At 64.3% G+C, this 114107-nt stretch carries 99 protein-coding genes, 2 tRNA genes, 2 pseudogenes and 1 riboswitch (1 of these 104 running past the window's edge); of the genes and pseudogenes, 38 read left to right on the top strand and 65 right to left on the bottom strand.

The features are described 5' to 3' along the window. From BMZ43_RS26190 to BMZ43_RS20490, 13 genes are all read right to left on the bottom strand, one after another. Window positions 1–305 carry the 5' portion of a hypothetical protein gene (locus BMZ43_RS26190; protein WP_143075294.1) on the bottom strand. Its footprint begins 106 nt before the window's first position, so only the first 305 of its 411 coding nucleotides appear in the window; the start codon lies at window positions 303–305; its stop codon lies off the left edge, out of view. Between the two features lie 43 nt (window positions 306–348). Continuing rightward, the gene (locus BMZ43_RS26185) at window positions 349–894 is read right to left on the bottom strand and encodes a hypothetical protein (RefSeq protein ID WP_143075293.1); all 546 of its coding nucleotides are present in this window, start codon (window positions 892–894) and stop codon (window positions 349–351) included. Between the two features lie 17 nt (window positions 895–911). Further along, window positions 912–2105, bottom strand: coding sequence for a hypothetical protein (locus BMZ43_RS26180; RefSeq protein ID WP_143075292.1), 1194 nt, complete (start codon window positions 2103–2105; stop codon window positions 912–914). Window positions 2106–2667: 562 nt separating this feature from the next. Next, window positions 2668–3015 (bottom strand): helix-turn-helix domain-containing protein, encoded by a 348-nt coding sequence (locus BMZ43_RS26175; protein WP_143075291.1) that lies wholly within the window; start codon window positions 3013–3015, stop codon window positions 2668–2670. Between the two features lie 743 nt (window positions 3016–3758). After that, on the bottom strand, window positions 3759–4214 hold the full coding sequence (locus BMZ43_RS20530) for a hypothetical protein (protein ID WP_143075290.1): 456 nt from the start codon (window positions 4212–4214) through the stop codon (window positions 3759–3761). A gap of 307 nt (window positions 4215–4521) precedes the next feature. After that, a complete protein-coding gene (locus BMZ43_RS20525; RefSeq protein ID WP_064308565.1) occupies window positions 4522–5112 on the bottom strand; it encodes an LON peptidase substrate-binding domain-containing protein in 591 nt (196 codons plus the stop codon). Window positions 5113–5200: 88 nt separating this feature from the next. Beyond that, entirely contained in the window at window positions 5201–5908 is a 708-nt protein-coding gene (locus BMZ43_RS20520; RefSeq protein WP_017640750.1) for a PqiC family protein, read from the bottom strand. A gap of 85 nt (window positions 5909–5993) precedes the next feature. Next, the gene (gene parC, locus BMZ43_RS20515; RefSeq protein ID WP_093256151.1) at window positions 5994–8246 is read right to left on the bottom strand and encodes a DNA topoisomerase IV subunit A; all 2253 of its coding nucleotides are present in this window, start codon (window positions 8244–8246) and stop codon (window positions 5994–5996) included. 140 nt (window positions 8247–8386) lie between these two features. Next, a complete protein-coding gene (gene parE / locus BMZ43_RS20510) occupies window positions 8387–10285 on the bottom strand; it encodes a DNA topoisomerase IV subunit B (protein WP_093256148.1) in 1899 nt (632 codons plus the stop codon). Window positions 10286–10292: 7 nt separating this feature from the next. Beyond that, complete coding sequence (locus BMZ43_RS20505; protein WP_068383409.1) at window positions 10293–10901, bottom strand: YqiA/YcfP family alpha/beta fold hydrolase; 609 nt, start codon at window positions 10899–10901, stop codon at window positions 10293–10295. A gap of 84 nt (window positions 10902–10985) precedes the next feature. Beyond that, window positions 10986–11792, bottom strand: coding sequence for a 3',5'-cyclic-AMP phosphodiesterase (gene cpdA / locus BMZ43_RS20500; protein ID WP_093256145.1), 807 nt, complete (start codon window positions 11790–11792; stop codon window positions 10986–10988). A gap of 139 nt (window positions 11793–11931) precedes the next feature. Then, window positions 11932–12387: a DUF1249 domain-containing protein gene (locus tag BMZ43_RS20495; RefSeq protein WP_017640755.1), complete on the bottom strand. Its 456-nt coding sequence runs from the start codon at window positions 12385–12387 to the stop codon at window positions 11932–11934. Continuing rightward, a complete protein-coding gene (locus BMZ43_RS20490; protein ID WP_017640756.1) occupies window positions 12378–12998 on the bottom strand; it encodes an NUDIX domain-containing protein in 621 nt (206 codons plus the stop codon). Before BMZ43_RS20490 ends, BMZ43_RS20495 begins: the two co-directional genes overlap by 10 nt. Window positions 12999–13184: 186 nt before the next feature. Here BMZ43_RS20490 and BMZ43_RS20485 point away from each other — a divergent pair, with 186 nt between their 5' ends. After that, a complete protein-coding gene (locus BMZ43_RS20485) occupies window positions 13185–13934 on the top strand; it encodes an RsiV family protein (protein ID WP_017640757.1) in 750 nt (249 codons plus the stop codon). 122 nt (window positions 13935–14056) lie between these two features. Here BMZ43_RS20485 and cytX read toward each other — a convergent pair whose 3' ends face one another. Both cytX and thiC read right to left on the bottom strand, forming a co-directional pair. Further along, window positions 14057–15319 (bottom strand): putative hydroxymethylpyrimidine transporter CytX, encoded by a 1263-nt coding sequence (gene cytX, locus BMZ43_RS20480; protein ID WP_093256142.1) that lies wholly within the window; start codon window positions 15317–15319, stop codon window positions 14057–14059. A gap of 210 nt (window positions 15320–15529) precedes the next feature. Further along, on the bottom strand, window positions 15530–17407 hold the full coding sequence (gene thiC, locus BMZ43_RS20475) for a phosphomethylpyrimidine synthase ThiC (RefSeq protein WP_093256139.1): 1878 nt from the start codon (window positions 17405–17407) through the stop codon (window positions 15530–15532). Between the two features lie 102 nt (window positions 17408–17509). After that, window positions 17510–17636, bottom strand: a riboswitch (TPP riboswitch). Window positions 17637–17745: 109 nt separating this feature from the next. Here thiC and BMZ43_RS20470 point away from each other — a divergent pair. Beyond that, on the top strand, window positions 17746–19242 hold the full coding sequence (locus BMZ43_RS20470) for a TolC family outer membrane protein (protein WP_093256136.1): 1497 nt from the start codon (window positions 17746–17748) through the stop codon (window positions 19240–19242). Here BMZ43_RS20470 and waaA read toward each other — a convergent pair. From waaA to BMZ43_RS20455, 3 genes and pseudogenes are all read right to left on the bottom strand, one after another. After that, window positions 19197–20453 (bottom strand): annotated as a pseudogene (gene waaA, locus BMZ43_RS20465) (lipid IV(A) 3-deoxy-D-manno-octulosonic acid transferase); the annotation flags it as partial. The gene BMZ43_RS20470 and the pseudogene waaA overlap by 46 nt on opposite strands. A 48-nt stretch (window positions 20454–20501) precedes the next feature. Next, complete coding sequence (locus BMZ43_RS20460) at window positions 20502–22286, bottom strand: IlvD/Edd family dehydratase (RefSeq protein WP_093256134.1); 1785 nt, start codon at window positions 22284–22286, stop codon at window positions 20502–20504. A 32-nt stretch (window positions 22287–22318) separates the two neighbouring features. Next, on the bottom strand, window positions 22319–23500 hold the full coding sequence (locus BMZ43_RS20455) for a fumarylacetoacetate hydrolase family protein (protein WP_093256132.1): 1182 nt from the start codon (window positions 23498–23500) through the stop codon (window positions 22319–22321). A gap of 108 nt (window positions 23501–23608) precedes the next feature. On the opposite strand from BMZ43_RS20455, the gene BMZ43_RS20450 reads away from it, so the two are divergent. Next, window positions 23609–24556, top strand: coding sequence for a LysR family transcriptional regulator (locus BMZ43_RS20450; RefSeq protein ID WP_093256129.1), 948 nt, complete (start codon window positions 23609–23611; stop codon window positions 24554–24556). Window positions 24557–24722: 166 nt separating this feature from the next. Beyond that, window positions 24723–26087, top strand: coding sequence for an MFS transporter (locus BMZ43_RS20445; RefSeq protein ID WP_093256126.1), 1365 nt, complete (start codon window positions 24723–24725; stop codon window positions 26085–26087). On the opposite strand, the gene BMZ43_RS20440 is transcribed toward BMZ43_RS20445, so the two are convergent. After that, window positions 26084–27370, bottom strand: coding sequence for an MFS transporter (locus tag BMZ43_RS20440; RefSeq protein WP_143075289.1), 1287 nt, complete (start codon window positions 27368–27370; stop codon window positions 26084–26086). The two genes, BMZ43_RS20445 and BMZ43_RS20440, sit on opposite strands and share 4 nt — an antisense overlap. 224 nt (window positions 27371–27594) lie before the next feature. Next, window positions 27595–28479 (bottom strand): LysR family transcriptional regulator, encoded by an 885-nt coding sequence (locus BMZ43_RS20435; RefSeq protein WP_093256124.1) that lies wholly within the window; start codon window positions 28477–28479, stop codon window positions 27595–27597. A gap of 83 nt (window positions 28480–28562) precedes the next feature. On the opposite strand from BMZ43_RS20435, the gene BMZ43_RS20430 reads away from it, so the two are divergent. The 4 genes from BMZ43_RS20430 to BMZ43_RS20415 all read left to right on the top strand — a co-directional run bounded on the left by BMZ43_RS20430 (window position 28563) and on the right by BMZ43_RS20415 (window position 31944). Then, a complete protein-coding gene (locus tag BMZ43_RS20430; RefSeq protein WP_093256122.1) occupies window positions 28563–28895 on the top strand; it encodes a DMT family transporter in 333 nt (110 codons plus the stop codon). Window positions 28896–28961: 66 nt separating this feature from the next. Next, on the top strand, window positions 28962–30137 hold the full coding sequence (locus tag BMZ43_RS20425; RefSeq protein WP_093256120.1) for an NAD(P)/FAD-dependent oxidoreductase: 1176 nt from the start codon (window positions 28962–28964) through the stop codon (window positions 30135–30137). After that, on the top strand, window positions 30134–30949 hold the full coding sequence (locus BMZ43_RS20420; protein ID WP_064307882.1) for an aldo/keto reductase: 816 nt from the start codon (window positions 30134–30136) through the stop codon (window positions 30947–30949). The genes BMZ43_RS20425 and BMZ43_RS20420 overlap by 4 nt, the downstream gene beginning before the upstream one ends. Before the next feature lie 98 nt (window positions 30950–31047). Continuing rightward, window positions 31048–31944 (top strand): metal ABC transporter ATPase, encoded by an 897-nt coding sequence (locus BMZ43_RS20415; protein WP_093256118.1) that lies wholly within the window; start codon window positions 31048–31050, stop codon window positions 31942–31944. Between the two features lie 13 nt (window positions 31945–31957). Here BMZ43_RS20415 and BMZ43_RS20410 read toward each other — a convergent pair whose 3' ends face one another. Next, window positions 31958–32701, bottom strand: a complete 744-nt coding sequence (locus BMZ43_RS20410) for a TIGR00266 family protein (protein ID WP_093256116.1) — start codon at window positions 32699–32701, stop codon at window positions 31958–31960. Between the two features lie 202 nt (window positions 32702–32903). Here BMZ43_RS20410 and BMZ43_RS20405 point away from each other — a divergent pair, with 202 nt between their 5' ends. Further along, entirely contained in the window at window positions 32904–35261 is a 2358-nt protein-coding gene (locus BMZ43_RS20405) for an FdhF/YdeP family oxidoreductase (RefSeq protein ID WP_064307880.1), read from the top strand. Between the two features lie 301 nt (window positions 35262–35562). On the opposite strand, the gene BMZ43_RS20400 is transcribed toward BMZ43_RS20405, so the two are convergent. The 7 genes from BMZ43_RS20400 to BMZ43_RS20370 form a co-directional block, all read right to left on the bottom strand. Next, window positions 35563–35871: a chaperone modulator CbpM gene (locus tag BMZ43_RS20400; RefSeq protein ID WP_064307879.1), complete on the bottom strand. Its 309-nt coding sequence runs from the start codon at window positions 35869–35871 to the stop codon at window positions 35563–35565. Next, window positions 35871–36815, bottom strand: coding sequence for a curved DNA-binding protein (gene cbpA, locus BMZ43_RS20395; RefSeq protein WP_017640779.1), 945 nt, complete (start codon window positions 36813–36815; stop codon window positions 35871–35873). The genes BMZ43_RS20400 and cbpA overlap by 1 nt, the downstream gene beginning before the upstream one ends. Before the next feature lie 64 nt (window positions 36816–36879). Beyond that, entirely contained in the window at window positions 36880–37887 is a 1008-nt protein-coding gene (locus BMZ43_RS20390) for a transporter (RefSeq protein WP_017640780.1), read from the bottom strand. 118 nt (window positions 37888–38005) lie between these two features. Beyond that, the gene (lysS, locus tag BMZ43_RS20385; RefSeq protein WP_068383451.1) at window positions 38006–39508 is read right to left on the bottom strand and encodes a lysine--tRNA ligase; all 1503 of its coding nucleotides are present in this window, start codon (window positions 39506–39508) and stop codon (window positions 38006–38008) included. Window positions 39509–39619: 111 nt separating this feature from the next. Next, window positions 39620–40715, bottom strand: a protein-coding gene (gene prfB / locus BMZ43_RS20380) for a peptide chain release factor 2 (RefSeq protein ID WP_143075288.1) whose coding sequence is annotated in 2 segments (ribosomal slippage) — window positions 39620–40642 and window positions 40644–40715 — 1095 coding nt in all. Because the reading frame shifts where the segments join, the coding sequence is not laid out codon by codon here. Between the two features lie 100 nt (window positions 40716–40815). Continuing rightward, window positions 40816–42438, bottom strand: a complete 1623-nt coding sequence (locus BMZ43_RS20375; protein WP_068383453.1) for an MFS transporter — start codon at window positions 42436–42438, stop codon at window positions 40816–40818. Between the two features lie 109 nt (window positions 42439–42547). Continuing rightward, window positions 42548–44221, bottom strand: coding sequence for a GMC family oxidoreductase (locus tag BMZ43_RS20370; RefSeq protein WP_093256114.1), 1674 nt, complete (start codon window positions 44219–44221; stop codon window positions 42548–42550). Between the two features lie 146 nt (window positions 44222–44367). Here BMZ43_RS20370 and BMZ43_RS20365 point away from each other — a divergent pair, with 146 nt between their 5' ends. Then, window positions 44368–45270, top strand: coding sequence for a LysR family transcriptional regulator (locus BMZ43_RS20365; RefSeq protein WP_093256112.1), 903 nt, complete (start codon window positions 44368–44370; stop codon window positions 45268–45270). A 3-nt stretch (window positions 45271–45273) separates the two neighbouring features. Here the strand turns inward: BMZ43_RS20365 and BMZ43_RS20360 are convergent, their stop codons facing one another. After that, on the bottom strand, window positions 45274–45969 hold the full coding sequence (locus BMZ43_RS20360) for a tellurite resistance TerB family protein (protein ID WP_093256109.1): 696 nt from the start codon (window positions 45967–45969) through the stop codon (window positions 45274–45276). Between the two features lie 191 nt (window positions 45970–46160). Between BMZ43_RS20360 and BMZ43_RS20355 the strand changes: the two genes are divergently transcribed. Continuing rightward, window positions 46161–46631 carry a nuclear transport factor 2 family protein gene (locus tag BMZ43_RS20355; protein ID WP_093256106.1) on the top strand — a complete coding sequence of 157 codons (471 nt, stop codon included), beginning with the start codon at window positions 46161–46163 and terminating at the stop codon, window positions 46629–46631. A gap of 39 nt (window positions 46632–46670) precedes the next feature. Here BMZ43_RS20355 and BMZ43_RS20350 read toward each other — a convergent pair whose 3' ends face one another. The 13 genes from BMZ43_RS20350 to ffh all read right to left on the bottom strand — a co-directional run bounded on the left by BMZ43_RS20350 (window position 46671) and on the right by ffh (window position 58911). Next, entirely contained in the window at window positions 46671–47774 is a 1104-nt protein-coding gene (locus BMZ43_RS20350; RefSeq protein ID WP_093256104.1) for an NADH:flavin oxidoreductase/NADH oxidase, read from the bottom strand. A 68-nt stretch (window positions 47775–47842) separates the two neighbouring features. Next, window positions 47843–49564 carry a single-stranded-DNA-specific exonuclease RecJ gene (gene recJ, locus BMZ43_RS20345; RefSeq protein WP_093256102.1) on the bottom strand — a complete coding sequence of 574 codons (1722 nt, stop codon included), beginning with the start codon at window positions 49562–49564 and terminating at the stop codon, window positions 47843–47845. Next, window positions 49564–50103 (bottom strand): YaeQ family protein, encoded by a 540-nt coding sequence (locus BMZ43_RS20340; RefSeq protein ID WP_007160963.1) that lies wholly within the window; start codon window positions 50101–50103, stop codon window positions 49564–49566. Before BMZ43_RS20340 ends, recJ begins: the two co-directional genes overlap by 1 nt. Window positions 50104–50378: 275 nt before the next feature. Beyond that, the gene (thrC, locus tag BMZ43_RS20335) at window positions 50379–51788 is read right to left on the bottom strand and encodes a threonine synthase (protein ID WP_093256100.1); all 1410 of its coding nucleotides are present in this window, start codon (window positions 51786–51788) and stop codon (window positions 50379–50381) included. Window positions 51789–51834: 46 nt separating this feature from the next. Beyond that, window positions 51835–53139, bottom strand: coding sequence for a homoserine dehydrogenase (locus tag BMZ43_RS20330; protein ID WP_093256098.1), 1305 nt, complete (start codon window positions 53137–53139; stop codon window positions 51835–51837). 63 nt (window positions 53140–53202) lie between these two features. Beyond that, entirely contained in the window at window positions 53203–53928 is a 726-nt protein-coding gene (locus BMZ43_RS20325) for a thioredoxin fold domain-containing protein (protein WP_068383462.1), read from the bottom strand. A 62-nt stretch (window positions 53929–53990) separates the two neighbouring features. Further along, window positions 53991–54881 carry a site-specific tyrosine recombinase XerD gene (xerD, locus tag BMZ43_RS20320; RefSeq protein WP_068383463.1) on the bottom strand — a complete coding sequence of 297 codons (891 nt, stop codon included), beginning with the start codon at window positions 54879–54881 and terminating at the stop codon, window positions 53991–53993. Beyond that, on the bottom strand, window positions 54878–55291 hold the full coding sequence (locus BMZ43_RS20315) for an acyl-CoA thioesterase (protein WP_007160958.1): 414 nt from the start codon (window positions 55289–55291) through the stop codon (window positions 54878–54880). The genes xerD and BMZ43_RS20315 overlap by 4 nt, the downstream gene beginning before the upstream one ends. Window positions 55292–55356: 65 nt before the next feature. Then, window positions 55357–55707, bottom strand: coding sequence for a 50S ribosomal protein L19 (gene rplS, locus BMZ43_RS20310; protein WP_068383465.1), 351 nt, complete (start codon window positions 55705–55707; stop codon window positions 55357–55359). 42 nt (window positions 55708–55749) lie between these two features. Next, complete coding sequence (gene trmD / locus BMZ43_RS20305; protein WP_068383467.1) at window positions 55750–56487, bottom strand: tRNA (guanosine(37)-N1)-methyltransferase TrmD; 738 nt, start codon at window positions 56485–56487, stop codon at window positions 55750–55752. Between the two features lie 3 nt (window positions 56488–56490). Next, window positions 56491–57027, bottom strand: coding sequence for a ribosome maturation factor RimM (gene rimM / locus BMZ43_RS20300; protein WP_064307868.1), 537 nt, complete (start codon window positions 57025–57027; stop codon window positions 56491–56493). A gap of 5 nt (window positions 57028–57032) precedes the next feature. After that, complete coding sequence (gene rpsP, locus BMZ43_RS20295; protein ID WP_017640797.1) at window positions 57033–57281, bottom strand: 30S ribosomal protein S16; 249 nt, start codon at window positions 57279–57281, stop codon at window positions 57033–57035. Between the two features lie 250 nt (window positions 57282–57531). Beyond that, a complete protein-coding gene (gene ffh / locus BMZ43_RS20290) occupies window positions 57532–58911 on the bottom strand; it encodes a signal recognition particle protein (protein ID WP_007160953.1) in 1380 nt (459 codons plus the stop codon). Between the two features lie 421 nt (window positions 58912–59332). Between ffh and BMZ43_RS20285 the strand changes: the two genes are divergently transcribed. Together BMZ43_RS20285 and BMZ43_RS20280 are read left to right on the top strand one after the other, a co-directional pair. Beyond that, complete coding sequence (locus tag BMZ43_RS20285) at window positions 59333–60133, top strand: cytochrome C assembly family protein (RefSeq protein ID WP_017640798.1); 801 nt, start codon at window positions 59333–59335, stop codon at window positions 60131–60133. Between the two features lie 188 nt (window positions 60134–60321). Next, window positions 60322–61626 (top strand): annotated as a pseudogene (locus BMZ43_RS20280) (MFS transporter). 58 nt (window positions 61627–61684) lie between these two features. On the opposite strand, the gene purT reads toward BMZ43_RS20280, so the two are convergent. From purT to BMZ43_RS20265, 3 genes are all read right to left on the bottom strand, one after another. Then, window positions 61685–62866 carry a formate-dependent phosphoribosylglycinamide formyltransferase gene (gene purT / locus BMZ43_RS20275; RefSeq protein ID WP_093256095.1) on the bottom strand — a complete coding sequence of 394 codons (1182 nt, stop codon included), beginning with the start codon at window positions 62864–62866 and terminating at the stop codon, window positions 61685–61687. Window positions 62867–62887: 21 nt separating this feature from the next. Then, window positions 62888–63085, bottom strand: coding sequence for a DUF1289 domain-containing protein (locus BMZ43_RS20270; protein WP_017640802.1), 198 nt, complete (start codon window positions 63083–63085; stop codon window positions 62888–62890). 265 nt (window positions 63086–63350) lie between these two features. Beyond that, the gene (locus BMZ43_RS20265) at window positions 63351–63938 is read right to left on the bottom strand and encodes a CoA pyrophosphatase (protein ID WP_068383471.1); all 588 of its coding nucleotides are present in this window, start codon (window positions 63936–63938) and stop codon (window positions 63351–63353) included. Between the two features lie 127 nt (window positions 63939–64065). On the opposite strand from BMZ43_RS20265, the gene BMZ43_RS20260 reads away from it, so the two are divergent. Further along, a complete protein-coding gene (locus BMZ43_RS20260; protein ID WP_093256091.1) occupies window positions 64066–64620 on the top strand; it encodes an NUDIX hydrolase in 555 nt (184 codons plus the stop codon). Between the two features lie 130 nt (window positions 64621–64750). Next, window positions 64751–65224 (top strand): L,D-transpeptidase family protein, encoded by a 474-nt coding sequence (locus BMZ43_RS20255; protein WP_371913895.1) that lies wholly within the window; start codon window positions 64751–64753, stop codon window positions 65222–65224. 163 nt (window positions 65225–65387) lie between these two features. Here the strand turns inward: BMZ43_RS20255 and BMZ43_RS20250 are convergent, their stop codons facing one another. From BMZ43_RS20250 to BMZ43_RS20235, 4 genes are read right to left on the bottom strand one after another with little or no spacing between them, the layout of a single operon-like run. Then, on the bottom strand, window positions 65388–66542 hold the full coding sequence (locus BMZ43_RS20250) for an ABC transporter ATP-binding protein (protein ID WP_093256085.1): 1155 nt from the start codon (window positions 66540–66542) through the stop codon (window positions 65388–65390). Between the two features lie 10 nt (window positions 66543–66552). Further along, window positions 66553–67212: an ABC transporter permease gene (locus tag BMZ43_RS20245; protein WP_064307863.1), complete on the bottom strand. Its 660-nt coding sequence runs from the start codon at window positions 67210–67212 to the stop codon at window positions 66553–66555. 4 nt (window positions 67213–67216) lie between these two features. Further along, window positions 67217–68119, bottom strand: a complete 903-nt coding sequence (locus tag BMZ43_RS20240; protein WP_017640808.1) for a glycine betaine ABC transporter substrate-binding protein — start codon at window positions 68117–68119, stop codon at window positions 67217–67219. Window positions 68120–68128: 9 nt separating this feature from the next. Continuing rightward, window positions 68129–68839: an ABC transporter permease gene (locus BMZ43_RS20235; RefSeq protein ID WP_017640809.1), complete on the bottom strand. Its 711-nt coding sequence runs from the start codon at window positions 68837–68839 to the stop codon at window positions 68129–68131. Window positions 68840–69561: 722 nt separating this feature from the next. On the opposite strand from BMZ43_RS20235, the gene BMZ43_RS26165 reads away from it, so the two are divergent. From BMZ43_RS26165 to BMZ43_RS20220, 4 genes are all read left to right on the top strand, one after another. Then, complete coding sequence (locus BMZ43_RS26165; protein ID WP_143075287.1) at window positions 69562–69753, top strand: hypothetical protein; 192 nt, start codon at window positions 69562–69564, stop codon at window positions 69751–69753. Between the two features lie 319 nt (window positions 69754–70072). Further along, entirely contained in the window at window positions 70073–71119 is a 1047-nt protein-coding gene (locus BMZ43_RS20230; protein WP_093256082.1) for a glycoside hydrolase family 5 protein, read from the top strand. 294 nt (window positions 71120–71413) lie between these two features. Next, complete coding sequence (locus BMZ43_RS20225; protein ID WP_017640812.1) at window positions 71414–72589, top strand: acyltransferase family protein; 1176 nt, start codon at window positions 71414–71416, stop codon at window positions 72587–72589. 92 nt (window positions 72590–72681) lie between these two features. After that, window positions 72682–74265, top strand: a complete 1584-nt coding sequence (locus BMZ43_RS20220; protein ID WP_064307861.1) for a peptide chain release factor 3 — start codon at window positions 72682–72684, stop codon at window positions 74263–74265. 74 nt (window positions 74266–74339) lie between these two features. On the opposite strand, the gene rmuC is transcribed toward BMZ43_RS20220, so the two are convergent. The 4 genes from rmuC to recC all read right to left on the bottom strand — a co-directional run bounded on the left by rmuC (window position 74340) and on the right by recC (window position 85161). Next, complete coding sequence (gene rmuC, locus BMZ43_RS20215; protein ID WP_017640814.1) at window positions 74340–75923, bottom strand: DNA recombination protein RmuC; 1584 nt, start codon at window positions 75921–75923, stop codon at window positions 74340–74342. A gap of 73 nt (window positions 75924–75996) precedes the next feature. Then, window positions 75997–78078 (bottom strand): exodeoxyribonuclease V subunit alpha, encoded by a 2082-nt coding sequence (gene recD, locus BMZ43_RS20210; protein WP_093256080.1) that lies wholly within the window; start codon window positions 78076–78078, stop codon window positions 75997–75999. Beyond that, entirely contained in the window at window positions 78071–81733 is a 3663-nt protein-coding gene (gene recB, locus BMZ43_RS20205; RefSeq protein ID WP_093256077.1) for an exodeoxyribonuclease V subunit beta, read from the bottom strand. The genes recD and recB overlap by 8 nt, the downstream gene beginning before the upstream one ends. Next, window positions 81730–85161, bottom strand: a complete 3432-nt coding sequence (recC, locus tag BMZ43_RS20200; RefSeq protein WP_093256075.1) for an exodeoxyribonuclease V subunit gamma — start codon at window positions 85159–85161, stop codon at window positions 81730–81732. The genes recB and recC overlap by 4 nt, the downstream gene beginning before the upstream one ends. 182 nt (window positions 85162–85343) lie before the next feature. Between recC and BMZ43_RS20195 the strand changes: the two genes are divergently transcribed. Next, window positions 85344–85841, top strand: a complete 498-nt coding sequence (locus BMZ43_RS20195) for a hypothetical protein (RefSeq protein ID WP_068383484.1) — start codon at window positions 85344–85346, stop codon at window positions 85839–85841. Between the two features lie 8 nt (window positions 85842–85849). On the opposite strand, the gene yacG is transcribed toward BMZ43_RS20195, so the two are convergent. The 5 genes from yacG to pilB all read right to left on the bottom strand — a co-directional run bounded on the left by yacG (window position 85850) and on the right by pilB (window position 90640). Further along, window positions 85850–86047 (bottom strand): DNA gyrase inhibitor YacG, encoded by a 198-nt coding sequence (gene yacG, locus BMZ43_RS20190; RefSeq protein ID WP_007160931.1) that lies wholly within the window; start codon window positions 86045–86047, stop codon window positions 85850–85852. Continuing rightward, window positions 86044–86655 (bottom strand): dephospho-CoA kinase, encoded by a 612-nt coding sequence (gene coaE / locus BMZ43_RS20185; RefSeq protein ID WP_093256072.1) that lies wholly within the window; start codon window positions 86653–86655, stop codon window positions 86044–86046. The genes yacG and coaE overlap by 4 nt, the downstream gene beginning before the upstream one ends. Further along, the gene (locus BMZ43_RS20180) at window positions 86652–87524 is read right to left on the bottom strand and encodes a prepilin peptidase (protein ID WP_093256070.1); all 873 of its coding nucleotides are present in this window, start codon (window positions 87522–87524) and stop codon (window positions 86652–86654) included. The genes coaE and BMZ43_RS20180 overlap by 4 nt, the downstream gene beginning before the upstream one ends. After that, window positions 87524–88741 (bottom strand): type II secretion system F family protein, encoded by a 1218-nt coding sequence (locus tag BMZ43_RS20175; protein ID WP_093256067.1) that lies wholly within the window; start codon window positions 88739–88741, stop codon window positions 87524–87526. Before BMZ43_RS20175 ends, BMZ43_RS20180 begins: the two co-directional genes overlap by 1 nt. A gap of 204 nt (window positions 88742–88945) precedes the next feature. Then, the gene (gene pilB / locus BMZ43_RS20170) at window positions 88946–90640 is read right to left on the bottom strand and encodes a type IV-A pilus assembly ATPase PilB (RefSeq protein WP_093256064.1); all 1695 of its coding nucleotides are present in this window, start codon (window positions 90638–90640) and stop codon (window positions 88946–88948) included. Window positions 90641–90851: 211 nt separating this feature from the next. On the opposite strand from pilB, the gene BMZ43_RS20165 reads away from it, so the two are divergent. Beyond that, window positions 90852–91367, top strand: a complete 516-nt coding sequence (locus BMZ43_RS20165) for a pilin (protein ID WP_093256062.1) — start codon at window positions 90852–90854, stop codon at window positions 91365–91367. Between the two features lie 64 nt (window positions 91368–91431). Here BMZ43_RS20165 and BMZ43_RS20160 read toward each other — a convergent pair whose 3' ends face one another. Next, complete coding sequence (locus BMZ43_RS20160) at window positions 91432–92430, bottom strand: SDR family oxidoreductase (protein WP_093256059.1); 999 nt, start codon at window positions 92428–92430, stop codon at window positions 91432–91434. A 290-nt stretch (window positions 92431–92720) separates the two neighbouring features. Between BMZ43_RS20160 and BMZ43_RS20155 the strand changes: the two genes are divergently transcribed. The 6 genes from BMZ43_RS20155 (at window position 92721) to cyoE (ending at window position 97974) form a co-directional block, all read left to right on the top strand. Further along, a tRNA-Thr gene (locus BMZ43_RS20155) sits at window positions 92721–92796 on the top strand. A 407-nt stretch (window positions 92797–93203) separates the two neighbouring features. After that, complete coding sequence (gene cyoA, locus BMZ43_RS20150) at window positions 93204–94127, top strand: ubiquinol oxidase subunit II (protein WP_017640824.1); 924 nt, start codon at window positions 93204–93206, stop codon at window positions 94125–94127. Window positions 94128–94130: 3 nt separating this feature from the next. Next, window positions 94131–96119 carry a cytochrome o ubiquinol oxidase subunit I gene (gene cyoB, locus BMZ43_RS20145; protein ID WP_017640825.1) on the top strand — a complete coding sequence of 663 codons (1989 nt, stop codon included), beginning with the start codon at window positions 94131–94133 and terminating at the stop codon, window positions 96117–96119. A gap of 3 nt (window positions 96120–96122) precedes the next feature. Further along, window positions 96123–96737 (top strand): cytochrome o ubiquinol oxidase subunit III, encoded by a 615-nt coding sequence (locus BMZ43_RS20140; protein WP_064307850.1) that lies wholly within the window; start codon window positions 96123–96125, stop codon window positions 96735–96737. Continuing rightward, window positions 96737–97075 (top strand): cytochrome o ubiquinol oxidase subunit IV, encoded by a 339-nt coding sequence (cyoD, locus tag BMZ43_RS20135; RefSeq protein WP_026083817.1) that lies wholly within the window; start codon window positions 96737–96739, stop codon window positions 97073–97075. The genes BMZ43_RS20140 and cyoD overlap by 1 nt, the downstream gene beginning before the upstream one ends. An 11-nt stretch (window positions 97076–97086) precedes the next feature. Then, a complete protein-coding gene (gene cyoE / locus BMZ43_RS20130) occupies window positions 97087–97974 on the top strand; it encodes a heme o synthase (protein ID WP_218189462.1) in 888 nt (295 codons plus the stop codon). A gap of 61 nt (window positions 97975–98035) precedes the next feature. Here the strand turns inward: cyoE and BMZ43_RS26580 are convergent, their stop codons facing one another. The 6 genes from BMZ43_RS26580 to BMZ43_RS20100 form a co-directional block, all read right to left on the bottom strand. Next, the gene (locus BMZ43_RS26580) at window positions 98036–101956 is read right to left on the bottom strand and encodes a pilus assembly protein (RefSeq protein WP_231893051.1); all 3921 of its coding nucleotides are present in this window, start codon (window positions 101954–101956) and stop codon (window positions 98036–98038) included. Continuing rightward, window positions 101953–102567, bottom strand: a complete 615-nt coding sequence (locus BMZ43_RS20120; RefSeq protein WP_064307847.1) for a pilus assembly PilX family protein — start codon at window positions 102565–102567, stop codon at window positions 101953–101955. Before BMZ43_RS20120 ends, BMZ43_RS26580 begins: the two co-directional genes overlap by 4 nt. After that, complete coding sequence (locus tag BMZ43_RS20115) at window positions 102564–103361, bottom strand: PilW family protein (protein WP_064307846.1); 798 nt, start codon at window positions 103359–103361, stop codon at window positions 102564–102566. The genes BMZ43_RS20120 and BMZ43_RS20115 overlap by 4 nt, the downstream gene beginning before the upstream one ends. 1 nt (window position 103362) lies before the next feature. Continuing rightward, window positions 103363–103956 carry a type IV pilus modification protein PilV gene (pilV, locus tag BMZ43_RS20110; protein WP_064307845.1) on the bottom strand — a complete coding sequence of 198 codons (594 nt, stop codon included), beginning with the start codon at window positions 103954–103956 and terminating at the stop codon, window positions 103363–103365. Beyond that, window positions 103957–104490: a GspH/FimT family pseudopilin gene (locus BMZ43_RS20105; protein ID WP_064307844.1), complete on the bottom strand. Its 534-nt coding sequence runs from the start codon at window positions 104488–104490 to the stop codon at window positions 103957–103959. Between the two features lie 332 nt (window positions 104491–104822). Next, a tRNA-Lys gene (locus BMZ43_RS20100) sits at window positions 104823–104896 on the bottom strand. 63 nt (window positions 104897–104959) lie between these two features. On the opposite strand from BMZ43_RS20100, the gene BMZ43_RS20095 reads away from it, so the two are divergent. Genes BMZ43_RS20095 through BMZ43_RS20045 form a run of 11 tightly spaced genes read left to right on the top strand, consistent with a single transcriptional unit; the run spans window position 104960 to window position 113880 of the window. Then, window positions 104960–105820: a ParA family protein gene (locus BMZ43_RS20095; RefSeq protein WP_093256053.1), complete on the top strand. Its 861-nt coding sequence runs from the start codon at window positions 104960–104962 to the stop codon at window positions 105818–105820. Window position 105821: 1 nt separating this feature from the next. Continuing rightward, window positions 105822–106586, top strand: coding sequence for a hypothetical protein (locus BMZ43_RS20090; RefSeq protein ID WP_093256050.1), 765 nt, complete (start codon window positions 105822–105824; stop codon window positions 106584–106586). Then, window positions 106586–107287 carry a DUF2786 domain-containing protein gene (locus BMZ43_RS20085; protein WP_093256044.1) on the top strand — a complete coding sequence of 234 codons (702 nt, stop codon included), beginning with the start codon at window positions 106586–106588 and terminating at the stop codon, window positions 107285–107287. Before BMZ43_RS20090 ends, BMZ43_RS20085 begins: the two co-directional genes overlap by 1 nt. Then, entirely contained in the window at window positions 107284–108696 is a 1413-nt protein-coding gene (gene dnaB / locus BMZ43_RS20080; protein WP_093256041.1) for a replicative DNA helicase, read from the top strand. The genes BMZ43_RS20085 and dnaB overlap by 4 nt, the downstream gene beginning before the upstream one ends. After that, entirely contained in the window at window positions 108693–109124 is a 432-nt protein-coding gene (locus tag BMZ43_RS20075; protein WP_093256038.1) for a hypothetical protein, read from the top strand. Before dnaB ends, BMZ43_RS20075 begins: the two co-directional genes overlap by 4 nt. Before the next feature lies 1 nt (window position 109125). Further along, the gene (locus BMZ43_RS20070; protein ID WP_093256034.1) at window positions 109126–109515 is read left to right on the top strand and encodes a hypothetical protein; all 390 of its coding nucleotides are present in this window, start codon (window positions 109126–109128) and stop codon (window positions 109513–109515) included. After that, window positions 109512–109751 carry a hypothetical protein gene (locus BMZ43_RS20065; RefSeq protein WP_007160909.1) on the top strand — a complete coding sequence of 80 codons (240 nt, stop codon included), beginning with the start codon at window positions 109512–109514 and terminating at the stop codon, window positions 109749–109751. The genes BMZ43_RS20070 and BMZ43_RS20065 overlap by 4 nt, the downstream gene beginning before the upstream one ends. Next, window positions 109748–110026: an Arc family DNA-binding protein gene (locus BMZ43_RS20060; RefSeq protein ID WP_093256031.1), complete on the top strand. Its 279-nt coding sequence runs from the start codon at window positions 109748–109750 to the stop codon at window positions 110024–110026. Before BMZ43_RS20065 ends, BMZ43_RS20060 begins: the two co-directional genes overlap by 4 nt. Next, on the top strand, window positions 110023–111771 hold the full coding sequence (locus BMZ43_RS20055; protein ID WP_093256028.1) for a ParB family protein: 1749 nt from the start codon (window positions 110023–110025) through the stop codon (window positions 111769–111771). The genes BMZ43_RS20060 and BMZ43_RS20055 overlap by 4 nt, the downstream gene beginning before the upstream one ends. Before the next feature lie 37 nt (window positions 111772–111808). Next, entirely contained in the window at window positions 111809–112585 is a 777-nt protein-coding gene (locus BMZ43_RS20050; RefSeq protein WP_093256025.1) for an STY4526/YPO1902 family pathogenicity island replication protein, read from the top strand. Then, window positions 112582–113880: an STY4528 family pathogenicity island replication protein gene (locus BMZ43_RS20045; RefSeq protein ID WP_256563064.1), complete on the top strand. Its 1299-nt coding sequence runs from the start codon at window positions 112582–112584 to the stop codon at window positions 113878–113880. Before BMZ43_RS20050 ends, BMZ43_RS20045 begins: the two co-directional genes overlap by 4 nt. Window positions 113881–114107 lie beyond the last annotated feature (227 nt).

The following is a 114107-nucleotide window of genomic DNA, read 5'->3' as shown; positions in this document are numbered from 1 at the left end:
TTCACATCCTGCTCACGATCCTCATACCTGGGTGTGGCTTCTGCTCGAAGTCTACGTCGTAGAGGACGGGCATCCCCTGACTTACCATTCACAAGGGCGTCATAGACATTAGGACTGGCCTGCATCAACTCGCCGATGTCGATGTCTATGTGATCTCCTGCCATCTCCTGAAGCCTTCGATACTTCGTCAGAGCAGCATCTGTGGCCTCAATGAATCGGTATTCAGCAGTGTCACGCGGAATTGTGGATGAGGCGACAATTCCTGTGATGAGATTGGATTGTCTATGGATAACTAGATAGTTCACTGGTGGTCTCTCTTTAAACATTGGCTGTTCCTCCTTTGGTTGGTTAGTAGTTCTTGTCGAAGTCTTCGAAGAAATCGCTGTAATCAATTTCTTCTTCGTCATCGTATTCGTCGTCTTCATCGAGAAGAGATACAACACGGCGAGACTCTTTCGCTTCGTCTGTGCCATCTTGTTCAATCAGGTCATCAAGTGTTCCTGAATTGCGTGCCAGGGCTCGCTGTAGGGCTCTACGCTCTTTGGAAGACATACCCTCCTCCATCTCATCCCAAAGGTCGGCATACAAGGCCCAGAGTTGGGCTTGACGAACTTCAGGAGCGAGAGGCTTAGGCTTGGGTCCAGGCTTCCTTCTATGCTTCACAGCGGGCGCTGTAGGAGTTCTCACAGAATGTTCGTCAACAGGGTCATTTGCTGCTGGCTGAATCGGAGATGCCTGACTAAGGTCTGCCCAACTAATTGCATGTCGAAGCGGGTGATACTGAACGACCAAAGGTTGTTGCATGGCTGGAACTGTTTGTGTATCGTTTGCAGACTGAGAGAGTAGTGCCCTCTCAATTCTGCGTGCTTCTTTCCGTCTTGCTGCTTTGCCCATGGTGGCAATGTCTCCTCTTAGAAAATGAAGTTTTCGTTGTGGCTTTCAGCGTCAGCCAACATTTCGTAGAAGGCGTCCTCTTCCTGTTGCTTCAGAGCCCAATTTGACGGGCGCTTGCCACGGGCACGTTCCTGGCGCTCATCAGCACGTTGTTTAAACAGGTCACGGATGGCTTGGGCAGTTTTTTCGTTGTGTTCGAAGCGCTCATTGATTGCCATGTCATCCACAAACTCTTCTGGCGTGTAGTCGTAGTCGGTATCAACGGCTTCGTAATTGATCAACGACTCATCGTCGTCAAGGTCATCTAGCGACACATCATCGAGAGATACCGGTTCGTCATCCTCCTCCACTACAGGAGCGGGAACGTCTTCGCAGTATTCTCTGTGAGTGATCGCAGGAAGAGTTGTGGCTGCCTTGATGAAGCTGAAACCTTGTTTCTTCACTGACTTCCACGATCCATCACGAAAAGCGCGAACAGCTGCACCATAAGCGGCGAATTGGCCGTCTTCGTACAGGGCCAGGATTTCGGCGGGGACTTCACCAGCGTTCACTACCACGCGAGCTGCTACAGCTTCTGAAGCCTCGGCCTCAGCAACCATGCTGGCCACGATGTGGGCAATAGCTGAAGGATTACGCTCGATGTGGCTACCAACAACAGCAACAGCTGTGCGGGCTGCCTGGGCAATGCGCTGAGCCTGCCGGTCTCCAATCTCAAGATGCTTGGCACCAGACGAAGAAATCTTGTCATGCTGAAGCATCCGGCGAACGTCTGAAGGACTCACCTTGAAGGGCTGAAATTTCTCATCGTGATCTTCTTCAGGGCGGGTGAGCACACCGACAATCAAGTCATCCAGCCAATCGACGTCGAGATCGTAGCTCAGAGCGTGGCGGATGATCGCTGCATGTGGGTTGGTTGTGCTCAGACTCTTGCGGCCAGCTCCAGCAGCACGCTTGCGGGGGGCGCCCCCTTTGGTAACGGCGTCCTTGGCTCCAGTGTCGCCAGCCAGGATACGGGCCAGATTGGCTTGAGCGGTGGCGTGATCCTGGGCCAGTTGATCGGCTGTGCCGCTGAAGACGAATTCGTTACCGTCTGCGTCGAAGACCTTTCCGGTGGAGACTACTGGAGCGTAATCATCAGCGGAAAAACCTCCGGTGAAGGCTACAGTTTCAAGTGTGACGATTTCGCCTGTGTGAACATTGACGTGTTGCATTGAATAGATTTCCTTGTACAGATTTTCATGTGATTCCTCCTCACTTGAAAGTGCCTTTTAATAGTGTTTGCTGCTGGTGTATGTAGTTGTCGGGTTAAGCGGCTTTAGCGGTTGCCTCCTCAAGCAGAGCCGCCTGTTCTGCTACGTGTTTCTTGTACAGCTCCATTGTCTCTGCTGTGGCTGCTGGGGCACCCAATACACGGCGTCGATAGTCGATGTATTTTTGAGCGCAAGGCTTACAGCAAAAAAGGTTGTCTCGACGCTTTGCGATGAATTCGACGTGACAGGTGATACAGTTACGTTTGATAAGCACAGTGTTACCTCCGGGTAAGGATTCAGGTTGTAGAGTTTTGGGAGTCAGAATTGTCGCTTCAGATTCGAAGCACATGTAAAAAGAAAGCCCAGCGGAGTGGGCTCTAATCACATGAAACAGGGAGAAGAAATCTCGACCTGTTAGGGTACTTTAACATCTTTTCTGCAAAAGTCAATACCTTGGCATGGGTTTTGCTTGTATAATTCTTGAAGTCCGACGAACGGTCATTTGCTACCATTCATCCTCTTCCTAATACGGGTCGATGACGAGATTGTCGACGGCTTCTTCCAGCGGAATACCGCGTAGACACTGAGCTACAACAAAGGTCGGGTCTACATCGTAGAAGTCGCACACCTCTCCTAAGGTCTTCGGAATACCACGGTAGATGACCAGTAAGGGGCGTAATGCGGCTGAGGCGGCTTCCATCTGTGATGGCTGGATAGCCGGAGGTGCAATGTCCTCGCTCTCTACAGAGCTGTCGTTAGCAGCTGGCGGGACCGTATGGCGGCATACCCAACTGGGATGCAATTTCAACATCCGCCCAATCTCCCTCAGGGAATACCCTTGATTGCGTAGTTCTTGCGCTGCTTGACTCATTACCTTTCCTCCTGTAGATTTCCACCTCCTGGGTGATTTGAGTCGCCACCTTATCAGATACCTGCTCTGATGTCAACCCCTTCGGCTGTTCGCTTATTAGCGACATAGGTAGTAAGGGGACCGAGCTACCCTCTCTGGGTGGGTTCCTTATTAGCGACATAGAGGTTAAGGAGCGAACCTCCCTCCTCTCTATTACGGCGGATGAGAATTTTTCTCACTGAATCGCTCGCCCTCCCTGGAACGGGGTGAATCCTTATTAGCGACATAGGGTAATGAGGGACGAATACCCCTCTCCAGAGCCATCCTTATTAGCGACACATAATAAAGGGAGGAGCCCGACCGCCATTTCTTCCACAGGATTTCCTGTGAGTGCAACACCCGTACCCGAGGGTTTTGTTGCAAGGCAACGGAAGGACAACCCGGCAAGCCGGAGGCTGGGAACTACCATCAAAGAAGAACAGCAGATTTTGATTGGCGACCCTTCGTGGTTCGCTTGTGTGTAAGCACAAGATTGCTCAGATGTAAGAGTAATCAATTCCTCAGCGACGCTGAGGTCTTATCATCTTCAGGTTGTCATCACAAAGCGACCACAAGTCGCCCATCAAAGATGTTCTCTGTTGATTGGTAGTCAGATTCAATGCTCACGCATTGGGGTAGCCCACGCTTCACTCTTACTATTGCGACCGAAATAGAATCTATCGATCAAGGCAGGCTGATAGAATTGGGCTATGGTAAATTGTCGCTCATGGCCTACCCTGCCGATGACGTAACTCGGCCCTGAATCCATGGACATCCACCTCGGCCTGCTGGAGACGAATTCGAGTGGTAGCCAGTTCGGCTTTGAGCCTGGACAGCTCCTCCGTCAGGACGTGATGACGATGTTCCGCCTGTACCTCTGGAATGATTGGCAGCAAGCGATTACCACGCTCGGTGCCTGATGTCCTGCAAGCGTTCTGGTAGCTGTGCCACGCCATGTATTCGCTTCGGGTGCGGTAGACAGCCGTCCTGGCTTCATCCAGCTGAGCCAGAAGCTCCAGATTGTCTTGCCGATACTTCGCCAGCAGCTCACGCAGGGTGCTGGCTTCGTCGGTCAGGAGATCAACAAGGTTACGGGCGTACCTCAACTGGCAGGGCTGGAACAGCTGCTGCTGTCGGTCGAAGGTGTCTATGTCTTCGTCGAAGTCTGAAAAGCGGGTCACGGCCCTCCCTCCCATAGGAATACTGGACAAAAGAACAGTATAGGTTGGGGGTCGAGCGTGCAAGATGGGGCAAGAGGGGTGGTAGATAGGAGTAGTAAACAGAGTAGTAAAACTCCTTTACAATCCCCCTTTAAAATCAACTACTTACAGCGAGTTCATCAAGCTGCTGGCAGGCTGACCCTCGGAGAATGGCACTTTGATCTCATAAGACTGAACTTATGGCAAAGTGCCAGGGTCTTATCGAGTGCCCCCAAAGCACTTTTAGCCCGCCCTGCCCGGCGGGCTTTCTTTTGCCTGGCGTTTGGCCTCAAGCCTGGAAGTCACCTTGCAGATCCACCAGATGGCGGTCGATAGCGGCTAGGCGCTGACCCTGATCGCCCATGCCCAGCCATTCCAGCTTGAGGTGGGCCTCGAACGGCAGCAGGTAGGCCAACTGGTAGCCCAGGGCCTGGCGGTCGGCGACTTCACCGCCCATGTCCAGGCTGGCGACCATGGGATGCTGGGCCAGGGCCACCAGCAGCGCCATGAGATCGGCGTCGCCATCGCGCAATGGCTGGGGCTCGCTTTCGGGGAGCCACTCCACCTCTCCCACCACCAGGTGATCGGGCTGTTCTTCCTGGCTCAGCAGGCGAAAGCGCCGGCCACCTTCGATGCGGATGCCCAAGAGGCCGTTGCTCTGCTGCTGCCAATCGCGGATCAGCGCCTCGCAGCCGTAGGCGCCCAGACGATTGGGCGCCGCACCGGTCTCGCGGCCTTCGAGGATGGTCACCACGCCAAAGCTGCTGCCCCGCTTGAGGCAACGACCGAGCATGTCCAGATAACGGGCTTCGAACAGCTGCAGATCGAGGCGGCAACCGGGAAACAGGGTGGTGTTCAGGGGAAACAGGGGCAGCGTCATGCAACCTCCAGGGCTTGAGGGTCCTGCTGGATAGAACATCGAGCGCCGCCGAAGGCTCCCGCGCGGCGACGCGCGGAACCCGGCCGGATCAGAAGCGATAGACCTCGGCGCCGGTGCGAATGGGCACCACGGCTGGCAGCGTCGGCCGGGCCTGGGCCTCTTCGACGAGTTTTTTCGGCTCCTTGCGCGCCACCTCGGCCCCACGCCGGCCGCGCTGGGCGACCTTGGTGAGATCGGTGGCCAGGCGTGCGGCCAGTTGCTGCAGCAGCTCGCTCTGGGCCCGCACCTGGGCTGCGCGATCGCCGGCATGACGCGCCTGCAGATGGACCACCTCGCTATCCAGCAGGCGACCCTGGCCATCGCGCAGCTGCCAGCTGGCATCCAGCGCCGCAGGTGCCTGATCGCCCGCATCGAGGCGGGTCACCACCAGCTCCACGCGATACTGGGGATCGAAGCCGGCGGGTTGCTCACCCACCACCACCCGACCGCTGTTCAGGCGGCTGGCGAGTTGGCGCTGCAGCAATTGCCGCACATTGGCATTCAGCGGTCCGGCCCAGTGATCGCCCGTGGTCTTGAGACTGCCATCGGGCTGGCGCTCCAGCAGCACGTCGCGCTGCAGGTAGTCGGCCAGTTGCAGGCTTTCGATCCACACCGCAAGGCCACGCTCACTGCTCGCTGGCGCGCGCGCATTGCCGCCGTCGAGTTGGTAGTAGTGGCTGGGACCGAGGCTGGCACAGCCACCCAGGCCGGCCAGCAGGCCAACGAGCGCCAACCTGGCGAGACATATCCGTTTCATCGAGGCTCTCTCTCGACGGGCACCATGGCCCGGCGAGTCCTGGTCGAAAAAATCCGGGCTATGCTAGCGGCTGACTGCAGACGGCTCAAGTTTCCACCTGCAGCGAGTCCACCCGCTGGAAGCCCCGCGGCAGCTTGTTGCCGCGCCGGCCGCGCTCGGCGCGGTAGTGCTCCAGGTCGCTGCCCTTGAGGGTATAGGGTCGCTTGCCGGCCTGCAGGGTCAGGGAAGCACCGGCCGGCACCACGGCCAGATCGACCACGTATTCCTCGCGCTTGGCGACCCGCTCGCCAGGGATGGAGATCAGCTTGTTGCCCTTGCCCTTGGCCAGTTGCGGCAGCTCGGTGATGGCGAACACCAGCAGCCGTCCCTCGTTGGTGACCACCGCGATGGAGGTGTCCTCCAGGGAAGCCACCGGCTTCGGGGCCAGCACCTTGGCGCCATTGGGCAGGCTGATCAGCGCCTTGCCGGCCTTGTTCTTGGCCTGCAGGTCCTCGCCCTTGACCACGAAGCCGTAGCCGGCATCCGAGGCCAGTACATAGAGGCTGCTGTCGTCCGGCAGGAGCAGACACTCGAAGCTGGCCCCTGGCGGCGGCGTCAGGCGTCCGGTCAGAGGTTCGCCCTGACCCCGCGCCGACGGCAGGGAGTGAGCCGCAACCGAATAGCTGCGCCCGGTGGAGTCGATGAAGACGGCGAACTGATTGGAGCGGCCCAGGGCTGCCGCCTTGAAGCCGTCGCCGGCCTTGTAGGACAGCCCGGTCGGATCGACGTCATGGCCCTTGGCCTGGCGCACCCAGCCCTTCTCGGACAGCACCACGGTCACCGGCTCGGTGGGCATGAGTTCGGTTTCGGACAGGGCCTTGGCCTCGGCACGCACGACGATGGGCGAGCGACGAGCGTCGCCGTAGGTCTCGGCGTCCTTGATCAATTCGTCGCGGACCAGATTGCGCAGCTTCTTGTCGCTGCCCAGCAGGGTCTGCAGGCGCTTCTGCTCCTTGAGCAGTTCGGCCTGTTCGCCACGGATCTTCATCTCTTCCAGCCGCGCCAACTGACGCAGGCGGGTTTCGAGGATGTAGTCGGCCTGGTCCTCGGAGAGCTCGAAGCGGGCCATCAGCGCCTGCTTGGGATGCTCTTCGGTGCGGATGATGTGGATCACCTCGTCCAGGTTGAGGAAGGCGATCAGCAGGCCGTCCAGCAGGTGCAGGCGGCGCTCGACCTTGTCCAGGCGGAACTGCAGGCGACGGCGCACGGTGCCGATGCGGTAGAGCAGCCACTCCTGGAGGATCTGCCTGAGGTCCTTGACCTGGGGTTTGCCGTCCAGGCCGATGACGTTGAGGTTGACCCGGTAGCTGGATTCGAGATCGGTGGTGGCGAACAGGTGCTGCATCAGCTCGTCGGCATCGATGCGGTTGGAGCGCGGCACGATGACGATGCGGGTCGGATTCTCGTGGTCCGACTCGTCGCGCAGGTCGGCCACCATGGGCAGCTTCTTGGCCTGCATCTGGGCGGCGATCTGCTCCAGCACCTTGGAACCCGAGACCTGGTGCGGCAGCGCGGTGATGACCACGTCGCCGTCTTCGCGGCGGTAGACGGCGCGCATGCGCACCGAGCCGCGCCCGGTCTCGTAGATTTTGCGCAGGTCGGCGTGCGGGGTGATGATCTCGGCTTCGGTAGGGAAGTCCGGACCGGGCACGTGTTCGAGCAGTTCGGGGATCCCGGCGATGGGATCGTCCAGCAGGCGCACGCAGGCAGCCGCCACCTCACGCAGGTTGTGCGGCGGGATGTCGGTGGCCATGCCCACGGCGATGCCGGTGGTGCCGTTGAGCAGCAGGTTGGGCAGACGTGCCGGCAACACCGCCGGTTCGTTCAGGGTGCCATCGAAGTTGGGCACCCAGTCCACGGTGCCCTGCCCCAGTTCATTGAGCAGCACCTCGGAATAGCGCGACAGCCGCGCCTCGGTGTAGCGCATGGCGGCAAAGGACTTGGGATCGTCGGGCGCCCCCCAGTTGCCTTGGCCATCCACCAGCGGATAGCGATAGGAGAACGGCTGGGCCATGAGCACCATGGCCTCGTAGCAGGCCGAGTCGCCGTGGGGGTGGTACTTACCGAGGACGTCACCCACGGTACGGGCGGATTTCTTGTGCTTGGCGTCGGCGTCCAGGCCCAGTTCGCTCATGGCATAGACGATGCGGCGCTGGACCGGCTTGAGACCGTCGCCGATGTGCGGCAGGGCACGGTCCATGATGACGTACATGGAGTAGTTCAGGTACGCCTGCTCGGTGAAGTCGGCCAGCGAACGGCGTTCGACGCCATCCAGGCTCAGGTCGAGGGGTGCACTCATGGGAGTCCTTTGGTGTTACGTCTTTGATCGGGGGGCCCGGTCCATCGCGGTCATGGACCACTCCTACAGGAGCTCGATACACCTGTAGGAGCGGTCGCTGCGGCGAACCGCCATGACCGCGATAAGCGCAGCCAACATATTTAGAGCAGCACTTCGGCGCGATCGCCCTTGGATTCCAGCCAGCTCTTGCGATCGGCGGACCTCTTCTTGGCCAGCAGCATGTCCATCATCTCGAGGGTGCCGGGCACGTCCTCGAGGGTCAGCTGCACCAGGCGCCGGGTGTTGGGATCCATGGTGGTCTCGCGCAGCTGCAGCGGATTCATCTCGCCGAGGCCCTTGAAGCGGGTGACCTGGGGCTTGCCGCGCTTCTTCTCCGCCGCCAGGCGATCGAGGACGCCGTCACGCTCGGCCTCATCGAGGGCGTAATGGACCTCCTTGCCCAGGTCGATGCGGTACAGCGGCGGCATGGCCACATAGACATGGCCGGCGTCCACCAACGGGCGGAAGTGCTGCACGAACAGGGCGCACAGCAGGGTAGCGATGTGCAGGCCGTCGGAGTCGGCATCGGCGAGGATGCAGATCTTGCCGTATCTCAGCCCGCTCAGGTCGGCGCTGCCGGGATCGATGCCGATGGCCACGGCGATGTCGTGCACCTCCTGGCTGCCCAGCACCTCGCTGCCGTCCACTTCCCAGGTGTTCAGGATCTTGCCGCGCAGCGGCATGATGGCCTGGAATTCCTTGCTGCGCGCCTGCTTGGCGCTGCCGCCGGCGGAGTCGCCCTCCACCAGGAACAGCTCGGATCTCATCGGATCCTGGCCGGCGCAGTCGGCCAGCTTGCCGGGCAGCGCCGGCCCTTGCGTGATCTTCTTGCGCTCGACCTTCTTGCCCGCCTTGAGGCGGCGGCCGGCGTTGTTGATGGCCAGCTCGGCGATCTGCTGACCCAGCTCGGGATGGGCATTGAGCCAGAGGCTGAACGCGTCCTTGACCACCCCGGCGACAAAGGCGGCCGCCTCGCGGGACGACAGCCGCTCCTTGGTCTGACCGGAGAACTGCGGCTCCTGCATCTTCATCGAGAGGACGAAGGCGATGCGCTCCCAGACGTCTTCCGGGGCCAGCTTGAGGCCACGCGGCAAGAGGTTGCGGAATTCGCAGAATTCGCGGATGGCATCCAGCAAACCTTGGCGCAGGCCGTTCACATGGGTACCGCCCTGGGCGGTGGGAATCAGGTTGACGTAGCTTTCCTGCACCGACTCGCCGCCCTCGGGCAGCCAGAACAGCGCCCAGTCGACCGCTTCCCGGGCCGAGGCCAGGCTGCCGTGGAAGGGGGCCTCGGGCAGCCGCAGGGCATCGCCCACGGTGTCGATCAAATAGGATCTCAGGCCGTCTTCGTAATGCCATTCGCTACGCTCGCCGCTGGCTTCGTCGAGGAAGCTCACCGCAAGGCCCGGGCAGAGCACCGCCTTGGCCTTGAGCACGTGCTTCAGACGGCTGACGGAAAACTTGGGCGAATCGAAGTACTTGGGATCCGGCCAGAAGTGCACGCTGGTGCCGGTATTGCGCTTGCCGACGCTGCCGACCACGGCCAGCTCGCTGGCCTTGAAGCCGTCGGCGAAGGCCATGCCGTATTCGTTGCCGTCGCGCTTGACGCGCACCTCGACGCGGGTCGACAGGGCGTTCACCACGGAGATGCCCACGCCGTGCAGGCCACCGGAGAATTGGTAGTTCTTGTTGGAGAACTTGCCGCCGGCGTGCAGCTTGGTGAGGATCAGCTCGACGCCGGAGACGCCCTCTTCCGGATGGATGTCCACCGGCATGCCGCGCCCGTCGTCGAGCACCTCGAGGGAGTTGTCGGCGTGCAGGATCACCTGCACCTGGCGCGCATGACCGGCCAGGGCCTCGTCCACGCTGTTGTCGATGACTTCCTGGGCCAGGTGGTTGGGCCGGGAGGTGTCGGTGTACATGCCAGGGCGCTTGCGCACCGGATCGAGTCCGGAGAGGACTTCGATGGCGTCGGCGTTATAGGCGTTCTGCGTGGCCATGGGGTCTCTATTCGAAGGTGTTGAAATCCAGCTCGCGCCAGAGCGCCGGATCGAAGCCGGCCAGCTCCAGCAGCAGCGGCAGCTGGCGATGGAAGCCCTGGAAGCCGTGGTCGCCACCCTGCTCGATACGCAGGGTGCAGGCGCCGTAGTAGCGTTCGGCGTCGCGGTAGTCGAGGGTCTCGTCGCCGGTCTGCAGCCAGACGTGGAAGCGCTCGGGATCCGCCGGCGCGGCGACTTCGAGCGCACGCATGGCCTCGACGTGGGCCTCGGTGAGGATCCAGGTCTCGCCGGTATGGTGATTGCGCTGAAGCCCCAGGTAATGCTCCATGAAGCGCCAGGGCCGGACCGCGGGGTTGATCAGCACGGCCTTGAGCCCGTGGCGCTCGGCCAGGACGGTGGCATAGTAGCCGCCCAGGGAGCTGCCGACCAGCAAGGGGGCGTCCAGCTCGGCCAGTTCGTGCTCCAGGAGCGCGAAGGCGGCATCGGCATCGTTGGGCAGCGCCGGGGCGCGCAGGCGGTCCGCCAGGCCGAGTCGGGTCATGCAGGCGGTCAGCTGCCGCGCCTTCAAAGACGCGGGTGAGCTGTTGAAACCATGGATATAGAGGATAGACGGCATCGGGCCGCTCCTACTGGATAAAAAAACAGGTAAAGAGTAACCCGTTTCGACCCGCGCGACCAAGGCAGCCGACCGGCGTCGGCGTCAGTAGCCGGCCGCGCTGTGATCCACAGTGAAGGCATGCTGTTGCAGACGCGAGACACCGGTTTCCAGGGTGCCATCGGGCAACAGGCGCAACCAGCGATAGCCCGGGGCCTGGTCGCCCGCCTTGAAATCCTCGCTGCCCGGCTCGAATTGCAGACCGGTGGACGGCGAGGCCAGCAGGCGCACGCCGTTGCGCAGCTGATCGAATTCCTGGTGGATGTGACCCCAGAGCACGACCTTGACCTGAGGATGGTGATCCAGCACGGCGAACAGCTCGTCCGGCCGGTGCAGCCCCAGGGGTTCCATCCAGCCACAGCCCACCGGGACCGGGTGATGGTGCAGGCAGATCAGCGCGGGGCGTTCGGGCGCGGCGCTCAGGGCCTCGTCCAGGGCCAGCAGCTGCGCCTGCTCCAGCTCACCGAACACGCAGCCGCGCACGGTGCTGTCGAGCAGGATGAGACGCCAGGCGCCCAGGTCGGTGACGGATTCCAAAAAATCGCGATCGCCACAGGCCTTGGCCATGGGCGCGTTCTCGTCATGGTTGCCGGCCAGCCAGCGCATGGGCGCGTCCAGCGGCTCGGTCAGCGCGCAAAAGCGCTGATAGGACGCCACGGAACCATCCTGGGAGAGGTCACCGCTGGCCAGCAGCAGATCGATGCGTGGCTGCTCCCGTACCACCTGGGCGACCACCTGTTGCAGGCTGGCCGCCGTATCGATGCCCAACAGCCGGCCATTGGCACGAGCAAACAGATGGCTGTCGGTCAGTTGGACGACGAGGGGAGCGTTGACACTATCCGGCAAACTCACCAAAGCCTCCTAGGCATAAGGGGACAACGAGCGCAGGCAGGGTGCAGAAAAGTTCCCGGGAACTTGCGTGCATACATCACATTTTCGCAGCTTGGCGAGCGAGAGGGAAGCCGCGGCTGTCAGCGTTGCGCCCTGGTACTCATCGCTGCAGGATGGGTTCAGCCTCGTGGCCACAGGCCAGGCAGTGACTCAGCCACTCGCCGAGAAACAGATTGAGCTGGTTCTTTTCGTCAGGCTGATGCATCGCCTGGTTGGGATAGGGATAGCGTCCGAGCAGGTGCCGGGAGGCCCCGGCCGACACCACTTCCGCCATCCGCGCGTCGTGATAGACCCGCACTTCCAGCTCGGGAACCGGCAGCCAGGGCAGCCCCAGTTCCTGGCGGACCCGCAGCACCGTCGTATAGGGACAGGCCTCGGTGACCTCCAGCGCCAGCACCCCCAAGGGGCGCTCGCCTTGCGACAACATGACGCGGCGCGATACCACGGCTTCGCGCATCTTGGGCAGAAGCCGCATCAGCCGCACGTAGTTGGCCTCGCACGTGGCCTGCAGGCCCGGCAGGTCAACTCGATAGCGATCTCGCAGTTTCAGCCCCATAACCCCCGTACCTCGGCGCGATTGAGCGCCAACCATTGCAGGGCGATGATTGCCGCTGCGTTATTGATTCGACCGTCGCGCACCCCTGCCAGTGCCTCGTCCAGCGACCAGACATGGACGCGAATGTCCTCGCCCTCCTCCTCCAGACCATGGACGCCACCGGCGTCCGCGGAGCTGCAGCGGCCCAGGTAGAGATAGACCTGTTCGTCACTGCCGCCGGGCGAGGGGAAGTAGGTGGAGATGGGCCAGAGCGATTGCAAGGTCAGCCCGGCTTCTTCCTCGGCTTCCCGATGAGCGACCGCCTCGACGGCCTCGCCCTGCTTGTCCACCAAGCCCGCCACCGGCTCAAGCAGCCAGGGATGAGCGGTCTTTTCCATGACGCCGACGCGAAACTGCTCGATCAGCACCACCTCGTCGCGCACCGCATCGTAGGGCAGCACGCAGACGGCATCGGGACGCACGAAGACCTCGCGCTCCAGTTCCGGGCCCAAATCACCGGAGAACTGGCGATGGCGCAGCCGGAAACGGGCCATGCGGTAGAAGCCCTGAAAGCAGATCTCGCGGCTCAGGATTTCAACGGCGGGCGCCTGGGATTCATTGGCTTCGGTCATGGGCGCTCCAGCGCTGATTGCAGGTAATCAGATCATCCTAGCGTGCCGCCTGCGCTCGTGCAGCCCCCGGCGCGCCAAGTCGCGAAAAGGACAACAAGCCGGGAAACCTGCGCCCACCCCTGGCAAACTTATGGGGCCAGACGGGTTCGAAAGCCGTCGTTCTCTGTTTCCAGGACAAGGAATCCCATGCGTATCCGCCCGCTCCTCCTGCTCGCCGGCCTGCTGCTCGGTGGTTGCCAAAGCGTCTTCGGCCCCAACCTCGACAAACCCCTCACGCCTCGCCACCAGGCCTGGGAGCACCGCCCCGCCGGCTGCCAGGGCGAAGACTGCCCACTGATCAACATCGACTACGTGGAGTTCGGCGAACCGGCGCTGGACGCCCTGGTGCAACGCCACCTGCTGGGCCTGGCCCGTGCCGAGCCGGGCGCGCCCATCCCCGCCTCGCTGGCCAGCTACGAGCAAAATTTCCTCGCCAAGGCCCAGCCGCGCTGGAGCAGCTATCTGCAGGCCAAGGTGCGCGAACAGCATGACGGCCTGGTGATCATTGAATTCTCCAGCTACCTGGCCAACGGCGGCGCCCATGGCCTGGCCGGCCGCGACTTCGTCACCTGGGATCGCCATCTCGATCGGCAGATCACCCTGGGCGACATGTTGGTGCCGGGGCAGGAAGCCGAGTTCTGGCGCCTGGCGCAGCTGTCGCGGGAGGCCTGGATGCTCAGCAACGGTGTCGGCGATGCCGAATTCCGTCAGCAGTGGCCCTTCCTCAAGACCAACAACGTGGCCCTGGACTTCGGCGCCCTGACGCTCAAGTACGACATCGGCAGCATCGCCCCCTATGCCATGGGCCATCCGGAGCTGAAGATCCCCTATCCCAAGCTCAACGGCATCCTCAAGGGCGAGTATTTCCCGGGGCGCGGGAAGAGTCGCCAGCCGTAGTCCGCCCTGTTGGGCTTCGACGGTGGAGCCGTCTCAGCCCAACCTACGAGAGCCATGCGCGCCTGACGGGTATGCAATGGGCGTAGGTTGGGTTGAGCGCAGCGAAGCCCAACGGCCGGACCCTAAACTCGCTTCAACCCCAACAGCGCCTGTGCGGTACCGGCCACCACGATGGCCGGCAGGGTCGCGCCCCAGGCCGGGAGCAGCGTTGGCAACAGGTGGTAGACGGCCACACCGAGGGCCCAAGCGACCAGGGACTCCAGGCGCAACGCCCGTACCCGCTGCGGAGCCTTGCGGCGGCGCAGCAGGAAGTGATCCACCAGCACCACGCCGAACAGCGGCGCGAACACCGAGCCGATCAGCAGCAGGAAGTGCTCGTACTGGGCCAGGGGCACCAGCAGCGCCAGCAGGGTGCAGAGAATGCCGATGGCCAGGGTCAGCTGCCAGATCTTCACCTGGGCCAGGAAACCCGTGGCCACCGCCGCCGAGTGATAGGCGGCAAAGGCATTTTCCGATTCGTCCAGCAGGATCAGCAGCAGTGGCAGGCCCAGGCCGGCCACGGCCAGGGCGCGTAGCAGAGCGTCGGCTTCACCGCCGCTGGCGAAGGCCAGAGTGTAGGCGAAGCCCAGGCCCATCAGCCAGAGGTTGCCGCAGAAATAGCCCAGCATGACGCCTCGCCCGGCGCTACGCCCGGTGCGGGCGAAGCGGGTGTAGTCGGCGATCACCGGTAGCCACGACAGCGGCATGGCCACCACCAGGTCGAAGCCCAGGGCCTGGGTCAGGGAGCCATCGCCCGGACGCTGCCAGAGCGCGGCCAGGTCGGCGCGCAGGAACAGGTCCAGGGTCAACCAGCCGCAGGCGCCCAACAGCAGCCAGATACCCCAGCGGCTGAGGAAACGGCGCACGAAGGTCAGGGGACCGGCCACCGCCAGGGCCGTGGCCAGGGCGCCGAAGACCAGGGTCCAGAGCACCGGCGAGGCCCAGCTCTGCAGGCCCCAGCTGCCCAGCAGCACACTGGCCGCCTCGCGCATCACCACCAGTTCGAAGGCACCCCAGCCGATCAGCTGGGTGATGTTGAGCACCGCCGGCAGCAGCGCGCCGCGCTGGCCGAGGCTCTGGCCCAGGGCGGTCATGCCGGCCAGGCCGGTATCGCTGCCCACCAGGCCGGCGGCCGCCAGCAGCAGCACCCCGACCCCGGTGCCGAGCACCAGCACCAGCAGGCCATCGGCCAGGCCGAGGCCGGGTGCCAGCAACGCGCCGGCCTGGGCCACCATGAGACCGATGCCGAGGGAGAACCAGAGAGTGAAGAGATCGCGCCCGCCAAGGATGCGGCGGTCCGCCGGAACGGGGACGGTGGGGGTATAGAGGCCGGGGGCCTGGGCCATGATGGGTCTCGTGAACAAGGGGTTGAGGGCGCCCAACGTCGTTGGGTGACGCCGGGCATTGTTGGGCTTCGCTACGCTCAGCGCCAACCTACGGTGGTTTGTCTGGAACCGTAGGTTGGGTTGAGACGGCTCTATCGTCGAAGCCCAACGTTGCGGGGTCGATCTGGACAACGTTGGGCTTCGCTGCGCTCAACCCAACCTACGCAAGCCCTAGACCTGCTTGTAGATCACCCCTCCTTCGTCCTTGAAGCGCGCGGCCTGTTCCTGGAAGCCGGCCTCGATGGCCTTCTGCTCGTCGGTCAGGCCGTTCTCCTTGGCGTAGTCGCGGACTTCCTGGGTGATCTTCATGGAGCAGAACTTGGGGCCGCACATGGAGCAGAAGTGCGCCACCTTGGCCGAGTCCTTGGGCAGGGTCTCGTCATGGAAGGCACGCGCCGTGTCCGGGTCCAGGCCCAGGTTGAACTGGTCTTCCCAGCGAAATTCGAAGCGCGCCTTGCTTAGTGCGTTGTCGCGGATCTGGGCGCCGGGATGCCCCTTGGCCAGGTCGGCGGCATGGGCGGCGATCTTGTAGGTGATGATGCCGGTCTTGACGTCGTCCTTGTTGGGCAGGCCGAGGTGCTCCTTGGGCGTCACGTAGCAGAGCATGGCGCAGCCGAACCAGCCGATCATGGCGGCGCCGATGCCGCTGGTGATGTGGTCGTAGCCGGGGGCGATGTCGGTGGTCAGCGGGCCGAGGGTATAGAACGGCGCCTCGTCGCAGCACTCCAGCTGCTTGTCCATGTTCTCCTTGATCAGCTGCATGGGCACGTGGCCCGGGCCTTCGATCATGGTCTGGACGTCGTGCTTCCAGGCGATCTTGGTCAGCTCACCGAGGGTTTCCAGCTCGCCGAACTGGGCGGCGTCGTTGGCATCGGCGATGGAGCCCGGACGCAGGCCGTCACCCAGGGAAAAGCTCACGTCGTAGGCCTGCATGATCTCGCAGATGTCTTCGAAGTGGGTGTAGAGGAAGTTTTCCTTGTGATGCGCCAGGCACCACTTGGCCATGATGGAGCCGCCGCGGGAGACGATGCCGGTGACCCGCTTGGCGGTCAGGGGCACGTAGTGCAGGCGCACCCCGGCATGGATGGTGAAGTAGTCCACGCCCTGCTCCGCCTGCTCGATGAGGGTGTCGCGGAACAGCTCCCAGGTCAGCTCCTCGGCGACGCCATCGACCTTTTCCAGAGCCTGGTAGATAGGCACGGTGCCGATGGGGACCGGCGAGTTGCGGATGATCCACTCGCGGGTCTCGTGGATGTGCTTGCCGGTGGACAGGTCCATCACGGTGTCGGCGCCCCAGCGGATGCCCCAGGTCAGCTTTTCCACCTCTTCCTCGATGGAAGAGCCCAGGGCGCTGTTGCCGATGTTGCCGTTGATCTTCACCAGGAAGTTGCGGCCGATGATCATCGGCTCCAGCTCCAGGTGGTTGATGTTGGCCGGGATGATGGCGCGGCCGCGGGCCACCTCGTCGCGGACGAACTCGGGCGTGATCTCCTGGGGAATGCTGGCGCCGAAGCTCTGGCCGCGGTGCTGGTTGCCGAGCAGGCCGGCGGCGCGGGCTTCCTGCAGCTTCATGTTCTCGCGGATGGCGATGTATTCCATCTCCGGGGTGACGATGCCCTGGCGGGCATAGTGCATCTGGGAGACGTTGCGCCCGGCCTTGGCTCGCCGCGGCTGGCGCGCCAGGTCGAATCTCAGGGCGGCGAGACTCGGATCGGCCAGGCGCGCCTGGCCGAATTCGGAAGAGAGCCCGGCCAGCAGTTCGGTGTCGCCGCGTTCTTCGATCCAGCGCGAACGCACGTCCGGCAGGCCCTTGCGCAGGTCGATGCGCGCCGCCGGGTCGGTGTAGGGGCCGGAGGTGTCGTAGACGAATACCGGGGCGTTGCGCTCACCGCCAAAGGCGGTAGGGGTGTCGGCGAGGGAAATTTCCCGCACCGGCACGCGGATGTCGGGGCGCGAGCCGGTCAGATAGACCTTGCGCGAATTGGGCAACGGCTGGGTGGACTGGCGGTCGACGCGGGTAAAGTCGGTGACGTTGTTCTGCTTGTTCATCGAGGCTCTCCTGGTGGGCGCGTTGCCGAGGGAAGAACCTGGACGAAGGGGTGGGCACGCAGGAAGATGCAAGCCCGGACGGATGGCGACCACGGAGACGAATGCGGACGCCCTCTTGTTCCCTACGCAGGTTGACGCACCGCCATGCGGCGCGCCTAGCCTGATCAGGTTCAACGGGATCCGGGACTACCCGATCTCAGCGCCTCGTAGCGCACCCCGACAAGAACGCGGTCAGTGTAAACCCAGACCGGCAGAAACTTCGACCGCTATTTCCTCTCCTATGGCGGATTCGGACGAAGTCACTACACTGGCCCGGTCCCTCAAGGAAGGCTCCCAGAATGCGAAGATTCCTGCTGCTCGCGGCACTCTGCACCACGGCCGGTCTGGCCCAGGCCCAGGTGGCCGGCAGTGGCCTGCTCGACGTCTACCGCGAGGCGCTGGACAACAACGCCGACCTGGCCGCCGAGCGCGCCGGTCTCGGCGCCCAGCGCGAAGCGGTGCCCCAGGCGCGGGCCGGTCTGTTGCCGCAACTCGGCCTTGGCGCCCAGTTCAACGACACCCACACCAGCCTGGAGCTGAAGGACAATCCCGCGCTGGGCGTCCAGGGTGGCCGCTACAGCAGCGATCGCAGCAGCCAGCTGATCCAGGCCACCCTCAGCCAGCCCCTGTTCCGTGCCGACCGCTGGTTCCAGCTCAAGGCGGCCCAGGCCGCCACCGAGCAGGCCGAGCTGCAGTTTTCCGCCGCCCAGCAGCAACTCATCCTGCAGACCGCCGAGGGCTATTTCAGCGCCCTGCGCGCCCAGGACGCCCTGGCCACCGCCCGAGCCGAGGAAAAGGCGCTGTACCGCCAGCTGGACCAGTCCCGCGAGCGCTACAAGGTCGGCCTGACCGACGACACCGACGTGCTCCAGGCCCAGGCCAGCTTCGACAATGCCCAGGCCAACCGCTCGCAGAGCGAGCAGCAGGTGGCGGACGCCTTCCAGGCTCTGACCCGTCTGACCGATCGTGACTACGGCAGCATCGCCGGCATTCGCCACGACCTGCCGATCCTGCCGCCGCAGCCCAACGATGCTCGCCAGTGGGTGGACACCGCCATGCGCCAGAATCTGCAGCTGCTGGCCGCCGGCCAGGGCGTGAACGCGGCGCAGGAAACCCTGCGCCAGCGTCGCGCCGGGCACCTGCCGACGGTGGATGCGGTGGCGCGCTATAGCCACAGCGACAACGATGCGGTGAATCTGCCCAACGCCGAGCAGCTGGCGCTGTTCGGCAGCCCGGTCAACAGCCGCAGCATCGGTATCCAGGTGGAGCTACCGCTGTACAGCGGCGGCGCCACCAGCTCCCAGGCGCGTCAGGCCTACCAGCAGCTGGACCGGAGCGAACAGCAGCAGGAAAGCCTGCGCCGCCAGGTGGTGCAGAACACCCGCAATGCCCATCGGGCGATCAACACCGACATCGAGCAGGTGCGGGCCCGACGGCTGTCCATCGCCTCCAGCCAGCGCGCCCTGCGCGCCACCGAGATCGCCTACCAGGTGGGCAGCCGCACCATCGTCGACGTGCTCGACGCCCAGCGGCTGCTGTACAACGCCGTGCGCCAGTACAACGATGCCCGCTACAACTACATCCTGGATACCCTGAGACTCAAGCAGGCGGCCGGCACCCTGGCGCCCAACGACCTGCTGGCGCTGTCGGGCTATCTCGACCCCCACTACGACCCGGATCGCGACTTCCTGCCGCCGGACCTGGCCAAGACCCGCGCCGACGTCCTGCCGGCGCGCTCGGCTCTGGGCGTGAGCAATTTATCCAGTCCGGAGAGCAGGCGCTCCAGCGCGCCCTGATTGGCGGCCAACACCGCCAGACCCGCCTGCCGGCGCCGCTCGGCTTCCGCCGGTTCGGCCCAGAGTCGGGCCACGGCGGCGGCGATGGCCGAGGCTTCCGCTACTGTTTCCAAAGCGCCGGCGTCGCGCAACTGGGCAACGATGTCGAGGAAGTTGAATACGTGCGGACCGCTGAGCACCGGCACCCCCAGGGCCGCCGGCTCCAGCGGATTGTGGCCGCCACGCTCGATCAGGCTGCCACCGACGAAGGCCACGTCGGCCAGGGCGTAGAGAAACAGCAGCTCGCCCATGGTGTCGCCCAGCAGGACCTGGGTCTGCGGTTGCACCGCCTCCCCCGTCGAGCGCTGGATCACGCTGAAATCTTCGCGGCGCACCTCGGCCAGTACCTCGGGAAAGCGCTCGGGATGACGCGGTACCAGGATCAGCAGGGCATCGGGGCGTGCGGCCAGCAATTGGCGATGGGCCTGTAGCAGGATCTCGTCTTCACCGGCATGGGTGCTGGCGGCGATCCACACCGGGCGCTGGCCCCAGCCCTGGCGCAGCGCAGCGGCGCGGACCGGCAGTTCGGGATCGATGCGCAGGTCGAACTTGATGGAGCCTGTCACCGTGACCCGCTCGGCACGGGCGCCGAGGGCGCGGAAGCGCTCGGCTTCCACCGGCGTCTGCACCGCCAGCCAGGCCAGCTCCGCCAGCATCGGCCCGGTCACCCCACCCAGTTTTCCGTAGCCCCGGGCGGAGCGTTCGGACAGCCGGCCATTGGCCAGGGCGATGGGAATATCGCGGCGCGCCGCCTGGTGGATGAGGTTGGGCCAGAGCTCGGTCTCCATCACCACCCCCAGGCTGGGCCCGAGCCGGTCGAGGAAACGCCCGGCCAGCCATGGCAGGTCGTAGGGCAGGTAGCAATGCTGGACGTCATCACCGAACAGGGCGCGGATGCGCTCCGAGCCGGTGGGCGTCATGCAGGTCACAATGATCGGCAGGTCGGGATGCCGCTGGCGCAGGGCGCGGATCACCGGCGCGGCGGCGATGCTCTCTCCCACCGACACCGCGTGCACCCAGATGCCGCCGGGCGGCACCTCAGGCAAGCCCAGCGCCAGGCGTTCGCCGATGCGCTGCCGATAGGCGGGCGCCTTGCGTCCGCGCCAGAGCAGGCGCAGCAGGATGAAGGGCAAGGCCAGGGTGAAGATCAGGCTATAGAGGGTACGGTTCATGGCGGCAGAGCTTAATGAAGCCCGGCCGCCAGTGCGAGCCCGTTCGACCTAGTGCGAATGCCGCGGCACCCCACCCTCGCGCGCGATCACCTTGAGGTGCAGGGTGGCCGGCTCCAGGCAGCCACCGGTGGAGAGCTGGCCCACCAGTTGCCGATAGAGCTCCTGCCAGGGGGTCTGGGCCGGCGGCAGGTTGGGCGTCCATTCGGCGCGGCGGCGTTCCAGTTCGCCATCGTCAAGCAGCACGTCGACGCTGCGGGCATTGAGGTCCACGCGCAGCCGGTCGTTGGTCTTGAGCAGGGCCAGGCCGCCGCCCACCGCCGCTTCCGGCGACATGTTGAGGATCGAAGGGCTAGCCGAGGTGCCGCTCTGGCGACCGTCGCCCAGGCATGGCAGGGAATCGATACCCTTCTTGATCAGCGCCGCCGGGGGCGCCATGTTGACCACCTCGGCGCTGCCCGGATAACCCACCGGACCGGCGCCGCGGATCACCAGGATGCAGCGTTCGTCGATGTCCAGCGCCGGATCGTCGATGCGCGCGTGGTAGTCCTCCGGGCCTTCGAAGACGATCGCCCGCGCCTCGAAACTGTTTTCCTTGCCCGGTTCGGCCAGGTAGGTCTGGCGGAAGGCCTCGCCCACCACCGACATCTTCATGATGGCGCTATCGAAGAAGTTGCCGCTGAGCACGATGAAGCCGGCGCGGTGCTTGAGCGGCGCTTCATAGGGCTGGATCACCGCAGGATCCGAGCTGGCGGCACCCTCGGCGATGCTACCGATGGTCTTGCCGGAGACGGTCAGGCACTCGCCGTGCAGACGCCCGGCCTTGAGCAGTTCGTGGAGCACCGCCGGCACCCCGCCGGCGCGGTGGAAGCCCTCGCCCAGGTACTTGCCGGCCGGCATGCAGTTGGCCAGCAGCGGGATGTCCTCGCCCAGGCGTTGCCAGTCGTCCAGCGACAATTCGATGCCCATGTGCCGGGCGATGGCGATCAGGTGCGGCGGGCAGTTGCTGGAGGCGCCCAGGGCCGAGGCCACCACGATGGCGTTCTCGAAGGCCTCGCGGGTCATGATCTGCGAGGGGCGGACGTCGTCCAGCACCAGTTGGCAGATGCGCTTGCCGGTGGCATAGGCCATCTGGCCGCGCTCACGGTAAGGCGCGGGGATGCTGGCGCAGCCGGGCAGCGACATGCCCAGGGTCTCGGCCAGGGCATTCATCGACAGGGCCGTGCCCATGGTGTTGCAGTGGCCCACCGAAGGCGAGGCGGCGGTGGTCAGGGCCATGAAGCCCTCGTAGTCGATCTCGCCGGTCGCCAGCAGGTTGCGCGCGTGCCAGAGCACGGTGCCGGAGCCGATCAGCTCACCCTTGAAATGCCCGTCCAGCATGGGCCCACCGGACAGCACGATGGCCGGCAGGTCGGTGGTGGCCGCGGCCATCAGGCAGGCCGGGGTGGTCTTGTCGCAACCGGTGGTGAGCACCACGCCGTCCAAGGGAAAGCCGTGGAGGATCTCCACCAGGCCGAGGTAGGCCAGGTTGCGATCCAGGGCCGCGGTGGGGCGGCGACTCTGCTCGGCGATGGGATGCACCGGGAATTCCATGGGGATGCCGCCCGCATCGCGGATACCGGCCTTGACCCGCTGGGCCAGCTCCAGGTGATGACGATTGCAGGGGGTGAGGTCGCTACCGGTCTGGGCGATGCCGATGATGGGGCGACCGGACTGGAGTTCGTCGCGGGTCAGGCCGTAGTTCATGTAGCGCTCGACATAGAGCGCGGTCATGTCGGCGTGGGCAGGATCATCGAACCATTGCTGGCTGCGCAGCGGGCGTTTGGCGGAAGTCATGATGGTCTCTAGTTGTTATTAGGAAAGAGCGGTTAGCGACCCAGCAGGCCGCGGGCGGCCAGGTTGTGCATCAGAGCACCGAGGCCGAAGCGCCAGGCCGGGGCCTGGTCGCTGGTGGTCACCCTATTGTGCAGGGTTCCCAGCAGCGGGCTGGCGATGCTCACCACGTCACCCACCTTGTGGGTGAAGCCGCCGCCCGGGGCGTCACGGTCCTGGGTCGGGGCGAACAGGGTGCCGAGAAACAGCACGAAGCCGTCGGGATACTGGTGGTTGACATTGAGGGTCTGGGCGGCGAGATCGGTGGGATCACGACTGATCTGCGCCATGGAGCTGCTGCCATTGAGGTGAAAGCCGTCTTCGCCCTGGACTTCCAGGGTCACCACGCACTGGCGGACCTGGTCGAGATCGAAGGTCTCGTCGAACAGGCGGATGAAGGGCCCCAGGGCGCAGGAGGCGTTGTTGTCCTTGGCCTTGCTCAGCAGCAGGGCGCTGCGGCCCTCGATGTCGCGCAGGTTGACGTCATTGCCCAGGGTGGCGCCATGCAGGCGGCCGCGGCTGTCCGCCACCAGCACCACCTCGGGCTCGGGATTGTTCCACTGGGACACGGGGTGGATGCCGATGGCGCTGCCGCTGCCGACCGCGGCCAGCACCGGCGCCTTGGTGAAGATCTCGGCGTCCGGGCCGATGCCCACCTCCAGGTATTGCGACCACATGCCCTTCTCGATCAGCAGCGTCTTGAGCGCCTGGGCGCGCGGACTGCCCGGCTCCAGGCCCTGCAGATCCGCGCCGATCACCGCCTGCACCTGCTCGCGGATGGCCACGGCGCGCCCGGCATCGCCGCCGGCCTGCTCTTCGATCACCCGTTCCAGCATGCTGGCGGCAAAGGTCACTCCGGCGGCCTTGATCACCTGCAGATCGGCCGGCGGCAACAGGTGCAGGCGGGCCGGATCGGGCTGCTCGCCACTGTTGGCCAGCAGGTCATCGAGGCTGCCGAGGTAGCGCCCAGGGGTGTCGCGTAGGGCCTGCAGCGGCGCCTCTTCCTCGAACAGGGCGCTCAGCGTGGCGAAGCGTGCCGAGACATCGAAGACGCCGTCCTCGCGCAGCACCACGGGCGAGGGACCGGCCAGCGGACCGGGCACCCAGGCACGACCGACCAGGGTGCCGGCCAGGCCATCGGTGGGAAGGGTGTTGCCAGGCGAGAGACGAAGGGACATGGGCAGGACTCCAGGGCTGATGGGTCCACGCTAGGCAGCCAGACTGATAAACTCAAATGGGCTTATTTCATCATTCGATAACCTGCACTTATCGCCTGGGAGGCATACGTGTCCGAGCCGTCGTTCAGCCAGATCAGCCACTGGCTCAAGTTTCGCCACCTGCTGCTGATCGACACCCTGGGGCGCACCCGCAACATGCACCTGGCGGCGCAGCAGATGAACCTCAGCCAGCCGGCCATCAGCAAGATGCTCAAGGAGCTCGAGCACCTGCTGGGCTTCGCCCTGTTCGAGCGCCAGCCGCGCAGCATGCCGCCCACGGCGCTGGGCGAGCACGTGCTGCGCTATGCCCGGGTGGCGCTCAACGATGCCCGCGACTTCGCCGAGCAGATCGACAGCCTGAGACGCGGCGGCCACGGCCAGCTCAAGGTCGGCGGCATCTTCGCCGCCACGGCGGTGGCGCTGCCCCAGGCCATCGTCGCGATCAAGCAGCGCTGGCCGCTGCTGGCCATCGAGGTGGTGGAGCAGACCAGCGATCACCTGATGGAGATGCTCGACGACAAGCTGCTGCACCTGGCGGTGGCGCGCTTCACCGACGAAGCCCAGGCCCAGCGTTTCGACTTCCAGCCCCTGGCGCCGGAGCCCTTCCGCTTCGTGGTCAACGCCGATCACCCGCTGGTGGGCAGCGGGCCCGTGGGCCTCGACCAGGTGCTGGCCTGGCCCTGGATCCTCTATCCCAAGGGCACGCCCATCCGCGGGCGCATGGAGCGAGCCTTTGCCGCCGCCGGCCTGCCGGTGCCGAGCAACACCATCGATACCATCTCCATGCAGACCTTTCTCCAGGTGCTGCGCGCCGGCCCCATGATCGGCATGCTGCCCGAGGCCATGGTCGAACCCTATCTCGCCAGCGGCGCGCTCAGTGCCCTGGAGCTGCCCTTGCACCTGCCGGCGCAGGACTACGGCATCCTCACCCGCAAGGGCGAACCCCTGGGCGAGGCGGCGCGGGAATTCGCCGCCATCCTGCTGAGCCATGCCGGTCGCGGAGAGGCCTCGGCCTAGAGGCTTCGATAACGCGCCGTTATCGAATGATCCGCAAATGCCATTGGGAAAGAATCGCTCTCGCTCCTAGAGTGGCCTGGCGATTCAGACGGCCACCCTGCATCCCCGGCCGCCTTCGACCTCTTCAATAACAACAACGGGCCCCAAGGCCCCGAAGGTCATTCCCATGTTCGAGACCACCGCTCCCCAGGGCGCCGCTGGCGACGCCTTCGAAGAACGCACCTATCGCAAGGTGGTGCTGCGCATCCTGCCGATCCTGCTGCTGTGCTACATCGCCGCCTACCTGGATCGGGTCAACGTCGGCTTCGCCAAGCTGGACATGCTCGACGACCTCGGCTTCAGCAACACCGTCTATGCCCTTGGCGCCAGCATGTTCTTCTGGGGCTACTTCCTCTTCGAGGTCCCCAGCAACCTGCTGCTGCATCGCTACGGCGCGCGCTTCTGGATCGCCCGCATCATGCTGACCTGGGCGATCATCTCCATGGCGGTGGCCTTCACCCAGCCGCTGGCGCAGTTCTTCGGCATGCAGTCGAGCACCCTCTTCTATGTGCTGCGCTTCCTGCTGGGCGTCTGCGAGGCGGGCTTCTTTCCCGGGGTGATCCTCTATCTCAACTACTGGTTTCCGACCCGCCGACAGAGTCGGGTGATGTCGGGCTTCCTCATCGCCCTGCCCTTCAGCCTGAGCTTTGGCGGCGTGCTCTCCGGCTGGCTGATGAGCAGCCTGCACAACTGGCACGGCCTGGCCGGCTGGCAGTGGATGCTGCTGGTGGAAGGGGTGCCCTCGATCATCATGGCGGTGGTGGTGTTCTGCTGCCTGAGCGACAACATCGACAAGGCGCCCTGGCTGGACGCTCGGGAAAAGGCCCTGCTCAAGCGCAACCTGGAGCAGCAGAACGCCGGCAAGGCCTCGCGACTCGGTGAGGTGTTCTTCAATCCGCGGGTCTGGCTGCTGGTGTTCATCCTGCTGACCTTCAACACCGGCTTCTATGGCCTGGCCTTCTGGATGCCCTCGATCATCAAGAACGCCGGGGTCAGCGGCAGCCTGCAGATCGGCCTGCTCACCGCTATCCCCTACAGCGTCGCCCTGGTGGTCATGCTGCTGAACGCCCGCCACTCGGCCCGCACCGGCGAGCAGCGGCTGCACGCGGCGGTGCCGGCCTTCGTCGGCGCCCTGGGCCTGGTGCTGAGCGCCTGGTTCATCCACAACATCGTGCTGTCGATCTTCTTTCTCACCGTGGCCGCCTCGGGCCTGCTGGCGCTGATGCCGATCTTCTGGTCGCTGCCCGGCACCCTGCTCTCCGGCGTCGCCGCCGCAGCGGGCATCGGCATGATCAACGCCATCGGCAACCTCTCCGGCTTCACCGGTTCCATGATCACTGCGACCATGGAAACCCTCACCGGCGACATCAACAACGGCACCTATGTGCTCGGCGCCTGCCTGTTCGTCAGCGGCCTGCTGATCCTGGCGATCCCGGCCTCGATGCTGCACCGCGCGCCGACCGCCGTGCCGCTCGACCTCAAGACCGCCTAGCCCGCCTCGGGCACGGCCGAACGCCCGGCTCCCGCGGCGCTCGGTCGCCCGATCCCCAGCGCCATCACCGCCGCGACGATGCCGGTCAGCCCAGCCAATACCAGGGCCTCCTGGTAGGAACCGAAGTGCTCGCGCAGGGCGCCGGCGAGAAAGGCCGCGCAGGCGGCGCCGAGCATGTGGCCGCAGAACACCCAGCCGAACACCACCGGCGCACTCCTTTCACCAAAGCTCTGGTTGGTCAGCTTGACCGTGGGCGGCACCGTGGCGATCCAGTCCAGCCCATAGAAGATGCCGAACAGCAGCAGCTGCTCGGGGGCGAAACCGGAGAATGGCAGGTAGATCAGCGAAAGCCCGCGCAGGCTGTAGTAGACGAACAGCAGGCGGCGCGGATCGTATCTGTCGGTCAGCCAGCCGGAGGCGGTGGTGCCCACCAGATCGAAGATCCCCATCAGCGCGAGGATGCCGGCGGCCTGTACCTGGGACAGGCCGTGGTCGTGGCCCATGGCGATGAAGTGGGTGCCGATCAGGCCGTTGGTGGTGAAGCCGCAGACGAAGAAGGTCAGGAACAGCAGCCAGAAATCGCGGCGCCGACTGGCCATGGCCAAGGTGCCGAGGGTCACGCGAAACAGATTGCCCGGTGCGGTGGCGACCGGCGCCTGATAGTCCGCCGGGGCGCCATGGGGTCGCAGGCCGACGTCCACCGGCCGCTCGGGCAGCAGCCAGGCCACCAGCGGGATCAGCGCCGCGCTGGCTACGGCCACGGTCAGCACCACGGTCTGCCAGCCCTCATGACTGGCGAGATGGGCCAGCAGCGGCAGGAACACCAGGTTGCCGGTGGCGGTGCTGGCGGCCAGCAGGCCCATCATCAGGCCCCGGCGGGCGACGAACCAGCGATTGACGATGGCGGCACCCAGCACCATGGCCACGCAGCCCGTGCCCAGGCCGCTGAGCACGCCCCAGGTGGCCACCAGGTGCCAAGGTTCGCGCATCAGGGTGCTCAGGGCGGTGGCGAGGCTGATCAGGGTGAGGCCGCCGAGCAGGGTGCGGCGGATGCCGAGGGTCTGCATCAGGGCGGCGGCGAAGGGCCCGACCAGGCCGTAGAGGAAGATGCCCACGGCGGCGGCGAAGGACACGCTTTCGCGGCTCCAGCCAAAGGTCTCCTGCAACGGCAGCAGCAGTACGCCCGGGGTGGACCTCACCCCGGCCGAGACCAGCAGGGCGAGAAAGATCAGCGCCAGGACGACGAAGACATAGCGCTGGCCGAGGGCGGGAGGTGTGGTCATGGCGATCATCCCGGATCGAGGAGGAATGACCTGAGTATCGCAGCGCTTGCACCTAGGCGCTGGTCAAGCTGCCCCACGGATTCGGCCAGAATACGACTGTCATGGGAAGAGGCCATGGGCAAGCGCTGAGGCTCCGTCATGTTGGGCTTCGCTTTCGCTCAGCGCCAACCTACGGCGCTCCGCGTAGGTTGGCGCTGAGCGCAGCGAAGCCCAACACATCGATTTCAACCAATCGCCCGCAACTCTTCGGCCAGCCGTTGCGCCAGCCAGCGCGCCGCCGGCCCCGGTGCGGCGTTGCGGCGCCAGGCCAGCTCCACCACCAAGGCCGGCGGCACCCAGTCGCAGGCCAGTTCGGCGAGCAAGCCCTGGTAGGAGGGATAGCGCGCCACGTGCCGCGGCAACCAGCCCCAGCCCAGGCCGCGCATCAGCAATTCGGCGAGCAGATAGAAGCTGTCGGCGCGCCAGACCTGGGGGGCGATCTGCTCGCCGCCGGGATAGGGATTCTCCAGCGGCGCGATCAGCAGCTGACGATGACGGGCCAGTTCGCGCCGGCCCACGCCCTGCTGGCGCGCCAGGGGATGCTGGGCGCCGCAGGCGGTGACCTGGGCGACATCGCCCAGGGCCTGGCGCTCCAGGGCCGCGGGCATGTGCTCATGGCGGAACAGCAGGCCGAGGTCGGCCTGGTCGGTTAGCAGCTTGCGCGCCACATCGCCCTGGGCGCCGCTGGTGAGCTGGACCTCCAGGTGCGGGAAAGCCGCGGCCAGGGCGTCCAGGGCATCGAGCACCGGCTGGTAGGGCATGGCCTCGTCCAGGGCCAGGCGCAACAGCGGTTCCTGTCCAGCGCAGAGGGCCTGGGCCCGGCTGTCCAGCCGCTGGCACTGGCGCAGCACCTCGCGCGCCTCCTCCAGCAGGGCCAGACCGGTCGCAGTGATGACCGGCGTGCGGCCATTGCTGCGCGCGAACAGCGCCACGCCCAGATCGGTTTCCAGCAGGGCGATGGCCGAGCTGATCGCCGATTGCGCCCGGCCCAGACGCCGCGCCATCGCCGAGAAACTCGCGCCCTCGGCGATGCCGACGAAGATCTCCAGCTGCTCAAGATTCCACTGCACGACCCATCTCCTCGATAGATAGGTATCAACTTTCACCCATCGCCCGAAAAGGCACAATGGGGCCTTCCACAGGAGGAAGCCCCATGAGCGGATACATCTATCTGGCCATCGCCATCGTCGCCGAAGTCGTCGCCACCACCTCCATGAAGGCCATCAGCGGCTTCAGCAAGCCGCTGCCGCTGATCCTGGTCATCTGTGGCTTTGGGCTGGCCTTCTGGATGCTGACCCTGGTAGTGCGCAGCATCCCGGTGGGCATCGCCTACGCCATCTGGGCCGGCCTCGGCATCGTGCTGGTGAGCATCGCCGCGGCCTTTCTCTACGACCAGAAGCTGGACCTGCCGGCCCTGTTGGGCATGGGGCTGATCGTCGCCGGGGTAGTGGTGATCCAGCTGTTTTCCGGCAGTACCGGGCATTGAGACCAGCGGCGGCGAGGAGCGTGTAAAATCTTGTCGTTGCGATTTTCTAACTCAAGCAGGCCGTTCATGTCCCAACCCTGGTCCACCGATATCCTCATCGTCGGCGGCGGCGTCGCCGGCCTCTGGCTCAACGCCCGCCTCAGACGCGCCGGCTACGCCACCGTGCTGGTGGAGACCGGCGCCCTGGGCGGCGGCCAGAGCGGCAAGTCCCAGGGCATCATCCATGGCGGCACCAAGTACGCCCTGACCGGGATGCTCACCAGTGCCTCCGAGGCCATCGCCGACATGCCGCGGCGCTGGCGCGAGAGCCTGGCCGGCAGCGGCGAGCTGGATCTCTCCGGCGTGCGCCTGCTCTCCGAAGCCCATTACCTCTGGTCGCCGGGCAGCCTGGCCGGCAACCTCACCAGCTTCTTCGCCAGCAAGGCGGTGCGCGGCCGGGTGGATGCGGTCAAGGGCGACGAACTGCCCCCGGCCCTGCGCGATCGTGCCTTCAAGGGCAAGGTCTATCGCCTGGCCGAACTGGTGCTGGACGTGCCCAGCCTGGTCGCGCGCCTGGCCGAGCTGGCCGGCGACAGCCTGCTGGCCGGGCATGAGCTGCAACCGCTGCGCGAAGCCGGCGAACTGACCGGCCTGGTGGTGGACGGCCAACCCATCCGCGCCCAACGCATCGTGCTGACCGCCGGCGCCGGCATGGCCGAGCTGCTCCAGGCGCTCCACCTGGAACAACCGGCCATGCAGCGCCGCCCGCTGCACATGGTGGTGGTCAAGGGCCCCATGCTCAAACCCCTCTATGCCCACTGCCTAGGTGGCGGCCCCAAGCCGCGGGTGACCATCACCAGCCACCCCACCGCCGATGGCCAGTGGCTGTGGTACCTGGGTGGCGACCTGGCCGAAGCCGAGGGCGTGGCGCGCGAACCCCAGGCGCAGATCGCCGCGGCGCGCGAGGAGTTGCAGCGCCTGCTGCCCTGGATAGACTTCGCCGGCGCGCGCTGGGCGACCCTGCGCGTGGATCGCGCCGAGCCGGCGCAATCCGGACTGGTGCGTCCGGACAATGCCTTTCTCGCCGAGGAAGGTCGTCTGCTGGTGGGCTGGCCGACCAAGCTGGCCCTGTCGCCCGACCTGGCCGACCGCGTCCTGGCCAATCTCGACCGCGATGGCATCGCGCCGGGACAGCACCCCGCCCTGCCCGCCCATCCGCAACCGCCGGTGGCCGCGCCCTTCTGGGAGGAGCTGTTGCCATGAGTCTGCGCACCCTACACGGTCTGCAGCGTCCGCTGGGCAGCACCGGTCTCGAGATCTCCCCGCTGGGTCTGGGCACGGTCAAGTTCGGGCGTGACCAGGGCGTGAAGTATCCCAATGGCTTCACCATCCCCGACGACCGCAGCGCCGCGGACCTGCTGAGTCTTGCCCGCGAACTGGGGATCAATCTGCTGGACACCGCTCCGGCCTATGGCCGCAGCGAGGAACGCCTGGGTCCGCTCTTGCGTGGCCAGCGCCAGCACTGGGTGATCGCCAGCAAGGTCGGGGAGGAATTCACCGATGGCCTGTCCAGCTTCGACTTCAGCCCGGCCCATACCCGCCGCTCGGTGGAACGCAGCCTGCAACGCCTGGAAACCGACTGGCTGGACCTGGTGCTGGTGCACTCCGATGGCAACGACCTGGCCATCCTCCAGGACAGCGGCTGCTACGAGACCCTGGCCGAGCTCAAGCGCGAGGGGCTGATCCGCGCCTTCGGCTTTTCCGGCAAGACCGTCGCCGGCGGCCTGAAAGCCCTGGAAGCCGGCGATTGCGCCATGGTCACCTTCAACCTCAACGAAGACGCCGAGATCCCGGTGATCCAGGCCGCCGCCGCCCAGGGCAAGGGCATCCTGATCAAGAAGGCCCTGGCCAGCGGTCACGCCGTGCTCGGCGCCGGCCAGGATCCGGTGCGGGCCAGCTTCGCCCGGGTGTTCGGCGAGCCCGGGGTGAGCAGTGCGATAGTCGGCACTATCGATCCCGTGCACCTGTCACATAATGTCCGTACCCTGGCCGAAGTGATCACCGCTCGGCCCTGATCCAGAGCGTTTCGCTGAACCCTTGCCTTCGTCCACTGGACGCCCTGCCCGATCGCCTGGGACGGCGCGTCCGCGGCACACTACAACAGGAGTCGGCCATGCCCCAGCTCATCGCCCGCCACAATCCCAAGGCGTTCAAGACCCTGCCCCTTTCGGTCGAGGCCAATCATGACGGCCTCACCTACCAGGCCCTCGGCCAACCGCTGAACTTCAGCGAGATGCTGGAGCGGCGCAAGCCGATCGAGATCGAGGATGCCCAGCACTTCAGTGCGAAGCTCGCCAACCTGGGCGTCTCGGTGCGCCTCACGCTGAACTGGCAGGGCCAGGACCACTGGCTGCTGGTGCGCCAGCGCCGTCCCGATCGCGGCGACGTGGTGCTCAAGCTGATCTCCGGTTACATCCCGACCCACGAACTGGCCCTGCCGCTGCTCACCGCCGTGCAGGAAGTGGCCGAGGAGTGCCTGATCGAGACGCCGCGCGGCTGGCTGGCCGGACGCTTCGCCGACACCTGGCTGCCGACGCCCTATGCCCCGGCCCTGCCCTATCGCGAGGACGTGGCCTTTCGCCTGACCCCGCGTTCGGGGGCGGCACGGCCGGTGCGCTGCGGCAGCCTGGCGCTGCTGGAGCGTCCGCGCGCCTATGTGCACACCCCCACCGCCTCGCTGCAACTGGTCTATGACCTGCTACTGGAACTGCCCAAGGAGTGCAAGGCGCCGAGTCTGTTCCACGTCGACGAGAAGATCGAGAACGGCCAGTTGCTGACGCGTCTGGCCCGCCAGCGACCGGATCTCTATCTGGTCGCCCTGGACGACGGCAAACCCACCGGCGAGCTCTACACCCTGTCGGTCGGCCAGCGCCTGCCGGTGCCGACCCGCGGCCTCTGGCTGTCGGAAAGCTTCGCCCGCCAGGACGGCTGGCTGGTCCACGACAGCCGGGTGCGCTGGCGCGACTGGCTGGAGCGCATGGCGCCCCAGAGCGCCCTGCAACGGGCCTAGGACACAGGGAGAATCAGTCACCACCCGCGCGGCGTTCGCCGACACCGCCGCCGGCCGCGGCCTGAACCCGGCCGGCTAATCGCGAAAAGGGCAGCGTCTGGATCCAGACCGTGCCATGGCCGCTCAGGGTCGCCAGCACCAGACCCTCGCCGCCGAACAGCATGCTGCGCAGGCCACCTGCCAGTTTGATGTTGTAGTCGATGCCACTGGTGAAGCCCACCAGGCAGCCAGTGTCCAGGCGCAACGTTTCGCCCTTGAGTTCCTTGCGGATCACCGTGCCCCCGGCATGCACGAAGGCCATGCCATCGCCTTCCAGCCGCTGCAGGATGAAGCCTTCGCCGCCAAAGAAGCCGGCGCCCAGGCGCCGGGTGAAGGCAACGCCGATACGGGTGCCCTTGGCCGCGCAGAGAAAGGAGTCGCGCTGGCAGAACAGGGTGCCGCCCAGGGCTGCCAGATCCAGGGGGATCACCTGACCCGGATAGGGCGCGGCAAAGGCGACGTGGCGCTTCTCCCGGCCCTCGTTGGTGAAATGGGTCATGAACAGCGACTCACCGCCGAGCATCCGCTTGCCGGCACCCCAGAGCTTGCCGAGCAGTCCGTCGGACCCATCGCCCATACGTGCGGTGAAATCGATGTCGGCCTCCATGTAGGTCATGGCACCGGCCTCGGCGATCACCGTCTCGCCGGGATCGAGACCGATCTCCACGGCCTGCAGGGATTCGCCGAGGATGCGATGGTCGAGGATATGGCTGGCCATGGTGAGCTTTCTCGGTAGCTGCGGAAGCGTCCAGCCTAGCAGTCGCAGACCGCTTTGGCGTGCCCTGGAGCAGGGTAACGAAGCGGTTTTCCAGACCCTCTCGCTCGTCGGCGCGGTAAGCCAGACGGTGGAACAGGCACCCGCTTCCCGGGTTCACCTCTAGGTATCCGCCGGTTTCTGTCCGGCCCCGCTAGAGGTGAACATGACCAAGCAATCCGCCCATTCCCCCGCTCAACCCCTGCACGGCACCCAGGAGCACGGCACCGCCGGGGGCTGGGGGGCGCTCAATGCCGTGACCCAGCACCTGAGCCGCCAGAAGGTGTTGATGCGCGGCAACAAGGCATTGCTGACCATGAACAAGCCGGGTGGCTTCGACTGCCCGAGCTGCGCCTGGCCCGATCCGAAGACCCCGCATACCTTCGAATACTGCGAGAACGGCGCCAAGGCAGTGGCCTGGGAGGCCACCCGCAAACGCACCACCCCGGAATTCTTCGCCGCCCATACCCTGAGCGAACTGCGCACCTGGACCGACCATGACCTGGAAGACCAGGGCCGTCTCACCCACCCCCTGCGCTACGACGCCGCCAGCGACACCTACCGCCCGGTGAGCTGGGCGGACGCCTTCGCCGAGATCGGCACCGAGCTGCGCGCCCTGGACGATCCCTGGAAGCTGGAGCTCTACACCTCGGGCCGCTCGTCCAACGAGTCGGCCTTTCTCTATCAGCTGTTCGGTCGTCTCTACGGCATGAATAATTTCCCCGACTGTTCCAACATGTGCCACGAGACCACCACCACCGCCATGCCAGAGAGCATTGGCGTCGGCAAGGGCACCCTGGACCTGGAGGATTTCGCCCAGGCCGATGCCATCTTCATCATCGGCCAGAATCCTGGTACCAACAGTCCGCGAATGATGAGCGAACTGCACGACGCCGTGCACCGCGGCGTGCCCATCGTCACCTTCAATCCGCTGCGGGAAAAGGCCCTGGTGCGCTTCGCCTCGCCCCAGGCCGTGCGCGATATGGCCTTGCCGGGCGGCGGCGTGGCCATCAGCTCCCAGTACCACCAGGTGCGTATCGGCGGCGACATGGCGGCCATGCAGGGGCTGTGCAAGGTCGTCATCGAGGCTGACGACGAAGCGCGCCGCAGCGGCGCCCCGCGCATCCTCGACGTGGCATTCATCGAACAGCATTGCGTCGGCCTGGAAGCCTTCGCCGAACACTGCCGGGGGCTGAGCTGGGAGCGTCTGGAGCGCTATTCCGGCCTGACCCAGGCGGCCATGCGGGACGCGGCTCAGGTCTACATGAAGGCCGAGCGGGTGATCGCCTGCTGGGGCATGGGCGTGACCCAACACCGCCGCGGCGGCGATGTCCTGCAGCAGATCATCAATCTGTTGCTGCTGCGCGGCAACGTCGGCAAGCCTGGTGCCGGCCCCTGTCCCATACGCGGCCACTCCAACGTCCAGGGCGACCGCACCGTGGGCATCTACCAGAAGCCCAAGGAACCCTTCCTGGCGAGGCTGGACCAGGCGTTCGATTTCCAGGCGCCCCGCGAGGGCGGCGACGACGTGGTGGAGTGCTGCGAAGCCCTGCTGCGCGACGAACCCCAGGCCTTCATCGGCCTGGGCGGCAATTTCTTCCGCGCCATTCCCGACATCGACCGGGTAGCGCCCCATGTCGCCAACCTGCGCCTGACGGTGCAGATCGCCACCAAGCTCAACTGGAGCCATACCCTGCACGGTCGCAGCACCTTCCTGCTGCCCTGCCTGGGGCGCACCGAACGCGATGTCCAGGCCAGCGGAGTGCAAACCATCACCGTGGAAGACTCCATGTCCATGGTGCACGGCTCAACCGGTAGCCTGGAACCGGCCTCGCCGGAACTGCTGTCGGAGATCGCCATCGTCGCCGGCATCGCCAAGGCGACCCTGGGCGAGCGCTATCCCCATATCGATTGGGACGCCCTGGTTGGCAATTACGCGCGCATCCGCGACAAGATCGAGGCGGTGCTGCCCGAACAATTCGCCGACTACAACGCCCGTATCGAACAGCCTGGCGGCTTCCGCCTGCCCAATGCGGCCCGTGAACGGAAATGGGATACCCCCACCGGCAAGGCCAACTTCCTCTTTCCCGGCGACGTGCTGGACGAGGACGACAGCCCGCCGGATGCCGAGCATCTGCAACTGATGACGATCCGCAGCCACGACCAATTCAACACCACCATCTATTCCAATCGCGATCGCTATCGCGACATCGACGAACGCATGGTGGCCATGCTCAGCCCGGAGGACATGCGCCGCCACGAGGTGCAGGAGGGTGACTTCATCGACTTCGTCGGTGATGCCCTGGACGGCTATCCGCGTCGGGCCGGGCCCTTCAAGGTCATCGCCTTCGACGTACCGGCCGGTTGCTGCGCCGCCTACTATCCCGAGACCAACAGCCTGGCGCCGCTGGCCAACCACGACACCCGTAGCCATACACCGGCGTCGAAGTCCTTGCCGGTAAGAATTGAAAGGCTGAGTCAGGAACAGGCGATGCAGCGGCGGGGGTTGATTGCGGCGGGATAATTTTATGGGGCGTTAGTACATCAAGAACATCGCGGCCATGGGCCGCTCCTACGCAAGCCTATGCTCCTGTAGGAGCGGTTGCTACGGCGTACCGGCATGGCCGTGATCAGATAGAAACCGTACGTTGGAAACCTCTATCCGGCTCCCTCACCCCAACCCTTTCCCAGAGGGAGAGGGGGCGCTTCGGTGCAGACGGGAGTTCCGTAGGTTGGGTTGAGCGCAGCGAAGCCCAACAACCAGACGCGACCTTCCTCGTTGGGCTTCGACGATAAAGCCGTCTCAACCCACCCTACGCGGTCGGTCAGACGTCCCGCAGCTCGCCAGCGAAGCGTTCCAGGCGCCGTCGCAGCCGCTGGTTCTCGCGGCGCAGTTCTTCCATCTCATCCAAGAGGTGCAGCGCCAGGGCGGTCGCGGACCAGTCCAGGTCCAGTTCGTGGCGCAGGCGCACGGCGCGGCGGGCGCGGTGCAGGGCACCGGTGTCGAAATGCCACTCGGCCGGGCGCTTGCCACGCTGGGGCGCCAGGATGCCGTGTTCGACGATTTCCACCACCACCGGCTCGCTCACCTCGCAGAGCGCACAGAATTCCTGCAGGACGATCAGACTGCTCATCAGACTTTCCTCCAGTCTTGGCGGGGATCGAAGGCCGCCCGCTCGGCCAGTTGGCGCCACAGCGCCTGGGTTGCTTCATCACCTTTGGGCGGCATCACCACCTTGAGCAGGGCATGCAGATCGCCCTGCCCGTTCTTGCCGGCCAGGCCCTTGCCCCGTACCCGCAGCCGCGCACCGTTCTGGCTGCCGGGCGGGATGCTGAGCATGATCTGCCCATCCAGCGTCGGCACCTGCACCTTGGCGCCCAAGGCCGCCTCCCAGGGGGCGAGCGGCACGCTGACCACCAGGTCCTGGCCATCCACGTCGAACAGGGGATGGGGCACCAGACGGATGACCAGGTAGAGGTCACCCGGCTCCGCGCCACCGATGCCCGGCTCGCCCTGCCCTTTCAAGCGGATACGCTCGCCGTCGGTGCTGCCGGCGGGAATCTTGACGTTGAGGGTCTTGGTGGTCTCGCCGACGCGCCGGCCCAGCTCGTCACGCTGCGGCAACGAAAAGCTCAGCGGCTTGGTGCTGCCGGCCTGGCTCTCTTCGAGAAACAGAGGTAATTCCAGCTCGACGTCGCGGCCACGGCGGGCGAAGCCACCCTGCTGCGAGCGTCCGGCGGCACCGAACAGGGACTCGAAGAAGTCGGAATAATCCTGGCCGAAGCCGGCATGGGGATCGCTGTAGTCGGCACCCGAGCCCGGTTGCCAATCCGGCGGCACCTGGAAGCGCTCGCCCTGTTGCTGATAGAGGCGCACCTGGTCGTATTCCGCACGCTTGTGCGGATCGCGTAGGACGTCATAGGCCTCGGCCACCTCCTTGAAGCGGGCCTCGGCATCGGCCTCCTTGCTCACGTCGGGGTGGTACTTGCGCGCCAGTTTGCGGTAGGTGGTCTTGAGGGTCTTGTCGTCGACATCGGGGGCGACGCCGAGCACCTCGTAGTAGTCCTTGAAGTCCATTGCGGTCTCCAGTGGGGGTTCCCCTAGAGACCGCGCGGTGCCTGCAACGGTTGCATGACTCTGGTCAGTCGCCGCGCTTGCGGAAGGCCAGGCTACCGGCCAGCACGGTAAAGGTCGCCACCAACGCTACCAAGATCCAGAAGCCATGGGGCGAATCGGCAAGCGGAATGCCGCCGACGTTCATGCCGAAAAAGCCGGCGATGATGTTGATCGGCAGGGCCAGCACCGTGACCAGGGTCAGGGTGAACAGGGTGCGGTTGGTCTGCTCGGCGGAGGCGGCGGCGATCTCCTCCTGCAGCAGCTTGAGACGCTCCACCAGGGCGGCGAGGTCGTCCAGCACCCGATCGAATTCCTCAGTGGCCTCGCGCAGGGTCTGGATGTCGTCGCGGCGCAGCCACGCGGGCGGCCGGTTGAGCAGGCGCAGCAGCGAGCCCGGCTCCAGGGCCAGCAAGCGCTGCAAACGCACCAGGGCGCGTCTCAGACTACCCAGCTCGGCGCGACTGGCGGCCAGCCGCTGGGACAGCAGCCGATCCTCGATGGCGTCCACCTTGACCGTGGTGTCGCGGATGATGCCGGTCAGCACATCGGCCTGGTCGCGCAGCAGATGCACCAGCAGTTCCAGGGTCGAGCCGAAGCCCTCACCCCGGCGTACCGCGTGGCGCAGGCGATCCACCGAGCGCAGCGGCTGGGCCCGGGCGGTCACCAGCAGTCCCGGACGGGCGCAGGCCCAGAGGGTGGCGACGTCCACCGAGACCTGTCCGTAGGCCAGGGTCACGTCGTTCACCACCCCCAGCAGGGTGTCGTCGGCTGGCTCCAGCCGGGTCGAATGGGAACCGGCGTGCAGGGATTCGAAGAATTCCTCCGGTAGCCCCAGGTGCTCGCGCATCCAGCGCTCGGCGGCGGCATGGGCCAGGTTGAAGTGCAGCCAGCGAAAGCCACCCTCTTCCGCGTCCCAGGGATCTTCCGGCGCCATGGTCAGGGCGCGCCCCGGCTGACCGGAAGTGAAATGGTAGGCGTAGAGCAGCCCCAGCCGTTCGGCAGCCGGATGCAGAGGAATCAGGGTGTTGGTCATGGCTACCTGCGGAGGGAACGCGACATCAGGGCTCTGTTAGCAGGTCCGGATGAACCTTTGATGACAGAGCCCCGAGTCAGCAGGTGCCAGCGGCGCCCCCGGAAAGGAGGCGCGGCGCTTATTGCGGACGCATGTGCGGGAAGAGGATGACGTCGCGGATCGACGGCGAGTTGGTCAGCAGCATCACCAGGCGGTCGATGCCGATGCCTTCGCCGGCGGTGGGCGGCATGCCGTATTCCAAGGCGTTGATGAAGTCGGCGTCGTAGTGCATGGCCTCGTCGTCACCGGCGTCCTTTTCCTGGACCTGCAGCATGAAGCGCTCGGCCTGGTCTTCGGCGTCGTTGAGCTCGGAGTAGGCGTTGGCGATCTCGCGGCCACCGATGAACAGCTCGAAGCGGTCGGTGACGCTGGGATTGTCGTCGTTGCGCCGGGCCAGCGGCGAGACCTCGAAGGGGTACTCGGTGATGAAGTGCGGCTGCTCCAGCTTGCTCTCCACCAGCTCCTCGAAAATCATCACCTGCAGCTTGCCCAGGCCTTCGTGGCCGAGGACCTTGGCGCCGGCCTGCTTGGCGATGGCGCGGGCCTTCTCGACGTCCTGCAGGTCTTCCGCAGTGATGTCCGGGTTGTACTTGAGGATGGAGTCGTACACCGACAGGCGCACGAAGGGCTCGCCGAAGTGGAAGACCTTGTCGCCATAGGGCACGTCGGTGGTGCCGAGCACGGCCATGGCCAGTTCGCGGAACAATTCCTCGGTGAGGTCCATGTTGTCGCGATAATCCGCATAGGCCTGGTAGAACTCGAGCATGGTGAACTCGGGATTGTGCCGGGTCGAGACGCCTTCGTTACGGAAGTTGCGGTTGATCTCGAAGACCTTCTCGAAGCCACCGACCACCAGCCGCTTGAGGTACAGCTCCGGCGCGATACGCAGGAACATGGCCATGTCCAGGGCGTTGTGGTGGGTTTCGAAGGGCTTGGCCGCCGCGCCGCCAGGAATGGTCTGCAGCATGGGCGTTTCCACTTCGAGGAAACCGCGCTCCATGAGGAAGCGGCGGATGTGGGCGATGACCTGGGAGCGCACGCGGAAGGTCTGGCGGACCTCCTCGTTGACGATCAGGTCGACATAGCGCTGGCGATAGCGCAGCTCGGTGTCGGTCAGGCCGTGGTGCTTGTCGGGCAGCGGGCGCAGCGACTTGGTCAGCAGGCGCACATCGCTCATGTTGACGTAGAGATCGCCCTTGCCGGAGCGGGCCAGGGTACCTTCGGTGGCGATGATGTCGCCCAGGTCCCAGGTCTTGACCGCTTCCAGGGTCTCGGCCGGTAGGGTCTTGCGGTCGACGTAGACCTGGATGCGCCCGCTGGTGTCCTGCAGCACCATGAAGGCGCCGCGGTTGAGCATGATGCGGCCGGCCACCTTGACCTTGATGCCCGCGGCTTCCAGCTCTTCCTTGGTCTTGTCGGCGTACTGCTGCTGCAGGTCACCGGCCAGGCTGTCACGGCGGAAGTCATTGGGGAAGGGAATGGCCTGCTGGTCACGCAGCGCGGAAAGCTTTTCCTTGCGCTGGGCGATCAGCTTGTTGTCTTCCTGTTCCTGGGCTTGGGGATCTAGGGGTTGTTCGCTCATGTCTGCTCTTTACCTGGGGTGCTGACCGTAGGAGCGGCCCATGGCCGCGATAGAGTTTTATCGCGGCCATGGCGGTGCGCCGATGCGACCGCTCCTACAGGAAATGATGGATTAAACGCCCTGCTTGAGGCTGGCTTCGAGGTATTCGTCCAGATCGCCGTCGAGCACCTTGTCGCAGTCGCTGCGTTCCACGCCGGTGCGCAGATCCTTGATCCGCGAGGCGTCGAGGACGTAGGAGCGGATCTGGTGGCCCCAGCCGATATCGGACTTGGAGTCTTCCAGGGCCTGGGAGGCGGCGTTGCGCTTCTGCATCTCCAACTCGTACAACTTGGCCCGCAGCATCTTCATGGCGGTGTCCTTGTTGGCGTGCTGGGAGCGCTCGTTCTGGCAGGCCACCACGGTGTTGGTGGGCACGTGGGTGATCCGCACCGCGGAGTCGGTGGTATTCACGTGCTGGCCGCCGGCACCGGAGGAGCGGTAGGTGTCGACGCGCAGATCGGACGGGTTGATCTCGATGTCGATGTTGTCATCGATCTCGGGCGAGACGAACACCGCGGTAAAGGAGGTGTGGCGACGGTTGCCCGAGTCGAAGGGACTCTTGCGCACCAGGCGGTGCACGCCGATCTCGGTGCGCAGCCAGCCAAAGGCGTATTCGCCCTTGATGTGCACGGTGGCGCCCTTGATGCCGGCGACCTCGCCTTCGGACAACTCGACGATCTCGGCGCTGAAGCCGTGCTGGTCGGCCCAGCGCAGGTACATGCGCAAGAGCATGTTGGCCCAGTCCTGGGCCTCGGTGCCGCCGGAGCCGGCCTGGATGTCCAGGTAGCAGTTGTTGGGGTCCATCTCGCCGCTGAACATGCGGCGGAATTCCAGCTTCTCGAGGATGCCGCGCAGGCGCTCCACCTCGGCCGCCACATCATCGACCGCGCTCTGGTCTTCCTCTTCGGCCGCCATTTCCAGCAGGTCGCTGGCATCGGCCAGGCCACCGTTCAGCTCGTCCAGGGTACCGACCACCTGGGCCAGCAGCGCGCGCTCGCGGCCAAGGTTCTGGGCGTATTCGGGCTTGTTCCAGACAGCGGGGTCTTCGAGCTCGCGCTCGACTTCGACGAGACGATCCTTTTTCAGATCGTAGTCAAAGATACCCCCGAATGGTCTCGGTGCGGCTGGAGAGGTCCTTGATGCTGGTGACGATCGGGTTGATTTCCATGGGGGAAACACTCGCGAGAAAAGCTGTGGAAAAGCTCGCGAGTATAACCCAATCGGCGGCGAAACTCAGAGTGCGACGGGGATTCGCCGCCTGCTGGGTCTCAATCGGCGTCGAGATCGCGGTGGCGGGTTTCCGGCAGACACAGCAGGCCTACCACCAGGCTGACGCCGGTCACCAGTACCGGGTACCAGAGGCCGTAGAAGATGTCGCCGGTATAGACCACCAGGGCGAAGGACACCGTGGGCAGGAAGCCGCCGAACCAGCCATTGCCGATGTGGTACGGCAGCGACATGGAGGTGTAGCGGATGCGGGTGGGAAACAGCTCCACCATCAGTGCCGCAAGGGGTCCGTAGCAGAGGGTGGCGATGAGGATCAGGGCGAAGATCACCGCCACCACCATGGGCTTGTTGACCTGCGCCGCATCGGCCTTGGCCGGGTAGCCGGCGGCCTGTACCGCGGCGCGCAGGGCTGGCTCGTCATAGCCGACGATGACCTTGTCGCCGACATTGACCTGCACCGCGTCCCCCGGTGCCGCCGCCACGCTGCGGTAGGGCAGTCCGCTCTTGGCCAGCAGGGTCTTGACCCGGTCGCAGGGGCTGTCGAAACGCGCCTTGCCTACCGGATCGAACTGGAAGGTGCAGGTGGCCGGATCGGCGGTCACCACGATGGGCGCCTGCTGGCTGGCCTGGTAGATCTGTGGATTGGCGTAGTGGGTCAGGGCCTTGAACAGCGGAAAGTAGAGCACCGTGGCCAGCAGCAGGCCCAGCATCAGGATCGGCTTGCGGCCGACCTTGTCCGACAGCCAGCCGGCGATGACGAAGAAGGGGGCGCCCAGGATCACGCTGACGATCAGCAGGTTGTTGGCCAGCACCGGATCCAGCTTGAGGGTCTGGGTAAGAAAGAACATCACATAGAACTGCGACAGGTAGAAGGTCACCGCCTGGCCGCCGTTGATGCTGAACAGCGCGATCAGCACCACCTTGAGATTGCTCCAGTTGGTGAAGGAATCGCGGATCGGCGCCTTGCTCTGCTTGCCTTCGGCCTTCATGCGCAGGAAGGCCGGCGATTCGTGCATCGATAGGCGGATCCAGGTGGAGATGGCAAGCAGGAAGATCGACAGCAGGAACGGCAGGCGCCAGCCCCAGACCTCGAACTGGTCACCGGTCAGGTAGCGGCAGACCAGGATCACCACCAGCGACAGCAACAGCCCCAGGGTCGCGGTGGATTGCAGCCAGCTGGTGTGGGCACCGCGCTTGCCGGGCGGCGCGTGCTCGGCGATGTAGGTAGCGGCGCCGCCGTACTCACCGCCCAGGGCCAGGCCCTGCAGCAGGCGCAGCACCACCAGGATGATGGGTGCGGCCACGCCGATGCTGGCATAGGTGGGCAGCAGGCCGACGCCGAAGGTGGCGATGCCCATGAGGATGATGGTGGCGAGAAAGGTGTACTTGCGCCCGACCATGTCGCCCAGGCGGCCGAACACCAGGGCACCGAAGGGCCGCACCACGAAACCGGCGGCGAAGGCCAGCAGGGCGAAGATGAAGGCGGTGGTGTCGTTGACGCCGGCGAAGAACTGCTTGCTGATCACCGCCGCCAGGGCGCCGTAGAGAAAGAAGTCGTACCACTCGAAGACGGTTCCCAGGGACGAGGCGAAGATCACCTTGCGTTCTTCGCGGCGACTGCTGGCCGCGCTGGGTTGGACCCGGGGTTGGGCATAGTCGGACATCGCACGTTCTCCTGACCCGGGATCGCCGGGCTGATTGTTGTTATGGGCGACAGCTACTACGGTGGAAACGGCGGGAGGCTCCGCCGTCGGTGGAACCGGATGGACGCAGCTAGGCCGCCGAGGCGGCGCTGGCCCGGGCAACCGCGGCGGGCAGCTCGTGACTGCCCTGCTCCCGCGCCTCGGCCAGCATGAAGGTGGCCGCCTGCTCGGCGATCATCAGCGTCGGCGAACAGCTGTTGCCCGAGACCAGGGTCGGCATGATGGAGGCGTCGGCCACCCGCAGCCCGGGAATGCCATGCACCCGCAGGCGGGCGTCCACCACGGCGTCGGCGCCCTGCCCCATGCGGCAGGTGCCGGAAGGATGGAAGATGGTGGTGCCAATGGCGCCCGCGGCTTGCTGCAGTTCTTCCTCGCTCTGATAGGCCGGGCCTGGCAGATACTCCTCGGGCCGGTAAGCGGCCAGTGCCGGCGCGGCGGCGATGCGCCGGGTCAGGCGGATGGCGTCGGCGGCCACCTTGAGATCCTCCGGCGCGCTGAGGTAGCGCGGCTGGATCAGCGGCGCGGCCAGCGGGTCGGCGCTGCGGATGGCCACCTGGCCACGACTGGCCGGGCGCAGGTTGCACACCGAGGCGGTAAAGGCGGGAAAGCCGTGCAGGGGCTCGCCGAAGCGCTCCAGCGACAGCGGCTGCACGTGATACTGCAGATTGGCCGAGGGCTGCCCGGGATCGGAACGGGCGAAGGCGCCCAGTTGGCTCGGCGCCATGGCCAGGGGACCACTGCGACTCCAGAGATACTCCAGGCCCATGCCCAGCTTGCCCCAGAGACTGCCGGCCAGGGCATTGAGGGTCGGCACGCCGTGCACCCGATAGATCAGCCGCAGTTGCAGGTGATCCTGCAGGTTGCCGCCGACCCCTTCCAGCCGATGCTGGACACCGATGCCCAGCCCTTCGAGCAGGCCGCGCGGACCGATGCCGGAGCGCTGCAACAGGGTCGGCGAGCCAATGGCGCCGGCGCAGAGCACGATCTCCCGCCGCGCCACCAGGCGCTGGGGTTCGGCCTGGCCCGGCAGCCGCGCCAGCACCGCCCGTGCCCTGCCCTCCTCCAGCAGCACCCGCTCCACTTGCACCCCGGTCAGCACCTGCAGATTGGCACGCTGGCGGATGGGCTTGAGAAAGGCCTTGGCGGCATTCCAGCGCACGCCATTACGCTGATTGACCTGGAAGTAGCCGCAGCCTTCGTTGTCGCCGGTGTTGAAGTCTTCCACCGGCGCGATGCCGGTTTCACCCGCGGCACTGCGAAAGGCGTCGAGCAGGGTCCAGTGCAGGCGCTGCCGCTCGACCCGCCATTCACCCCCGGCACCATGAACGGCCGAGGCGCCGTCGCAATGATCTTCCATACGCTTGAACAGCGGCAGTACGTCCTGCCAGCTCCAGCCGGGGTTGCCAGCGGCGGCCCAGCCGTCATAGTCACGGGCCTGGCCGCGCATGTAGATCATGCCGTTGATGGACGAGCAGCCACCCAGCACCCGGCCACGCGGATAGTTGAGCGCGCGGCCACCCAGGCCCGCCTCCACCTCGGTCTTGAAGCACCAGTCGGTGCGCGGATTGCCGATGCAGAACAGATAGCCGACGGGGATGTGGATCCAGGGATGGTTGTCACGGCCGCCGGCTTCCAGCAGCAGCACGCGATGGGCCGGATCGGCGGACAGCCGATTGGCCAGCAGGCAGCCGGCCGGACCGGCGCCGACGATGATGAAGTCATATTCCGCAGCAGGACCGGGCATGACGTTCCCTCGCTTTTTTGTTGTTGTGGTCCCTATCCTAGTGTCGTCATCCGCGAACAACAGTCGCAGAAAACGGGCACCGGCTGTGCATTTCTGAACAGCGCCCCGCAAGCGACCGCGCAGACAGGCCGAGACGAGGAGACGGGATGTTCGACTGGAACGATCTGCGGGTTTTTCTGGAGGTCCAGCGCCATGGCCGCCTGCTTACCGCCGCCCGCAGCCTGGGCGTCAGTCATGCGACCGTCGCCCGTCACCTGGAGGCGCTGGAACGCGCCCTGGGCAGTCAGCTGCTGGTGCAACAGGCCAGCGGCTATCAGCTCACCCCCGCCGGCCAGGCCCTGCTGGCGCATGCCCAGGCGATGGAAGAAGCCGCACTGCTAGCCCAGGAGGCCGTGACCCAGCGACTCAATCCGCTGGGTCAGGTACGGGTCGGGGTGACCGAAGGCCTGGGCACCGGTTTTCTCGCCCAGCGCCTGGGGGCGCTGCTGCGCGATTATCCGGGTCTGGAAGTGGAGCTGGTCTCGGTGCCGCGCTTCGTCAGCGTCACCAACCGCGAAGCGGACATCGCCATCACCCTGGAAAGGCCCACCGCCGAAGGCCTGATCGGCCGGCGACTGACGCCCTATCGTCTGAGGTTCTATGCCAGTCGCGCCTACCTGGATCGAGCACCGGCGCTGGATGCCGAAGCCGACCTCGGCGAACAGACCTTCATCGGCTACGTCGACGACCTGCTGTACACCCGCGAACTGCAATTCATCCAGGGACTCTGTTCGGATCCGCGCATCGTCTTTCGCAGCACCAGTGTCATCGCCCAGCGCGAAGCGGCCTGCGCCGGCATCGGCATCGCCGTGCTGCCCTGCTATCTGGTAGGTAAGGGCACGCCGCTGGAGGGCGTGTTGCCAGAACGCTCCTTTACTCGGGAATACTGGATCTCGACGCACCGGGAATTGCACCGCTCCGCGCGCCTGCGCGTGGTCTGGGATTTCCTGCTGCACCTCTGCGCGGCGGAGCGGAGCGTCCTGCTGGGCGAGGAACGCCCGCTCGCCTAGCGGTCAGACCGCCGCGGCCTCACGCTCCAGCTCGGCGCGCAGGCCGGGCTCCAGGCGCAGCTGGCGCGCCAGCTCGTCTAGGTAGGCCTTTTCCATGTATTGCTGATCGTCGATCAGCATCAGGCTGGCCAGGTACATCTCGGCGCCCATCTCGGGCGTTTCCGCCGCCGCGGCGACCTTGGCCGGATCCAGCGGTTGTTCCAGTTCGCGCTGCAACCAGCTGCGCAACTCGGGATCGTTGTCCAGCTTGGCCATCTCGGCTTCGATGGCCTGGCGCTCCTGGTCATCGACATGACCATCGGCCTTGGCTGCCGCGATCAGGGCGATCAGCACCGCCCGGCCATGGGCCTCGGCTTCGTGCTCCGGTACCCGATCCACGGTACGGGGCTCGACGGCTGCCGTACCCTGGGCCTGATTGGCCTGCCAGGACTGATAGGCCTTGTAGGCCACCATGCCCAGCGCCGCCAGACCGCCATAGCCGACCGCCTTGCCACCCATGGCGCGACCGCGCTTGCTGCCCAGCAGCGCGGTCAGGGCCCCAGCCGCCAGGCCGCTGTTGCCCAGTCCGGAGAGCAGACCGCCCAGGGAATCCTTGCCGGTGGACGCCGTGCCGGATCGGGGGGCCGAGTGACCGGTCTTCTTGGCCAGCGCCTGCTGGCCCGCCTTGAGCAATTGATCAAGCAAACCGCGGGTGTTCATGGATGACCTCCACAGAGTCAGGATTCAGCCCTTTAGGACCGCTGACCACACCGTCTGGCTCCCGGCACCTGCTTACCGAATGTTGCCGGGGTCGCCGTCGCGACCAGCCGGTTGATACAAAATATTGCTGACCGCGGGCCGCCCACGGCGCTACTCTTGCGCCTTTCCCTTGCAGTTGCCGGAGACACCCCATGCGCTCGCGTCTGGCTGTGCTGTTCGCGCTTTCGCTCGCCCTCACTGCCGGCCAGGTCCAGGCCGCCGCCGAGGACGCCCGCCTCATCGCCAATCGCTATCTCGATGCCTGGAACGATCACGATGCCGAGGCCGCCAGCGCCCTGCTCGACCCCAAGGTGCAGTACTTCGACAGCGGCGCCGCCACCACCGAGACCAGCCGCACCCAGGCCCGCGACCGCATCGTCAAGGTCACCCTCAAGGCCGTCCCGGATCTACAGGTAAAGATGGTGCACAAGCCGGTCATCGGCCCGCGCAGCATCGCCTTCGAATGGGAACTGACCGGCAACCGTGTCACCGCCACCGGCAAGCAACCGGTCAAGATCCGCGGCGCCAGCATCATGAAGATCCGCGACGGCCGCATCTGGTATCTGGGCGACTACTACGACAGCGACGCCCTGGAGGCGATGCTGCGCCCGGTCAAGCCCTGACTCGGGGAGCCATCCGCACGGATGGCTCCGTCCCGCGCCCTACTCCTCCCCGAACGGCTTGCGCAGCGGCGTATCCCGGTGCGCGGCGCGCACGTATTGCGGCGGCCAGGATACCTTTTCCCGTAGGGCTTCGGCGGCATTCAGCGGCCAATAGGGATCGCGCAGCAGTTCGCGGGCCAGCAGCACCAGATCGGCCTGACCGGTACGCAGCACGTGCTCGGCCTGGGCCGCATCGGTGATCATGCCCACCGCGCCACTGGGAATCCCAGCCTCCTTGCGCACCCGCTCGGCGAACTGGGTCTGGTAGCCGGGCCCGGTGGGAATGTCGGCCTGGGCGGCGGTGCCGCCGGAGGAGACGTCGATCAGGTCGACGCCCAGGGTCTTCAATCGGCGTGCCAGCTCCACCGTCTCATCGACATCCCAGCCGTCTTCCACCCAGTCGGTGGCTGAAACCCGCACGAACAGCGGCAACGCTTCCGGCCAGACCGCGCGGACATCAGCGGTGACTTCCAGCAACAGGCGAATGCGATTCTCGAAATTGCCGCCGTAATCGTCCTCGCGGCGATTGGAGAGCGGCGAGAGGAACTGGTGCAGCAGATAGCCGTGGGCGGCATGGACCTCGGCCACCTTGAAGCCGGCCGCCAGGGCGCGCTCGGCGGTGTCCACGAAGGCCCGGCGGATGCTGGCGATATCGTCGCGATCCATGGCGGTGGGCCGGGTATGCTGCGGATCGAAGGCGATGGCCGAGGGCGCCACCGGCACCCAGCCGCCTTCGGCGATGGGCACGCTGCCGTGCTTGCCGAGCCAGGGTTGCCAGGTACTGGCCTTACGGCCCGCATGGGCCAGTTGGATACCGGCTACGCTGCCCTGGCCTTCGATGAACTGGGTGATACGGCGCAGGGGCTCGATCTGCTCGTCCTTCCACAACCCCAGGTCCTGGGGCGTGATGCGCCCGTCGGCGGTGACCGCGGTAGCCTCGAAGATCACCAGGCCGGCGCCACCGGTGGCGCGACTGCCCAGGTGAACCAGGTGCCAGTCGTTGGCGAAGCCGTCTTCGCTGGAATACTGACACATCGGGGAGACCACCACGCGATTGGGCAGGGTCAGCTGACGCAGGGTCAGGGGCTGGAACAGGAGACTCATGGCGGACCTCGTCTAGTCGGGATTCACCGCATTGGAGTGTTCCCGAACAGAATAGGTCGCTGTTCCGACTAACGCGGTGCCAGGTGCACCACCAGCAACTGCACGCTCTCGTTGCCGCGGAATTCATTCACGTCCAGCCGATAGGCCAGCTCGGCCCAGCGGATGTTGGGATCGGGCCAGGTGTCACGGTCGATGTTGAAGGCGATGCCGTCCAGCTCCGGGCCGCCCTGCTCGCTGCGCAGGGTCAGCTTGAGGTGCCGTTCCTTGAGCAGGCGCTGGGAGAGGATCTCGAAGGTGCCGTGAAACAGCGGCTCGGGGAACTGCTGCCCCCAAGGGCCGGCCTTGCGCAGGGCCTGGGCCAGATCGAGCTGGAATTCGCTCGGAGCGAGGCAGCCATCGGTCTGCAGGCGCCCACTGAGGTCGTCGGCCTGCAGATGGCGACGGACCTCGGCGTCGAAGGCGCTGGCAAAGGTCTCATAATGCGCCTGGGGCAGACTGAGGCCGGCGGCCATGGCGTGACCGCCGAACTTGGTGATGAGCCCCGGATGACGGGTCGCCACGGCGTCCAGGGCATCGCGGATGTGCAGCCCGGGTACCGAACGCGCCGAGCCCTTGAGCATGCCGTTGCCACTGCCGTCGTCGGCGAAGGCCAGCGCCGGGCGGTGATACTTTTCCTTGAGGCGCGAGGCGAGGATGCCGATCACGCCCTGGTGCCACTCCGGGTCGAACAGACAGAGACCGAAGGGCAGATTGTCTTCCGGCAACTCCTTGAGCTGCTTGAGCGCCTCGCGCTGCATGCCCTGCTCGATGCTCTTGCGATCCTTGTTGAAGTCGTCCAGCTGCTGAGCGTATTCCTGCGCCAGTTGCGGGTCTTCGCAGAGTAGCAGCTCGATACCGATGGACATGTCGTCCAGGCGCCCCGCCGCATTGAGCCGCGGGCCGAGAATGAAACCCAGGTCGCTGGAGGCCACCTTGCCCGGCTGGCGCCCGGCCACTTCCAGCAGCGCCTTGAGCCCCGGTCGTGCCCGGCCGGCGCGGATACGCATCAGCCCCTGGTGCACCAGGATGCGGTTGTTGGCGTCCAGCGGCACGACGTCGGCGACGCTGCCGAGGGCGACCAGATCCAGCAACTCGGCCAGATTGGGCTCCGCCAGGCCCTGACGGGCGAACCAGCCGTTCTCGCGCAGGCGACTGCGCAGGGCCAGCATCACATAGAAGATCACCCCGACCCCGGCGATGCATTTGCTGGGAAAGGCGCAGGCCGGCTGATTCGGATTGACGATGGCATCGGCGGCGGGCAATTCGGCGCCCGGCAGGTGGTGGTCGGTGATGACTACCTGCAGCCCGGCCGCCTTGGCCACGGCCACTCCATCCAGGCTGGAGATGCCGTTATCGACGGTGAGCAGCACCTCGGGTTCGCGCTGCAGGGCCACGGCGACGATCTCGGGCGTCAGGCCGTAGCCGTATTCGAAGCGATTGGGCACCAGATAGTCGACCCAGGCCGCGCCCAGGCGACGCAGGGCCAGCACGCCCACGGCGCTGGCGGTGGCGCCATCGGCATCGAAATCGCCGACGATGAGGATGCGCCGGCGCTCTTCCAGAGCGCGCGCCAGCAGCTTCACCGCCGCCTCGATGCCCTTGAGCTGGTGATAGGGCACCAGCCGCGCCAGCCCCTTGTCCAGTTCTTCCGGCAGGGTCACGCCGCGCGCGGCATAGAGCCGGGTGAGCAGCGGCGGCAGATCGCCCAGGTCGGGCAATACCGCCGGCAGCGGACGGGGCTCCAGGCGCATCAACGTTCGCCCAGCAGCCATTCCAGCTGCAATTCGTGCTGACCGCGGTCGTCGGTGACGAACAGGGTGCCTTCGCTGATCATCACCTGCCAGGAAATGCTGCGCGGCAGATCGCGGGCCAGTTCGGCCAAGGGCTCGGCGGGAACCGCGGCGATGTGCAGATTCTTCAGCGTCCTGACCGCGTCCACCACCTTGGTCTGCCAGACGCGCAGATTGCCGTAGGCCAGCAGGCTGGTGCGCTCGGTGCGACGGCTGCACCAGGTCAGGCGCTCGGCATCGGGCTGGCCGACTTCGATCCAGTGCAGCACCCGGCCATCGAGACTCTTTTCCCACAGCGCCGGCTCGTCGACGTCGGACAGGCCACGACCAAAGGCCAGCTGCTCGTTGTACCAGAGCACATAGGCCAGCAACCGCACCGCCATTCGCTCCTCGGTCTCGGAGGGATGCCGCGCCACGGTCAGGCGCAGATTCTCGTAGACCCCGCGATCCAGATCGGTGAGGTTGAGTTCGACTTTGTAGGGCGTGGCTTGCAGAGCCATGGGCGGGTCACCGGCAGGGAAAGCCGGGCATTGTACCGGAAAAGGCCGATGGGCTTGGGACCGTGGATCCGTAGGTTGGGCTGAGCGTAGCAGCGACGGTTGGAGTCTGCCTTGTTGGGCTTCGACGATGGAGCCGTCTCAACCCAACCTACAGGTCAGCGTAGGTTGGGTTGAGCGCAGCGAACCCCAACAAAGACGGTTGGAGTCCGCCGTGTTGGGCTTCGACGAGGGAGCCGTCTCAGCCCAACCTACAGTCGCCGGTTGGACGAACCCCCTTACAGCGGCTGACCACGCTTGCCGTGGCGGCTGACGAAGGCCTGGACGGCGGCCAGGTCGTTGGGCAGCACGGTGCAGCGCTCTTCACGCTGCAGCAGATCGGCCAGGTGGGTCGGCAGGCTGAGGGTCGCGCCGATGCCGGCCTTTTCCACCGCTTCGGGGAATTTCACCGGGTGGGCGGTACCCAGCACCACCATGGGCGTGGCCAGGCTGCGGCGGCATTCGCGAGCGGCGTGCACGCCGATGGCGGTGTGCGGATCCAGCACCTCGCCAGTGGCGGCAAAGACCTCGGCGATGGTGGCGCAGGTCTCCTCGTCGCTCACGGCCAGGGAGTCGAACAGCTTGCGCGCTTCGGTCCAGCGATCGTCCGCCACCGTCAGGGTGCCGCTGCTGCGGAAGTTCGCCATCAGCTCGGCCAGGGCCAGGCCGTCGCGACCGTGCAGGTCGAACAACAGGCGCTCGAAGTTGGACGAGACCATGATGTCCATGGACGGCGACAGGGTGGCTTCCAGCTGCTGCTTGTCGTAGCGATTGCCGGACATGAAGCGGTGCAGGATGTCGTTGCGGTTGGTGGCCACCACCAGCTGGCTCACCGGCAGCCCCATGTTGCGCGCCAGGTAGCCGGCGAAGATGTCGCCGAAGTTGCCGGTGGGCACCGAGAAGGCAATGGAGCGCGCCGGGGCGCCCAGCTGCAGGGCCGCGTGGAAGTAGTAGACGATCTGGGCCATGATCCGCGCCCAGTTGATCGAGTTGACCGCCACCAGCGGGGTGCCCTTGAGGAAACCCTGATCGGCGAAGCTGGCTTTGACCATCTCCTGGCAGTCGTCGAAGTTGCCTTCGATGGCGATGTTGTGGATGTTGTCGCCCAGCAGCGTGGTCATCTGCCGGCGCTGCACTTCTGACACCCGCTGGTGCGGATGGAGGATGAAGATGTCGACGTTCTCACAGCGCTTGCAGCCTTCGATGGCCGCCGAGCCGGTGTCGCCGGAGGTGGCGCCCATGATCACCACGCGTTCGCCGCGCTTGGCCAGCACATGGTCGAGCAGCCGTCCCAGCAGTTGCAGGGCGAAGTCCTTGAAGGCCAGGGTCGGGCCGTGGAACAGCTCCAGCACCCACTCGTTGGCATCCAGCTGGCGCAGCGGCGCGATCGAGCTATGGGCGAAACCAGCGTAGGTCTCTTCCAGGATGGCCTTGAATTCGGCATCGGCGATGGAGCCGGCGACGAAGGGCTTCATCACCCGGAAGGCCAGCTCGTGGTAGGGCAGACCGGCCCAGGAGGCGATCTCTTCCAGGGAAAAGCGCGGCAGGTTCTCCGGTACATAGAGACCACCATCGCTGGCGAGACCCGCCAGCAGCACTTCTTCGAAATTCAGCGCGGGCGCCTGGCCGCGGGTACTGATGTAACGCATGACTCGACCTCGGGAAAGACGGCGGCGCCGGGCGCCGCCAGGCTGCTCAGTTCAGGTGCTCGACACGGATGCGGACGACATCGCCGACGACGTCATCGAGGGCTTCCAGCGCGGTGATGGCCTCGACCATGTGGCGCTCCGTCACGCGGTGGGTCAGCAGGATCATGGGCACCAGGCCGTCATGTTCCTCGGCTTCCTTCTGCATGATGGACTCGATGTTGATGCCGCGCGCCGAGAGGATGCTCGCCACCTGGGCCAGCACGCCCGGGTGATCCTTGGCCTGGATACGCAGATAGTAGGCGCTCTCGCAGGACTCGATCGACAGCACCGGATGGTCGGACAGCGCATCGGGCTGGAAGGCCAGGTGCGGTACGCGATTCTCGGGATCCGAGGTCATGGCGCGAACCACGTCCACCAGGTCGGCCACCACCGCCGAGGCGGTCGGCTCCTGGCCGGCACCGGCGCCGTAGAACAGCGTCGAGCCGACGGCGTCGCCATTGACCATCACCGCGTTCATCACGCCGTTGACGTTGGCGATCAAGCGATCGGCCGGGATCAGCGTCGGGTGCACCCGCAGCTCGATGCCCTGGTCGGTGCTGCGCGCCACGCCCAGGTGCTTGATGCGATAGCCCAGCGCCTCGGCGTAGCCGACATCGGCGGTGGTCAGGCGGGTGATGCCCTCGGTGTAGGCCTTGTCGAATTGCAGCGGAATGCCGAAGGCGATGGAGGCCAGGATGGTCAGCTTGTGGGCAGCATCGATGCCTTCGACGTCAAAGGTCGGATCGGCCTCGGCATAGCCCAGCGCCTGGGCTTCGGCCAGGACATCGGGAAAGGTGCGACCCTTCTCGCGCATCTCGGAGAGGATGAAGTTGCCGGTGCCGTTGATGATGCCGGCCACCCAGTTGATGCGGTTGGCGGCCAGGCCTTCGCGCAGCGCCTTGATCACCGGGATGCCGCCGGCCACCGAGGCCTCGAAGGCGACGATCACGCCCTGCTCGCGTGCCTTGGCGAAGATCTCGTTGCCATGCACGGCGATCAGCGCCTTGTTGGCGGTGACCACGTGCTTGCCGTTGGCGATGGCGCGCAGCACCAGTTCGCGGGCCAGGGTGTAGCCACCGATCAGCTCCACCACCACGTCGATCTCGGGATTGTCGGCCACCGCCAGGACCTCGGCGGTGATCGGCGTACTGCCGGTATCGCACTGGGGATTGGGTCGGCGCTGGGCGATCTGCGCCACCTCGATACCCCGTCCGGCGCGCCGGGCGATTTCCTCGGCGTTGCGCTTGAGTACGTTGAAGGTCCCGCTGCCCACGGTACCCAGACCACAGATGCCTACTTTGACCGGCTTCACACCCTTATCCCCATGTCGTATGGGACCGCTCCGCGGCCCCGTTCATAGCTCTGATTGAGGCGCCTAGCGGGCGCCGATTGCCGCTTCCGCCAGCTGGTCGGCCGGCTGGTAGCCCGGGATCATCTGGCCATCGGCGAGAATGATCGCCGGGGTACCCTGGATGCCCATGTTCTGCCCCAGCGCGAATTGCTGGGCGACCGGATTCTGGCAGCTCTCGGACTTGACCTCACGGCCGGTGAACATCTGGTTCAGCGCCGCCGGCTTGTCCTTGGCGCACCACACCGATTCCAGCTGCTTGGAGCCCGGTGAGCCCATGCCCTGCCGCGGGAAGGCCAGGTAGCGCACCTCGATGCCACGCTTGTTCAGCTCGGGCACCTCGGCGTGCAGCTTCTGGCAATAGGGGCAGGTGGTGTCGGTGAAGACGGTGATGTGCGCCTTGGTCTCGCCCTGGGCGGGATAGATGATCATCTGGTTACGGTCGAGGCCGTTGATCTGCCGCGCCACGGCGACGTTCTCGGCCTTCTCGGTCAGGTTGGAGGCCTTGCCGTCCTTGACCTGGTATAGATAGCCCTGCATGACGAACTGGCCGTCGCCGCTGGCATAGAGCACCCGGCCGCCCTTGAGCTGGACCTGGTAGAGACCTTCCAGCGGGCTCTTGGCGATGGACTCGATGGCGAGATTGGGCTGCAGCGCGGTCAGGCTCTGGCGAATGGCCTGCTCAGGTTCGGCCTGAGCCAGTTGCACGCCGAGCCCCAGGCAAGCGGCGAGCAACAGTTGGGAAATACGCATGTTTGACTCCTGTTGAGACGCCGGCAAGCCTACCACAGACCTGCCGACTACGGCGGTGGGCCCTAGCCGCGCGGATGGTGCTGGGCGTGCAGTTGCTGCAGCCGCACGCGGGCGACGTGGGTGTAGATCTGGGTGGTGGACAGACTGGTATGGCCGAGCAGCATCTGCACCGTGCGCAGATCCGCGCCGTGGTTGAGCAAATGGGTGGCGAAGGCGTGCCTCAGGGTATGCGGTGACAGCGAGGTGCGGATGCCCGCCACCTGGGCATGCAGCTTGATGCGGTGCCAGAAGGTCTGCCGGGTCATGGGCGTGCCCCGCTGGCTGGGAAAGAGGATATCGCCGGGCTGGCCGCCCAGCAGCAGCGGGCGCGCGGTCTTCAGATAGCTTTCCAGCCAGGCGATGGCCTCTTCGCCCAAGGGGATCAGCCGCTCCTTGCTGCCCTTGCCGAAGACCCGCAGCGAGCCCTCGCGCAGGTTGATCTCGTCCAGGGTCAGGCTGATCAGCTCGGTCACCCGCAACCCGGTGGCATAGAGCACCTCGAGCATGGTGCGATCGCGCAGGCCCAGGGTGTCTTCGGTATCTGGTGCGGCCAGCAGGGCTTCCACGTCCGCCTCTGACAGGCTCTTGGGCAGCGGTGCGCCCAGTTGCGGCATGCTCACCAGCAGCGTCGGGTCCTCGGCGACCCGCCCCTCGCGCACGGCATACTTGTAGAAGCTGCGCAGACCGGAGAGAAAGCGCGCCGTGGAGCGCGCCTGGTAGCCCTCGCTCAGGCGCCAGCCGAGATGATCGAGCACGGCGTCGCGACCCAGGTTCTCCAGGGTCAGCCCCCTGCCCTCCAGCCAGCGGGCGAAGGCCAGCAGATCGGTGCGATAGGCGCTGCGGGTATGGGGCGACAGTCCCTTTTCCAGCCACAGGGCGTCGAGGAATTCCTCGATCAGCCGTTCGGCGCTCACGCGGCGAAGCCTGGCAGCACCGGCGTCGGCTTGCCCTCGTCATCGACCGCGACAAAGCTGAAGGCGCCGTTGATGGCGCGCTCGCGCCCTTCCGCCAGCATGCCTTCGACGAAGACCTCCACCTGCACCTTGATGCTGGTGTTGCCAACCTTCACCACCCGGCCGATCAGCTCGACGATGGAGCCGGCGGGGATGGGGTGGTTGAAATCGATCCGGTCGGTGGAGACGGTGACCAGCGGCTTGCGACAGAAGCGCGTCGCGGTGATGAAGGACACCTCGTCCATCCAGGCCAGGGCGGTGCCGCCGAACAGGGTGTCGTGATGATTGGTGGTGGGCGGGAAGACCGCCTTGGCCACCCGGGTTTCCGACAGCGCGGTACGCCGCTGGATTTCCGCTTCGCGGGTCGTCATTGCTTACCTCGAACCTCAGAAACGAAAAAAGCAGCCGAAGCTGCTTTTTTCTGGTCACGCCGCGATCAGGAAAGCTTTTCCTTGATGCGCGCAGCCTTGCCGGACAGTTCGCGCAGGTAGTACAGCTTGGCCTTGCGCACGTCACCGCGACGCTTGACGCTCAGGCTGTCGACCAGCGGGCTGTAGGTCTGGAAGGTACGCTCGACGCCAACGCCGTTGGAGATCTTGCGCACGGTGAAGGCGCTGTTCAGGCCGCGGTTACGCTTGCCGATCACTACGCCTTCGAAGGCCTGCAGACGCTGACGGTCGCCTTCCTTCACCTTAACCTGGACAATCACGGTGTCGCCGGGGGCGAACGCCGGGATTTCTTTGCTCATCTGCTCAGCTTCGATCTGGGCAATGATTTTGTTGGTCATGTCACTCTGCTCCTAAGACAGGCCGCGGCCCGCCATCGATACCTAACTATCGTTCCGCTGACGAAGGTATTCCGCCAACAGGTTCTGCTCTTCCCCAGAAAGCGAGCGGCTATCCAGAAGATCGGCGCGTCGCTCCGCAGTGCGTCCCAGGGACTGCTGCAGGCGCCAGCGCCGGATATGCTCGTGATTACCACTGAGCAACACGTCGGGTACGCGACGGCCCTCGTACACCTCGGGTCGGGTGTAGTGCGGGCAATCGAGCAGGCCGTCGGTAAACGAATCCTGCTCGGCGGAATCCACATGCCCCAAGGCTCCGGGCAGCAGTCGCGTAACCCCATCGATCAGCACCATGGCCGGCAATTCACCGCCGGACAGCACATAGTCGCCAATCGACCATTCTTCATCCACGTGCGTCTCGATGAAACGCTCGTCGATGCCTTCGTAACGCCCGGCGATGAGGATCAGATGCTCCTCCTGCGCCAGTTCCCGTACCGCCGCCTGGTCGAGCTTGCGACCCTGGGGGGACAGGTAGATCACCTTCGCCGCCGAATCACCCCGGGCATCGGCCAGGGCGCGCTCCAGCGGCTGGATCTTCATGACCATGCCGGGACCGCCGCCAAAGGGCCGGTCGTCCACGGTCTGGTGGCGATCCTCGGTATAGTTGCGCGGGTTGTAGCAGGTCAGCTCCAGGAGCCCCTGCTTCATCGCGCGACCGCTCACGCCATAGGCGCTCACGGCTTCGAACATCTCGGGAAAGATGCTGATGACATCGATACGCATGGATCAGAAATCCGCATCCCAGTCGACCTGCATCTCGCCCTTGGCCAGATCCACCGCCAGCACGTACTGGTCGGGCAGATAGGGCAACAGACGCTCACGATCGTCGAGGCTGCCAGCACAGGGCATGACCACCATGACGTCGTTGGCCCCGGTCTCCAGCAGATGATCCACCACACCCAGCCACTGGCCTTCGCGATTGATCACCTTGAGACCTTCCAACTGATGCCAGTAATAGTCGCCGGCGCCCAGCTGGGGTAATTCACTACGCGGCACGCAGATCTCGAAACCGGCCATCAGCCGGGCTTCTTCACGATCGTCCAGGCCCTGCAGCCGTACCGTCAGGACCTTGCCGTGCAACCGACCGCCGAGCACCTTGACCTGCCGGGTCTCGCCTTCGCGCCGCAGCGTCCAGGTCCGATAGTCCAGCAGATTGTCGAGCGGATCGGTAAAGGAGTAGATCTTGAGCTCACCACGTACGCCAAAGACCGAAACTATCTTGCCCAGGACCACCAGGTCGGGGGCGGAGGTCGGCGTACTCATGGTCTTCAGGCGGTAGCCTGAGCGCTCTTCAGCAACTGAGCGACGCGCTCGGACGGCTGGGCGCCCTGCGACAGCCAGTAGCTGGCACGCTCTTGGTCCACCGACAGACGGATTTCTGCGCCGCTGGCCACCGGGTTGAAGAAACCGATGCGCTCGACGAAACGACCATCACGCGCATTGCGGCTGTTGGTCACGGTCAGGTGGTAGAAGGGGCGCTTCTTGGAGCCGCCACGGGCTAGACGGATGGTTACCATTGAACTTCGTTCCTGTAGTCGGTGCTTGTAGCTGTGGGCACACTGGGCCACATGGCCCGAAAGGCCGCATATTCTAAGGGCTGTCACCCGGTTTGCCAATGGCTTTAAACGGTGCCCTCGGCATTGCGGCAGCCTGGAGACTCCAGCAGCGGAGCCTCGTCGCTCGCGAAGGTGCATCAGCACTGGTGCCGACGCCCCACGCAGAGCCCTTTCCAATGCCGGCCATCTGGCGACGGGCGGCACCGGAAAATCACATCTTGGGCATGCCGCCGCCAGGGAACATGCTGCCCATGCCGCGCATCATCTTGGCCATGCCGCCCTTGGCGGTGACCTTCTTCATCATCTTCTGCATCTGCTTGTGCTGCTTGATGAGGCGGCCGACGTCCTGCACCTGGGTACCGGAGCCCAGGGCGATGCGCTTCTTGCGCGAGCCGCTGATCAGTTCCGGATCGCGGCGCTCGGCCGGGGTCATGGAGTCGATGATGGCTTCCATCTGCTTGAAGTGCTTTTCCGCCGCGCCCTGGGCGTTGCCCATCTGCTGGATGTTCATGCCACCCATCATGGTCGGCAGCTTGTCCATCAGCGAACCCAGGCCGCCCATGTTCTTCATTTGGCGCAGCTGATCGCGGAAGTCCTCGAGATCGAAGCCCTTGCCCTTCTTGAGCTTCTTGGCCAGCTTGTCGGCCTTTTCGCGATCCAGGGTCTGTTCGGCCTGCTCGATCAGCGAGAGGACGTCGCCCATGCCGAGGATGCGCGAAGCGACACGGTCCGGGTGGAAGGGATCGAGGGCTTCGCTCTTCTCGCCCATGCCGATGAACTTGATCGGCTTGCCGGTGATGTGGCGGACCGACAGGGCGGCACCGCCCCGGGCATCACCGTCGACCTTGGTCAGGATCACGCCGGTCAGCGGCAGGGCGTCGTTGAAGGCCTTGGCGGTGTTGGCGGCGTCCTGACCGGTCATGGCGTCGACCACGAACAGGGTCTCGGCAGGCTTGGTGGCGGCGTGGACCTGCTGGATCTCCGCCATCATCTCGCTGTCGATGTGCAAACGACCGGCGGTGTCGACGATCACCACATCGATGAATTTGAGCTTGGCTTCGCGAATGGCGGCCTGGGCGATCTCTACCGGCTTCTGGCTGATGTCGGAGGGGAAGAAGGTGACCCCCACCTCCCCGGCCAGTGTTTCCAGCTGCTTGATGGCAGCCGGACGATAGACGTCGGCGGATACGACCATGACGGTCTTCTTCTTGCGCTCCTTGAGGAAGCGCGCCAGCTTGCCCGCAGTGGTGGTCTTGCCCGCGCCCTGCAAGCCGGCCATGAGGATGACCGCCGGCGGCGCCACGTTGAGCGCCAGGTCTTCGTTGGCCGCGCCCATGATGGCTTCGAGTTCGGCGCGCACGATCTTCACGAAGGCCTGGCCCGGGGTCAGGCTCTTGGACACCTCGGTGCCGACCGCCCGCTCCTTGACCCGGTTGACGAATTCCTTGACCACCGGCAGGGCGACGTCCGCCTCGAGCAGCGCCATGCGCACCTCGCGCAGGGTGTCCTTGATGTTGTCTTCGGTGAGCTTGGCCTTGCCGGTAATGTGGCGCAGGCTTTGGGACAGGCGGTCTGTGAGATTCTCGAACATGCGGACATCCAGGGCAGAAACGGCGGCTGACCGACAAGTATAACGAAAGAGCGCCTGACCAGGGATAGCCGCTGGGGCCGGTTACCGCGTGAATCCGTCAGCAGCGCCCGCTTTGGCGAGCAGCTGAGGAAGCAAGGACAGGCACCGGCATCAGGGCCGGTGCCCGAGGGGACGGGATCAGAAAATCAGCGAGAAGATGCCGATGACCACCACCAGGCCGATCAGAAAGATGATGCCCATGGTACCGCCGAGAAATTTAAGCATGGTCGCGACCTCTTCTAGATATGTACTTCATGGGACCACCCGACAGCGGCCAGGGTTCGCCCGATCCAGCCAGCCAGCATCAGGGCGTGGCTCGGACTTTCTGTACCGCCCTGTCTGTGCCACACTCGCCTGCTTTCCGCTCTGCTGAAACCGGACCATGCACGCCCTGCTGCCCACCCTCCTGGCCGCTGCCCTCTATCTGCTCGCGACCCTCTACCAGGGCAGTTGCCTGCTGCGTAAACAGCCGTCGAGCAAGCCCCTGGTCCTGGGCGCCGGCATCCTGGCCCTGCTGCCCCACGCCCTGGCCGTCTATCTGCAGCTGATCCTCGAACCGACCCTCAGCCTGGACTTCTTCGACGCCTCCAGTCTGATCTCGGCGACCGCCATCGCCCTGATGCTGATCGGCTGCCTGCGCATGCCGCTGCAACCCTTGCTGGTGCTGATCTATCCCCTCGGCGCCATCACCGCGCTGCTGGCCGAATTCGTACCGCCCGGCACCGTGACCCCGCTGGACGTCTCGCCCAAGATCGTCGTGCACGTGCTGCTGTCGATCATCGCCTACGGTCTCTTCACCCTGGCGGTGCTGCAGTCGCTGCTGCTGCTGATCCAGGATCGCCAGCTCAAGAACAAGCATCCGTCCGGCCTGATCCGCAGCTTTCCCCCGCTGCAGACCATGGAAAGCCTGCTGTTCGGCTTTCTCTGGGCCGGCTGGGTGGTGCTGTCGCTGTCGCTGATCTCCGGCTGGTTCTTTGTCGAGGACATGTTCGCTCAGCACCTGGTGCACAAGACGGTGCTCTCCTGCATCGCCTGGGTGGTGTTCGGCATTCTGCTGTGGGGTCGCAATCGGCTGGGCTGGCGCGGCCACCGGGCGATTCGCTGGACGCTGCTGGGCTTCATCCTGCTGATGCTGGCCTACTTCGGGAGCAAGCTGGTGCGGGAATTCATCCTGCATCGTTGACAGTCCTCATTCCGCTACCTGCATAATCAGACGACCGAACCACGTTCGGCGCGACCCGGCCAACAGCCAGGTCGCGCCCGGCACGTCATAACAGGTCGTCACGCCCGTCCCCATCCTCGGACAGCCGCTGCCCCATCGGGCCGCTCCGGCAGACGCCTCCTACAAGAACGACTGCCCGGTATCTCTGCATGTCCACGACCGCTGCCGCCTTCAACGCGCCCACTTCCGTGCCGCGCAATTCCCCCACCCGCGTGGCCACCGCCAGCTTCATCGGCACCGCCATCGAGTTCTACGATTTCTATGTCTATGCCACGGCCGCGGCCCTGGTGATCGGCCCGGTGTTCTTTCCCCAGGGCTCGGGCATGGCCCAGACCCTCAGCGCCTTCATCACCTTTGGCATCGCCTTTCTGGCGCGTCCCCTGGGTTCGCTGCTGTTCGGCCACTTCGGTGATCGCATCGGGCGCAAATCCACCCTGGTGGCCTCGCTGCTGCTGATGGGCATATCCACCACCCTCATCGGTCTCCTGCCTGGCTACGCCAGCATCGGTGTCTGGGCCCCCATCCTGCTGTGCCTGCTGAGATTCGGCCAGGGCCTGGGTCTGGGTGGCGAATGGGGTGGTGCGGCGCTGCTGGCCACCGAGAACGCCCCGCCTGGCAAGCGCGCCTGGTTCGGCATGTTTCCCCAGCTCGGGCCCTCCATCGGCTTCCTCATGGCCAATGGCCTGTTCCTGGCCTTGGCGCTGCTGCTGGACGATGAGTAATTCCGTGCCTGGGGCTGGCGCATCCCCTTCCTGCTCAGCGCCCTGCTGGTGGTGGTCGGCCTCTATGTGCGGCTGTCGCTGCACGAGACGCCGGTGTTCGCCGAGGCCATGGCCCGCCGCGAGAAGCTGCGCCTGCCCATGGTCGAAACCTTCGGCAAGCACGGCAAGGCGGTGCTGCTGGGCGCCCTGAGCATGGTGGTGTGCTACGCCCTCTTCTACATCTCCACGGTGTTCTCGCTGAGCTACGGGGTGAAGAATCTTGGTTACAGCCGGCAGGAATTCCTCGGCCTGCTGTGCATCGCGGTGCTGTTCATGGCCCTGGCCACGCCGCTGTCGGCCTGGCTGGCGGATCGCTTCGGCCGCAAGCCGGTGCTGGCGGTGAGCGCCATCGCCGCCCTGCTGTCGGGCTTCGCCATGGAGCCGCTGTTGACCCACGGCTCCAGCCAGGCGGTCGGCCTGTTCCTGGCGCTGGAATTGTTTCTCATGGGCATGACCTTCGGTCCCATGGGCGCCCTGCTGCCGGAAATCTTCCCGACCCAGGTGCGCTACACCGGTGCCTCGGCGGCCTACAACCTGGGCGGCATCCTTGGCGCCTCCCTCGCGCCCTATGCCGCGCAGCAACTGGTGGAAGCCGGCGGCCTGAGCTGGGTGGGCGGCTACGTCTCGGCGGCGGCGGCCATCAGCCTGGTGGCGGTGCTCTGCATGCGCGAGACCCGCGATCAGTCACTGTAGATTCTTCAGCGCATGAAAAAGGGCCCCGCAGGGCCCTTTTTCTTGGTGCGAGACGGCGTTACAGCTCGACCTTCACCGCCTGGGAAGCACGCACGGCCTTGGCGCGCGCCGTCTCGATGCTTTCGTCGCGAGCCAGGGCCACGCCCATGCGCCGCTGCCCCTTGACCTCCGGCTTGCCGAACAGGCGCAGCGCGGTGTCGGGTTCGGCCAGGGCCGCGCCGAGGTTGCCGAAGGCGGTCTGCCGCGACTCGCCGTCCACCAGGATAACCGCCGAGGCCGAGGGGCCGAACTGGCGGATGGTAGGGATCGGCAGACCGAGGATAGCGCGGGCGTGCAGGGCGAATTCGGACAGGTCCTGGGAGATCAGGGTCACCAGACCGGTGTCATGGGGACGTGGCGAGACTTCGCTGAACCAGACCTGGTCCCCCTTGACGAACAGCTCCACGCCGAACAGGCCGCGACCGCCCAGGGCCTCGGTGACGGCGCGAGCGACCCGCTCGGATTCGGCCAGAGCCTTCTCGCTCATGGCCTGGGGCTGCCAGGACTCATGGTAGTCGCCCTTGACCTGGCGATGCCCGACCGGTGCGCAGAAGGCGGTGCCGCCGACGTGGCGCACGGTCAGCAGGGTGATCTCGTAGTCGAAGTCGACGAAACCCTCGACGATTACCCGGCCCTTGCCGGCGCGACCGCCTTCCTGGGCGTACTGCCAGGCGGCCTGCAGCTCATCGGCGCTGCGCAGCAGGCTCTGGCCCTTGCCCGAGGAACTCATGATCGGCTTGACCACGCAGGGATAGCCCAGCGCCTCGGCGGCGGCGGCGTAGTCTTCGTAGGTATCGGCGAAGTGATAGGGCGAGGTGGGCAGGCCCAGCTCCTCGGCGGCGAGGCGACGGATGCCTTCGCGATTCATGGTCAGCTGGGCCGCGCGGGCAGTGGGCACCACGGTGTAACCCTCGCCTTCCAGCTCCACCAGGGTGGCGGTGGCGATGGCTTCGATTTCCGGCACGATGAAGTGCGGCTGCTCGCGCTCGATCACCGCGCGCAGGGCGGCGCCGTCGAGCATGTCGATGACGTGGCTGCGGTGGGCGACCTGCATGGCCGGGGCATCGGCGTAGCGATCCACGGCGATGACCTCGACGCCCAGACGCTGCAGCTCGATGACGACTTCCTTGCCCAGTTCGCCGGAGCCGCAGAGCAGCACGCGGGTGGCGCTGGGGGACAGGGGGGTACCGATACGGGGCATGACAGATCTCTCCGGCTGATATCAGGTCAGGAAGGCCGCACCGCCCGCCCGCGCCCGCTCGTCGCAGCGCAGCAGCACCTCGCGGCGCTCGCTGTCGCTCATGGACATCCAGCGGGTGATCTCGGCGGCGCTGCGCTGGCAACCGATGCAGATGTCCTGTTCGTCCAGGGCACAGACATGGACGCAGGGCGAACGCACGGGTGAATTGGCGGTGGTCATGCGGCTTCCCTCGAATGGCCGCGCATTGTGCCCGTTAACGTCCGACTTGGCATGTGCCTTTACCTTGTCGCTAGGCTCTGCACGAAAAGGCCTGCGCTCGGTGATGCTTCGTTGAAAAACGCCTGGATCGCCAGCCCGGCCTGGGCGGCCCCGTCGCAATGCTCATTTACCACTCGTAAACTCGTTCGCGAGCCCGGTCCGCTTCCTCAGCGCTTTTCTCCTCGCCTGACCTTCGCTCGGCGACTTTTCGTACAGAGCCTACCGCTCAATCCCGCCTGGGCGGTGCCTTGAGCACGATACCGGCGTCGTACAGCAGGTTGACCAGCTCGACGATGATCACCGCGGTCAGTCCCCAGATGCGGTGCTCGCCATACTGATAGCTGGGCACCTGCCAACGCAGGCCGTCGTGGTCGACCCTGAGGGTGTAATCCGGCGGCACCTCGCAGAAGAACTGCAGGGGCACGGTAAAGATCGCGGCGATCTCGGCTTCGCTGGGGACGTATTCGAGCTGATCGGGAATCAGGGCGACGATGGGCGTCACCGCCAGGCCGTAGCGTGACACCAGCGGACTCAGGGGCGCGATCACCTCCACCAGGCCTGGCGGCAGCCCGACCTCTTCCTCGGCCTCGCGCAGGGCAGTGGCGATCAGATCGACGTCCTCGGGATCGCGCCGGCCGCCCGGCAGGGCCACCTCGCCGCCATGGGTGGACAGGTTGCTGGCCCTCAGGGTGAGCAGCAACTCGGGATGCTCGCCACGAATGATGGGCACCAGCACCGCCGCTTCCTGATGGCTCTCGGTGCCGCTCAGGGTGCGCGGCCGATAGTGACGCAGGCGCTGGAGCAACTCATCCACGCCGGAATTCTCCCTTGCTCATCGTTTCCCCTGGATCATGGCACGCTCGCCAGGCAATCCCAAGCCCAGCCATCGCTTGCGAGGCCCGCGACCGCCCCGGCACACTGCAGCAAAACGAGGATGAATCATGAAGCATTGCAACCACTGTGGCGGCCTGCTGGAAGAACGCATTCCCGCGGGCGACAACCGCATGCGCCTGGTCTGCAGCCAGTGCGGCGCGGTGCATTACCAGAACCCACGGGTGGTGGCCGGCTGTCTGGCGACCTGGGAAGGCCGGGTGCTGCTCTGCCAGCGCGCCATCGAGCCGCGCAAGGGCTACTGGACGCTGCCGGCGGGCTTCATGGAAAACGGCGAGACCACCCCCGAGGCCGCCGCCCGCGAGACCCTCGAGGAAGCCGGCGCGCAGGTGCATGACCTGGAGCTCTATACGCTCTTCGATCTGCCGCACATCGACCAGATCTACATGCTGTTCCGTGGCGAGCTGGTCGACGGACGCTTTGGCGTCGGCGAGGAAAGCCTGGACGTGCGCCTTCTGGACGAAGCCGACATCCCCTGGTCGTCTCTGGCTTTTCCGACCATCAAGCGAACACTAGAATGCTTTTTCGCTGACCGCCGCCGCGGCGAGTTTTCACTGCGCCATGAGAGCATGGCGCCCATGGTGGTCGCACCCAAGCCTGCCTAAGGGCCTGTTCAACGTCTGCTCGCGAGACCTTGAACAGGCTCTGAGCTCTTCCGAGGATCTTCTCGACATGCGTCCGTTGCACCTGTTGTTGGCGCTCTGCTATGTGCTGTGCGGTTCGTTGCTTCCCCAGCTGGTCCAGGCCAGTACCAGCGTCACGGTGATCCGCCAGCCGGCCGCGCCGCTGATCGACAAGGTGCTGGTCATCAAGTCGCGCAATCAGCTGCAACTGCTCAGCGGCGACACCGTGATGAAGTCCTACCGCATCTCGCTGGGCAAGAATCCCCGCGGTCCCAAGCTGCGCGAGGGCGACAAGCGCACCCCGGAAGGCTTCTATTGGATCGACTGGCGCAAGACCAGCGACAAATTCAACCTGGCCATGCACATTTCCTATCCCAATCGCGAGGACCTGGCGCGCGCCAGCCAGGCCGGCGTGCGTCCCGGCAGCATGATCATGCTGCACGGCACCCCCATCGACGAGGAGTACCCGGAGTGGTACTTCAACTCGCTGAACTGGACCGAGGGCTGCATCGCCATGACCAACCACGACATGCGCGAGGTCTGGGGGCTGGTCAAGGACGGCACTATGATCGAGATCCGCCCCTGAGAGCCTATCCAAAGGCTGCTGCGCGTCGGCCAGACTGCGTTGAAAAGGCCTTCGGAATGCTCATTTACAATTCGTAAACTCCGCTTCCTCAGGCCTTTTCGCCTTGTTTGGCTCTAGCTCGCGAGCCTTTGAACAGCCTCTGCGCCGCTAGGCTTCCCGTGCCCTACCCCGCCACCTGCTCCGCGGGCGAGACGATGGTGGTCTTGCCCCGCGAACGACCGCTGCTGAGGTAGTCGGCGATGGATTCCTGGGTGACCTCGCCAAGGAAGTCGTTGTCGGCGCTGAGCACCGGCAGCCAGGACGTGTTGAACTGGTACATGCGCGACAAGAGGATGCGCAGGTGCTCGTCGAAGGCCGCGGTGGCCTTGAACGGGGTGACGAAGGGCGCCACCGGGCCGCTCTGCCCGCGCAGGTCGCGGCGGCGCACGTAGCCCAGGCCCTTGTTGGCGGCATCCGTCACCACCACATGGCGGCGATCGTGCTCTTCCATCAATTCCACGGCATCGCCGATCAGCGTCTCGGCCTGGATCGCAGGCGCGTTGTCGGCGGCGTCCTCGGCGCGAATCAGCAGCAGGCGCTTGAGGGTGCTGTCCTGGCCGACGAAGTTGCTGACGAACTCATCCTTGGGATGGGCCAGCAGGGTGTCCGGATGATCGAACTGCACCAGGCGCCCGCCGCGGAACACGGCGATCTTGTCGCCCAGGCGGATGGCCTCGTCGATGTCATGGCTGACCATGATCACCGTCTTGTTCAGCGCGCGCTGCATCTGGAAGAACTCGTTCTGGATGGCGTCGCGATTGATCGGGTCCACCGCACCGAAGGGCTCGTCCATCAGCAGCAGCGGCGCCTCGGCCGCCAGGGCACGGATCACGCCGATGCGCTGCTGCTGGCCACCGGACAGTTCGCGTGGATAGCGCGACAGGTACTGCTTGGGCTCCAGCTGCACCATGCTCATCAGCTCGGTGGCGCGCTCGCGGCACCTCTTCTTGTCCCAGCCCAGCAGCTTGGGTACCACGGTGATGTTTTCCTCGATGGTCATGTTGGGGAACAGACCGATCTGCTGGATCACATAGCCGATATGGCGTCTGAGGGTCACCTCGTCGATGCCGGTGGTGTCCTCGCCGTTGATCAGCACCCGCCCCGAGGTGGGCTCGATGAGGCGGTTGATCATCTTCAGGGTGGTGGTCTTGCCGCAGCCGGAGGGGCCGAGGAAGACGCAGATCTGGCCCTCCTCCACGGTGAGGCTCACGGCGTCCACCGCGGTCACGTCCTTGCCGTGCTGCTTGAAGGTCTTGGTCAGGCGGTCGAGTTCGATCATCTGGGGCTCCTTAAGAGGCGCTGCGCAGGCCGCGCGGGGTGAGGCGGCGTTGCAGCCACTGCAGGACGAGGTCGGCGACGATGGCCAGCAGGCTGACCAGCACGGCGCCGACGATGAGAGTGGCCATGTCGCTGCGACTGATGGCGGTGAGGATGAGCACGCCCAGGCCACCGGCGCCGATGGTGGCGGCGATGGTCATGACGCCGATGTTCATGACCACGGCAGTGCGCACCCCGGCCAGGATCACCGGCAGAGCGATAGGCAGCTCGACCATCCGCAGGCGCTGCCAGAAGGTCATGCCGATGCCGGCGCCCGCCTCGCGGATCCCCGGTTCGACGCTGGTCAGCGCCAAATAGGTGTTTCTCAGGATCGGCAACAGCGAATAGAGGAACACCGCAGTGATCGCCGGCAGCGGACCGAGGCCCTGGCCGAACTTGGAGTAGAACGGCAGCAGGAGGCCGAACAGGGCGATCGAAGGCAGCGTCATGACCACCGTGGCCACCGCCTGCAGTGGTCCGGCCAGCGCAGGGTAGCGGGTCATGAGGATGCCCAGGGGCACGCCTACCAGGATCGCCAGGGTCACGGCGATGCCCACCAGGGTGATGTGCTGGCGGGTCAGGTCGAGGACCTGCAGCCAGTCGATGTGATTGAAGGAGGTGACGAAATCCATGGGGTCATTGCCCTCCGCTTAGGGGGTGCTGGGCGAGAAAGTCGCGGGCCACCTGGGCCGGCGTCTGCCGCTCGATGTCCACCTTGGCGTTGAGCTGGCGCATGGTGGCCTGGTCCAGGCTTTCCGCCAGGGGCCTCAGCAACGCGGCGAGATCCGGGTGCTTGGCCAGGTACCCGGCGTTCACCACCGGCGCGGCGGTGTAGTCGGGGAAATAGCCCTTGTCGTCTTCCAGCACCTTGAGCTTGAAGGCATCCAGGCGGCCGTCGGTGGTGTAGACCAGTCCAGTGAACACCTGGCCGTTGCGCAGCGCGGTATAGACCAGTCCCGGATCCATCTGGCGGATGTCGTCACGGGTGTAGTTCAGGCCATAGGCCTTGACCAGGCCGGCGAGGCCGTCGGAACGGTTGGCGAATTCGATGTCCAGCGCGGTCAGGTGGCGCTTGCCGGCCTCGGCCTTGAGCAGCCGGGCCAGGTCGCTGATGCTGTTCAGCTCGGGATGCTGCTGGGCGACCTTTTCCGGTAGCGCCAGGGCGTAGGTGTTGTTGAAGCGGGTGGGCGCCAGCCAGGCCAGCCCGACCTTGGCGTCCAGCTCCTTGACCCGCTGGTAGGAGGCGTCCTTGTCCAGCCGCTCGGTGACATGGTTGTAGGCCACCAGCGAGGTACCGGTGTATTCCCAGGTGAGGTCGAGCTGGGCGTTCTTCACGCCGTTCCAGGCGATGGTGCTGCCCAGGCCGCCGACGATCTCCGGCTGGTAGCCGTGCCTGGACAGGTACTGCCCGGTGAGCTCGGCGAGAATGGCCTGCTCGGTAAAGACCTTGGCACCGATGCGGATGGGCTCGGCCTGGGCACCACTGGCCAGCGCCAGTCCGAACCAGGCGGCGCCCAGGGCGATAAGCAACTTCTTCATCTCGTCTCCTTAGCGGGCCAGGCCGCGTTCCAGCCAGAGGCGACTGGCGAGCAGCACCAGGCCATCCAGCAGCAGCGCCAAGAGCGCTGTGGCGGCCGCGCCCAGCAGCAGCTGTGACTGGTTCTCCAGGGCGATGGCAGGAAAGATCAGACTGCCCAGGCTGTTGGCGCCGATGAGAAACACCAGCGGCGTGGTACCGACGTTGATCGCCAGGGCCACCCGCACCCCACCGACGATGATGGGCACGGCATTGGGCAACTCCACCTTGGTCAGCACCTGGGTGGGGGTCATGCCGATACCGGTGGCCGCTTCCTTGAGCGAGCCCGGCACGTTCTTCAGCCCCTCGTAGGTGTTGCGCACGATGGGCAGCAGCGAAGCGAGAAACAGCGCCAGGATCGCCGGCCCGTCACCGATGCCGACGACGCCCAGGGCGATGGCCAGCACCGCGAGCGGCGGCACGGTATTGCCGATGTTGAACACCTGCATGAAGCGCTCGGCACTGCGGGCGAACCGCGGCCTGCTGAGCAATACCCCGGCGGGAATGCCCACCAGCAGCGCCAGGACCATGGAGACGGCCACCAGGTAGAGGTGGGCCTGGAGATAGAACAGCAGATCCGCGCGATAGGTACTGAGGGTATCCCTACCGATCCAGTGCACCAGCAGTGCCAGGATCACCACTCCCACGGCCGAGCCGAGCAGGAGGGTCTTGAACTTCGCCATGTCAGGCTCCTTCAACGGGCGGACAGGCCGCATGCCTTCCGAGTGCGGACCTCGCGACAGGGGCGAGGCGCAGGACGGCTGTCCGGGTTCAGGGTCGAGACACAGCAGGGCATGGCGGGTATGCCGGCTGGACCAACGGGGCGGTGCGGATCTCGGGATCTGCCTAGCCCTTGGGTGTCGCTCTCTCGTAGCGACATGGCGCTTTGCCTCGACCGAAGAGATTGACGTCCATCGCAGTCGATAGTTCGTCAGCTCCTTTTCAGGCTAACCCAATAGACTCGCTCAATGCCAACCCAATCGCGGAAAGCGACACACCTTGACAGGGTGAAAGGCCCAGGCGAGAGGCTCGGATACCCGAAGAAAAGCGAGAATCGCGTGCTAGAGCAGTCGGCGAATATGTGACGATAAATTTAATACCTTTACTGTTAGCTGCTCTGCAGACTCGACGCGACATCTGTCACAGATGCGATGGCAGACCGGCTCGGTTTCGTGGAGCGTGACACAGCTCAGCTGACGTACGGTCATAACTGAAACATCTTTGTGTGAGCCAGTGCGATGCCGATGTTTTGGCACCTCTTTATCATGCCGACGAGTGGCTGACGCTTTGAGGGATCATTCAGCCATAACACGGTCAATAGGTGGCCCAGTGATAGCACCAAGCGCCGTTTCTGGAACCGCTATAAAAACAGACTATTCACCGAGCTAACTTCAAAGGGAACGTTATGAATGACATGACGGCTTGTGCATCGTTGGACTCCGCTGTTCTATCCTCTACCCCCGTAATGCTGCTGCAACCCAAGGTGGAAAACTGGGTGGTGGTGTATGCGCACGGTGGCCTGATCGCCGACTTCGATGACGAGGCCTCAGCCCGCCGCGAAGCCGAGCAGTGGGCTGGAATCTGCCTGCGTCGCTAAAGACCGCTTTCGAATGATCTGCCTGCGCCATGGAAAGATGGAAAGCAGTCACAGGCAGTTCATTGCTCGCTCCAATGCCCTTTCCCTCCGTTCGGCTGATCGTCCCTCCCGGATCTAGACCCCGCGTCGTCCTGGCACAGGCTAACCTCCAGCCCTACCTAGCTCGCATTTCTGCGGCTTTCGCCTGGCATTAACGTCGCCTGGCGCACCTTCTGAGCAATACAGCGCAACTTCCTGACGTCTCTTCGGGCCTCATGGCGAATCGGGTCACCGCGACCCGTGCTCCCACCGTCTTCCGTCACTGTCCGGGACCTTGCCGATGACGCTACGCCTGAAAACCGCTCTCACGACCCTGCTCACTCTCTTCTGCCTAGCCATCGTGCCGGCCACCCGTGCCGATACGCGTGACTTCCCCACCGATCTGGTCGGACTGAACTTCTCCGGTGCCGGCTTCGCTCCTCATGTATTGCCGGGCAAGCCCGGCACCAACTACTTCTTTCCCGACGCCGGTCACTACCGACGCTGGGCGGCCAAAGGCATCCGCGTGATCCGCTTCCCGGTCATCTGGGAACGCCTGCAGCCCCGCCTGGGGCAGCCGCTGGATCCTGCCTATGCCAAGCTGATCGATAAGACCCTGGACAACGCCAAGCGCTATCGCATGCACGTGATCCTGGATCTGCACAATTACATGAGATACCGCGGGCAGATCATCGGCAGCGCGGCAGTGCCCTACCCGGCCTATGCCGATGTCCTGCGGCGGATCGCCCAGCGCTGGCACGAGCACCCCGCCCTCGCCGCCTACGACATCATGAACGAGCCCCACGATGCGGTTGAGCAATGGCCGATCGCGGCGCAGCACGGCATCGATGCGGTACGCGACGTGGACCGGGCGCGCCCGATCCTGATCGAGGGTAATGGCTGGTCCAGCAGCTATCTCTGGCCGCGCTACAACGCCAAGCTGCTCGGCCTCAGGGACCCGGCCGACAACCTGATCTATTCGGCGCACGTCTATTTCGACAACGACGGTGGCGGCAAATACCTCAAGAAAGACATGACCGACTTCGACCCGGACGTCGGCATCCGCCGGGTCGAGCCCTTCATCGCCTGGCTCAAGCAGCACGGCAAGCGTGGCCATATCGGCGAATTTGGCGTACCGGACAACGATCCCCGCTGGCTGGCGGCAATGGACCGGCTGCTGGCCCGTCTGCGCAAGGAATGCATTCCGGCCATGTACTGGGCAGCCGGCCCCAACTGGGGCGACTATCCGCTGGCGATCGAGCCGGTCAAGGGCAAACCCCGACCGCAATGGACCGTGCTGCAGAAGTACGTGAAGCCGGCCGACTGCACCGACCTGGGTCCTCGCTGAGACAAGGGCGCCACGGCCGAAGCCGAACGGCGCCCACTGCCACCCGTCAGCGATTTGCCTGAAAACAGGTGATTGCCGTCACAAAAGCCAGGGCCATGGACGGCCAAGCAAGAACTTGCTGGCTTTATGCGATCAAATTGTTACAGCAAGTAATAGTTCGACTATTAAGACGCTTGTACGACCACAAGAGCTAGGATGCCATGCCACCGTTCACCCCTCCGCTCCCTTCTCTTTCCCCCTAGCGGCTGCACTGCCTCCGCTTGCCTCGTCCTGCTGCACCGTCAGGGAATTCCCATGGAAAGATTCGTCGCTCTGGATAGCTTTCGCGGTCTATTGGCCGTCGCCGTTGTCCTCTTCCACACCTATGTCGCTCAGGCTGCCTCGGAAAATCCGCTGATAGCCAATGCCTACCTGTTCGTCGAATTCTTCTTCGTGCTGAGCGGCTTCGTGCTGATGCACACCTACGAAAATCGGCTGCGCACCCTGGACGACTATCGCGACTTCGCCATCAGTCGCTCGGCGCGGATCCTGCCACTGCACCTGGCCATGCTGGGCCTCTATGTGCTGCTGGAGAGCGGTCGCCTGTTGGCGGAAAAACTGGGGATCGGCTTCAACGATCCGGCCTTCAGCGGCGCCACCGCGCCCGAACAATTCCTGCCCAATCTGCTGCTGCTGCAATCCTGGCTGGGCGAGGCCATCACCGGCTCCTTCAACTACCCCTCCTGGAGCATCAGCATCGAGTACTACCTCTATCTGGTATTCGGCCTGCTGGTACTCAAGGGCCAGGGTCATCAGCGCCAGTGGTTCCTGGCGATCGCCCTGCTGGCCTTCGTGCAGCTGCTGTTTCCCATCCTGCCGCTGAAGACCGAGATCTTCCGTGGCCTGTCGTGCTTTTTCGCCGGCGCCTGTACCTATCGCCTCTATGTCTGGATCAAGCAGCACAATCAGGGGCAATTCGGTGGCACCCTTCTGGAGCTGGCGTGCCTGATCGCGGGTGTCGCGGTGATGACCTCGGATCTGCCGGTGCCCAAGAAGGGCGTGCTGGCGACCCTGGTGTTCTGCGTCACCATCCTCACCTTCGCCTTCGAGCGCGGCCTGGTCTCCAGCGTGCTGCACCAGGGGTTCTTCGTCCGCCTGGGCGTACTGTCCTATTCGATCTACCTCTGCCACGCCGCGGTGATCTTCGTGTTCAAGAGCGCCTTCATCGTGCTGGGCAAGCTGCTGCACCATGATCTCACGGTGGTGGCGCCCTCCCATGATGTGCCGGTGCCCTTCATGATCCGCTACATCGCCACCGGCAGCCCCGTGCTGGACAACCTGGTGGTACTGCTGGAACTGGGAGTGGTCTTCGCCTTCGCCTGCCTGACCCACAGATACATCGAGATCCCGGGCATGGCCCTGGGCAAGCGCCTGGTCCGCCGCAAACGCACCCCACCCTGCTGCGACGGCACCATCCAGCCGCAGCGCTGAGCGGAGCCCTGGCAGCCCCACCGCCCCAAGTCGGTGAGGCTGCGCTCTGCTATACTCCGCCCCCTCTTTTTTCTTCCCGCCCAGGTTCATCCATGACCACCCAGGCCGCCGAAGTCGCCAAGCGCCGTACCTTCGCCATCATTTCCCACCCCGACGCGGGCAAGACCACCATCACCGAAAAGCTGCTGCTGATGGGTCAGGCCATCGCCGTCGCGGGTACGGTGAAGTCGCGCAAATCCGATCGCCATGCGACCTCCGACTGGATGGAGATGGAAAAGCAGCGCGGCATCTCCATCACCACCTCGGTGATGCAATTCCCCTACCGCGAGCACATGATCAACCTGCTCGACACCCCCGGCCACGAAGACTTCTCCGAAGACACCTACCGCACCCTGACCGCGGTGGATTCGGCGCTGATGGTGCTCGACGGCGGCAAGGGCGTCGAACCCCGCACCATCGCCCTGATGGACGTCTGCCGCCTGCGCGACACCCCCATCGTCAGCTTCATCAACAAGCTCGACCGCGACATCCGCGACCCCATCGAACTGCTCGACGAGATCGAGGCGGTGCTCAAGATCAAGGCCGCCCCCATCACCTGGCCGATCGGCAGCTACCGCGACTTCAAGGGCGTCTATCACCTCTCGGACGACCGCATCTACGTCTACACCCCCGGCCATGGTCACGAGCGCATCGCCACCAAGACCATCGACAAGCTGGACTCCGATGAAGCCCGCGCGCACCTGGGCGATCTTTACGACCGCTTCGTCGAGGAGCTGGAACTGGTACAGGGCGCCTGTCACGAATTCGATGGCGAGGCCTTCCTGCGTGGCGAGATGACCCCGGTGTTCTTTGGTACCGCCCTGGGCAACTTCGGTGTCGACCAGGTGCTCGACGCCGTGGTGGACTGGGCCCCGCGCCCGCTGTCGCGCGCCGCCCACGAGCGGGTGGTGGAGCCGGTGGAAGAGAAGTTCTCCGGCTTCGTGTTCAAGATCCAGGCGAACATGGACCCCAAGCACCGCGACCGCATCGCCTTCATGCGCATCTGCTCGGGCAAGTACGAGAAGGGCATGAAGCTGCGCCACGTGCGCATTAAGAAGGACCTGAAGATCGCCGACGCCCTGACCTTCTTCTCCAGTGAGCGTGAGCACCTGGACGAGGCCTTCGCTGGCGACATCATCGGTCTGCACAACCACGGCACCATCCAGATCGGCGACACCTTCACCGAAGGTGAGCTGCTGGGCTTCACCGGGATCCCGCACTTCGCCCCGGAACTGTTCCGCCGCGTACGGCTCAAGGATCCGCTGAAATCCAAGCAGCTGCGCCAGGGTCTGCAGGAGCTGGCCGAGGAAGGCGCCACCCAGGTGTTCTTCCCCGAGCGCAACAACGACATCGTGCTGGGCGCGGTGGGCGTGCTGCAGTTCGACGTGGTCGCCAGCCGGCTGAAGGAAGAATACAAGGTGGAGTGCGCCTACGAGGCCATCAACGTCTGGTCGGCGCGCTGGATCGAGTGCGATGACAAGAAGAAGCTCGAAGACTTCAAGAACAAGGCCTTCGAGAACCTGGCGGTGGATGGCGGCGGTCACCTCACCTACCTGGCGCCAACCCGGGTCAACCTGGCGCTGATGGAAGAGCGCTGGCCGGAGATCAAATTCCGCGCCACCCGCGAGCACCACTAAGCGCTATCGTCCTGACCGGTGCGCCTGATACCGGTCAGGCGTACCTGCCCTCCCCCTGAACCCGTAGCGCCAGCTCAGCCCTGGTCGGAAGATTCGGCGGCGGCTTCCAGTTCGACCATCGTCAGCTCCAGCTCCGCCCGCTCGGTCCACTGACCGTCCAGTTCGGTGCGTACCGCCACGCCCAGTTCCTTGAAGTCAGCCACCTGCTTGACCAGGTTACCCGGGCCGCCCACCAGTTGGCCGCAGGCCTTGCGATAGGCTTCGCCGGCCTTGTCCAGACTCTTGCCGATGCCGTCCATGCTGCCGAGAAAGGTACGCAGCTTGTCGTAGACCTTGCCCGCGCGCTCGGCCAGCTCGGCGGTATGGCGATTCTGGTCCTCGAAGCGCCAGAGCTGGCGGACGATGTTGAGGCTGGTCAGCAGGGTGGTCGGCGTGGCCACCAGCACGTTCTGCTCGATGGCGCGCTGGAACAGGCTCTCGTCGGCCTTGAGCGCTTCGACGAAGGCCGATTCGATGGGAATGAAGAGAAAGACCATCTCCGGCGAATTCAGCCCCGGCAGGCTGAAGTACTCGCGATCGGCCAGCTCGCGGATGCGGTCGCCCACGGCGCGCACGTGCTCGCCCAGGGCCAGGCGACGCTCGCCTTCGTCCTCACTGTTGACGTAGCGGGTATAGGCATTGAGCGACACCTTGGCGTCCACCACCAGGTGCTTCTTCTGCGGCAGATGGACCAGCACATCCGGCCGCCGCCGCCCGGTCTCGGTGGTGAAGCTGCGTTCGCGGACGAAGTCGCGACCCTCGCGCAGGCCGGAACGCTCCAGCACATTTTCCAGGATCAGTTCACCCCAGTTGCCCTGGGCCTTCTTCTGGCCGCGCAGGGCGGTGGCCAGGTCGTGGGCTTCCTGGGTGATCTGCCGGTTGAGCTCCTTGAGGTCGAGCAACTGCTGGCCGAGGGCCGCCTGCTGCTGCACATCCTTGTGGTGGATGTCCTCGACCTTGGCGCGAAAGCCTTCGATCTGCTCGCGGAACGGCCGCAACAGGGCATCCAGCGATTGCTGGCTGTGCTGGGCGAAGGCCTGGCCCTTGGCGTCGAAGATGCGCCCGGCCAGTTGCTCGAATTCCAGCTTGAGTTGCTCGCGACTCTCGCGCAGCAGCAGCTGCTGCGCCTGGAAGTGCTCTTCCTTCTGCTCCAGGGTGGTCCTGAGCGTCGCATGCTCTTCGGCCAGGCGCGCATGGCGCTCCTGTACCTCGGCGTGCAGCTGTTGCTCGCGGTGCTGGCGTTCGCGCAGTTCGGCGAGCTGCTCCTGGCTGCCCTGCAGCTGGGCGCGGGCGGCCTCGGCCAGGGCGTGTTGTTCGGCGGCCTGCAACTGGGCCTGGCGGGTCTGCTGGCGCAACTCCGCCTCCAGCTCGCGATTGGCCTCCAGCTGGCGTTGCAGGGCGGCGGTGCGTTCGCGCTCGGCGCCCAGCTCCACCACCTGGCGACCATTGGCCAGCTCGGCCCGCTGCAGGTCGTCGCGCAGCATGTCGTAGCGCTCGGCGGCGCTGTCGAGTTGCTGTTGCAGATAGCGCTGGCGCCCGGTCAGCCAGACGGCCGAACCCGCCCAGCCGGCCAGCAGCAACAGGGGAAGCACAAGGGAAACGAAAGGCAGGGAAGTCATGGCGCTCTCATCGCGGACGGCTCCCCTCACCTTAGGCAGGCGCAGGAGGAGCGTCCAGCATTTATCTGTACATTTACACAGTGTTTCGCAAATCCAGGTCCAGCCCGCTGACACGGCGGACTCGACGGGCCACGGCCTCGGCGAAGATGCCGCCGCGGGCCTCGATCAGGGTGAAATCATCGCGTGCCCGGGTGATGCCGGTATAGACCAGCTCCTTGGTCAGCACCGGACTGAGCTGCTCGGGTAGCAGCAGCGCCGTGTGGGCGAACTCCGAGCCCTGGGATTTGTGCACGGTCATGGCGAACACCGTCTCCACCGCCGCCAGCCGACTGGGCAGGACGAATCTAAGACCGCCGCTGCCATCGCCACGGGGAAAGGCGACCCGCAGGACCTTGCGCCCGGGCTGGTTGGCGTCCGGCAGGCAGAGGGTGATGCCGATGTCACCGTTCATCAGGCCCAGGCTGTAGTCGTTGCGCGTCACCAGCACCGGGCGGCCCTCGTACCAGCCGTGCTCGCCCGTGAGCAAACCGGCGGTCAACAGGGCGTTGGCGATGCGCAGATTGAGGCCCTCCACGCCCCAGGGGCCCTTGCGCACGGCGCAGAGCAGCTGGAAGTCGTCGAAGGCGGCCAGCACCTGGCCGGCCCAGCGCGTCCAGACCGGATCCTCCAGCACGCTGTCGAGTTGCGGCCGCGTCTCATGCAGGACCTCAAGATAATGACGATAGCCACGGGCGCGCCCACGTCCTTCCAGTACCAGACGCTCCAGGGCGCGATCCTCCGGTCCCTTGAGCAGCACCCGGTGCAGGTCGGCGTAGCCGCCGTCGACCAGTACCTGTTGGGCACCCAGGCCATCCTGGGCATTGACCCGCCGTGCCAGTTGGCCGATGCCGCTGCCCGCGCCGAAGCGGCGCGAGCGCCTAAGCATCACTACCTGCTGGGCCAGGGCGTCACCCTGGTCATCGCCGACCGCCAGCGCCGCCTGGGCCAACGACTGACCGCTCACCCCTTCCAGCCAGGCCCGGGTCGTCGGGCTATAGCGCCCGGCTTCGGCATCCCGGCAGAGATCGCCCAGCACCGCGCCCGCCTCCACCGAAGCCAGCTGGTCCTTGTCGCCGAGCAGCACCAGGCGCGCTCGCGGCGGCAGGGCCGCCAGCAGGCTGGCCATCATCTCTAGGTCGATCATCGAGGCTTCGTCCACCACCAGCACGTCCAGCGGCAAGGGATGCCCGCGGTGATGGCGGAAGTGGCGGGTATTGGGTCGACTGCCCAGCAGCCGGTGCACCGTGGTGACCCCGGTGGGGATGTGCCGGCGCAGCTCGTCGTCCACCGGCAGGCGACTGACCTGGCCGCCGATGGATTCGGTGAGCCGCGCGGCCGCCTTGCCCGTGGGCGCGGCCAGGCGGATACGCAGGGGCCGACCGGCCGCCACCGCCGGCGCCTGGAGCAGCGCCAGCAGCCGCACCACGGTGGTGGTCTTGCCGGTCCCGGGGCCGCCGGTGACGATGCTGAAGGCACCACGCACCGCCAGGGCGCAAGCCAGCTTCTGCCAGTCGGGTTCGCCGCCCGCGTCGGGGTCCGGCGGAAACAGCCGGTCGAGACGCTCGGCGAGATCCGCCGGCAACGGCTCGGGGGTGGCCAGGCGCTGGCGCAGGCTGGCCGCCACCGCACGCTCGTAATTCCAGTAGCGGCGCAGATAGAGGCGCTCACCGCCCAGCACCAGCGGTCGCTCCGGACAGCTGCCGTCGGCATCGACCAGCACGCTGGCCAACAACGCCTGCCGCCAGGCCTCCAGGGTATGGCCGTGCAGCAACTGCGACGGCAACAGCGAGGTGCGCGCCTCGTCGCCCTCGGGCGGCAGCGACAGGGCGGCATCGGGATTGCGCAGGGTGGCGGCGAGATCCAGGCAGACATGGCCATGGCCGAGCTGATGGCTGGCCAGGGCCGCGGCCAGCAGCACCGCCGAGTCGCCCTGGGGCTCGAGCTCACCGAGAAAGCTGGTGAAGGCCCGGTCCACCTGGCGCAGCCAGCCGCGCTGCACCCAGAGCTCCAGCAGGCGAAAGAGGTCATCGCGCTGTTCGAGCGGTGCCAGGGGGCGCTCCTGGGCCAGGGACGCCAGGCGCAGCAGCCGTTCGGTAGCGGGGCTGAAATCAGACATGGGCAATCTCCGCACCGCTGAACAGCAAATCCAGGGTCTCGATCAGGGCCTGGGCGGGACGCTCGACGAAGACGCCGTGGCCGGCAAGATCGCAGCCGCGCAGGAAGAGGTAGACGGCGCCGCCGAAGTGGCGCTCGTAGCTGTAGCCGGGCAGCCGCGCCTTGAGCAGGCGGTGCACGGCCAGGCTGTAGAGCACGTACTGTAGGTCGTAACGCTTGGCCAGGACGGCGGCTTCCATGGCCGCGCGGGTATAGGCGCCGGCCTCGGCGCCCAGCCAGTTGGACTTGTAATCCACCACGAAATAGCGCCCCTCGTACTCGAACACCAGGTCGATGAAGCCCTTGAACAGACCATTGAGCTGGCCCGGCTCCAGCATCGGCCGTGCCTGGCCGCCATGGGTGCCGCGGCGGACCAGATCGTCAAGCCGCTCCAGATCGACGCCATGGGTGGCGAACCAGAATTCCATCTCCACCTGATAGCGCGCCAGTTCGCCCAGGCGCTGGCCTCCCCCCGGCAAGGGCAGCGGCAGCTCCAGCAACTGGCGCAGCCAGCCCTGCAGGATGGGAATCCAGTGATTCCAACCGCGTCGCTGGCAACGCCGGGCGATCAGGTCGTCCAGCCGCTCGGGCGCGGCCTGGATGGCGGCGAAGCCTTCTTCGCCGACCCACTCCAACAGGCTGTGCAGGAAGGTGCCCGGACCGGGGCCGCGGGGAAAGCGATGAAGGTCTTCGCCGGCCGCGGGCTGGCGAGCCTCGTCCGGGGCGAGACGGTCATCGTCGAACAGCTTCTGGGCCGCCGGGGTGTCCAGGTCCAGCTCCAGGTTCAGCTGGCCTTCCTCCCGCGCTTCGCCCAGACGCGTGCCGATGCGCAGGGCGCTGTAGGAGGCGATCCACCAGTCCTCGCGGGCCGCGCGACGGGCCGTCAGCGCCCTGAGGGTCACCGGAGCCTCGCGGGCTTCGGGCAGCCGGGTCGGATCCGCCTCGGGCAGCGGCAGGATAAGGGTGTCGGATTGCGCGCCGATCAGGGTGGCCAGCGCCGTGCCCAGCGCCGCCGAACTCGCCAGGGGCTCGCCGCCGGTGGCCAGATAACCCAGGGCGCTGCGGGCGAAGCCAGACTCCTTGCTGCGGCCACGTTTGAGATCGGCCACCCCGACCCAGCAGGCGTGCCGGGCCCGGGTCAGGGCGACATAGAGCAGCCGCAGGTCTTCAGCCAGGCGTTCGTCGTCGGCGCGGGCCAGCTCCTCGGCGGAGGGTTTGAAGGTACGGCGCACCTGCCCCTGGTCGTCGTGATAGCGCAGTGGCAGGCTGGCGCCCTCCTCGGCGCGATAGGCGCAGGCGAAGGGCAGGAACACCAGCGGATACTCCAGGCCCTTGGACTTGTGCACCGTCACCACCTTGACCAGCTCGGCGTCGCTTTCCAGGCGCAGGATCTGCTCGTCGGCGGCGCCTTGGGCGGCCAGCTGCTCGGCCAGGTGGCGGATCAGCGCCTGTTCGCCGTCCAGCTCGCCGGCGGCGCGCTGCAGGAGTTCGGCGAGGTGCAGCAGATTGGTCAGCACCCGCTCGCCGTCGGCGCGGGCCATCAGCCGCTGCGGCAGGCGGAAGTCCTGCAGCAGGCGGCGCAACATGGGCAACACGCCCTGAGTGCGCCAGAGCTGGCGATAGCCACGGAATTGCAGCACCCGCAACTCCCAGGCCTGCTCGTCGTGGTTGAGGGCATCGAGCTCGGCGAGTGGCAGGTCGAGGGTCAGGCTGCCCAGGGCTGCGCGCAGTCGACGATCCACATCGGGCTCGGCACAGGCCTTGAGCCAGTCCAGCAGGCAGCGGGCCTCCTGGGCGGTGAACACCGAATCCTTGTCCGACAGGTAGACGCTGCGCACCCCACGGCGCACCAGGGCCTGGCGGACCGCCTGGGCCTCGCTGCCGGCGCGCACCAGGATGGCGATATCGGCGGGCCGCAGCGGCACCAGTTCGCCGTCTTCACGGCGAAAGCCAGCCTTGCCCTCGGCGGCCAGGCTCAGCAGCCGGACGATCTCGCTGGCGGTGCTCTCGGCCAGGGCGGCGCGATAGGCGGTACCGGCCAGCGGCTCGTCGCCGGCCAGTTGCCAGAAGGTCAGGGCCGCGCCCGGTACGCCGTCGGTTTCCAAGGCTTCGCGCCGGCCCTGGGCGCGGACCGGTTCGAAGGGCACCGGATTGTCCTCGCCCTGGCGGAACAGGAAGGCGGCGCGCGGTGCCGTCATCTCGCCATGCTGGAATACCTGGTTGACCGCCGCGACCATGGCGGCGGTGGAGCGGAAGTTGGTGTCCAGCGAATGCAGGTGGCCGGCATTGGCGCGGCGGGCCTGCAGATAGGTATGGATATCGGCGCCGCGGAAGGCATAGATGGCCTGCTTGGGATCGCCGATCAGGAACAGCCCGGTGCCCTCTCCTGCGCCGTAGACGGTGCTGAAGATGCGGTACTGCACCGGATCGGTGTCCTGGAATTCGTCGATCAGCGCCACCGGAAACTGCTCGCGGATCAGCGCCGCCAGTCGTGCGCCAGCGCCATCGGCCTGCAGTGCCCGATCCAGACGGGTGAGGATGTCGTCGAAGCCCAGCTCGGCTCGGCGCAGCTTCTCGCGCTCGAATTTCTGCTGCACCCAGGCCGCGGCGTGTTCCAGCAGGGGCACCTCGGGACTGGGCAGCTCGGCCAGTTGCCCGGGCAGGCGCGCCATGGCCGCCAGGGCCGGATGATCCGGCGGGCTGGCCTTGGTCCAGACCTCGGCGAAGCCCTCCTCGGTCAGCCGGGTGAAGCCGGTGCCGATATCGAGGTCTTCACCGGTGGGGTTGTCCGCCCAGGCGACCAGCTTGTCGCACCAGGGCCCGAAGAACCGCTTCTGCAATTTGCGACCATCGACCACCTTGGCGTCGCAGCCGGCCTGGCAGAGATCGCGCAACTCTTCCGCCCACTGGGCCCAGGGCGCCTTGAGCCGTGCCAACCGCTCTCGGCGTTCGGCCAGGGCGGTGGCCAGCAAGGCGGCGGGTTCGCCCCTGGGCGCACCCAAGGCCTCGCTCAACAGGGGTCGCAGGCGCAAGGCCAGGGCGCGGGGTTCGCCCCAGTGCTCGATCACCCAGTCCAGCGCCTCGCCCTCCAGCGGATAGCAGAAGCGCCGCCAGTAGTCGCGCACCACCTGGGCGAGCAATTCACTCTGGTCCTGCTCCAGGTTCTGCACGAAGAGACTGCCGCTGTCGAAGGCGTGCTCGCGCAGCATGCGTTGGCACCAGCTGTGGATGGTGGAGACGGCCGCCTCGTCCATCCACTGGGCGGCGATGTCCAGGCGCCGGGCGCAATCGGCCCAGGCCTCGGCGGGAAAGTCCTCGCGCAATTCGGCAAGCAAGGGATCGGGCGCCACGATCTCGTCACGGAAGAAGCGCGCCGCCTCGGCCAGGCGATGACGAATGCGGTCGCGCAACTCCTGGGTGGCGGCCTCGGTAAAGGTCACCACCAGGATCTGCGGCGGCAACAGGTCGCGGCCAAAGGCCGTCTCGGACGTACCATGGCCCAGCACCAGACGCACATAAAGCGCGGAGATGGTGAAGGTCTTGCCGGTGCCGGCACTGGCTTCGATGAGCTGATTGCCCTGCAGCGGAAAGCGCAGGGCGAGCGGACGCTGGCTCATGCCTGTCCCTCCCCACCAACCACCTGCCAGCCGGCGGTATGCACCGGCGCATAGAGGGTCTGGCACCAGCCGTCGAATTCCTCGTCGGCCAGCAAGGCGGCGAAGTCCGGATACTGCCGACGCAGCGCCGGATGGGTCGCCGCCTCGCCCTGATAGGCCTGCTCGGCCGCGGCCAGGGCCTTGTCCGGCTCATTGGCCAGCCAGGCGAAGGCGGTGCGCGGCGCCACCGGCAGCGGACGCCGCTGGCCCAGTGCCCAGGCATCAAGCAATTCGTTCAGCTGACGTCGGGCCAGCTCAGCGTCCAGCGGCGCCAGCAGCAGGGTCAGATCGGTCGCCACCACCGCGGTGGTCAATTTCAGGCCACCCGCTGCAGCGACCAGATGCTGCACCCAGGGCCGTAGCAATCGGTGCCATTTGCGGGTACGGGTGCTGCCCAGGCCATTGGCCTGAGCGGTCAGGGCCAGCAGCCCTTCAGGACCACGACGCAGGCGTTCGAGGTTGGCCACCAATTGCAGCGCTTTGTGTTCGAGATCCAGGGTCACGGCCTCTTCCAGGGGTTCGGGCCAGCGTAGCGTCAGGGCTTCGACCTGGGCGACCACAGCAGGCAGAGGCTCGCGCAAGGCCCGCCCGGCCCGCTCGCCAAAACCCGCCAGCGGCAAGCGACCACTGCCGCGCAGGCGCTCCGCGGCGGCCATGAGCGCCTGGTCGGCCTCGACCGGCTCAGCCAGTGCCGCCGTCAGCAGGTCCTCGCCCAACTGGTAGCGGGTCAGGGCATCCAGACCGAAGGGCTCTTCGTCTTCCGCCGGCGCATCGGGCGCCGCGAAATGCACCTTGAGTCGATTGGCGAAGAACAGATCCACCGGTCCGCGCAGAAAGCGGGCGAGATCATCGAGGCCCAAGGGCTCTTCGGGTACCAGCGGCGGCAGCAGGGCATCCTCGTCGCGCGTGGTGCGGTCATGCACGCCCAGCCATTCAGCGGCAAAGCTGAAATACCCACGTTCGCCGCGGAAGTAACGGGCGCTGAAGGGTTGCAGCGGATGCTCCTGGGTCAGGGCCGCCAGGAGGCGCTCCGGCTCCTCTTCATGCCCCGCCAGCCGCCAACCGGCCTGGAGATGGTCACGCAACTGGGCGACCAGCACCGACGGCGGGCGCTCGCTGTTGTCGCGGATGCTGCGCCCCACCCAGCTGACATAGAACTGATCGCGCGCCGAGAGCAATGCCTCCAGCAGCAGATAGCGATCGTCCTCGCGCCGCGAGCGGTCACCGGGGCGATAGTCCTGGGCCATGAGGTCGAAATCCAGCGGCGACTGGATGCGCGGATAGGCACCGTCGTGCATGCCCAGCAGACAGACCACGCGGAAGGGGATGGCGCGCATGGGCATCAGGGTGCAGAAATTGACCGCCCCGGCGAGAAAGCGCTGGGCCAGGCCCCCGCTGTCCAGTCCGGCCAGCCAGGCCTCGCGGACCACGGTGAGCGGCAGCTCTTCGTCCAGGGCGACGTCCTCGCACAGTTCGAGCCAGCGCTCGCGTAGATTTTCCAGCTGCTCCAGCAGGTATTCGTCATGCTCGTCCTGGGCGCTGAAGAACAGCGCCAGCAGCGCCTGCAGGCGGGCGCCCCACTCCGCCGGCCGGGCCGGCTGGGCCAGCGCCGCCTGGGCCGCATCCAGCGCATCGAGCAGATCCACAAGCGGCCCGACCAGCGCCGCGTCCAGGCCACCCACCTCGTCGAAGGGCTCGATATCGCCCAGGGCGGCGCCGCTACCCACGGCGTAGCCCAGCAGCATGCGCCTCAGGCCGAAGCGCCAGGTGTTCTGGGTCAGGCCTTCGGGCAGGTCGAGGCGACTGCGCTGCTCGGCATCCAGCCCCCAGCGCACGCCGGCGCCCTCCAGCCAGAGGTGCAGGGTCGGCAGGTCGCCCTCACGGAGGCCGAAGCGGGTACGCAGGGCCGGGACGTCCAACAGGTCGAGGATCTCGCTCAGGGCGAAGCGGCTGTCGGGCAGCTGCAGCAGATGCTCCAGGGCGATCAGCAACGGCTGGAAACCGCGCTGGTGCTGGTCGGCCAGGCTGAAGGGAATGAAACGCGGATCCTGGCGGTCGAGCTGGCCGAACACCGCACGGATGTGCGGCGCATAGGCGTCGATGTCCGGCACCATGACGATGACGTCGCGCGGCCGGAGGCTGCTGTCGCTGTTGAAGCGCGCCAGGAGCTGATCGTGGAGGATCTCCACCTCGCGCTGTGGACTGTGAGCCACATGGAAACGCATGGACCTGTCCCGCGCCGGATCCACTGCCGGCCAGCGTTCGCGGGTCTCGGCCAGCGGGCGCAGCTCGAGGATATCGTCCTGCAACTGACCGAGCAGATGCTGGGGTTCAGTCTCGGCGAAGAGGTCGATGCGTCCGCCGTTGAGGTCCTCGAACAGCCGACGATAACCGTCGGGCTCGTCGAATTCGTCCAGCAGATGGATGTAGTCGCGACCCTGCTTGCCCCAGCTCGCCAGCAGCGGCTGGCCATGCTGGTGCAGCGCCTCGGCATCCAGGGTTTGCGGCATGCCCGGCTTGCGCTGCTGGCGTCGGTAGTTCTGCCGCAGGAGATCCTGGTCGGCAACGATGTCTGACCAGTGGTGGCGACAGGGATTGTGTACGCAGAGCAGCACCTGGCTGAACTGGGCCAGGGCAGCCAGAGCTTCGAGGGTCTGCGCCGGGATCGCCGACAGACCAAAGATCACTACCCGCCGCGGCAGACCGGCCGGCGCTTCGGTAGCCGCGCGCATCACCTCCAAAAAGCGCCGGTGCACGCCGGCCCGGCTGCGGGCCAGACCACCATCGCCCACATCGTCCAGCAGCGCCCGCCACAGCTGCGCCTGCCAACGGCAACTTTCCGGCAAGGGACGCCGACCGTCGCGCAGGCTGGCCAGCAGATCGCGACCCGCCGCCCAGTCGTTGAGCCAGTCGGCGCGATAGACTTGGTAGCCGTCATAGAGATCGGCCAGGCGCTCGGCCAGCTGGTATCTCTTGCGCAGATCGCCGTCATCGTCGAGAAAACGCCGCAGTGCGGCGAAGTCGGGCTGCAGGAGCAGGGTCGGCAGGAGTCGCATCAGGCGCCAGGTCAGGGGTGCGCGATCCAGCGGCGAGGATGGCGGTACCTGGTCACGGCCCAGTACCTGACGGTAGGTCCGCCAGAGAAAGGCCGCCGGCAGTTGCACTTCCAGCGCCGCAGCCACCCCGCAGCCGCCCTCGTCGTCCCCGCGCGGATCCTCGGCCAGCGCCAGCTTGAGCCATTGGGCGATGCCATTGCTCTGCACCAGCACCTGTTCGTTTTCCAGCGGCGCCAGGGGATAGCGCCGCATCCAGCCGACCGCCAGGCCGCGCAGCTCTTCGAGCCGGTTGCCGTGTACCACCATGAATCCGGGAGTGAGCGCCTCGGACATCCTACGCCTCGCTGTTCGCTGTCTGCGGCCAGGGTAAGGATCACCCGCGCCGGATACCAGTCCGCAATGTGCTGACCGACGCATGACGCAGCGCACAGCCGCTCCCGTCTCCCCGCCTGAGACGGGGCTCCAGCCGGTAGACTCGGCCTCTATCGGCCGCTGGCCATCGACAGGATGTTTTCATGCGTTTCCTCGTTGCCCTTCCCCTGCTCCTGGGCGCTGCCCTCGCCCATGCCGATAACGGCGAACCCGTCGACTGCGCCAGCCTGCAGGCCCAGTTGCCACTGCCGCTGCTCCAGCAGACCTCCGGCCTGCCCCTGGCCTATGCCCGGCAGATCGCCGGCGGCTGCGCCTTCACCGATCGTGACACCGGCCAGCCGGCCAACTATCTGCTGGGCCTGTCGGCGGGCTACGAGAACGGTGGCAGGGCGCTGCCCAAGCTGCGGCGACAGGTGCAATCGCTCAGCGAGCAACTGGAGTGCAAGGCTATCGACGGCCTCGGCGAAGGCGCCAGTGCCTGCAGCAAGCCCTTGCTGGGCACCCAGGTGTTCTTTATCAAGCGCGACCGCATCCATACGGTGACGGCGTCGAGTCCGCTGGAATACGAGAAACCCGAACTGGCGGCCAAGCTGCGCCAGGCCGCTCTGGCGACTGCCAAGGCTTGGTCGCAACGGCTGTAGCGCACGACCTAGTGGCCGCGCCGATTGAGGTCTTCGGAATAGAGATCGTCTTCCAGCTCGTTGCCGGGAATGGCGTGCTCTTCCGCCGCCCAGGCCCCCAGGTCGATCAGTTTGCAGCGGTCGGAACAGAAGGGCCGATTGGCGCTCTTTTCGCTCCATTCCACGGGTGCGCCGCAGGTGGGGCAGTCCACGGTGAGAGTGCTCATGCTTGGCCTCCGTCAAGGGTCAGATAAAAGGAATGCAGGCGCTCCACCTCGGTGTGGAGCGTGGCGAGATCGCCATCGTTGCAGATGACGTCATCCGCCTTGGCCAGCCGCTCGGTACGCGACAGCTGGGCCGCCAGGATGGCTCGTACCTGAGCCTCGTCCACCCCGTCACGGCGCATGGCTCGCTCAAGCTGGAGCGCTTCCGGCGCGTCTATCACCAACCCGCGGCGGACCAGTGCCCGTTGCCCGGATTCGAACAGCAGCGGCGACACCAGGATGGCATAGGGCGACGCGGCCCGGGCCAGGGCCGCCAGGATTTCCTGGCGAATCAGGGGGTGCAGCAGGGCTTCGAGCCAGCGCCGCTGGGCCGGATCGGCAAAAATCGCCGCCCGCAGCGCCGCCCGGTCCAGGCTGCCGTCCGGTTGCAAGACAGCCGGCGAAAAATGCCCGGCGATCTCGGCCAGCGCCGGTCGGCCCGGCTCCACCACCCAACGGGCGGCCTGGTCGGCGTCGACACAGGTGATGCCCAGACGGGCGAAATGCTCGGCAGCGGCGCTCTTGCCACTGCCGATGCCCCCAGTCAGGCCGAGGGTCCAGGCAGAAGTCATCGGAATCCGGCGAAGTTCAGGTACAGGCCGGTTATTTGATCACCCCAGAGCAAGGCAATCCACCCCGCCACGGCCAGATAGGGACCGAAGGGCAAGGGCGTACTGGTTTCCGCCCGCCGCAGCCGCAGGGTGATGACGCCCAGAATGGCGCCCACCAGCGACGACAGCAGGATGGTCAGCGGCAGAATCTGCCAACCGCCCCAGGCACCGAGTAGCGCCAGCAACTTGAAGTCGCCATAGCCCATGCCCTCCTTGCCGGTCATCAGACGGAACAGCTGGAATACCAGCCACAGACTCAGATAGCCCGCCACCGCCCCCCAGACGGCATCGCCGAGGTTGGTGAACAGCCCGAACTGATTGGCGATCAACCCCAGCCACAACAGCGGCAGGACGATCACGTCCGGCAACAGCTGATGATCGGCATCGATCAGACTGGCCGCCAGCAGCCCCCAGGTCAGCAGCAGGAAAGCCCCGCCCTGCCAGGTGACGCCTAGATGCCAGATCACCCAGGCGGATAGCAGTCCGCAGGCCAACTCCACCAGCGGATAGCGCAGGCTGATCGTCGCCTGGCAGCCCTTGCAACGACCGCGCAAGAGCAGATAGCTCAACACTGGCACATTTTCCCAGGGCCGTACGGCACGCTGGCAATGGGGGCAACGGGAACCAGGCCGCGCCAGGTTGAAAGGCGCCCCTTCCGGCTCGGCCGGCAGCTCCAGCACCTCACGCGCCTCCGCCTGCCAGTCGCGTCTCAGCATCACCGGCAGCCGATAGACCACTACATTGAGAAAGCTACCCACCAGCAGCCCCAGGACCAGCGCGCACAGCGCCGCAGCGAGCGGCGCGCCGGCCAGGAATTCCAGCAGCGCCATCAGACCACCGAGCCGAGCTGGAAGATAGGCAGATACATGGCGATGATCAGACCACCCACCAGAACACCCAGAACCGCCATGATCATCGGCTCCATCAGGGTGGTGAGGTTGTCGACCATGTTGTCGACCTCGTCTTCATAGAAGGTCGCGACCTTGGACAGCATCTCGTCCAAGGAACCGGACTCCTCGCCGATGGCCGTCATCTGGATGGCCATGGACGAGAACACCCCGGTGGTACGCATGGAGAAGTTGAGCTGCATACCGGTGGAGACATCACCCTTGATCTTCTCCACGGCATTGCGGAACACCACGTTGCCGGTCGCACCCGCCACCGAATCGAGAGCATCCACCAGCGGCACACCGGCCGCAAAGGTGGTGGCCAGCGTGCGGGCATAACGGGCAATGGCCGATTTATAGAGAATGGAGCCGATCAACGGGATTTTCAGCAGTCCACGGTCGACCGCGTCGCGGAACTTCTCCGATTTCTTATAGAAATGCCGCAGGACGAAAGCCAATACGAAGAGCCCGCCCAGTACCAGCAACCACCACTCCTGCAGTACCTCGGAAATGGCGATGACCATGAGTGTGAACGCCGGCAACTGAGCACCGAAACCCTCGAACACCGACTGGAATTGAGGTACTACCTTGATCAACAGAATAGCCGAGACGATCACCGCGACTACCACTACTGCCGCCGGATAGGTCATGGCCTTCTTGATCTTCTTTTTCAGCGCCTCGGTCTTTTCCTTGTAGGTGGCCACTCGATCCAGCAAGGTCTCCAGGGCACCGGATTGCTCGCCAGCGTCTACCAGGTTGCAATAGAGATCGTCGAAGTATTGAGGCTGCTTGCGCAGGGAATTGGCCAGGCTGTTACCCGCGGCGACATCCTGCTTGATGTCGTCGACCATCTTGCGCATGTTGGGATTGTCGAAGCCTTCGCCAATGATGTCGAAGGCCTGCAGCAGGGGCACACCTGCGCTCATCATGGTCGCCAGCTGCCGGGTGAACAGGGCGATATCCATGGGCTTGATCTTCTTGCCCTTGCCGAACAGCGACACCGACTTCTTGCGCACCCGGGTCGGGTTGATCCCCTGCTTGCGCAACTGCGCCTTGATCAGCGCAGGATTTAGGCCCGTCATCTCGCCCTTCACCTTGGTCCCTTTGCGATCGGTTCCCTCCCAGGTGAAGCTGCCCATCTTGATAGCTTTATCGGCCATGGCCTCGACTCACAAAGACTCGGCCCGTCGAGACGGGCCCGTCAAAAGAATGCTCTATGCAGAGCGGGTTGCGGCTTTAGAGGCAAGCATCGCGCCATATGCCGGAGTTGCCCTGTGATGCTGAGGCCTTATGTGCGATCAACAACCGCCGCTCTGATCAAGTCCCCTCTCCCTCTGGGAGAGGGCTAGGGTGAGGGAAAGCCATTAGTCCTTGGTCACCCGATTGATCTCTTCCAGACTGGTAATCCCCTGCATCGCCTTCACCAGCCCCGACCGCCGCAGATCGTTGAAGCCCTCTTTGCGCATCCGCGCCGCGATCTCGATGGAGTTGCCCTCCTCCATGATCATCTGCTGCAGCGCCGGAGTGACCTTCACTACCTCATAGATACCCACGCGTCCGCGATAACCGGCATTGCAGTCCTCGCAGCCAATGGGTTGGTAGAGAGTAAAGCTACCAATCTCTTCCTCGCGAAATCCTTCGGCCAAGAGAGCCTCACGCGGCACTTCATGGACTCGCTTGCACTTGTTGCACAGCTTGCGCGCCAGCCGCTGGGCGATGATCAGGTTGACCGAGGTTGCCAGGTTGAAGGCGGGCACCCCCATGTTCCGCAGACGCGTCAAGGTTTCCGCCGCGCTGTTGGTGTGGAGGGTCGACATCACCATGTGACCGGTCTGGGCTGCCTTGATGGCGATCTCCGCCGTTTCCAGATCCCGAATCTCACCGACCATGATTACGTCGGGATCCTGACGCAGGAAGGCCCGCAGCGCCTGGGAGAAGTCGAGTCCTTGACGGGGATTGACGTTGACCTGGTTGATGCCTTCCAGGTTGATTTCCACCGGATCCTCGGCAGTGGAAATATTGATGTCTTCGGTATTGAGGATATTGAGACCGGTATAGAGGGAGACCGTCTTGCCCGAACCGGTCGGCCCGGTCACCAGGATCATTCCCTGTGGCTGCTTGAGCGCCTGCAGGTAGAGCTCTTTCTGCACATCCTCGTAGCCCAGGGCATCGATCCCCATCTGGGCACTGGAGGAATCCAGAATCCGCATCACAATCTTCTCGCCCCAAAGGGTGGGCAAGGTGTTGACGCGGAAGTCAATGGACTTGGTCTTGGATACCTTCAGCTTGACCCGGCCATCCTGGGGTTTGCGCCGCTCGGAGATATCCATATTGGACATCACCTTGAGCCGCGCTGAGATCCGTGACACCAGTTGTACCGGCGGCCGCGCCGCCTCGTGGAGGACGCCGTCAGTGCGGAAGCGCACCCGGTACATCTTTTCATAGGGCTCGAAGTGCAGGTCGGAAGAGCCTTTCTTGATGGCATCCAGTAGCATCTTGTTGACGAATTTCACCACAGGTGCATCGTCAGCATCGGTACCAGCCACCGCTTCTTGCGCTCGCTCGCCTCCCTCAGCTTCCAAATCGAGATCAAGATCGGACAACTCCAGCCCACCGGTTCCCGTATCGAGGTACCGCTCGATGGCTTGGTGCAGCTTGTCATCCTCGACCAGAACCACCTCAACGGCGAGCTTGCTGCCAAAGGACACATCATTGATGGCCTGCTGGTTGGTTGGATCAGAAAGCGCGATGAAAAGCTTGTTACCCCTTTTGCTCAGAGGCAGGAAATGATGCTGCTGCATCAGCTTCTCGTTAACGATGTCCTTGGGCAGCTGCTCCTTGTCTATAGCCGCCAGATCAAGAAAAGGTACGCCGAACTCCTGAGCCGCCAACTCGGCCAGGGGCCGGCTTTGCACCAGCCGCTGCTGAACGAGATAGGTCACCAGCGGCACCTTGGCTTGCTTGGCCTTGACCACCGCTTGCTGGGCCGCTGCCTCCGCCAACAGTTGGGCGTCCACCAACTGGCGTGCCAGTCCCGACAGCAACACCGTCTCGTTCATCGTCTTTCCTACCTATGGTTACAGCAGGCGTTATAGCACCCCCCAACGCGCCCGCAAAATGGCGCCAGACAGCTGACATTTTTTGTCATCACCTGTCCTTTGTTGACGCTCATCGCGAAGAAACCGTGCTGCAGTCGCCACTTTCCCTTGGCACGGCCTATGCTTAAGCCCTGACAGGCACGTTGGCCTGATCCAACCTTGGAGATTTGGAATGAAAGCTCAAAAAGGCTTTACCTTAATCGAATTGATGATCGTGGTAGCGATCATCGGCATTCTGGCGGCTATTGCAATTCCTCAGTACCAAAACTATGTAGCTCGTTCGCAAGTTTCTAGAGTTATGGCTGAAACCGGAGGGATGAAAACGCTGGTTGAAGATTGCCTTAATAGTGGAAAAGGGACGATTGGAGATGCAACCTCTGACAGCACTAAATGCGATCCTGCTGTTGGTGTAGCACAATCCAACTTGATTTCTACAACTTCCGGCGCTAAACAAGGTTCGTCTCCTGACCCTGCAAGTGGTACTGGCTATCCGCAGGTGGCCATCACTGGTACTGGAACACCGGCCGTTCCAACAGGCGCAGCCACCATCACTGCGACTTTTGGAAACAGCGCAGCCGCTGCAATCTCTGGAAAAACCATCACTTGGACTCGCAGCACAACTGGTGGATGGACCTGCGGTACAAACGTAGATGGCAAGTTTGCCCCTACTGGCTGCCCCAAAACTTAATACAGATGTGTAAATAACGCCCTTAACGGGGCGTTTTTATTTAATTGAAGGCGATCAATTCATATCAGGGCATCCCCTTCCCCCCAAACGCCCCCACCACAGTCCCCGTACTAAAACTCGCATCTTCCTCCGCCAACGCCACATAAAGCCCCGCCAACTCTGCCGGCTGCCCTGCCCGACCGAGCGGCGTGTCCTGGCCAAACTCCTTCATCTGCCCTTCCAATTGCCCACCTGCTACCTGTAGCGGCGTCCATACCGGACCCGGTGCCACGGCGTTGACGCGGATGCCCCTCTTGGCCAGTTGCTTGGCCATGCCCTTGGTGAGATTGAGGATGGCGGCTTTAGTCGAGGCGTAATCGATCAGCTCTTCACCAGGATCGTAGGAATTCACCGAGACGGTATTGATGATGCTGGCGCCCGGCGGCAGGTGTGGGATGGCGGCCTTGCTGAAGCGGAAGACGTGATAGACGTTGGTCTTGAAGGTCCGGTCGAATTGCTCGTCGGTGATTTCGAGGATGTCGGCCTTGCTCTGCTGGTAAGCCGCGTTGTTCACCAGGATATCCAGGCCACCGAGTTGCTGGATGGCCTTGCTGACGACCTCTTCGCAAGCCTCCTGGGTACGGATATCGGCCGGCAGGGTGATGGCCTTGCGCCCGGCCTCCTGGATCAGCTTGACCACTTCCTGGGCGTCGGATTCTTCGGAGGGGTGATAGTTGATGGCCACATCCGCCCCCTCGCGAGCGAAGGCGATGGCCACGGCGCGACCGATACCGCTGTCGCCGCCGGTGATGAGCGCCTTGCGCCCGGCCAGGCGACCCGAGCCGTGATAGCTGGTCTCACCATGGTCGGGACGCGGTTCCATCTTGCTGGTCAAAGCCGGCCATTCCTGGCGCTGCTCCTTGAAGGGCTCGCGGGTGTACTTGGTCCGCGGGTCCTGTAGCGGCTTGGCGGGACGGGTCGTGCTGCTGCCTTCCTGAGCAACGGCAGCGCCTGAAGCCGCAGCGGCTAGCCCCACGGCGGAGCCGACGAGGACATTACGACGGGTGAGGGAGTAATCGGTCATCGTGGCTCTCCGCATGAGCAGCTATCAGCTTGCAGTATGGGTGGGGCGAAGCTGCGGCAAGGCTGGATCCGCGAAGGATTAGGTAGGACGACTCCAGTAAAGGTTTCCTGAATGAGCCATACCCTGACCACTGACCTCCTTCTCAACCAATATCGTCAGCCCGAGAGGCGTTGGCGAACCCAAAAATTCGCAGCAGGCAGCAGTGCGACACATCGCCACAGGCCGTCGCACAGGGGCAGCGACCAGGCTTGCACAGCAGATAAGCGAAGACTTATCATTGAAAGCTTCGTGCCGGTGTAGCTCAGTTGGTAGAGCAGCGCATTCGTAATGCGAAGGTCGTAGGTTCGACTCCTATCTCCGGCACCATCCTTCCGCGTCGTCCTCTCCTCATCTTTCCAAAGCCTTCAAGGCCTTAGCCGCCTTGGGCCGCGCCTTCCTGGGTCGCTTGCCAGTCGCTCCCCCTGCCTTCGAGCAGCCCGTTACCTGCTCCGAGAACTGGCGACTCCGCAACCCTCGACTACTCTTACCCAGCGCATGACAGTGCCTTACCCCGCCTGTTTTCGGCTTTCTCGACGACCGACAACACCTGAACAGCGGCTGACCAAAGGGTCGAATATCCAGCCCCTCTGTGGCACCATACCGCGCTGCGAAATCCCGCAATTTCTGCAATCCATCAGCCTGCCGCACGGATGCCTGTCCGTTGCGGAGCATGAGGCTGGCGACAGGCACGTTGAGAGAATAACCACGATGAGCCGCTCTACTGAGGTCGTGAGATGAAACTAACGAAGTATCTAAAACCAACCGGTTGGCTTCTGGCCGGTGCCGCCGCGCTGCTGCTCAGCGGGTGCGACGCCGTGCTGCTGGATCCGAAAGGCTCCATCGGCGTGCAAGAACGCAACCTCATCTACACAGCGTTCGGCCTCATGCTGATCGTGGTGATCCCGGTCATCGTGATGACCTTCCTGTTCGCCTGGAAGTACCGCGCGACCAACAAGGACGCCAAGTACACCCCGAACTGGGCTCACTCCTACAAGATCGAAGCCGTGGTCTGGCTGGTCCCCCTGGCCATCGTGGTGTTCCTGAGCATCCTGAACTGGAAGACCTCCCACGAGTTGGATCCCTTCAAACCGCTGGATCATCCCGAGCAGCCGCTGGTGATCGAAGCGGTCTCGATGGACTGGAAATGGCTGTTCATCTATCCCGAGCAGGGCATCGCCTCGGTGAACGAGATCGCCATCCCGGTCAATCGTCCGGTGCAGTTCAAGATCACCTCCGAGTCGGTCATGAACACCCTGTCCATCCCGGCCCTGGGCGGCATGATCTATGCCATGTCCGGCATGCAGAGCCAGTTGCACCTGATCGCCGATCATCCCGGCGAATTCGAAGGTCGCTCGGCCAACTACAGCGGCGCCGGCTTCTCCGACATGATCTTCGCCGTACACGCGGTACCCACCGCCGGTGATTTCGACGCCTGGGTCAACAAGGTCAAGCAGTCGGGTGGCAAGACCCTGGACCAGGCGAGCTACACCGAGCTGGCCAAGCCCAGCGAGAAGCAGCCGGTCGCCTACTACTCGACGGTCGAGCCGGATCTGTTCAGAACGGTCATCAAGAAGTTCATGAAGTCCGACTTCAGCAAGCAGACCGATCACGTGATGGACATGAGCCAGCACGGCGGTCAACACGGTACCGAGGAATAAGTCATGTTCGGTAAATTAACTCTCGCGGATATTCCGTATCACGAGCCGATCATTCTCGTGACGTTCGTCGTGGTCGCCCTGGGTGGCCTGGCGCTCATCGGGGCACTCAGCTACTTCGGCAAGTGGGGCTACCTCTGGAAAGAGTGGCTGACCACCGTCGACCACAAGAAGATCGGCGTGATGTACTTCATCGTCGCTCTGATCATGCTGCTCCGTGGCTTCTCCGATGCCATCCTGATGCGTAGCCAGCAGGCCATCGCCTCCGGCGGCGCCGAGGGCTACCTGCCACCCCATCACTACGACCAGATCTTCACCGCCCACGGCGTGATCATGATCTTCTTCGTGGCGATGCCTTTCGTGGCCGGCCTGATGAACGTGGTGACACCGCTGCAGATCGGTGCCCGCGACGTGGCCTTCCCCTTCCTGAACTCGCTGAGCTTCTGGCTGTTCGTGGCCGGCGCCGTGCTGATCATGATGTCGCTGTTCGTGGGCGAGTTCGCCGCGACCGGCTGGGTGGCCTATCCGCCGCTGTCAGGCATCCAGTACAGTCCAGGTGTAGGGATGGACTACTACATCTGGGCGCTTCAGCTCTCCGGTATCGGTACGACCCTGACCGGCGTCAACTTCTTCGTGACCGTGCTGAAGATGCGCACCAAGGGCATGACCCTGATGCGCATGCCGATCTTCACCTGGACCTCCTGGTGTACGGCCATCCTGATCATGGCGGCCTTCCCGATCCTGACCGTGACCCTGGCACTGCTGACCCTGGACCGTTACCTGGGCTTCCACTTCTTCACCGCGGAAGCTGGCGGCAACCAGATGATGTACACCAACCTGATCTGGGCCTGGGGCCACCCCGAGGTATACATCCTGATCCTGCCGGCCTTCGGTGTGTTCTCGGAAGTGACCTCCACCTTCAGCAAGAAGCGTCTGTTCGGCTACGTGTCGATGGTCTGGGCCACGGTAGCCATTACCGTGCTGTCCTTCATCGTCTGGCTGCACCACTTCTTCACCATGGGCTCGGGCGCTAACGTCAACGCCTTCTTCGGCATCGCGACCATGATCATTGCGATCCCGACAGGGGTGAAGATCTTCACCTGGCTGTTCACCATGTATCAGGGCCGCATCCAGTTCACCTCGCCGATGCTCTGGACCCTGGGCTTCATCGTGACCTTCAGCATCGGCGGCATGACCGGCGTGCTGCTGGCGGTACCGGGTGCCGACTTCGTGCTGCACAACAGCCTGTTCCTGATCGCTCACTTCCACAACGTGATCATCGGCGGCGCCGTGTTCGGTTACTTCGCCGGCATGATCTACTGGTTCCCGAAGGTCTTCGGCTTCAAGCTGAACGAGAAGCTGAACAAGCAGGCCTTCTGGTGCTGGCTGATCGGTTTCTATGTCGCCTTCATGCCGCTGTACATGCTGGGCTTCATGGGTATGACCCGTCGTCTGAACCACTACGACAACCCCGACTGGCACCCCTTCCTGGTGACCGCCGCCATCGGCGCCGGCATCATCGCCCTCGGCATCCTGAGCCAGCTGTGGATGTTCTACGTCAGTATCCGCGATCGCAATCTGCCGGAGAACGTGGACGTGACGGGCGATCCGTGGGATGGCCGTACCCTGGAATGGTCGACCTCCTCGCCGCCGCCCTTCTACAACTTCGCCGAAGTGCCGGAAGTACACGACATCGACGCCTACTGGGGCATGAAGGAAAAAGGCATCACCGAGAAGAAGGATGCGGACTACAAGCAGATCCACATGCCGCGCAATACCGCTGCTGGCATCGTGATCAGCCTGTTCGCCCTGGCGCTTGGCTTCGCTCTGATCTGGCACATCTGGTGGCTGGCCATCGCTAGCTTCGTGGGTTCGATCGTCGCCTTCGTTATCCGTAGCTACGACGAAGACACCGACTACTACGTACCGGCGGAAGAAGTGGCGCGCATTGAAAACGCACGCATTCAGTCCCTGGCGAAATTGAAGCAGGCCTAACCAATGGCGAATCAAGTTATGCATAACGAAGTCGCCCATGCCGAGGAGCATGGGCACCACGACGCGGGATCCTTGACCACTTTCGGTTTCTGGTCCTACCTGATGACCGACTGCATCCTGTTCGGAACCCTGTTCGCGACCTATGCAGTGCTGAGCAACGCCTATGCAGGCGGCCCGACCCATCACGACATCGTGCAACTGCCGTTCGTGCTGGTCGAAACCTTCCTGCTGCTGTTCTCCAGTATCACCTACGGTTTCGCCATGATCGCCCAGCACAAGGGCAGCAAGGGCGGCGTCCTGGGGTGGCTGGCGGTCACCTGGCTGTTCGGTGCCGGCTTCATCGGCATGGAGCTCTATGAGTTCAACCACCTGATCCACGAGGGCTGGGGCCCGGATCGCAGTGCCTTCCTGTCGTCGTTCTTCGCGCTGGTCGGCACCCATGGTCTGCACGTGAGCTCGGGTCTGATCTGGATGATCGTGTTGATGCTGCAGATCTCTTCCAAGGGTCTGACCACCACCAACGTGACCCGCCTGTCGTGCCTGAGCCTGTTCTGGCACTTCCTGGACATCATCTGGATCTTCGTCTTCACCATCGTCTACCTGATGGGGGTTCTGTAATGGCGCACGATCATAATGCCCACGGGCATACCGCCGAGAGCCATGGCACTTTCAAGAGCTACATGGTCGGCTTCATCCTGTCGGTCATCCTGACGGTCATTCCCTTCGGCCTGGTGATGTTCCCCACCTTCTCCAAGGGCGCGACCCTGGCGATCGTGGTGATCATGGCGGTGATACAGCTGCTGGTGCACCTGTACTTCTTCCTGCACCTGAACACCTCCGAAGAGCAGCGTTGGAACGTGATCTCCTTTGGTTTCACCGTGGTCATCGTCGGTATCTTGGTCGTGGGATCCCTGTGGATCATGTACCACATGCACCACAACATGATGATCCACTGAACCGGGCCGACGTGATGATCAAGAAGTACCTTCTCGTGACCAAGCCGGGCATCATCTTCGGCAACCTGATCTCGGTTGCCGGCGGGTTCTTCCTGGCTTCCAAAGGGAGCATCGACCCGCTGTTGCTGCTGGCGACGGCTATCGGGGTGTCGTTGGTCATTGCTTCCGGCTGTGTGTTCAACAACGTGATCGATATGGACATCGATCAGAAGATGGAAAGAACCCGCAATCGTGCCCTGGTACAGGGCACGATCTCCTCGAAGGTGGCGCTGGCCTATGCCACCCTCCTCGGCCTGGCCGGGGTGGGGCTGCTGTACGTGGCGACCAATCTGGTCGCCACCGCCTTCGCGGTGATGGGTTTCGTGGTATACGTGGGGCTTTACAGCCTCTGGCTCAAGCGCGCCTCGGTCCACGGTACCCTGGTCGGCAGCCTGTCCGGTGCCGCTCCGCCGGTGATCGGCTACTGCGCCGCCAGCGGCCAGTTCGACAGCGGCGCCGCGGTGCTGCTGCTGATCTTCTGCCTCTGGCAGATGCCACACTCCTACGCTATCGCCATCTTCCGTCTCAAGGACTACACCGCGGCCTCGATTCCGGTACTGCCGGTGGCCAAGGGTATCTCGGTGACCAAGCGTCACATCGTCTGGTACACCGTAGCCTTCCTGGCCGCCACCCTGCTGCTGACCGTGCTCGGCTACGCCGGCTACGTCTACCTGGCAGTGGCTGCCGTGATCGGTGCCTGGTGGCTGCGCCTGGCCTTCATGGGCTATCAGGCCGAGAACGACGTGCAGTGGGCACGCAAGCTGTTTGGGTTCTCCATCATCGCCATCACCGCCCTGAGCGTGATGATGTCGGTGGACTTCCAGATCCCGGGCGACGTGCTGCTGACCTACGCGCGTTGAGACGCACCGTTCCATGAAAAAGCCCGGCCTAGTGCCGGGCTTTTTCATGAGTTCTCGATTCCTAAGGATCGGGATAGTCCTGGTTGGTGATGACACGCCAGGTTTGGCGGCGGCTGGATGGTAAATCTCCACCACCCCCTCCTCGCTGCTTACCACTGCTACCGTAGAGCACTGCATCGGCCAGGGTGCCCTCTACGCTGAAGGTGCCATCACCATAGACGAAAGGCACGATTCCGCCCAGCAGACCGTCCAGCTGGAGGCGGCCATAGACCGTATCCACACCAAGATTGAACAGGCCACTGTTGTTACCCCCGGTATAGGGATTCAGGGCATAGAGGTAGGTAGTGACTCCGGCGGTACAGGCATCGGTGCTGGGTATCAGGGAGCTCATCAACAGGGTGCCGCTGAATAGCTGGGGCTTGTTGATGACTAGCTCGCCGTTGAGAGGCAGATTGAGGTACCAGCCCCGTTTGCCGCTGGCGGCCGTAGCCGGATCGTACCAGCTCACCGAGGTCGTAAAGACGGTATTCGCCGTACTGCTGACGCTGGATCCGGCGGAGCTGGTGTAGCTGATGCGCTGATCGTTGCCCAGGGTCTGTTGCTGCAGATTGGCAGTGGTCAGCGCCGGGGTACTGCCAGCTGCTGAGCCATCGGTCTGGCGATCCCAGATGCCATAGAGGGTCATGGCCTTGTTGGGGTTGGCGATGGCATCGTTGGCTTCGAGGTACTTGCCGGTGCCAAATATCACCAGGTGCCCTGCTCCACTGGGATGGGCGATCACCAAAGGACTTGCGGTGATAGGCTGAGCCAGATTGGTAATACCGCGCGCGACACTGCTGGCCTGGGCGGTGTACAGCGGGCGGCCGCCAAAGGCCACCCGCAAGTCATTTGGTAAAGCCGACGCGGTCAGTGAGCTACCGATCAGGTCGAAGCGCCAGAGGTTGCCGCGCAGATCGCCGGCGTAGGCATAGTCGGCGATCAGGTCGCCATCGACATCGGCGACGAAGGGCGAACTCAGACCGTTGGGGGTGGCCTGGCCGTCACTGACCGGCAGGGCCTTGACCAGGCTGCCATTGGCCACGTTCATCACATAGAGTACCGCGTTATCTTGATCACTGTTGTAGCCGTTGCTGACTACCACGCCCCAGCTTCCCGTGTGCAGTCGAGTGATCACGGGCTGACCATAGGTGAAGCCCAGGTTCTTATAGTCGGCATCCGCAGCTGACTTTTCCCAGAGCAATTTCGGCGCGTCGGGATTAGTGATGTCCAGGGCGAAGATACCCCGCCCTCCTCCACGCAGCGTGCCGATCAGCACAGTACGCCAGGCGCTGCCGAAATAGACGTCCCCCACTACCGGCGTGTTGTCGACGTAGGACTGATGGCCACCACCGTTGTAACTGCGCTCAGTCAGCCGCGGGAGATTGGCCATGACGGCGCTGGGGACGAAGGCAAAGACTTCCTGCCCCTGGTCATCGAAGGCATGCAGCATGCCGTCGTTGGCCCCTACATAGATGCGTCGTGCCCGGGACGCATTTTTGGTGCGAAAGGTCGCGTAGGTATCGTTGCCTACCATCGCGTTCATTAGGGCGATGGGGCTGTTGGGAGCGTCCACCACCACCGGTGAGGAATTCACGATGTCACCGAGGATCTGGCTACGCGGGCGCAAGGACGGCGTGGCTCCGGGCGTTTCCAGGCTGCGATCCCCGCGCAGATAATCCACCCGGCGACTGCCGTAGGTGTCAGTGGCGCCGCCCGAGGTCCTATTGAGTAAGAGTTGTTGATCGACAGTCAGCTTCGCCCAGGTGAAATCGGTCAAGGCGCCATCCTTGGCCATGTAGATCTGGCGGGTGGCAAAGTCGGTGTTGCCAGGAGGGAAGCGGGTAGTCAGCCGCTGAGCAGCGCTCCAGATCCGCGTGCGGGTGGAGGCGGTGCGCTGGTACTTGATGACGTCCCCGCTCCAGTCGGCACTGGAAAAGGAGGGGACATAGGCAAAGAGCGCGGTGGTGTCTCCTACCTGGGTAGGAGAAACGGTCTGGCTGGCACCGACACTGGTGGATTGGCTGATACGCGTGACCACCTTGCCAAGGGAGGTGATCAGATCGCTGGCGTTCTCGGCGCTAAAGAACTCACCGCGCGAGTTGATAGCGGCATGCCAGAGGTCATAGACGTTGTTCTGATTGACCGAGTTGTCCGCTCCGGCCACTGGCCAGGCCGTGGTGCCCGCTGCCAATCCCGCATAACCACCGGAGAAAGTATCGCCACCCCAGGCCGGATTGACCAGGGCGCTGCTCAGCCCGATGCCGACGTAGAAGCCGGTGAGATGCTGCCAGGTCGCCGGATCGTTGCGGGGGTTCCAGTAGGGAGATAGCGTTCGGGTGCTCTGGGTCTCGTTGGTGCCGACCGTATTGTAGGGAGGCACCTTGTTGTCCAGGTTGGGCTGGGCATCGGTACGCCAGTAGAGAAAGGCCAGATCTGCAAGAGTGCTGGAGGTACCGTCCTGGAACGGTGCCTGGGGGGAGTACTGCTGGGCGTCTGGTAAGGTAGCGGCGGTACCGTCGACGTTGCCGGAATTCAGTGCAGAGTTCCAGATACCATCGGTCACCACCAGACTGTAGCTGGCACGACACCCATAGACCGGCGCTTCGCTACTACCTGGCTGAGAAGCATAGGGGCTTTCACTGCCCGTAGTCTTGAGCAGTTCGCCAACCCGGGCGACCGCCTGGAGCAGGGGCGTACTCTGGTTGTAGTAGACATCACCCAGCCAGGTGAAGAAAGCCGCCCTGTGCGCGCCCGTAAAGGGCCGCAGGCGATTGTCGTAGGTGGCCGGACTCGAATTGCCTATGCCGCGGCAGTTGGCATTGGCTGTCACCAGGATGCAGCTGTCGCTGGTGCCAAGTGCCTGCCAACCTAGCCGGATATTTTCCGAGGCATCTGCCAAAGCCAGATTGGTCGCGGTTTGAGCCGCTAAAGCGCGGCTACGATAGAAGGAATACCAGTTGGCGAAGTTCTGTCGCTCGTCCGTGCCATTGGGGCCGGAGGTGGGGCTGACCAGCACCCGCCGGTAGCAGCCATCGGACTGCAGAGCGGCAGGAAGACAGGTACCGAGCGCCGTATCGTAGAGATAGTAATAGGCCTGTACGCCGGTAATGGCAGCAGAGACGTTGGTGTTGGCTGTGATCGTATAGTTGACCGAAGAAATCACCCCGAGCAGCCCATAGTTCACGTTGCGGGTACAGGTAGCGTTGCTGTAGGTAACGGTCGGCGTATTAGCGATGCTCGCGCTACAACCGCCATTAAGCGCCGCCCCGGTCAGCAAGCGCTGCAGCAAAGAGGCGTCGCTGATACTGACCTGAGCACCATTGACGTTCTCGGTGAAGCCAGCCCCCAGCAGAATGTTGAGCAGCGTGAGGGTGCCATAGGTCGAACTGGTCCCACGGTAGGTGCCGCTACTAAAAAAATCCTGGGAAGGATTCTCGGCCAACATGCTCGGACTATTGTTCTGCAACCCTGGATTGCCGTATGCATTGCCTCGGGCCAGATTAAGATCGGTGGTGACCAGATTAGGGTTGTAACTCCAGCTCACCCGGTAATCGGTGGACAGATTGACGCTACCCAGGCTTGGTCGATAGCCGTTTACATAGGCAGTAGTAAAGCTGGTGGACAGTCGCGTGCGGGTCAGCCCGCCCGTACTGCTATAGCTCACCGTATAAGGCGCCGGATAAGTGATCGCCGGGTTGTAGTAGAGACTGTTGAAGGCTGCCGATTTGGCGCGGCGGGTTGGTCGGATGGCATCGGTATTCGACGCATCTGGTACCACCGCCATCTGCATGCTGGTGGAGTTGTCCAGGGTCACAAACAGATTGGGGCCGACGCTGTTGGTCAGGAACAAGGGCTGCTGACTAAGATTCAATGCCGCAGCCTGGACGCGGTCTACACCTACCACAGCCATCAGAACGACGACTCCCAGTACGACTCGACTCATGGCACCTCCAGCGAGACGACGCTCTGCAGAATCACCGGGAAGCGCCTACCTCGGTCCTGCGCGACGGCGGTCACCCGGAACAGATTGGTCGCTGGCGCCGAGACATCGACCGAGCTGCTGCCGATGGCCGTCACTACCCAACGGGGTGTCTGGGCGAAGGAAGCGCTGCCATCGGAGCCACGATAGGCGACCGTACGCGCCGTTGGCGCCAGGAGATCGTCCTGATTCAGCTGCAGCGCCGCGACAGCCCAGGCCTGGGTCAGGGCGCTGGTATTGAGGTCGCTGGCCTTGGTAAGGATGCACAGGTCACCGCTAGGAGATTTGGCGAACGCCTTCTTCAAGGTAGGCACGCTATCCAGGCAGCTAGCGAAACCTGCGCTGAAGGCGGTAAAGGACGGTTGCTGACTGAGGTCCACCAATCGCCGCTCACCTTCGCGTAACGCCGCTTCCGCGGCATTGAAGGCCTGGGTATTTTCCAGGGCGGCGCCGCCGCTGCGGGCCTGCAGCAAGGTCTGACGCATGCTGGAAGCGGCCAACAGCGACAGCAGCAATAACATCACAAGAGCGATCAGCAAGGTCGCACCGCGTTGCCTGATGCTGACCCGACTCATAGCGCAAGATTCCTCAGGGTGACGGTACTCTGCAGTATCTGCATGGGTCGATTGGTCTCAGCGACCTGCAGCCCTGTCAGGGTTTTCCAGTTAGCAGCCGCATTGCTGGCCACTTCACTAGGCAGCGCCTCACGGGTGTTGAGTAGCGCCACGTAACGCACCGCAGGCGCATCTGCCTTGGATGGAATGGACCAGCGAAAGTCCTGCAACCCCTGCACCAGCACCTCGCTACCTTTTGGGGTTAGAGTGCCATCTCGCTCGCTCCAGACCGTGCATCTCAGAGTGCCATCGCCTGGAATATCGCTTGCCGTATATCGCAGCTTTATCAGGACGTTACCGCCGGTGTTGAGATTCACCCGGGGAATGACGTTACCCAGGCAATCCAGGTCCTTGCCGTCCAGCGCCCCCTGATAGCGAATGCAGACCCCGGTAGGCGCCTCGACGCTGTCCGTAGTCGCGCCAATGGTAACGCCAGGGTCAAAGACAGGGCATTTGATGCCATCGACTGGATCTTCCTTGGAGTCAATCTTGGGAAAGGCTGCCTCCAAATTGCCCTGATAGCGGATGTCGGCGCGGAAGCCAGTGCGCGCGAGTTGCCTATCGAGTACCTGGAAGATCAGCTGGGCGTTATTGCGATTGCCGGTCTGGCCCTGCTGGAAGAGAAAGCTGCGCTTGTTGTTGATATAGATCTGCGAGACGCCCAGCACTAGGAAGGTACCCACAGTCAGGGCGATCATCATTTCGATGAGTGAAAAGCCCTGATGCCGGCCAAGTGTAAAACGTCCAAGGCTCATGTCATAACTCCGAGCGTAGAGCGTAATAACAGATACCAGCCGGGCAATTCAGTTGATCATTACTAACGTCTTGCCAGGCGATTACTACCATCACCGTTGCTCGTGCGGTGTTTTCGCAGACAGTCAGCGGTATCCCTGGATCAGTGGGACTGGCTGGCAAGAGAGGCACCTTGGACGCTGGACACACTGCGAAACTGCTGGCGATCAAGGCGTCCGTCACGGGTAGCAGCGCCTTTACCTGATTCAGCCAACACCCCAGATCCTGCCAGGCGACCGTTTCCCCGCCTGCGGAACGATCCCGGGTCAGGCAGGTCTTGCCGGCATCGAGTGCCTTGGTGCGAAAGTTGGTACCAGGCTGCTTGATGTAGGCCCCGTCGATCTTGACCTTGTCGCTGGCGATCACCTGATCGCGATTGCTGCGCATCAGCTCGAATAGGTCGTTGGCCAGCACCATGGCGTTGCTGCGCTGTATCGAGTCCTGGGACAGCGCCACGCTACGCGTCTGCAGGGCCACCATGCCCAGCACGCCGATGCAGATAATCACCAGACTGACCAATACCTCAATCATGCTGAAGCCACTTGACCGTCCGTTCATCTAACTACACCCCACCGCGCTGGGCCGATTGGGCGTGTATTCCTTGACGGTCAGCCGCCCGCCCTGTTTGAGGTTAAATTGCCTACCTTGGGCGAGTGCATTGGTAGCGCAGACAAGAATGATGGCCTCGCCTTCGAGCTTCACACTGCCGTTGGGCTGGAAGGTCAGCTTGGTCAGCGGCGTCCCTCCTAAGGATCCTGTGCCATTGACTCCCGTACCTAGCCCGCCGCTATAACGGCGCAACACCTCGGCAGTAGGCAGTACCACCGTCTCGACGGTGCTGATTTTCAGGGCCCCCATCCAGCCATTGGCATCTTCCGGTTCGGTGGTGACGATGACGTTCACGCCCCGGCTCATGGCCTCGCTACGGGCGTAATAGAGGGCGCGCTGCAACTCCCCCGCTGCCGCCTGGACGCGGTTGCTCTGAACCAGACCGGCGAAGCCCGGCGCCGCCAGTGCCGTGACGATGCCCAGCAGCGCCACGACGATCAAGACCTCGATAAGCGTGAAGCCCGAGAGGCGTTTCGACTGCATTCCCGCCGCCTGAAAACCCGTTACTTCACCTGATAGTAGTAAGGCCTCAGACGGTCGCTATGACCGGCTATCGCCTTGATAGGCGCGGGACGCAGCTTGGATGACGGCGTTTGCCAGAGATGAGCGGAATAGAGCGCGACGTGATGGAAGCGAGGCAGGCCAACCTAGGCGCGACTTTTTCACGGTACCCCTGTGAAGTAGAAGGACGTCGAGCGCGCCTTGTCTGGCGTACTGGCGGGATCAGCCCCTTTCCAGCACAAATTGGATCTCGAAGGAAAAAAGTAATGCGCCAAAACGCAAAAACCCTCCTTGCGGAGGGTTCCTGGTAAAAATGGTGGGTCGTGCAGGATTCGAACCTGCGACCAATTGGTTAAAAGCCAATTGCTTTTGACCCACCACTACACCCAGGCGCGACGCGCCTCTCAGTGAAAACAAGCGGCCTCTAATGAACCCATTAGAGGCTGCAAATTTGAAAACTACATCTGCGATTTCGACCAAGGGCGGTACAGGAAAAACCACCAAGACCGCCAACCTAGGCGCGTTCTGTGCCGATGCGGGGCTCCGCACCCTACTGATCGACCTGGATCCTGTCCAGCCTTCCCTTTCGTCCTACTACGACCTTGTCGAGCCCGCCCCCTGCGGCGTCTTTGAGCTGATCGCCAGCAACGAGACACGCCTCGACCGCATCGTCTCCAAGACGAATATCCAGAATCTGTCGCTGATCTATTCCAACGATCCGCACAACCACCTGATCAACCTCCTCCTGCAGGCGCCCGATGGCCGGCTTCGCCTGGCTCATCTCAAGGACATCTTCCAGGACGACTTCGACCTGGTGCTGATCGATACGCAGGGCGCCCGCACCGTGCTCCTCGAGATGGTGATGCTCGCTTCGGACCTCGCCGTCTCCCCCCTCCCCCCTGAAATGCTATCCGCCCGCGAATTCAACCGCGGCACGCTGCAGATGCTGGACGGACTCCGACCCTATGCCCGCCTTGGGCTGCCGGTACCGCCCATCAAAGCCGTAGTGAACGGTCTGGATCTCACCTCAGACGCCCGCCAGCTGGATGCGACGATCCGGGAGACCTTCCGTGGCCATTCCGATATCCAGGTCATAGATACCGTCATCCCTGATGCAGTTGTCTATTGCGAGTCGGCCACTCATGGGGTCCCTGCACATCGTCTGGAGTACAGGCAGCCTAGCAACCGTCAGGCACCCGCTGCCCTGCAGGTCATCCGCAACCTCGCCATCGAACTCTTCCCCGAGTGGACTGAGCGCTTCATGGCCCTGAACGAATCGGCCGTGCATGCCCTGGTGAGAGAGGGCAAGTGAGATGGCCACTCCCCAAAATCATGATCTGACCCAGGCCATCGGCATAACTGCAGACGTGGTGCTGGAACAGGGAAACTTCTACGACACGAAGGATTTCCGTAAGGTACAGACCGGGCTCTCCAGCGCGGCCCGCGAGCTTCGTGCGCTGACCCAGTACGGCAACTCGATCCACGGCCGCCTCGGCGCGAGGCTCTCCCAGGAGCAGCGCGAGCTGCTGAGCAACGCTGCTGCACTACTGGACTCGGTGAAGTACAACGTCGAGCACGCCAAGGAACGGAAGGCGCGCGAGGAGAAGGCTGCCGCCAAGCTTCGTGAGCAACGCGAGCGACAAGCGACGCAGCTGGTCGCCCAGCACTTCCAGCTGCCGACCACGACGGTCGAGCAGCAGATCGACGTACTGAAGCTGTACATCGCCATTAGGCCTGTTACCGACGGCTGGATGCTGAAGGAGGATCATCAGCTTCGCGACATGATGCAAAGCCACGCTCCCAAGTGGTCCAGTGAGCGCAGCTGGCGTCTGGACCAAATATCCAGTCTCATCGCCGACCTGAAATACTCCGTCGAACGCCACCTGGTTCATCCTGGCCACACACCCGCCGAACGGCTGAAGGCACTCCACGAGCGTATCGCAGAAGTCCGGGAGGCTCAGCTCTCCAAGCCAAGCGCTCAGGAGACCCTCAAGGTCTGGACAGAGGCGCTTCAGGAAGTCGTACTGGTGTCAAACCCGGCACCGGCAGCGGCCCCTTCGCAAGGAGGGGCTGCCTGATGGACACCAACAAGCAGAAGATCCTAGAGCGCGTCGCCAAGTGCTTCGCCCTGGCCAAGGACGCCGGCGCCGCCCCGAACGAAGCTGAGATCGCGCTTCGTCAGGCGCGTAAGCTCATGCAGCAGCACAACCTCATGGACGTTGACGTCCAGGCGGTGCTGGCCAGCGAAGCAGTCGTTGCCACCGGCACCCGCAAAGCACCCGCCCATTGGCTTCACCAGCTCGCACTGGTGTGTGCCCAGGCATTCGATTGCGATCCCTTGGCCTTTCGTGATCAGCGCCTGGGCTGGGCTTTCAAGTTCGTTGGTATCGGTGTCGGGCCTGAAATGGCCAGCTACGCCTATTCCGCGCTCCACCAGCAGCTCCTGGCCGCGCGCAAGGTGTTCGTCCGCAGTCAAACTCGCTGCAAGCTGGCCACCAAACGCCGCCGCGGCCAAGTCTTCGCCGAAGGCTGGATCGAAGCAGTCAGCGTCAAGGTCCACCAGTTCGCCAAGGGCAAACCTGATGAGACCCAGCGCGTCATCGACGCCTACCTGGCCGTTCACCATCCTGACCTGACCACCGTCGAGCTTGAGCACCTGGAGGCTAAAGGCCACGACGTGCGGGCGCGCTACCAGGGCTACGAGCTGGGGACTCAAGCTCAGCTCCACCGCGGCGTTGGCCAGCGCCGCGATCAGGTGGCGCTGGGAGGTCGGCCATGAGCGTCGCTCAGCTCCTAGAAGTCTCCGCCCACGATCACACCGTGCATGTCTCAGACGCTGAGCACGTAGCAGCCAGCTTGGTCCCGCCTCACTCTCAAGAGGCCGAGCAGTCCGTCCTGGGCGGACTGATGCTCGACAACAGCACCTGGGACCTGATCGCTGACGTGCTACTGGAGGAAGACTTCTTCTTCCGGCCCCACCAGCTCATATTCCGGCGAATCGCCCTGCTCGCCTCGCAATCGCAGCCCTTCGATGTCGTGACCCTCGCAGAGGTGATGCCCGACGTCGACGAGGTGGGCGGCCTTGCCTATTTGGGGACCTTGGCCAAAGACACCCCCTCGGTGGCCAACATCGTCGCGTACGCGGAGATCGTCGCCCAGCGCGCGCATCTGCGCCGCCTGATCCTGCTGGGCTTTGCCAGCAGCCGCGCGGCGTCAGCACCAGGTGCCAATGCCGCCGAAGTGCAGGAGCAGACCGAGCAGCGTCTGTTCGCGCTTGGCCAAGACCGCAAGGGCGCCGAGTTCTGCAACGTCACTGCAACGTTGAGCAAGCTGATCGACACCATCGACGAGCGCTTCAACAACCCTATGCCGGTGACGGGCGTTCCCTCAGGCCTGAACGATCTGGATGCCCTCACCTCGGGATGGCAGGACACCGACCTGATCATCGTCGGTGCCCGCCCAGCCATGGGCAAGACCGCCTTTTTGCTCAACTGCATCACCAAAGCGCTCCATCATGCGCTTGGCAAATCGGTACAGGTCTACAGCCTGGAGATGCCGGCTGAACAGCTGATGCTCAGGCTAGTGGCGATCATCGGGCACATTGATGCCACGAAGCTCAAGCTTGGACAGCTGGAGGATGAGGACTGGCCGAAGCTTACGATGGCAGTCAACACCATCAACAGCTTTGGCGATCGCCTGGTCATCGACGACCAGGCTGGCCTGTCCCCCACGATGCTGCGCGCCAGAGCTCGTCGTGCCGCGCGCCGTTTCGGCCCGCCCGCCCTGATCCTGGTCGACTACCTGCAGTTGATGCGCTGCGAAGGCCAAGAGAACCGCGCCAACGAGATCGCCGAGATCTCTCGCTCGCTCAAGGCGCTTGCCAAAGAGATGAAGTGCCCGGTCATTGCGCTCTCCCAACTCAACCGGGGACTGGAGTCCCGGCCGAATAAGCGGCCTGGCCTTGCCGATCTGCGTGAGTCCGGCGCCATCGAGCAGGATGCGGACGTGATCATGTTCCTGTACCGCGACGAGTACTACCACCCGGATACCGAGTTCAAGGGCATCGCTGAGCTGATCGTTGGCAAACACCGGAACGGTGAAGTCGGTACGGTCCGCGCCGCCTTCATCGCCAAACAAACGCGCTTCGAGAACCTGAGCGCGCAGGCCTGGCAGGAGATGAATGCATGAATCTCCTGACCGATGCCCTCATACCCGCTACCGAAGAGGCGCAACCCTCTTCCCTGCCCTTCCCCTCGATCGTTCGCCGGCGGGAGCCGGCTAGGAGCTGCTCGATGAGCCCGCAAGCCATGTTGTCTGGGGTTACTCACCAGTGCCGCAACTGCGGCCATCACCTCTGCCGCCGCCCCCTCACCGCTGATGAGTTCATAGCCTGCAGCGTCTGCCATTCGCTCGACGTGGAGCCCTTGCAGGTCTTCGATCAGCCAGCACCTGGTCCCTTCCACGACACCACCGTCGTCTTCCGCGTCGCCGGCTCCCGAAACGATGCGGCAGGGCTGATCAAGACCCTGGATCTGCTGTTCAAGGACGATGGTCTGGCCGAGATCGTTGCAATTGAGTCGGGCAACCAGCTCCAGCAACGGGCGGGAGGCCAATGACATGCTCTCCCATCACACCCCTGAACAGGATCTCCCTTCTCATACCGATCGCGAACGTGACCGGCAGAGGCTGGATGCAGCGCTGAACGACTTCCTTGCCAAAGGTGGCCAAGTCGTCGAAGTGAAGCCGACCGAGCGCGCCGCCAGCGGTCCGAGTTTCGTCATCAGCGCGCAGCGCGAGGAGCTGCGCCAGCTGGCCGAAGCCAAGCCGGCAACCGAAGTGCCCGATGAAGACCTGGTGCGGCTCCTTCGAGCCCGCGCCTTGCTCGGGGATACCCTTCGCACCGCGTCCAAGCGCCTGCAGCAGCCCCTAGAACGCTGTCATGCCCTCGCCCGAGCGCATCGCCTGCCTTTCAAAGTGGGGTACGTGAAAGGGGGTAGCCGCACATGACGACGCCCGCCCATGCGCTACGTGGTGCCAACAAGAACCTGCAGGACCTAGTGGCATTCGCCCTGGACGAGGGCTGGATCGTCGCCCGTACCAAGGGCGGCCACGTCAAGTTCTTGAAAGTTGGCTACTGCCCCATCTTCACGTCTTTCACGCCCAGCGATCGCCGCGCCGGCCTCAATGCCCGCGCCCAGCTGCGCCGTGCCCAGCCTATGAACGAATTGGACCAGACCCTATGACTACCGCAACCAAGCGCAAGCCATCCGTACGGAAATCTGCAACAGAGGATGAGAAGTTCGTCGTCCGCTTTCCCAAGGGACTGCGTCCCCAGATCGCCGAGGCGGCCAAGCAGGCCCATCGCTCGATGAACGCCGAGATCATCATCCGCATGGGCCGCACGCTCGAGCTCGAGGATGAGGTCTTTCGCCTGCAGCGCGTCATCGACCAGTTGCTGGCCACCAATGATGAGCCTAGCCGACCCGCCGCTCGGGCTGCTCAGGAGATCCATGCATGAGCAAGCCCAGCAACGAAGCAGTCACTCAACGCCTGTTGGCCGGTGGCTTTCCCGGATCGAGCGCCCCTGTCGCACGCCTGGCGGATCCCATCAAGGAAACGCCCATGGTCCTGACGTTAGACGAGATGGCGCCTTACGACCACAACCCCAGGACAACCCGGAATCCTCTCTATGATGAGATCAAGGAGTCCATCAGGGCCCGGGGACTTGATCAGCCTCCACCTGTAACCAGGCGCCCGGGTGAAGAGAAATTCATCATTCGTACTGGTGGTAATACGCGCCTGGAAATTCTCAATGACCTTTGGAGGGAGACCAAAGACGAGCGGTACTACCGTGTCCATTGTCTCTTTCGTCCTTGGTCTGACCGCGGTGAGATCGTCTCGCTAACTGGTCATCTGGCTGAGAATGATCTACGCGGTAACCTGATGTTCATTGAGCGTGCTGTGCACCTAGAAGCCATCAAGCAGCATTACCTGATGGAGTCTGGTGGATCTCTTTCCCTCCGAGAGTTTTCCCGCAAACTCAAAGAAGACGGTTACTCCATCTCGCACTCGCATCTTTCCAAAATGCAGGAAGCGGTGCGGATCCTGCTGCCAGCAGTACCTAGTCTCCTCTATTCAGGGTTAGGAAAGCCCCAGATCGAGAAAATTCTTGCGCTTCGTAGTGCGGCCTTGCAAGCCTGGTGCAAGTACAAGGGAACGGAAGACGATTACTACATCCTTTTTCAGGAGGTGTTGAACAACTTCGATGGCCACACCGACAACTTCGTATTCGAGTCCATCCAGGATGAGCTGATCGGCCAGATCCGTAGGGCTCTCGATGTCGGCTATGAAGAAGTACTCGGGGCGATCCTTGACCATCAAGACAGCAGCCGCCGCTCGCAGCTCGTGGGGGTGCAGGTACCCGATGGCCAGGCTCCGCAGGTTCCTGCTACCAGTGCTATAGCTTCCGCCCCTGGCAACAGCCCCCCGCTCGAACGATTACCTGAAACGCCCAGCAAGCAGAAGCAGGGAGCTGCCTCCCCTTCCACACCACCGCCACTCCCTGAGCGTACGGGTGGTTCAGGCGCAATCGACACCACTCCGCCGCAGCACACCCCGCCGGATCCTGAGCAGCTATCCGAAGAAGAGCGCGCCGCTCGCTTGAACGGCCACATCGTCACGCCTGATGGCATCGGTCAAAAGGTAAGGGACGTTCAGCGCCGCATCGCGGCCGAGCACGGCGAGACCCTGCCTGACTTCAACAGTGATGCCCTGCGCGCGATCCCTGTCCAGGCCGGCGGCCTGCATGCCATCTCGGACGTCTGGTACATCGAGCGCAACACCGATACCCCTGAGGAGCTGCGTAAGGTCCTGCGAACGCTGGTCTTTGAAATTGCCCAGCTGTGCGACGTTCCTGGTGAGCTGCTCAAGCCCACCGATTACGCACTCGGCTTCACGCTTTCTACTCCTCAGTCAGAGCTGAACGCACGCGGGACAACCTCTTGGCAATTCCTGCAGTCGTTGACGGGCATGTACAGCTACGTGGTGTCGCGTGATCCAGAGACTGCCGAGGAGCTCAAGGCAAGCATCGCGGAAGAGAACGCGACCTTTGCCTTGAACCTGGGCCAGTTGCTCCTTGGCGATCCCCTTTTCGATAGCAAGCCAGCCAGCACCGAAGGCCGCATGACCGATGCCGCCGTCGTGAAGTTGTTTCGGGTGATCCGTCTCGCCCGCCGGCTAATCGAACTCGAGGCCGGGCAGTAGCCCGGTCACCTTCTGGACCTGCATTAGGAAGTCGCATATGTCCACGAAGTACAACCCCATGAACCAGGCGCTGATGGATCTGATCCTTCATCACCTGCGCAACGGCCAGGTCCAGCGCTGTCTGGATATTGGCCTGGACGTCGAAGTCTTGAACCTGCTGCGTCAGCCCCAGGCGCACAGCATCCTGAAAAATGCCCCGGCGCGCTGGTGCAAGATTCAGATCGATCTCGACATGGTCAAGAAGCTCTTGGAGAACTGCGAACGCGATGAGCGCGAGACCCGCCTCGTGCATCGCGCCATCCAGCTGGGTGCCACCAACGGCATGATCCGCGAGTTCTTCGGCATGGCCCCCAGCGAGATCAGCGTGGTGCGCCAGCTTCTGAACGTCCCCGGTCGCTCCGGCCGGGTGGCAGGGCTCAACGATACCGATCAGGTCTGGTATCGCTTTCTGGACCTGATGAGCGCTCATGAGGTGGATCACAAGGACGCCATCGCTCTGCTCGACATCTGCATGATGATCACCGAGGAGCTCAACGGCCCGTTCGAGTCCATCAAGGACAAGCACGATCAGATCACCCTTGGCCTCATCTGGAATCTCGTGCAGACCTGGCTCAACGAAGGCCTCTACCCGCCCAAGATTGCCCGGGCACCGCTCTTGCTGATCTCCGATGCTCGGAAGCGGCGTGATCGGCAGCTTGGTGATGAGCAAGCCGCTGGCGATGCCCTGCCCCAGGTACAAGAAGAGGATCAGTCCGCTGCCCTTGGGCAAATGAGCTTGATCGAGCTGGATTCGGCAGAAGGCGACAATAGGTGAAAACCACTGCTCCACGCGGCTCCCATCTACTCGGTCGCGCCCTGGACGTTGCAGCGTCACACCTGAACGTCCATGTCCAAGCCCAGCGCGACTACAAGCAAAAAACCGGCGAAGACCTACCCAAGGAATTCGCCGGCATCGTTTTCAGCGGTAACCCTCACGAGACCGTTCCTCGCCGACTGCTGCTCGATGATCGGCTCTCGCCCCTTGAGCGCAACGCCTGGCAGGTGTTTCGCCTGCTCATGAACGGTGACGGGGTCACTGCGTTCCCGACCTACGACCAGCTGCGCCCCTACTTGGGCAATAACCCAGGCCGTCCTGCTTCGCGTGAGACCGTGGCCAAGGCCTTGACCGTACTGCGCTTGACTCGCTGGCTGAGCCTCGGCCGCCGTGTTCGCGACGCGGTTACCGGCCAGGTACAAGGCAACATCTACATCCTGCACGACGAGCCCGTGGCCTACTCCGAGGCCATACAGCTCGATCACGACTTCCTGCCACTCGTGGCTAACGGCTTGGAGCACACCAACACCTCAGTACGCGAGATCGCCGGCCTGACCTTTGACGAGATGCTGGTCAGCGAGACCCAGGACCTGCCCACTCGAGTAGAGGTGTTCAGAGAGCGCTTCCGTGCCCAGGCGCTGGAAGATCCAGCGCGTGCAGCGACGCCACCCGCTGAGTTCGGATTCCGAACTCCGGTCTTGGCAGCTATGAATCACCTGAGTTCGGATTCCGAACTCAGTCAAAAAAGTCCAGTTGATCAGGTCCTGAGCCTCAGTTCGGAATCCGAACTCAGTGAAAAGCTAGGGGTTTCACCCTTAGTTCGGAATCCGAACTCATCTAGTACGTATACGAATACAACTACTGATGTATCTAAAAGCTCTGTACTGCGCGAGCAGGCAGACGTGGAGATTGTGTGGCCGGGTGCCTATCAACGGATGACGTCGGAGCAGCAGCAGCGGGCCCAGCTCGCGATCATGGCCATTCCCGCTGACATTCGAGTGTCCTTAGTCAAGCAATGGGGCGTTCGATGCGCTTCGGGCGGGGTAGCGAAACCTCTGGCCTACCTGATGAAACTTATCCAGAAGGCCCAGACCGGTGACTTCAACGCCGATTGGCAGCCAGCCGCAGCTCAATCAGCCGCTCCAGCCATGCCGAGCCAGGCCCCTTCGGTGCTGACAATTCCAAGATTCGAGCCGGCCGCTGTCCAGCCTAAAGCTGTCAGCGATGCACAAACCGGGAATGAAGTGCTCAAGAGCATCCGGAGGTCGATGGGCCGGGGAGTAGGTGAGCAATGAGGCCACTTATCAACCAACGCCTAGTACGGCTCCGTTGCGTTCGGGACAAGCCTGCCAGCCAGGGTGCCAACTATGAGCGCAGAGCGCTGCTGAATCCGTCTAGTGGTTCCACTGGAAACACCGGTCGGCTGAATCGCACGGGTGGTTCCACTGGAAACACTGGTCGGCTGAATCGCGCGGGTGGTTCCACTGGAAACACCCCTCGCCTGGATCGTATGGGTGGTTCC

The organism is Pseudomonas sp. Snoq117.2, from assembly GCF_900110545.1.
GTDB lineage: Bacteria > Pseudomonadota > Gammaproteobacteria > Pseudomonadales > Pseudomonadaceae > Chryseomonas > Chryseomonas benzopyrenica.
The sequence above is the reverse complement of the archived record's forward strand: the minus strand, read 5'-3'. Positions and strand labels throughout refer to the sequence as shown.

Bases quoted from the DNA above. Each gene is read 5' to 3' on its own strand.
- BMZ43_RS26185 (WP_143075293.1), bottom strand. From the start codon at position 894: ATGGGCAAAGCAGCAAGACGGAAAGAAGCACGCAGAATTGAGAGGGCA.
- BMZ43_RS26180 (WP_143075292.1), bottom strand. From the start codon at position 2,105: ATGCAACACGTCAATGTTCACACAGGCGAAATCGTCACACTTGAAACT.
- BMZ43_RS26175 (WP_143075291.1), bottom strand. From the start codon at position 3,015: ATGAGTCAAGCAGCGCAAGAACTACGCAATCAAGGGTATTCCCTGAGG.
- BMZ43_RS20525 (WP_064308565.1), bottom strand. From the start codon at position 5,112: ATGACGCTGCCCCTGTTTCCCCTGAACACCACCCTGTTTCCCGGTTGC.
- BMZ43_RS20520 (WP_017640750.1), bottom strand. From the start codon at position 5,908: ATGAAACGGATATGTCTCGCCAGGTTGGCGCTCGTTGGCCTGCTGGCC.
- parC (WP_093256151.1), bottom strand. From the start codon at position 8,246: ATGAGTGCACCCCTCGACCTGAGCCTGGATGGCGTCGAACGCCGTTCG.
- parE (WP_093256148.1), bottom strand. From the start codon at position 10,285: ATGGCCACGCAGAACGCCTATAACGCCGACGCCATCGAAGTCCTCTCC.
- BMZ43_RS20505 (WP_068383409.1), bottom strand. From the start codon at position 10,901: ATGCCGTCTATCCTCTATATCCATGGTTTCAACAGCTCACCCGCGTCT.
- BMZ43_RS20495 (WP_017640755.1), bottom strand. From the start codon at position 12,387: ATGGGGCTGAAACTGCGAGATCGCTATCGAGTTGACCTGCCGGGCCTG.
- BMZ43_RS20490 (WP_017640756.1), bottom strand. From the start codon at position 12,998: ATGACCGAAGCCAATGAATCCCAGGCGCCCGCCGTTGAAATCCTGAGC.
- BMZ43_RS20485 (WP_017640757.1), top strand. From the start codon at position 13,185: ATGCGTATCCGCCCGCTCCTCCTGCTCGCCGGCCTGCTGCTCGGTGGT.
- cytX (WP_093256142.1), bottom strand. From the start codon at position 15,319: ATGGCCCAGGCCCCCGGCCTCTATACCCCCACCGTCCCCGTTCCGGCG.
- thiC (WP_093256139.1), bottom strand. From the start codon at position 17,407: ATGAACAAGCAGAACAACGTCACCGACTTTACCCGCGTCGACCGCCAG.
- BMZ43_RS20470 (WP_093256136.1), top strand. From the start codon at position 17,746: ATGCGAAGATTCCTGCTGCTCGCGGCACTCTGCACCACGGCCGGTCTG.
- BMZ43_RS20460 (WP_093256134.1), bottom strand. From the start codon at position 22,286: ATGACTTCCGCCAAACGCCCGCTGCGCAGCCAGCAATGGTTCGATGAT.
- BMZ43_RS20455 (WP_093256132.1), bottom strand. From the start codon at position 23,500: ATGTCCCTTCGTCTCTCGCCTGGCAACACCCTTCCCACCGATGGCCTG.
- BMZ43_RS20445 (WP_093256126.1), top strand. From the start codon at position 24,723: ATGTTCGAGACCACCGCTCCCCAGGGCGCCGCTGGCGACGCCTTCGAA.
- BMZ43_RS20440 (WP_143075289.1), bottom strand. From the start codon at position 27,370: ATGACCACACCTCCCGCCCTCGGCCAGCGCTATGTCTTCGTCGTCCTG.
- BMZ43_RS20430 (WP_093256122.1), top strand. From the start codon at position 28,563: ATGAGCGGATACATCTATCTGGCCATCGCCATCGTCGCCGAAGTCGTC.
- BMZ43_RS20425 (WP_093256120.1), top strand. From the start codon at position 28,962: ATGTCCCAACCCTGGTCCACCGATATCCTCATCGTCGGCGGCGGCGTC.
- BMZ43_RS20420 (WP_064307882.1), top strand. From the start codon at position 30,134: ATGAGTCTGCGCACCCTACACGGTCTGCAGCGTCCGCTGGGCAGCACC.
- BMZ43_RS20415 (WP_093256118.1), top strand. From the start codon at position 31,048: ATGCCCCAGCTCATCGCCCGCCACAATCCCAAGGCGTTCAAGACCCTG.
- BMZ43_RS20410 (WP_093256116.1), bottom strand. From the start codon at position 32,701: ATGGCCAGCCATATCCTCGACCATCGCATCCTCGGCGAATCCCTGCAG.
- BMZ43_RS20405 (WP_064307880.1), top strand. From the start codon at position 32,904: ATGACCAAGCAATCCGCCCATTCCCCCGCTCAACCCCTGCACGGCACC.
- BMZ43_RS20400 (WP_064307879.1), bottom strand. From the start codon at position 35,871: ATGAGCAGTCTGATCGTCCTGCAGGAATTCTGTGCGCTCTGCGAGGTG.
- cbpA (WP_017640779.1), bottom strand. From the start codon at position 36,815: ATGGACTTCAAGGACTACTACGAGGTGCTCGGCGTCGCCCCCGATGTC.
- BMZ43_RS20390 (WP_017640780.1), bottom strand. From the start codon at position 37,887: ATGACCAACACCCTGATTCCTCTGCATCCGGCTGCCGAACGGCTGGGG.
- lysS (WP_068383451.1), bottom strand. From the start codon at position 39,508: ATGAGCGAACAACCCCTAGATCCCCAAGCCCAGGAACAGGAAGACAAC.
- BMZ43_RS20375 (WP_068383453.1), bottom strand. From the start codon at position 42,438: ATGTCCGACTATGCCCAACCCCGGGTCCAACCCAGCGCGGCCAGCAGT.
- BMZ43_RS20370 (WP_093256114.1), bottom strand. From the start codon at position 44,221: ATGCCCGGTCCTGCTGCGGAATATGACTTCATCATCGTCGGCGCCGGT.
- BMZ43_RS20365 (WP_093256112.1), top strand. From the start codon at position 44,368: ATGTTCGACTGGAACGATCTGCGGGTTTTTCTGGAGGTCCAGCGCCAT.
- BMZ43_RS20360 (WP_093256109.1), bottom strand. From the start codon at position 45,969: ATGAACACCCGCGGTTTGCTTGATCAATTGCTCAAGGCGGGCCAGCAG.
- BMZ43_RS20355 (WP_093256106.1), top strand. From the start codon at position 46,161: ATGCGCTCGCGTCTGGCTGTGCTGTTCGCGCTTTCGCTCGCCCTCACT.
- BMZ43_RS20350 (WP_093256104.1), bottom strand. From the start codon at position 47,774: ATGAGTCTCCTGTTCCAGCCCCTGACCCTGCGTCAGCTGACCCTGCCC.
- recJ (WP_093256102.1), bottom strand. From the start codon at position 49,564: ATGCGCCTGGAGCCCCGTCCGCTGCCGGCGGTATTGCCCGACCTGGGC.
- BMZ43_RS20340 (WP_007160963.1), bottom strand. From the start codon at position 50,103: ATGGCTCTGCAAGCCACGCCCTACAAAGTCGAACTCAACCTCACCGAT.
- thrC (WP_093256100.1), bottom strand. From the start codon at position 51,788: ATGCGTTACATCAGTACCCGCGGCCAGGCGCCCGCGCTGAATTTCGAA.
- BMZ43_RS20325 (WP_068383462.1), bottom strand. From the start codon at position 53,928: ATGCGTATTTCCCAACTGTTGCTCGCCGCTTGCCTGGGGCTCGGCGTG.
- BMZ43_RS20315 (WP_007160958.1), bottom strand. From the start codon at position 55,291: ATGACGACCCGCGAAGCGGAAATCCAGCGGCGTACCGCGCTGTCGGAA.
- rplS (WP_068383465.1), bottom strand. From the start codon at position 55,707: ATGACCAACAAAATCATTGCCCAGATCGAAGCTGAGCAGATGAGCAAA.
- trmD (WP_068383467.1), bottom strand. From the start codon at position 56,487: ATGCGTATCGATGTCATCAGCATCTTTCCCGAGATGTTCGAAGCCGTG.
- rimM (WP_064307868.1), bottom strand. From the start codon at position 57,027: ATGAGTACGCCGACCTCCGCCCCCGACCTGGTGGTCCTGGGCAAGATA.
- rpsP (WP_017640797.1), bottom strand. From the start codon at position 57,281: ATGGTAACCATCCGTCTAGCCCGTGGCGGCTCCAAGAAGCGCCCCTTC.
- ffh (WP_007160953.1), bottom strand. From the start codon at position 58,911: ATGTTCGAGAATCTCACAGACCGCCTGTCCCAAAGCCTGCGCCACATT.
- BMZ43_RS20285 (WP_017640798.1), top strand. From the start codon at position 59,333: ATGCACGCCCTGCTGCCCACCCTCCTGGCCGCTGCCCTCTATCTGCTC.
- purT (WP_093256095.1), bottom strand. From the start codon at position 62,866: ATGCCCCGTATCGGTACCCCCCTGTCCCCCAGCGCCACCCGCGTGCTG.
- BMZ43_RS20270 (WP_017640802.1), bottom strand. From the start codon at position 63,085: ATGACCACCGCCAATTCACCCGTGCGTTCGCCCTGCGTCCATGTCTGT.
- BMZ43_RS20260 (WP_093256091.1), top strand. From the start codon at position 64,066: ATGAAGCATTGCAACCACTGTGGCGGCCTGCTGGAAGAACGCATTCCC.
- BMZ43_RS20250 (WP_093256085.1), bottom strand. From the start codon at position 66,542: ATGATCGAACTCGACCGCCTGACCAAGACCTTCAAGCAGCACGGCAAG.
- BMZ43_RS20245 (WP_064307863.1), bottom strand. From the start codon at position 67,212: ATGGATTTCGTCACCTCCTTCAATCACATCGACTGGCTGCAGGTCCTC.
- BMZ43_RS20240 (WP_017640808.1), bottom strand. From the start codon at position 68,119: ATGAAGAAGTTGCTTATCGCCCTGGGCGCCGCCTGGTTCGGACTGGCG.
- BMZ43_RS20235 (WP_017640809.1), bottom strand. From the start codon at position 68,839: ATGGCGAAGTTCAAGACCCTCCTGCTCGGCTCGGCCGTGGGAGTGGTG.
- BMZ43_RS26165 (WP_143075287.1), top strand. From the start codon at position 69,562: ATGAATGACATGACGGCTTGTGCATCGTTGGACTCCGCTGTTCTATCC.
- BMZ43_RS20230 (WP_093256082.1), top strand. From the start codon at position 70,073: ATGACGCTACGCCTGAAAACCGCTCTCACGACCCTGCTCACTCTCTTC.
- BMZ43_RS20225 (WP_017640812.1), top strand. From the start codon at position 71,414: ATGGAAAGATTCGTCGCTCTGGATAGCTTTCGCGGTCTATTGGCCGTC.
- BMZ43_RS20220 (WP_064307861.1), top strand. From the start codon at position 72,682: ATGACCACCCAGGCCGCCGAAGTCGCCAAGCGCCGTACCTTCGCCATC.
- rmuC (WP_017640814.1), bottom strand. From the start codon at position 75,923: ATGACTTCCCTGCCTTTCGTTTCCCTTGTGCTTCCCCTGTTGCTGCTG.
- recD (WP_093256080.1), bottom strand. From the start codon at position 78,078: ATGTCTGATTTCAGCCCCGCTACCGAACGGCTGCTGCGCCTGGCGTCC.
- recB (WP_093256077.1), bottom strand. From the start codon at position 81,733: ATGAGCCAGCGTCCGCTCGCCCTGCGCTTTCCGCTGCAGGGCAATCAG.
- recC (WP_093256075.1), bottom strand. From the start codon at position 85,161: ATGTCCGAGGCGCTCACTCCCGGATTCATGGTGGTACACGGCAACCGG.
- BMZ43_RS20195 (WP_068383484.1), top strand. From the start codon at position 85,344: ATGCGTTTCCTCGTTGCCCTTCCCCTGCTCCTGGGCGCTGCCCTCGCC.
- yacG (WP_007160931.1), bottom strand. From the start codon at position 86,047: ATGAGCACTCTCACCGTGGACTGCCCCACCTGCGGCGCACCCGTGGAA.
- coaE (WP_093256072.1), bottom strand. From the start codon at position 86,655: ATGACTTCTGCCTGGACCCTCGGCCTGACTGGGGGCATCGGCAGTGGC.
- BMZ43_RS20180 (WP_093256070.1), bottom strand. From the start codon at position 87,524: ATGGCGCTGCTGGAATTCCTGGCCGGCGCGCCGCTCGCTGCGGCGCTG.
- BMZ43_RS20175 (WP_093256067.1), bottom strand. From the start codon at position 88,741: ATGGCCGATAAAGCTATCAAGATGGGCAGCTTCACCTGGGAGGGAACC.
- pilB (WP_093256064.1), bottom strand. From the start codon at position 90,640: ATGAACGAGACGGTGTTGCTGTCGGGACTGGCACGCCAGTTGGTGGAC.
- BMZ43_RS20165 (WP_093256062.1), top strand. From the start codon at position 90,852: ATGAAAGCTCAAAAAGGCTTTACCTTAATCGAATTGATGATCGTGGTA.
- BMZ43_RS20160 (WP_093256059.1), bottom strand. From the start codon at position 92,430: ATGACCGATTACTCCCTCACCCGTCGTAATGTCCTCGTCGGCTCCGCC.
- cyoA (WP_017640824.1), top strand. From the start codon at position 93,204: ATGAAACTAACGAAGTATCTAAAACCAACCGGTTGGCTTCTGGCCGGT.
- cyoB (WP_017640825.1), top strand. From the start codon at position 94,131: ATGTTCGGTAAATTAACTCTCGCGGATATTCCGTATCACGAGCCGATC.
- BMZ43_RS20140 (WP_064307850.1), top strand. From the start codon at position 96,123: ATGGCGAATCAAGTTATGCATAACGAAGTCGCCCATGCCGAGGAGCAT.
- cyoD (WP_026083817.1), top strand. From the start codon at position 96,737: ATGGCGCACGATCATAATGCCCACGGGCATACCGCCGAGAGCCATGGC.
- BMZ43_RS26580 (WP_231893051.1), bottom strand. From the start codon at position 101,956: ATGAGTCGAGTCGTACTGGGAGTCGTCGTTCTGATGGCTGTGGTAGGT.
- BMZ43_RS20120 (WP_064307847.1), bottom strand. From the start codon at position 102,567: ATGAGTCGGGTCAGCATCAGGCAACGCGGTGCGACCTTGCTGATCGCT.
- BMZ43_RS20115 (WP_064307846.1), bottom strand. From the start codon at position 103,361: ATGAGCCTTGGACGTTTTACACTTGGCCGGCATCAGGGCTTTTCACTC.
- pilV (WP_064307845.1), bottom strand. From the start codon at position 103,956: ATGAACGGACGGTCAAGTGGCTTCAGCATGATTGAGGTATTGGTCAGT.
- BMZ43_RS20105 (WP_064307844.1), bottom strand. From the start codon at position 104,490: ATGCAGTCGAAACGCCTCTCGGGCTTCACGCTTATCGAGGTCTTGATC.
- BMZ43_RS20090 (WP_093256050.1), top strand. From the start codon at position 105,822: ATGGCCACTCCCCAAAATCATGATCTGACCCAGGCCATCGGCATAACT.
- BMZ43_RS20085 (WP_093256044.1), top strand. From the start codon at position 106,586: ATGGACACCAACAAGCAGAAGATCCTAGAGCGCGTCGCCAAGTGCTTC.
- dnaB (WP_093256041.1), top strand. From the start codon at position 107,284: ATGAGCGTCGCTCAGCTCCTAGAAGTCTCCGCCCACGATCACACCGTG.
- BMZ43_RS20075 (WP_093256038.1), top strand. From the start codon at position 108,693: ATGAATCTCCTGACCGATGCCCTCATACCCGCTACCGAAGAGGCGCAA.
- BMZ43_RS20070 (WP_093256034.1), top strand. From the start codon at position 109,126: ATGCTCTCCCATCACACCCCTGAACAGGATCTCCCTTCTCATACCGAT.
- BMZ43_RS20065 (WP_007160909.1), top strand. From the start codon at position 109,512: ATGACGACGCCCGCCCATGCGCTACGTGGTGCCAACAAGAACCTGCAG.
- BMZ43_RS20060 (WP_093256031.1), top strand. From the start codon at position 109,748: ATGACTACCGCAACCAAGCGCAAGCCATCCGTACGGAAATCTGCAACA.
- BMZ43_RS20055 (WP_093256028.1), top strand. From the start codon at position 110,023: ATGAGCAAGCCCAGCAACGAAGCAGTCACTCAACGCCTGTTGGCCGGT.
- BMZ43_RS20050 (WP_093256025.1), top strand. From the start codon at position 111,809: ATGTCCACGAAGTACAACCCCATGAACCAGGCGCTGATGGATCTGATC.